The organism is Streptomyces sp. NPDC088794, from assembly GCF_044750545.1.
In the GTDB taxonomy this organism is placed as follows: domain Bacteria; phylum Actinomycetota; class Actinomycetes; order Streptomycetales; family Streptomycetaceae; genus Streptomyces.
The window spans coordinates 224830-338046 of sequence record NZ_JBIVKB010000011.1 but is presented as its reverse complement, the minus strand read 5'-3'; the positions used below and the strand labels follow the sequence as shown (position 1 = coordinate 338046).

Here is a 113217-nt window from a genome sequence, read left to right as displayed (position 1 = left end):
CGGCCGCGTTGTCAGTGGCGCGTGCCAGGATGGACCCGTGCCGCAGACCGTATTCACCACACCGCTGATCGGCCGGGACGACGAGGTCGCCCGACTCGCCGGCGTACTCGAGCGAGCCCGCGATGGCCAGGCCCAGGCCGTGCTGCTCGCCGGGGACGCCGGTGTGGGCAAGACCCGTGTGCTGGACGAGCTCGCCGTACGGGCCGCCGGGGCCGGGATGACGGTACTGACCGGGCACTGTGTCGATCTCGGTGACGTGGGTCTGCCCTATCTGCCGTTCACCGAGGTGCTCGGGGTGCTCGCGGCCGACGAGCGGTTCGCGGGCGTCCTGACCGCGCATCCGGTGGTCGACCGGCTGCTGGGCGCGGGGACGGACGCGGCGCGCGACGTGGGAAGCCGGCTCCAGCTCTTCGAGGGCATGGCGGGGCTGCTCGCCGACCTCTCGGACGTCGCTCCGCTGCTGCTGGTCCTGGAGGACCTGCACTGGGCCGACCAGTCCTCCCGTGACCTGCTGCGGTTCCTGCTCAGCCGCGGGATCCTGCAACGCTCGGCGGGCGGTACGCCCACGCACCGGCTCGCGGTGTTCGCTTCGTACCGCGCGGACGACCTGCACCGCCGTCACCCCCTGCGCCCGCTCCTGGCCGAGTTGGTGCGGCTGCCCGCGGTCGAGCGCCTCGAACTGCGGCCCATGGCCGACGCCGAGGTGGCTCGGCTGGTGCACGCGCTGGAGGACCGCCCGCTGCCGGAGGCCACGGTCCGCGGGATCGTCGAGCGTGCCGAGGGCAACGCCTTCTACGCGGAGGAGCTGGTCGCGGCCACGGACACGGCGGCGGACGGAGTGCCCAGCGGCCTGGCCGACGTCCTCCTCATCCGCTTCGAGCAGCTCTCCGACACCGCCCAGCAGGTGCTGCGCACCGCCGCCGTCGCCGGTCGGCGCGTCGAGCACGACCTGCTGCGCGACGCGGTCGGGCTCCCGGAGGACGAGCTGGAGTCGGCGCTGCGCGAGGCGATCGGCCGTCAGCTCCTGGTCTCCGGCGCCGAGGACACGTACGCCTTCCGGCACGCGCTCGCCCGGGAGGCGGTCTACGCCGATCTGCTGCCGGGCGAACGGTCGCGGCTGCACGGCGCGTTCGCCCGGCTGCTGGCCGGCCGGGGCCACCCCGCCGAGAGCGCGGCGGAGCGCGCCCATCACTACCGCGAGAGCCACGACCTGGCGGAGGCGCTGGCCGCCTCGCTGGAGGCCGCCGACCACGCCCAGCGGGTGGGCGCGCCCGCGGAGGTGCTACGGCATCTCGAAACCGCCCTCGACCTGTGGGCGGTGGTGGATCCCACGGCCCGACCCGCGGGCGACGGCGTCGACCGGGTCACGCTCACGCTGCGGGCCTCGGCGGCGGCCGCGCACGCCGGGCAGGCGCACCGCGCGGTGTCCCTCACCCGGTCCGCGCTCGCGGGCATCGGCCAGGACGCGGAAGCCGAACTCGCCGCCCGGGTGCGGTACACGCTGGCCGGCAACCTGCTGGGCGTCGACAGCCTGACGGCCGCGTTCGGCTACAGCAGCGAGGCGCTCGCCATGATCCCCGCCGATCCGCCGACCCGGACCTGGGTGTGGGCGGCGGCCACGCATGTGATGACGGCCCGGCAGGTCGGGGAGAACGAGACGGCGCTGAAGGTAGCCCGCCAAGCCCTCAGCGTGGCCGAGGAGTTGCAGGTGCCGGACGCGCAGGCCGACCTCCTCGTCTCGCTGGCCGTCCTGGAGGGCGGTGGCCGGCGTACCCCGGAGGGCCGGAAGCGGCTCAAGGAGGCCCGCGAGCTGGCGCGGCGCGCGGGGAACATGCCGGTGGAGATGCGCGCCCTGTTCAATCTCGCCGTGGGCTCCTTCGAGTCCGGTGATCTGGAGGGCTCGCTGCCCTGGGTGACCGAGGGCCTGGACCGGGCCCGGCGGGCGGGGTTGCTGTCGTCGCCGTATCCGCTGGAGATGCGGTATCTGCATCTGCTCGTGCTGTACACGCTGGGGCACTGGGACGAGTGCGCCCGGGCCGCGAAGGCGGACGCCGAAGTGCTGCCGATGGCCGGCGGGTACGCGGGCGGACCCGCGCTGTACGTGGCGCTGGCCCGAGGTGACCTGAGTGCCGCCGATCGTGCCCAGGCGCTATTGGAGGGGCACTTCGACTGGATGGCCACGCTGGTCGCGGGCGTCGCGCTGACCGAGGCCGCCGTGCTGCGCGGCGACGCGGAGGGGGCCGTGGAGCGGATGCGGGTGACGGTCGCCGCGCTCAGCGACGGCGCGGGCAACCTGCCCGACGCCACGGTCCGGTTCGCCACCCTCGCACTGACCGCGGTCGCCGACGCGGCGGTGGAGCTGCGGTCCTCCGGTGACACCTCGCAGCGGTGGAAGGAGACCGCGGACGAACTGGTCGAGCTGGCCCGCACGATGGCCCTGCGCAGCGAGGACGGCTCCCCGCAGGGTCCCGAGGGCCTGGCGTGGCTGGCCCGTGCCGAGGCGGAGTGGACGCGGGCGGTGTCCGGACCGGACGCGGACGCGTGGGAGAAGGCGGTCACCGCGTTCGACTTCGGTGACGTGTACGAACGGGCGCGCTGTCAGGCGCGGTTCGCCGAGGCGCTACTCGCGGCCGACCGACGGGACGAGGCGGCCGTGCAGGCCCGCGAGGCGAGAGAGGTGGCCGAACGGCTGGGCGCGCGGCCCCTGTTGGAGCGGATCGACGCCCTGGTCCGGCGCGGCCGGCTCGGGGAGACCCCGGCCGACCGCGGCCGCACCTCACCGCTGACCGCCCGCGAGCAGGACGTCCTGCGGCTCCTCGCCCGCGGCCGCAGCAACCGCCAGATCGGCGAGGAGTTGTTCATCACCGGCAAGACCGCCAGCGTGCACGTGTCCAACATCCTCGCCAAACTGAGCGCCGCGAGCCGCACCGAGGCAGTGGCGATCGCCTATCGCGAAGGCCTCATCAACAGCCCAGCGCCTTGAGGTCGACCGCGTCGGCCATCGCCGCCATCCCCTTGTCGTTGGGGTGGATGTGGTCGCCGCCGTCGAGGAACGGCAGCATCCGCTCCTGGTCGTAGGGACTGCGCAGGATGTGGTCGAAGTCGACGTAACTGTCGAAGTCGGAGTTGTCGCGGATGTAGGCGTTGACCTCCTGACGGACCGCCTCCGCGGCCTGGTCCCATTCCGGCCAGCCCTTGAAGGGGGCGACCGTCGCGCCGACGACGCACTTCCCGGCGGCGTGCGCCCGCCGTGCGATCTCCTGGTAGCCGGCGATCATGTCCTGGGCAGTGACGCCCGAGTGGGCCTTGATGTCGTTGACGCCCTCGAAGAGGAACACCGTGCGGACGCCCGGCTGGGACAGGACATCGCGCTCCAGCCGGTTCAGGGCGCTCTGCCCGGCGCCGTCCGCGAGCACCTTGTTGCCGGAGATGCCCTCGTTGGCGACACCTTGGATGTCGCTGCCCGCCTTCTGCAGGCGCCTGGCCAGGTAGTCCGGCCACCGGCGGTTGAGGTCGGTGGTGGACTGCCAGCCGTCGGTGATGGAGTCGCCGAGCGTGACGACGGCCGAGGTTCCCTTGGACGGTCGCACGGAGACGGAGTCGAGGTAGTACCAGGAGCCCGTCGTCACCGTCCAGTTGGCGGCGCCCAACTCCGCTGTGTGGTCGCCGGTGGTGACGTAGGAGTTCTGCATGGCCATCCCGTGCCCGGTCGCGGGCCCTGCCGCGTCCGGGCTGTGGATGCTGACGACGAGGTTCGTCGCGGCGGGGAGCCGGCCGGACAGCGGGTCGCTGAGGACGACGGCCCCGGCCGGGACCGTCACCGAGCGCGCGCCCTCGAAGGTCACCGGCCGGTTGCTGCCGGCGACCAGTTCGGCGCCGGTCTTCTGGGTGCCGGCGTAGACGCTGTCGAAGGTGAGCGGCCGGTCCCCGAAGGCGTTGGAGAGCCGGATCCGCGCGCCGTTGCCCCCGACGCTGGTGTGCACGACGAGCCGGTAGGCCCGGTCGGCGACACCGTCGCCCAGCCGGTCGGCGCTGGCGCCCCAGGTGACGACGTCCCGCCGGTCGGCCGGAGCGCCCACGGCGGAGAACGCGGGCTGGTCGGCGGACGCCTGCTGCACCGGCACCGCCTGGACGGCGCCGGCCAGCAGCAGGAGCGCGGCGAGCCGGCCGGCTCTCGCGGTGCGGGCGATCACCGCGCGAAGTCCTTCAGTGTCACGGATCCTCCCGGCTTGACGGTCACCGTGCGGGTCTTGCCGCCGTAGGCGACGGTCGTCGTGCGGCCGCCGACACTGCGGATCTTCGCCTCGGTGGGCTTGCCGTTCTTCCAGCGCAGGTCCACGACGAAACCGCCGCGGGCGCCGGCTCCGGTGATCGAGCCGGACTCGGCCCACGCGTCCGGCAGGGCCGGCAGCAGCTCCAGATGGCCCGGCCGGGAGTACAGGAGCATCTCGGTCACGGCGGACGGGGTGCCGAAGTTGGCCTCGATCTGGAAGATGCCGCGGCCCTGTTCCACCTCGTAGATGTCGAAGAGGTTGAACGCGGTTCCGTTGGTGCCGTTCTCCGACGGGCGGAGGTTGTTGACGACCAGCTGGTAGGCCTTGTCGGCGTTCTTCAGGCGTGCCCAGCACAGGCTGCGCCAGGCGTTGGCCCAGCCGAAGCTGTTCATGCCGCGCGCGGTGAGCAGGGCGGTGGCGCCGTCGACGATGTCCTTGGGGGTGGAGCCGTCGGGGCGGATGCGGTCGCCGGGGAAGAGACCGACGAGCGGGGAGAGGTGGCGGTGGGTGGTCTCACCGAGGTTGTCCGGGGACATCCACTCCTCCAGCCAGCCCGTCTTCGGGCTCACCACGGGCAGGTACAGCTTCCTGCGCAGGGCCGAGATCTTACCCGCGTAACCGCTGTCTCGCTTCAACTCCGCCGACGCGGCGGCGTAGTTGCCGAACAGCGCCCACACCAGTTCCTGGGCGTAGGTGATCCCCTTGGCGTCGAGCGGACCCTGCTCGGGGGACCAGTCGCTGTCGGCGATCAGCACCTCCTTCGAGCTGCCGGGCAGGGTCGTGGTCAGCAGCCGCGCCTCCCAGAACTCGCAGGCGCCCTTGAGGAGCGGGTAGATCTTCTCCAGGTGGGAGCGCGAGCCGGTGAACTCGTAGTGCTCGTAGAGGGTGGTGCACAGCCAGGCGTTGCCCGCCGGGTGCCACCACCAACCGCCTCCGCCGTAGGGGTTGGTAGAGATGGCCACGGTCCAACCGGCGTTCTTGCCACTGGAGTTGCGGTAGCGGTTGCGCGGGTCGTTGAAGAGCCGGCGGGTCAGGTCGGTCCAGTCGGGCAGCTGGGCGACGCAGTAGTCGGTGAACGCGTCGAAGCACGAGGACAGGCCCGCGCGGTCGGCCATCCAGTAGTTCATCTGGATGTTGATGTCGGTGTGGTAGTCGCCCATCCAGTCCGGGTCGTTGCCGTCCAGCCACAGGCCCTGGAGGCCCATCGGCAGACTGCCGCGCGAACCGGCGACCATGAGGTAGCGGCCGAACTGCACGTAGGCGGCTTCGAGTTCGGGGTCGGGCTCGTCGCTCGTGAAGCGCTGCTGGATCCGCTCCCAGGTGTCGAGCGCGCGCTGGTCGGCGGTCGAGGTGCCGAGCGAGATGGCGAACTTCCCGAACACCGCGCGGTAGTCGGCGACATGGGTGCGCAGCAGGGTGTCGGCCGAGTGCTTGGCGGCGGCGTTGACCTTGGTGCGGGCGAGCTTCTGCGGGTCGACCTTGGGGTCGCGGTAGCCGTGCGCGGAGTCCGGCGCGTAGTTGCTGCCGCCGCTGACCACGACGGTCAGGTCCTTGCACCCGGAGAACTCGACGTGGGACCCGGTCACGGTGACCCGGCCGCCGCTGCCGTAGGCGGTGACGGCGGCGCCGTACTTCAGGCCGTTGGCGAACTTGCCGCCGAAGGAGGTCGCCGCGGCCTCGCCGTGCGTCCCCTCCAGCGTGACCGTGCCGGTGTAGCGACCGCCGCCGTTCTGGCTGAAGTGGAGGACGATCGCGTCGTCCGGACGGCTGGAGAAGATCTCCCGCTGGTACGTCACGCCCGAGCGGACGTAGGAGGCGCCCACCACGCCCCGGTCGAGGTCGAGGGTGCGGCGGTAGCCGGAGACGGCGTCCAGGTCGTGGTCGGGGATGTCGACGGTGAGCCGGGCGAGCAGGGTCAGGGACCCGAAGTCCGCACGGCCGTAAGGGAACTGGCCGTCGGAGTCGAGCGTGTCGTTCAGGCCGCCGGTCCACATCGTGGCGTCGGTGACGAGAAGGAGTTCACGGCCCGGGTCGTTGCTCGCGAGGGCGCCGAGGCGGCCGTTGCCGACCGGCAGACCCTGCTCGATCATCGAGGTGTCGCCGGCGGGGGCCTGCCACCACAGCGTGTTGAGCGAACCGCTCGCGCCGTAGGCCGAGTTGTCGTCGGCCGAGGCCTCGGGCCGCTGCGGCGCGGCCGAGGCGGTGAAGGTGGGGAGGGCGGCCAGGGCGCCGGTCGCGGCGGCGATGGCGAGCAGGTCGCGTCTGGGCAGCAGGTGGGAGGGTTCGGGGTTCATTGCGGCTCCTGGTGGCTCGGTCAGGACGACTTGGGGACGTCGATGCGGTCGATGTCCGGCGCGTAGCTGTCGCCGCTGTCGAAGACGATCGTGTTGGAGCCGGCCTTGAGGGTCACCGGCACGTAGACCGTCCCGACGGTTCCCCAGTCACCGGTCGACGGGAACTTGTGGCTGACGGCACCGCCGGCGTTGGCGGAGACCTTGACCGAGCGGGCGTCACCGCTGACGTAGGCGACCTTCACCTGGTAGGTGCCGGCCTTGGCGACGACGACGTTGTTGACCGTGAGCTTGCCGCCGACGTAGAGGTTGCCGACCTTCTTGCCACCGGAGCAGGCGGAGCAGTCGGCGACGACGGCGTTGCCGGACAGGGTGTTCGCGGCGGCCTCGGCCTCGTAGCCGGTGTAGGCGAGCGTGCTGCCGTTCGGGGTGACGGTGAACAGGCGGGAGCCGTGGGCGGGCAGGGCCTGGGTGACCTTGTCCTTGTAGCTGCCGAGGTTCTCGTGGTTCCACAGGTCACGGACGGCGGCCTTGCCGGTGAAGCCGAGGGAGGCCCAGTTCGCGGAGACGGACGCGGGCTTGTCGGCGAGGTTGAACAGCGCGACGGTGTAGCTGCCGTCGGCGTTCTTCGCGGCCCACACCTGCTGCGGGTCGGACGGGGTGATCGGGCGGGCCGGCGGGGTGCTGCCCTGGTTGAGGGCGATGACTTCCTTGTTGGTCAGCAGGGACAGACCGTAGGAGTCGAGCTTGGTGAGGTCGTCGCCGGTGTAGATCGGGGACTTGGCGATGGTCCACAGGGTGGCGTAGCTCTGTCGCTCGGCCTTGGTCAGGCCGTCCATCTCGCCGTTGCCGACGTCCAGGGCGTCGAGGTCGTTCCAGCCGCCGGGGCCCGCCTTGTCGGTCCAGCCGGGAGCGTCGTCCCAGCGGTCGTCGACGGAGTTCTCCCAGGTGACGAGGGTGTTGCAGTAGCACTCGACGTCCGTGTCGATGCGCCAGCCCTGGGAGTTCTTCTTCCAGTCGGCGGCGTGCCCGATGTCCAGGGACCAGGACAGTTCGAGGTGGATGGGGCGGCCGGTGTCGGCGATCGCCTTGTTCCAGGCGGCCACGTCGGCGACGTTGTTGTACTGGTCACCGCTCTTGCCGGAGCCGGGGCCGACGCCGTCGAGCTTGAGGAAGTCGTAGCCCCAGCCGGCGATCAACTGCGCCTGGGAGTCTATGTACTTCTGGGCGCAGGGCTTGGAGAAGTCGATCTTGTACGCGCTGTCCCAGCCGTTGGTGGTGCGCAGGTCGCTGTAGACGATGTCGCCGGTGGTGCAGCCGTCGGCGTTCCAGATCGGCGTCTTTCCGTCGCCGTAGGCGCCCTTCTCCAGGCCGGCGGGCAGGTAGATGCCGGCCTTGAGGCCCTTGGAGTGGATGCGGTCGGCGACGGCCTTCATGCCGCTGGGGAAGCGGACCGGGTCGGCCTTCTGGCGTCCGTACTGGTCGTATCCGGACTTCCAGGTCTTGTCCATCCACCAGCCGGCGTCGATGTTGATGTACTCGTAGCCGAACTTCTTCAGCTTGCTCGCCATGGCGTCGGTCTGCTTGGTGACGTTCGCCTCGGTGAGGTAGCTGTAGTCGCCGTCCGGGTTGAGACCCGGGTACTTCGACGACTGCATGCTCCAACTCGTCCAGCCCATGTAGGGCTTGGCGGCGAGAGACGTCGCGGTGGTCGCGGCCGGAGCCGCGGGCGCGGTGGTCTCGGCACTGACCGAGGGCGCGGCGGAGACGGCTCCTGCGGCCACGGCCAGGACCACCGCGGCTCTCAGGACGCGTGCGGGCAGGAAGGAGTACGAGGATGACCGCATGGGTCGTACCTCCAGGGTGATGGTGGATCAGCGGCTCTGTCGGGGGTCGTGCGGGGTGATGAAGGACTGGATCGCGGTGGCGGCTGCCCCTCGTGCCCACTCCTCGAACGGGAGCGGGCGGGTCTGTACGTCGCACTGTGCGGCGGAGCCGAACGCTGCGGCGGTGAACGCCTCGCGGATCTGCGTGGCGAACAGGTCGTAGGCGGCGAGTCCCTCGCCGGAGATGATCACGCGTTCGGGGCCGAGGAGGTTGGCCACGGTGGCGATGCCCCGGCCGATCGCCTCCCCCGCCCTGGCGAACGCCTCACGGGCCCCCTCGTCGCCCTGGTGGGCCAGCGCCGCGGCCGCGGCGGTGTCGGCGACATCGAGGCCCGTGGTCTCGCGGATCCGCCGGATGATCGCGGCGTCCCCCGCGATCGCCTCGACGCAGCCGCGGTTGCCGCAGTGGCAGGGCGGTCCGGCCGGGTCGACGGTCACATGGCCGATCTCGCCGGCCACGCCGTACGCGCCGGAGATCACCCGGCCGTGCACCACGATCCCGCAGCCGATGCCCGCGCCCACGGTCACCAGGGCGAAGTCGGACAGTCCGGCCCCGGCGCCGAACCACTGCTCGGCGACGGTCAGGGCACGGACATCGTTGTCCACGGTGACCGGCAGTCCGGTGGTCAGGGCGGCCAGTTCGGCGAGGGGGACGTCCCGCCAGTCGAGGAAGGGCGAGTAGCGGACGACGCCCTGGGCGCGGTCCACGTCGCCGGAGATCGCGACTCCGAGGCCGAGGACGGGGGCGCCCAACTCGTCCGCCTCGACGAGCAGTTCGCGCACCATTTCGGCCAGCGAGGTGAGCACGGCCTCGGTCGCCGGGTCCTGGACCGGGACGTGCCGGGCGACGCGGATGCGGCAGCGCAGGTCGGTGAGCACACCGATCAGCTCACCCGCGGTGATCTTGACTCCGATGAACAGGGCCCGTCCGCCGTCCACCCGCACGAGGCTCGCGGGCCGCCCGAGCGCCGGCCGTGCCTCCTGGTCCGGGGTCTCCACCAGGTAGCCGGCCTCCAGCAACGGACGCACCGCCTTGGTCACGGCCGCCGCCGACAGCCCCGCCCGGCGCGCGGCATCGAGCCGGGTCAGGGGGCCGTGGGACAGGACCGTGGTGAAGATCTGCGAAGCGGCCGGCGTGTGGGCCGGAAACGTTTCGGCTGGCGGGGCGGAGCGCATGGCCGGAACCTAAGGCTCTTAATTTCCGCTGTCAATAAAAGAAACAGGAATCACCTGAAGGTTGACTGTGAGGCTCAAGTGGCCTTCAAATGACGGGTGGCACGCCACTGTCGGCGACTGATCCCGCCGATGTCAGTGCCCCCTTGCACAATCGCTTTCATGACGACGATCGACTGGCACGAGCTGACCCACGCCTACGGCTCGGCCGAGGACATACCCGGCCTCTTCGCGCGCCTCGGCGGCACGGAGGACGACGACGTGTGGACCGCGTTGTGGTCCTCGCTGTGCCATCAGGGCTCGGTGTACGACGCCAGCTGGGCCGCGTTGCCGCAGCTCACGGAGATCGCGCGGGGCGACGCGCCGGCGGCCCGCTCCAGGCGGTGGTCATGGCCGGGGTGATCGCCGACGACATGGACGACCCGCGCCGTGAGCGCTACGCGCGGGAGATCGACGAACTCCTCGGCACCGCCCGCGCGTTGCTGGCCGAGCCGGATCAGACCGCGCCGCTCTTCGTGAACCTCCTCCAGTCCGTCCTGTCCTTCGAGGGCGCCGGCATCTGGTCCGAGGCCCTGGCGGGGGTGAACAGCGAGGAGTACGAGTTCGAGTGCCCGGAGTGCGAGGAGAGCCTGTACATCGCCTTCGGCGGCTACGGGACGTTCGTGTCCGTCGGGGACTACGTACCCGGGGCGAGCGGCGAGGACACCGCATCACGGGGGGAGTTGACACCGGCGGTACCGGAGCGGCTGTCGGGCATCGGGGCGCGACTGCACGGCGAGGCGGTCGCCCATGGTCAGGCGGAGGTGGCCCGGGCCCTGACCTATGTCTTCGGGGAGGCGCGCTGCCCCTCCTGCGACACCGTGCTGTCGGTGTCGCAGGAGGTCGAGAACCAGTGGTTCTGAACTCTGGACTCTCGGGTCAGCGGCTGATGGCCGGCGTGTTGGCGACGGTCACGTTGACCCCGGCCCAGGCCTTGTTGACCGTCTTGTACTCGGTGCTGTTCAGCCCGTACAGGTCCTTCGCCGCCTTCAGCGTCGCCGAGCGGGCGTCGTGGAAGTCGGTCGTGGAGACCATGTAGCGGGTCAGGGCGCGGTAGAAGATCGCCGTGGCCTTGGTGCGGCCGATGCCCTTGACCGTGGAGCCGTCGTAGGTCGGCGAGTCGTAGGCGACCCCGTTGATCGTCTTGCGGCCGCTGCCCTCGGCGAGCAGGTAGTACGCGTGCGAGGAGACGCCGGAACCGGCGTGCACCTCGGTGTCGTAGACCTCGGGCGACCAGTAGTCGATCGCGCCCTCGAGCACGTCGAGCGACGGCTTGTCCAGGCGGCGCAGGAACTTCTGGGCGAGGCCCAGCTTCTCGCCGATGAGGTAGTCGGGCTTGTCCTTCGCGTTGTTGGTGAAGAACTCGACGTTCGAGCCGAAGATGTCCGCGAGGGACTCGTTCAGGGAGCCCGGCTCGCCGTACTGGTTGCCGTCGGAATCGACGTACGTGGGCTCCAGCTTGGCGGTGGCGTCCACCACGCCGTGGGTCAGTTCGTGGCCGGTGACGTCGAGGACGACGAGCGGCTTCTTGAACATGACGCCGTCACCGTCGCCGTACAGCATGCAGCCGCAGGTGGGGTCCCAGAAGGCGTTGGCCACCTCGGTGCCCCAGTGGACCATCGCCTTGGCGGCCTTGCTGTTGTTGGCGATGCCCTTGCGGGCGAAGGTCTTCTTGTAGAAGTCCAGGGTCTTGGTGACGCCGTACTGGGCGTCGACGGCCGCGCTGTTGCGGCTGGAGAGGGCGCCGTTGCCGAACGTGGACGTGGAGTTGACGATCGCCTTGCCGCGGGCGAAGTTCTCCGTGAACGTGCCCTTGGCGTCCCGGGTCTCGGAGTTGTACCGCTTCGGGTCCTTGAGCTGGTACTTCTTGGCGGCGGTCCGGGTGACGGTCAGCGAGACCTTGCCGACGAAGAGCGACTTGCCGGTGCCCGTGACCGTCTGGGGGTAGTGCACGGCGGCCGCGCCCGACGAGGCGGCGGTGAGCCCCGCGGCCTGCGAGCCGATGCCGGTCTGCGGGTCGAGCTTCTCGCCCCGCTTGCGCAGGGTCTCGAGCAGCTCGGGCGAGAGGAACTCGTCGCTGTCGGGCGTGTTGCTGCGCACCTTGCCGGTCACGGCGTCGATGACGACGGTGCTGGAACCGCCGCCCTCGGTGGTGCCGCTGTCGCTGACCCGCACCTGGTAGGCGAGGGCGGAGCCGCCGTCGCGCGCGTCGACCACGAGGACGGCCGGACCGGCGTCGCCCTTGGCCGCCGACGCGGCCTTCTGTTCGGCCTGCGTGGCGGTGAGCTTGGAGTCGCTGGTGGCCGGCTTGACCGTGTGGTCGGCGGCGCGGGTGACGCCCGCGTACTTCAACTGCCGGGTGAGGTGCACGACGAGGTCGCCGCCGAGGACCTGCATGCCCTCGTGGGCCCGGGCGAAGCGGACGTGCCGCGCGCCCTCCGGGTCGATCAGGACGTCCGTGGCCTGAAGTTCGTCGCCGGTCAGGACACCGGTCGCCGAGGAGTGGGCGAACGCGGCGGCGCGCGCGGCGGCCATCACGGACGCGGCCGAGCTTTCGGCGGCGGCCTTCGAGGACCCCGCCCCCGCGGCGGGGTCGGCGAACGCAGTACCCGCGAGGCCCGTGGCAGCCGTCGTCACGGCGACGGCGACCGCCACGCTGCGTATGTGCGGTCTACGCACTGGTGAGGGTTTCCTTCCTGGCAGAGCGGCCGGAAATCCAACCGCCCCGAGGCGTGGCGCCGTTGAGCACCACGAGGGCTGGTCGGGCCCTGAGGCGAAACCCTTATGGATAAGTCATGGACATGTAAAGCCCAAATCATCGCTTTCAGCGTGATCCATGGCAATACTTTGCAAATCCACGGCGCGCGGTGATCAACGAGTGACCAACTGTGCGTCCCCTGTGGAGATGTGACTCGACGGAAGAAGGTTGCACCGCGTGAATGTGACAGATATCGCATCCCTGGCCAAGGGTGCGGTCCTGGGGACCCTCACCCTGTCCCTCCTCGCGGTACCGGCGCAGGCCGCACCGGCGGAATCCCGCCCGAAACCGGACATCACCGGCCTGAGAAGCGTCCTGCGTACGGCAGTTCAGCAAGGCGCGCCCGGCGCCATGGCCCGCGTCGTCGACCACGGCAAAGTACGGACGGCGGCCGTCGGTGTCGCCGACCGCACGACCGGCCGGGCCCTGTCCACCGCCGACCGGTTCCGTATCGGCAGCGTCACCAAGACCTTCTCGGCGGTGGTACTGCTCCAACTGGCCGACGAGAAGAAGCTCGACCTCGACGCCTCCGTCGACCGCTACCTGCCGGGCCTGCTCCCGGACCGGCGCATCACGGTCAGGCACGTGCTGGCCCACCGCAGCGGTCTGTACGACTACACGAACGACATGTTCGCCAAGACCGTGCCCGGCTTCGAGGCGGTCCGCACCAAGGTCTTCACCTACCGCCAGCTCGTGGACCGTTCACTTCGGCACGCCCGCACCAACGAGCCCGGCGCCGCCTACGCGTACTCCAACACCAACTTCGTGGTCGCGGGCCTGCTCATCGAGAAGCTCACCGGCCACTCGGTACGGACGGCGTACGAGAACCGCGTCTTCAAGCCGCTGAAACTGCGCGACACCTTCTACCTCCACCCCGGCACGAAGATCCCCGGCCGCCACACCAAGGGCTACCTCACACCCGACCAGGCCGGCGCCCCACTGGTCGACGCGACCGACCAGACCGTCTCCTGGGCGCAGAACGCGGGCGCGATCATCTCCAGCACCCGGGATCTCAACACCTTCCTGACCGCCCTGCTCGGCGGCCGGCTCACCTCGGCCGCGAGCCTGAAGCAGATGGAGCGCATGATCCCGGTCAACAGCACCCAGGCGTACGGTCTCGGCCTGCGCCGCCGCGACCTGACGTGCGGAGTCTCGGTCTACGGTCACACCGGCGCCGTCCAGGGCTACTACACGTACGCCTTCGCCTCCAAGGACGGCAGGCGCAGCCTCGCGGCGCTCGCCACCACCTCCAACAACGGCGAGGTCCTCAACACCATGCTGGGCACGCTGGAGTCCGCGTTCTGCGGAAAGCCCGCGAAGTCGCCACGCGCCGTCACACCCGTCGAGCGGTACGAGGACATCGCGCCCGGCGTGGTCAGGAACTGATCGCCGCGGGAACCCGGACCGCCCTGACGGACGTTGATCCGGCAAGCCCACCGGGGGTTCTGGCACCCCCACCGGGCCGCGGACGACGACACATCAGGGCGGTGCGATGACCGAGTTGGTCCCCGGCGGCAACATGCCCCTCCCGGCCGGCGCCGTGACCGTCCGGGTACCGGGCCCCTTCGACGTCTCCGCGCTCATCACGGACGACGGCGGCAAGGTCCGGGGCGACGGCGACTTCGTGTTCTACAACCAGCCGTCCGCCCCGGGCGCCCGCCTCGACGGCGACACCCTGACCGTCGACCCGCCGAGACTGCGCCCCGGAGCGACCCGGATCACGGTGGTCGTCAGTCCCGCCGACCCCGGCACCCCGCTCGGCCGTCTGCCGGCACCCGCGCTCCACCTCAGCGCCCCCGGTGGCCGCCAACTCGCCCGCTTCGCCCCGCCGCGCCCGCAGCAGGAGACCGTGCTGCTGCTCGCCGAGATCTACCGGCGGGGCGGTACCTGGAAGCTGCGCGCCCTGGGCCAGGGGTACGCCGACGGACTGGCGGGCATCGCCCGCGACTTCGGGGTGGACGTCACCGACGACCCGGCCCAGCCGGCGGCACCCGCACCGCCGACAGGCCGCCGCTGGTCCCTGCCGAACCTGTCCCGCGGCCGGTCCAATGCGCCCGTCTCCCACGGCCACTCCGCACCACCGGCCCCCAGCAGCCGATCCACACCGTCCGCCTCCTCCGGACACCCCTCCCCCGCCGCCGACCCCGACGGCTTCCTCCGCCTGATCAACCCCGCCCGCGCCAGGGCCGGTTCGCCACCCGTCGCCCTGGACTCCCGCCTGACGTCCGCAGCGCGCGCCCACGCCTCCGCGATGGCGGCGGCCGGGCAACTCGGTGTGGAGGGCCGGGACGGCGTCTCCGTGTACCAGCGCGTCACCGCCACGGGATACACGTATCTGACCATCGGCGAGCACCTCGTCTCCGGTCCGCGCACCACTGCTGAGTTCGTCGACTACTGCCTGCGCGGGGAGCAGACCCGGCGCACCCTGTCCGATCCGGCGTTCACGCACGCGGGGCTGGCGTACGTCGCCGACGGGCGCTCCGGGGACACCTTCTGGACGGCCCTGTGGGCGCGGCCGCTCACCCCAGGCGACCTGGACCGCACGGCCGCCGAGGTCGTCGATCTCACCAACAGGGAGCGCGCCGGGGCGGGTCTGCCCCCGCTGGCCACCGACCCCCTCCTCACGCGGGCCGCGCAGGCGCACAGCGCGGACATGGTGGCCCGCGCCTTCTACTCGCACACGGACCCGGAGGGCGGCCAGCCCTGGGACCGGGCCGCCCGGGCGGGCTCCCGACGCCGGACGATCGGCGAGAACATAGCCTGCGGGCAGCGCTCCGCCGCCGAGGTCGTGGAGGGCTGGATGAACAGTCCCGGTCACCGCGCCAACATCCTCAAGCCCGACTTCACCCACATCGGGATCGGCTTCGCGGGCGGCGGCCCGTCGGGCACGTACTGGACCCAGCTCTTCGGCGCCTGATCCGCGCAACGTCCCGGTTCTGTCAGGTTCTCGTCGACGATCTTGGCGGAATCAACCCGTCCGGGCCAGGATGCCCGCATGAAGGGTGACCTGTTTTCCAGTGAGCGCATGGTCCAGCCGGCCGTCCAGCCGGGAATGACCGTCGAGAACGCCAAGTGCATCAAGTACGCGGTGAACGGCGAGATGCACGCCCGCCAGGGCGCGATGATCGCCTACCGCGGCAATCTGCAGTTCGAACGCAAGGGCCAGGGCGTGGGCGGCATGCTCAAGCGCGCGGTCACCGGCGAGGGCCTGCCGCTCATGGCGGTGCGCGGACAGGGCGAGGCGTGGTTCGCGCACGAGGCGCAGAACTGTTTCGTCGTCGACATCGACCCGGGCGACGAGTTCACGGTCAACGGCCGCAACGTCCTGTGTTTCGACTCCTCGTTGTCGTACCGGATCTCGACTGTGAAGGGCGCGGGCATGGCCGGTGGCGGCCTGTTCAACAGCGTCTTCACCGGACAGGGCAGGCTGGGCCTGGTCTGCGACGGCAATCCGCTGGTCATCCCGGTCTCGCCGCAGTACCCGGTGTACGTCGACACGGACGCGGTCGTCGGCTGGACGGCGGGACTTGGAACCTCGCTGCACCGCTCGCAGTCCATCGGCTCGATGCTGCGCGGCGGCTCCGGCGAGGCCGTACAGCTGATGCTCCAGGGCCAGGGATACGTCGTCGTGCGGCCTAGCGAAGTCACCCCGCAGAAGGCCCAGCAGCACTGACCTCTCATCGAGTGATCCGCGTCGAGTGATCTGCGTCGCACAAGCAACCCCGGCGGCGGAAGTGGCGTCTTGATCGACAACAAGTGATGCCCTGGCCTTCCCGGCCAGGGCTCAATTTCGACGCACTATACACACTATGTATACACAGGGCGTAGAGCAGACATGTATACGCTCGATGTATACGCATCGTGTATATGGACCGAAAGGCATCCATGTACGGCAAGGCACACGCCCCGGAGTACCAGGGCGCTCTCACCACCCTGTCCGTGAACTCGTCGCTGACCGACGTACTGGCCGCCGGTACCCGGCAGCTGAAGGAGGCGGAACAGGCTGGTCAGCACGGGGAGGCGGCGCGTTCGGGGCTCGCGGTGGCCGAGGCGCACCGACGGCTGGGACAGGTCGGGGACGCAGATCGCGCGTGGAAGGCCAGTTACCGCTCGGCCCGGGCGGCCGAGGACATGGCGGCGATGGCCTGGGCGCTGTGGAGCGGCGGCACCCTCGCCCGACAGCGCGGCGCCTTCCCGCTGGCCCGCCGGCTGCTGCAACTCGCCGCCGATATGGGCAAGTCCGGCGGGGATGTCGTCGTCCGCGGCTACTCCCTCGCGGGGCTGGCCGAGACCGGCCGCATCCAGGGCGACTACGAGGCGGTCGCTCGGTTGCACGAGCAACTCCTGGCCGAGGCCCGGCGGCGCGGCGAGGCACGGCACACAGTGTGGGCCCTGGAGGGCATCGCGCAGATCCACCGCAACACCGGTTCCTACGACACCGCTTACGCCCTGTTCGAGGAGGCCGCCGAGATCGCCGCGGGTGCGGACGACCGGCGCGGACACGCCTGGGCGCTGCGGGGGCTCGCCGACATCGTCTCCGTACGCGATGGGGACACCGAGCGGGCGCTCGCGCTGCTGTCGGAGGCGGAGACGGCGTGCCGGGCGATGAAGCTGTCCAGCGCGCTGGCCTACAACCACAAGATGCGCGGCAACGTCCTGTACCGGGCGAGGCGTTACGCGGAGGCCCGGGACCTGTACGAGCAGGCGCTCGCGGAGTTCCGGGCGATGAGCGAGCCGCGGGGTACGGCGCTGGCGCGGCTCGGGCTGGCCAAGTCGCTGGCCCGGCTGGGCCGCGACAGTGCGGAGACGGCGGACGAACTGGCGCGACTCGCCGGTGAGTTGGACCGGATCGGACTGCGACACGCCAGGGAGATGGTGGCTCGGGCCGAGGTGGAGCTCGGTCTGCGGGCGGAGGTCGTCCGATGAGCGCGCCGGGTCGTCCGACGACCACGCTGGAGGCGCCCGTGACCAAGCTGGAGGCGCCGGCGGATGCCCGCCGGGTTCTCGACCGCTGCCGCAGTCTGGTGCGACCCGCCCTCGCGGAGGCCGTCGGGCGCATGCACCCCTGGGTGGGTGAGATGGCCGCGTACTCCTTCGGCTGGTGCGAGGTGGGCGGAGCGCCGGCCGACGCCTCCGGCGGGAAGGGGGTGCGGCAGGCGCTCGCCGTGCTGGCGGCCGAGGGTGTGGGCGCGCCCGGCGCGGACGGGGTGCCGGCGGCGGTCGCGGTGGAACTGGTGCACGCCTTCTCCCTGTTGCACGACGACATCATGGACGGCGACCAGTCCCGGCGCCGCCGCCCCACCGTGTGGAAGGCGTACGGCACCGGTCCCGCGGTCCTCGCCGGGGACGCGCTCTTCGCGCTCGCCGTCGAGACGCTCGCCGCCACTCCGGCCGGACCGCGGGCGCTGCGGTTACTGTCCGCCGCGCTGGGCGACCTGGTGCGCGGACAGGCGGACGACCTGTTGTTCGCCGGCCGCCCGTGGACGGGTCCCGGGCGGGTGCGGCCCGACGAGTACCGCACGATGGCCGAGCACAAGACGGGCGCCCTGCTGGGCTGCGCGGCGGCCCTCGGCGCCCTGCTCGGCGGTGCGCCGCCCCCGGTCGCCGCCGCCCTCGACCGGGCCGGCCGGCATCTCGGGGTCGCCTTCCAGATCGTGGACGACGTGCTGGGCATCTGGGGCGATCCCGCGGTCACCGGCAAGCCTGTCCACGGCGACCTCCGGGAGCGGAAGAAGACCTACCCGGTGCTGGCCGCGCTCGACTCGTCGAATCCCGGATCCCGTCGGCTCGCCGGACTGCTGGACCGCGGCGACGCGCCGGCGGAGGCGGCCGCCCTGATCGAGGCGGGCGGCGGCGGGTCGGCGGCGCTGGCGGAGGCGCGGCGGCACATCACCGCCGTGGAGACGGTGCTCGCCGGGCTCCCGCTGACGGATCGGGCCGTGACCGAACTGCGGTCGCTGCTGGACTTTCTCGTCCGGCGCGACCTCTGAGGCTCTCCCCTACAGGGCTCGGCACAAGCAGAGACGGGCGCCCCTCCCCGCCGTAGGAAAATCCGTGTTGACCTGCGACCGCTCGCCGGGTCAGGGTGCAAGCGGCGCGGACCTTCACCCCCGTGCCGGGAGGGTGAGTGCCTTGATCGGGATCTCGGACATCGAAGCCGCGGGCGAGCGGATCGCCGGCCATGTCGTACGCACGCCCACGGTGCCGAGCCCGGGCCTGTCCGACCTGCTCGGCGCTCCGGTCACCACGAAGCTCGAACTGCTCCAGCGCACCGGGTCCTTCAAGGCGCGCGGTGCCACGGCGAAGCTGCTCTCGCTGAGCGAGGCGGAGCGGGCGGCCGGGGTCGTGGCGGTCAGCGGCGGCAACCACGGGATCGCCCTCGCGGTGATGGCCGCGGCGCTCGACGTCAAAGCCACGGTGATCATGCCGCGCACGGCTCCCGCGCGCTCGATCGAGATCGCGGAGGCCGCCGGGGCGTCGGTGCGGCTGACGGAGGGCATGGCCGAGGCGTTCGCGCTCATGGCGCGGCTGCCCGCGGAGGGGCTGACGCCGGTCCACCCCTTCGACGACGCCGTCGTCATCGCCGGTCAGGGCACGGTCGGGCTGGAGTTCGCCACCGACGCCGGCGACCTCACGGACGTCGTCGTCAGCATCGGGGGCGGCGGACTGATCGCCGGTGTCGCGACGGCTTTCCGGGCGCTACGGCCGGGTGTGCGGGTCTGGGGCGTGGAGACCGCGGGCGCGGAGGCCATGTCGCGGGCGCTGGCGGCGGGCGGTCCGGTCCCGGTGGACCCGTCCTCGATCGTGACGACCCTCTGCGCGCCGACGGTGTCCCAACTGACGTACGACCATGTCTCCGCGCTGGTCGAGGAGGTGTTCGTGGTGCCCGACCGGGAGGCGGTGCGGGGTGTGCTGGACCTCGCCGAGCACGCCAAGGTGTGGACCGAACCGGCGGCCGGATGTCTGCTGCCGGCGGCCCGACAGGTGGTCGAGCGGGTCGGCGACAGTGCGCGGATCGGACTGGTCGTGTGCGGGGGCAACGCGACGGCGGGTGACGTGGTGGCATGGGCGGAGCGCTTCGGTCTGCGCTGAATTCCCGTGACCTACCGACGAGTTGAGCCGGGTTGAATATCCGTCAGGTTCAATCCGGTGCTATGGAAATACCCAACTCCGTATGAACAAAAGGCGGCCGCCGCCCTTTGGTCGCGGAATGTTTGAACATACCGAGGCCCACTCGCCGTACTTCTGGGAAAGGGGAACACCCGGGTTCTGCGAGGGATGACCATGGTCAAGGCGCACGTCTTCACGCACGAGCTGGTCGCCGGAAGGTACCGGCTCGTCGATGTCGTCCAGCGCGAGACAAATCGCCTCTGCTGGTACGGCAACGATGTCGAGGCCCAACGCCCATTTCTCCTCGCCCAGATCGGGCTCCCGGACGATCCGGGCCCGGAGGCCGTGCCGCGCGCCGCCCGCATCATCCGGATGTCCGAGACGATGGGGCGGCTGTGCCCCGGCCGGGTCGCGACGGTCGTCGACGCCGTGGAGGAGAACGGCGCCCTGTGGACCGTCACCGAATGGATCGACGGCACCCCACTGGGCGAACTCCTCGAACAGCAGGGCCCGTTCGACTACGTACGGGCCGCGCGCATCGCGCTGGAGCTGCTCGACGTGCTGGAGGTGGCGCACGCCGAGGGCATCACGCACGGCGAGCTGAGCCCGGGCCAGCTGTACATCCAGGACCGGGGCCCGATCGTGATCACCGGCTTCGGCCTGGCGGGGGCCACGCTCGCGCCCCGGCTCACCGCACCCTCGTTCGCCTCTCCCGAGCAGGCCCGCGACCAACGGATCGGCCCTGCCGCCGACATGTGGGCCCTGGGCGCGATGCTCTACACGATGATCGAGGGGCGCCCGCCGTTCCGCGAACGCGACCGGCCCGAGGCCACCCTCAAGGGCGTGGACAAGCTTCCGCTGCGCTCCCCCGTGCGGGCGGGCCCCCTCACCCAGACCGTGCAGGGGCTGCTCCGCAAGAACTCCAGGGAACGGCTGACCCGGCCGGTGGTCCGCGAGGCCCTCAGCCGCGTGCTCACCGAGGAACCGGAAGCGACCCTGCGCAGCGGCTCGGGACACGGCCTGCGGGATGTCTACGTCGCCGCCGTGCACGCTGTCCCGAACTGGCGCCGGCCCTCCATCGCCGTCGGCACCGCCCTGGCCGTGGGCACGGTCGCCGTCGCCGTACTCGCCGCGACCCACCAACTGCCGGGCCTCAACGACTCCGAGGCCAATTCGGCGGCCCGGCCGTCCGCCTCGGCCGACGTCTCCGCGGCCGGGCAGCGCTCCGACGGCAGAGCCTCGGCACCACCCGCATCCGTACCACCGAAGACCTCCCCGCCGGCCTCCCCCTCGACATCTCCGTCGGCCTCCCCGTCCGCCACGGCCTCCGCCTCGGCCACGGGTCTGCCGGCCGGCTTCCGCCGCTACACCGCGCCGGAAGGCTTCTCCGTCGCCCTCCCCGCCGGCTGGAAGCGGCTGGAGACCCAGAAGGGCGGCACCGAGTCGGTCCGCGTGACCTTCGGCGCGGACGACGATCCGCGCACGCTCGCCGTGACCTACAGCGAGGTCGCCGGCCCCGATCCCGTCGCCGTGTGGCGGGACGACGTGGAGCCGGTGCTGAAGCAGACCGCCGGGTTCAAGCGGATCGGCGACATCGAGGCGACGACGTACCAGGGATACAAGGCCGCCGACATGGAGTGGCTCTCCGATGTCGACGGCACTCAGGTGCAGACATTCGGCCGCGGCTTCCTCATCGGCGGTGGCCGCAGCTTCTCGATGCGCTGGACGACACCGGCGGCCTACTGGGACGACGCCGCCAACCGCCAGGCGCTGAACACCTTCCTCAAGACGTTCCGGGTGACTCTGGACTGACGGCCGGGGCGCTCGCGTCAGACCGACGGCCGGGGCGCCCGCATCGCGCGCAGCGGGAGGGGGTGCAGCGGGGTCGTCCGCCACTTCGCCGTGAACGTCCGCTCCGGCAGCGAGCACGTCACCGCCAGCCGGTGCGGCGTCTCCAGGAACAGCACGTCGATCGCGAGGGTGTCGGCGTCGGTCCATCCCCCGCTCACCGCGGTGGGCGGCGCGCCCTCGGCGACGGCCCAACCGGCCTCCCCGAACCGCAGATCGAGCCGACGCCCGTCCTCCGTGAGAACCAGCCCCCAACCATCCGCGCCAGACGTCACCTCGACCGCGGTCAGCTTCGGCCGGTCGGCGCAGACACCGCCCTCGGGCGTGAACTCGGCGCCTGACCAGTCCCGGTCGCCCTCCGGCGGGGCGAACTTCCCCGCGGCCGGCGGCAGTTCGAGCCGTGCCAACCGCTCCGCCAGAGACGTGTCCGCCGCCTCCCGGCCGGGGAGCGGCTCGGGTCCGAAGGCCGGCAGCAGGTGCTCCCAGGCCAGGTCGAGCACCCGTTGCATCTCCTCGGTGGCCGCGGTCGTCGCGATCACGGCGTCGTGCTCGGACAGCACCACACAGAACTGCCCGTACGCGCCGTCGCCGCGGTATCCGTGCCGCGCCCTCCAGAACTGGTAGCCGTAGCCCTGCTGCCAGTCCGACAGCGCCGCCTCGGGCGTACCGGAGCTGTTGTCGACGTGCACGCGCGTGGCCTCGGCGACCCATCCCTCGGGCAGCAGCCGCTCGCCCTCCCAGACGCCGTCCGCCAGATACAACTGGCCGAGCCGGGCGATCGCGTCGGTCGTGGCGTGCAGCCCGCTGAAGCCGAATTCGCGGCCGGCCCCGTCGCGCAGCCACGCCAGTTCGCCGACGCCGATCCGGTCGAGCAGCCGGGAGCGCAGGTACTCCGTCAGGGACTGGCCGGTCACCCGCTGGACGATCGCGGCGAGGGTGTACGTGGCGGGCTGGTTGTAGGCGAAGACGGTGCCCGGCTCGCGCTCGGGCGGCACCAGCAGGAAGCCGCGCACCATTTCCTCGGGGTCGGCCGCGCGCGCCCGGTCCAGGGTCTCGGCCTCGTGCCCGCTGGCCATGGACGCCACGTGCCGCACGAGCATCGCGCGGCTGCGCGGGTCGGTGATGTCGGCCTCGAACTCCGGGAAGTACGAGATCACCGGGTCGTCGAAGCGGAGCAGCCCTTCGCCGGCGGCGAGGCCTGCGGCCGTCGAGGTGAAGCTCTTGCTGAGCGAGTAGAGGAGATGCAGGCGTTCGGGCGCGTAGGGCGCCCACCAGCCGGAGGCCACCAGGTGACCGTGCCTCATGATCATCAGGCTGTGCGGCTCGATGGCGGGATCGGCTTCGAGGGCGTCCAGGAAGGCGTGGACGCCGGTCGCGTCGACGCCCTGGGCGGCGGGGGTGGCGGTGGGCAGCGGACGATCACTCATGACGGCATCCTCGCCGAGGAGCGCGCCGATGCCCAGGCCTGCCCGACCATCGCCATACGTGCGGCTAGGCTTCCGGACTGCAGCTTCACCCCCCGTCCGCCGTGCACAGGAGAGTCATCCGTGACCCTAGCGATCGACCCGTCCGAGACGTCCGCCGCGCCCCTGTCCGACCTCGTGGCGCGGGACGCGCGCGAGTTCGGCGTCTACGCCAGGACCGGCGGCTGGGCCTTCGGCCTGATGGTGGCGCGCAGCGTACGGCCCGGCGGCCAGGGCGCGGAGGAGACGCCGAAGGTGTCCGCGAAGGAGTTCGCCGAGCTGGCCGGCTGCTCCGCCGACCGCGTCATGCGCTACTACAAGGCCTGGGACCGGGCCGCCGACGACGGAGTCGTCCCGCACTTCGAGGCGCTCGCGCCGGGCCAGGACGCCGAGTTGCCGGACGCCGACCTGTGGCTCACCTACTACGCCTCGCGCAGCAGCGCGACGTCCGAGCGGGGCACCGCCATCTCCGAGGCCGCCGAGGCCGAGGGCATCCGCCCGACGAAGGCGCTGGAGGTCGCCGAGAACCCGACCGCGCTGCGCGCCGCGATCCTCGCCGACCCCTCCACGGCCCGCGCGGCCCGCCAGGCCCTGCTCGACCGTGTGCGCGAGGACCCGGAGCTCCAGGCCGAGCTGGCCCGGGACGTCGTCCGCACCGACGACCTCAAGAAGGCCGTCGCCACCGAGTCCCGGTCGGCCGACCGGATCGGGTACGTGCGTCAGATCGCCGAGTCGGGCCAGGTCAAGACGCCCGCGGGGCAGACCATCGACGCGCCCGTCGACCTGCGCCAGGAGGCCGAGCGCCACCTGTCCCTGCTCGACGAGCTGGAGGAGGACGAGGACACCGGCGAGTGGGCCACCGAGGCCTACGACACCATGAAGTCGCTCGTCGTCGAGGCCGTGGAGGCCGATCCCGAACTGCGCGTCCAGGAACGGCGGACGAAGTTCTACAGCAGCCTTCAGAAGGCCACGAAGGTCTTCGAGGAACTGACCTTCGACGATGTGCAGGAGTTCGTCGAGGACGACATGGTCCAGCGCCTGGAGGAACTCCAGCAGGCCATCACCACGTGCATCACCGCCCTGCGCAGCGCGCAGAACTGAGGTACTGCTACCCGGGCGCGGCTGAGTAGTCGTACTCATGCCGACGCCCGGCCGTCCCGCCACGATGGGGGCTCCCACCAGGAGGAGCCCCCATGACCACGCTCGCGCACCCCACCGTCCCCCGGCAGCATCTGCCCGTCGTGCTCGCCGGCGTCGTGGCCGTGGGCCTCGCCGTGTCGGCCTGGGGCGCGAAGGACCCCACGACCTGGTTCCTGGAGACGATGTGGGTGCTGGTCGGGCTGCCGATCGTCGTGCTCACCTGGCGGCGCTTCCCACTCACGAACCTGCTGTGCTGCCTGCTCGCCGCGCACGCGCTCGTCCTGGCCGTCGGCGGCCACTACACGTACGCGGAAGTGCCCTTGGGCGACTGGGTGCGGGACACCTTCGGCCTCGATCGCAATCCGTACGACCGCTTCGGGCACCTCATGCAGGGTTTCGTACCGGCCGTCCTGGTACGGGAGTTGCTCAGCCGGACGTCACCGCTGCGCGGCAGCCGCTGGCTGGCGCCGCTGACCGTGTGCGCGTGCCTGGCCTTCAGCGCCGTCTTCGAGATGCTGGAGTGGCTGTCGGCCGTCGTGGGCGGGCAGGCGGCGGACGCCTTCCTGGCCACGCAGGGCGACGTGTGGGACACGCAGTGGGACATGTTCTGCGCGCTGATCGGCGCCACGGTGTCGGTGCTGGTGCTGAGCCGGATGCACGACCGGCAGCTGGCCGCGCTGTCCGAGCACGGCCGGCAGGTCCGGTAGCGGGAAGCGAGCGGTCAACAGGCTTGGGCGGGCGGTCACTCGACCGTGTAGCGGTGCCGGGTCCAGAGGGGCAGCACCAACCAGCACAGCACGTACCAGGCCGCCACGCCCGCGACCAGATAGGGCACGTAGTGGTCGTGCGTCGCCACCCGCAGGACCAGCAGCAGGGCGGCGATCATGGTGGCGAACAGCAGGGACAGCCCGACGATCGTCAGCCGGGACGCCCACCGCACCGCCTGCGTCTTGACCCGCCGACCGGAGACCAGGCGGTGCAGGGAGACCGGCCCGATCAGGGCGCCCGTGGCGCAGGCGCCGAGGACGACCGTCACGATGTAGATCGTCTCGTTCGCCCGGCTCAGGTCCACGAAGCGCGGTGTGAACACGACGGTGAGCAGGAAACCGAAGAGGATCTGCACGCCGGTCTGGGCGACGCGGATCTCCTGGATCAGCTCGCCCCACATCCGGTCGGCGCGCTCCGCCTCGGTCTCGTCACGTCCATCGCCCCGCTCGGGGTCGGCCTGCTGATCGGTCACTTGTCCTCCCGGTCGGCTTCGGTCAGCGTTTCTCCCCGCCCGACTACCCCGAGAACAGCGGCCCTCCCAGGTCCGGCTACCAGCGGCCCTCGACCTGCTCCTTGATCCGCCGGTCGTAGAGGTCGGCGATCGCCGCGAGCGTCTCGTCGGTCAGCTCCGGGAGCGCTGCGGCGGAGGCGTTGGCGCGGGCCTGCTCGGGGGTGCGGGCGCCCGGGATCACCGATGTCACGCCCGGCTGCTGGATGATCCAGCGCAGGGCGAGCTGGGCGGGTGTGTACCCCTCGGGGGCCAGGGCGGAGAACTCCGCGGCGGCCTCGACCCCGGTCGCGTAGTCGACGCCGGAGAAGGTCTCGCCGACGTCGAAGGACTCGCCGTGCCGGTTGTAGGTGCGGTGGTCGTTCTCGGCGAAGACGGTGTCCTTGGTGTACTTGCCCGACAGCAGACCGGAGGCGAGCGGCACGCGCGCGATGATGCCGACCCCGGCCTCGCGGGCCGCGGGGAGCACCTCGCGCAGGGGCTTCATGCGGAACGGGTTCAGGATGATCTGCACGCTGGCCACGCCGGGCCGGGCGATCGCGGTCAAGGCCTCGGCGCAGGTCTCCACGCTGACGCCGTACTGGGCGATGCGCTCCTCGGCGACCAGGGTGTCGAGGGCGTCGAACACCTCGTCCGAGGAGTAGACGGCGGTCGGCGGGCAGTGCAGCTGGACCAGGTCGATGCGGTCCACGCCGAGGTTGCGCCGCGAACGGTCGTTCCACGCGCGGAAGTTGTCGAGCACATAGTTCTCGGGGAGCTGGTCGACCCGGCGGCCCATCTTGGTGGCCACCAGGACGTGCAGGTCGGGACGGCCGCGCAGGAAGCCGGCGATGGTCTCCTCGCTGCGTCCGTCGCCGTACACGTCGGCCGTGTCGAAGAAGGTCACCCCCGACTCGGCCGCCGCCTCCAGCACCGCGAGGGCTTCCTTGTCGTCCACGTCTCCCCAGTCGGCACCCAGCTGCCACGTGCCGAGACCGACGACGGATGCCTGCTGACCCGACCTACCGAAAGTGCGCTCGTCCATGGCGTCAGTCTGTCATCCGCCACCGACATCCGCGGAACCGGTTGCTCCGGTGCGCGGACCCGCCCGCTCCGGTGCCACGCCTGTGAATCTGTCACTCACACGGGTGATGGGATTCGACGAATGGACGGCACGTGTCAACGGCGCCCTAGCGTGTGGCCGTGACTGACCGTTCAATGAACAACTTAGTGTTCGACGCCCCGGACGACCCGTCCCGCGCCGCGTCCTCAGCCCCGCCCTGCGACCCCTCCTGGTCCCGTCGCGGCTTCCTGTTCGGTGCCGCCGCGCTGGCCACCGTGCCCGTCCTGATCGCCGCGGATCCGGCGACGGCGGCACAGGAGCTGCCGGACTTCCCCACCGACGTCGACCTGTACCGCTCGGCGTACCGGAACTGGGTCGGCGAGATCACCGCCGACGGACTGTGGGCCTGCGCCCCGAGCGACCCGGACCAGGTCGTCGACGTCGTCAACTGGGCCTGGCGACACGGCTGGACGGTACGCGCGCGTGGTGCCGCGCACGGCTGGTCGCCCCTGACGATCACCGAGGGCACACCGTCGGACGCGCCCGTCCTCCTCGTCGACACGGCCCCGCACCTCACCGGCCTCGCCCTCGACGCACCGACCGCCGTCCGCGCCGGCGCCGGGGTCACCCTGGAGGCGCTGCTCACCTACCTGGAGGGGCACGGGCTCGGGGTCACCGCCGCGCCGGCTCCCGGCGACCTCACCCTCGGCGGCGCCCTGGCGATCGACGCGCACGGCACCGCCGTACCGGCCCGGGGCGAACGGCGGACGTCCGGCCACACCTACGGCTCGCTCAGCAATCTCGTGCTGTCACTGACCGCCGTGGTGTGGGACGAGGACACGGGCGCGTACGTGCTGCGGACCTACGACCGCGACGAGGCGGACTGTGCCGCGCTGCTCACCCACCTCGGCCGCTCCCTGGTGACCGAGGTCGTGCTGCGCGTGGGCGCGAACACGCGGCTGCGGTGTCTGAGCCGTACGGACATCCCGGCCGCCGAACTCTTCGCCGCGCCGGGCTCCGACGGGCGGACCCTCGCGAGCTTCCTCGACGAGTCGGGGCGTGTGGAGGCGATCTGGTTCGCCTTCACCGAGGTGCCATGGCTGAAGGTGTGGAGCGTGTCGCCGACCCGGCCGCTGACCTCGCGGCGCGTGACCTCGCCGTACAACTACCCCTTCTCCGACAACGTGCCGACCCTGGTGGCGGACCTGGTGGGGCGGATGGTGTCGGGCGCGGCCTGGTACCTGGCGCCGGTGCTCGGCAACGCGCAGTTCGACGTGGCCGCGCTCGGCCTGGTGACGACGCTGTCCGCCGACATCTGGGGGCCGTCGAAGAACACGCTGCTCTACATCAGACCCACCACCCTGAGGGTCACCGCGAACGGCTACGCGGTCCTCACCGGCAGGGCCCAAGTGCAGCGCGTCATCGCAGAGTTCACGTCCTTCTACCGGGAGCGTCTCGCCGCGTACGCGGCTCAGGGGCGCTTCCCGGTCAACGGCTCGGTCGAGATCCGCGTGACCGGCCTCGACGACCCCGCCGACGTCGAACTCGACGGCGCCCGGGCCCCGTTGCTGTCCGCGCTCCGGCCGAGCGACGGGCACCCCGAGTGGGACACGGCCGTCTGGCTGGACGTCCTGACGCTGCCCGGCACACCCCATGCGGAGGCATTTCTCCGGGAGTTGGAGCAGTTCCTCCTCACCACCTACGACGGGGAGCACGCGCTCACCCGGGTCGAGTGGTCGAAGGGCTGGGCCTATACGGACGACGCGGTCTGGAGCGACGACGAGGTGCTGAGCACGGTCGTGCCGGCCTCGTTCGGCGAGAGCACGTGGGGGCAGGCGGCCGGGGTGCTGGACCGGCTGGATCCGCACGGCGTCTTCGGGAACGCGTTCCTCGACCGCTTGCTGCGCTGATCGGCCTGCTGCTCTCATCGACCGGCGCGGCGAGCCGTGGCCGTCGCGATAGTCCGTGGCCGTCGCGATAAGCAGTTGCGGTCGTCCGAAGGGCGCTGAGAAGGTCGTGATCATGCCTGCCTTCTCCGCGCCCGACGGAACCGAACTGGCCTACCACCTGACCGGCGAGGGCCCGCCCCTGGTCTGCGTCCCTGGTGGCCCCATGCAGGCCTCCGCCTACCTCGGCGACCTCGGTGGCCTGTCGGCACACCGCCGGCTCGTCCTGCTGGACCTCCGCGGTACCGGCGAGTCCGCGACGCCGGACGACCCGTCCTCGTATCGCTGCGACCGTCAGGTCGACGACGTGGAGGCCCTGCGCGAGCACCTCGGCCTCGACCGGCTCGACCTGCTCGGACACTCCGGCGGCACGAACCTCGCGCTGCTGTACGCCGCCCGCCATCCGGAGCGACTCCGCAGCCTGATGCTGATCAGTCCGAGTGTGTACGCCGTCGGGGTCCCGGTCTCCGGGGAGGTCCGGCGGGAGACCGCGCTGCTGCGCCGGGACGAGCCGTGGTTCGCCACGGGCTTCGAAGCGCTCGGGGAGATCGGCGCCGGCCGGGCCGCCGCCGGGCACTGGGCGGCCGTATCGCCGTTCTTCTACGGCCGTTGGGACGCGACCGCGCAGGCACATCACGCCGCCGGAGAGGACCAGAGGAACCAGGAGGCCGCGGCGGCCTACGGCGCCGAAGGGGCCTTCGATCCGGAGGTCACCCGGGCCGGGCTGGGCCGCCTCGACGCGCCCGTTCTCCTGCTCGCCGGCGAGGTCGATCTGAACTCCCCGCCGCCCGTGGTGCGGGAACTGGCCGGGCTCTTCCCGAAGGCCGAGGTCGTGGTGCAGGCGGGCGCGAGTCACTTCCCGTGGCTCGACGATCCCGAGCGGTTCGTGGCTACGACCGCCGGGTTCCCGTACTCGGCGTGAGGTGCGTCTGCACCGCGGGGGCGTAGCGGTCCACCACGTCCTCCAGGGGCGCCCGGCGCAGTTCGGTGCCGCGGGCGATGCCGTAGATCACGCCGAGTCCGAGCAGGGCGGCGACGGCCAGTTCGGCACGCAGGCCTGCGTCGGGGCCGTCGAGGCGGGCGGTGAGGCGGGCGGTCACCTGGGTGCGGAAGTTGGCGCGCAGGATGTCGCCCTGCTCGCCCTGAAGAGGGGCGAACACGATCCGCAGCAGGGGGTCGGCGCCCTGCTGGGACTGGCTGAAGAGCACGTGGCGGACCATGTGCCGGCCGAGTTCGTCCAGCGGTGCGTCCAGCAGCACGTCCGCGTCGGCCTCGAAGGACATGACGCGGGCGAAGAGGGCGTCCTTGTTGCCGAAGTACTTGAGGATCAGCGGGGCGCTGACCCCGGCCCGCTCGGCGACCGCCTTGAGCGTGATGTCGCCGTGGGCGTGCCGGGCCAGCAGATGCCGGGCCGCCTTGAGGATGGCCGTCTTGGTCGCCTCGGCGTCCCGGCGAACGGGCGCGGTGGGAGGAGTGCTCACGGCACTCATGCTCCCTCCAACGCCTCGTCCCGGCTGCTCCGGGTGCGGTCCTGGGCGCGTTTCGTCTTCTTGGGCGCCGATTCGTCGCCGGGAATGGTCAGGGCCGCGGCACAGGCCGCCAGGGCGACGGCGCCGGCCATCCCGAAGGCGAGCAGATAGCCGTGCAGGGTGGGCACGGGGGCGCCGCCCACCAGGCTGGTGTGGTGGACCAGTACGGCGGCGACGGCCGCGCTGGAGACGGCCTGGCCGATGGTGCGCATCAGGACGTTGACGCCGTTGGCGGAGGCGGTCTGCTCGGCCGGGACCGCCCGCAGGATCAGGGTGGGGAGCGCCGAGTAGGCGAGGGTGGTGCCGGTGGCGACGACCGTCGCGCCCAGGATGATCATCCAGAGGTCGCGGCTGTCGGCGATCCGTACCGCGTAACCGCAGGCGATGACTGCGGCCCCGAGGGCGAGCGTGATCCGTGGGCCGCGGGACGCGGAGATGCGGGCGGAGACGGGTGAGAACACCAGCATGGTGATGCCGCCGGGCAGCAGGCACAGGCCCGTGGCCACGATCGACAGGCCGAGTCCGTATCCGGTGGCCTTCGGCGCCTGCACCAGTTGGGCGGTCACCAGGGAGTTGGCGTAGAACGCGAACCCGGTCAGCAGGGCCGCCACGTGCGACAGACCCACGCGCGGCCGGGAGACCAACCGCAGGTCCACCAGCGGGAGTTCGGTACGCAGCTGCTGCCACCACCACAGACCGAGGACGGCCACGGCGGCGAGGAACAGGGCCAGCACCGAAGGACTCCCCCACCCCCACTGCCCGCCCTGGGACACCCCGAGCAGGAGGCACACCAGTCCGGCGGCGAGCCCGAGGGCACCAACTGTGTCGAAGCGGCCCGGTTGCCGTACGGGCGACTCCTTGACCGCCCACCACACGCCTGCCACGCCCAGCGCACCCAGGGCGCTGGTCAGCCAGAACATGGTGTGCCAGTCGGCGTACTGCACGACGAGCGCGGCCAGCGGCAGGCCGAGGGCGGCGCCGATGCCGACGGTCGAGCTCATCAGGGCCACCGCGGAGCCCCGGCGCTCGGGCGGCAGTTCGTCGCGCAGGATGCTGATCGACAGCGGCACCACGGAGGCGGCGGCGCCCTGGAGAGCGCGGGCCGCGATCAGCACGACGATGTCGGACGACAGGGAGCACATCACCGAGCCGACGGTCATCAGGGCGAGGGCTCCGGTCAGCACCCGGCGTTTGCCGTACATGTCGCCGGCCCGGCCGAGGACGGGGGTGAGGACCGCGCCGGACAGCAGGGTCGCCGTGACCAGCCAGGAGACCGCGCCCGCCGAGGAGTTGGTGAGCCGGGGCAGGTCGGGCAGCAGGGGCACGACGACCGTCTGCATGACGGCCATGAGGATGCCGCCGAACGCCAGCACCGGGATCGTGAGCCGGTCCCGCAGGGCCCTCCGTGCGGAGGGCTCGGCTATCGGTGCGGGCTGGTCCATCGGCGCTCCATACGAAAAAGAAAGGGTGAATGGCAATTCACCATAGCTGGTGAATTGCCATTCACCCAAGGTGGGGCCGGTGCGGGGTCCACTGTGGAACAGGCGCCGGGCCTACTTGCGGGAGGCCAGCGCCCGCGCGTGCACCGTGCGGGCGAGCTTCGGTCCGAGCCAGCGCTTGAACCTGCGCAGCGCCTCCAGTCGCCCGGCCGCCCGGTCCATCCGGTAGTAGAGCTGGGGCGGGACATAGGGCAGCAGTGGCGAGTGGCGCTGGCCGAGCAGGGCGAACATCCGCTCCGGCGGCAGATGCATGTAGCGCGGCAGGTTCTCGTACCACTGGGCGCTGTAGCGGGCCGCGCTCTGGATGGACAGGAGGGCCGCCTTGCGTTCCCGCTCGTAGTGGGCGAGGGCGTCGGGCAGTTCGGGGTGCTCGCGCAGCGCGTCCGCCAGCGCGATGGCGTCCTCCAGGGCGAGCGTGGTGCCGGCGCCGATCGAGTAGTGCGTGGTGTGGGCGGCGTCGCCGACGAGGACGAGGTTGTCGCGGTGCCAGGTGCGGTTGGTGAGGGTGCGGAAGGTGAGCCACTGGGCGCTGCCGTCGCCGGTGGAGCGGCCGATCAGGGCGTGACCGTCCAGGACGTCGGAGAAGAGCTTCTCCAGGAGGGCCAGTCCGTCGGCCTCGTTCGCGGTGTCGAGGCCGAGCCCGGTCCAGGTCTCGGGGGCGCACTCGACGACGCAGGTGCTGCGCTCGGGGCTGAAGGCGTAGCCGTAGCACCAGATCCAGCCGTGGTCGGTCTCCACGAAGGCGAAGGTGAAGGAGTCGAAGACCTTGCTGGTACCGAGCCAGATGTAGTGGTTGCGGCCGGGCCGCAGCTCGGCGCCGAAGTGGTCGGCGTGCCGGGTGCGCAGTGCGCTGTTGACGCCGTCGCCCGCGACGACCAGGTCGGCGGCGGGCAGGTTCCCCTCGGTGATCTCGTGCTCGAACTCCAGCCGCACGCCCAGCGAGCGGGCCCTGGCGGCGAGGATCTCCAGCAGCCGGTGCCGGCCGATACCGAAGCCGTCGTCGCCGGGCTGCCGGGTCGTCAGGTCGCGGACTCGGGCGGTGCCCTCGTTCCAGGTGACGGAGTGCTCGGAGAGCGCGCGTGCCGACTCGGGGTCGAGCTCGTGCAGTTTGTCGAACAGTCCGCGCCAGTAGGTGACGCCCCAGCCGTAGGTCGAGCCCTCGGGATCGCGCTCGTACACGGTGATGTCGTGGGACGGGTCCTGCTTCTTCAGCAGGATCGAGAGATACAGGCCGGCGGGCCCGCCGCCGACACAGGCGACCTTCACACGCACCCCTATGAGCTACCCAATGCGGTCAATTGGCAACGCAGAGTAGCAGGAGGTGGGTACGGGTCAGGGACGCTCGGGGACGCGTCAGCCCGTCGGGGTGGTTTGGCTCAGACGTTGACCTGTCAGGCCTCGGCCGTGGCGCACTCCGGGTGGCCCCAGCTCTGCCCGTTCTTGCTGATGGGCTCGCCGGCGGCGTAGGCGCGGCCACAGGCGCAGCGGCCGGGGAACTTGGCCTTGATGGTGCGCGGGGCGCCCCCGGGCGACCCCGCCGCCGCGGACTTGCGGCGCGGCGCACCCTTGGACTTCGGGGTGTCCGGGGAGGGCGGCGGCGCGGGCGAGCCGAGGTCGCTGCTCGCGGGTTCCTGGACGACGGCGGCCTGGCTGGCGGCGCGGTCGGCGAAGTCGTTGAGCGGGTCGCCGTCGACCTGGTGGGCGGGGACGTAGCGGAAGTCGACCGTGCGGCCGTCGAGGAGTTCGTCGATGCGGACGACCAGCTCCTGGTTGGCGACGGGCTTGCCGCCCGAGGTCTTCCAGCCGTTGCGCTTCCAGCCGGGCAGCCAGGTGGTGACCGCCTTCATGGCGTACTGCGAGTCCATCCGCACCTCAAGGGGTACGTCCGGGTCGGTCGACGTCAACAGGCGTTCCAGCGCGGTGAGTTCCGCGACGTTGTTGGTGGCCCTGCCGAGCGGCCCCGCCTCCCAGCGGGTCACGGTCTCCGTCTCGTCCGCGACGACCCAGGCCCAGGCCGCAGGACCCGGATTTCCCTTCGAAGCGCCGTCGCACGCGGCCACCACACGTTCACCCATGCGCCCGATCATGCCATGGCCGCGAGGGGCGTTCCGCCGGGCCTACGAGACGTCCACGCTCTGCGGCATCTCCCCCGCCGTCGTCGTCACGTCGATCACCGAGAAGTTCGCGCCCTGCGGGTCGCTGAGCGCGGCGAACCGGCCGAACGGGCTGTCCATGGGCCCGAATCGGAGAATGCCACCGAGCTTGGCGGCCTTGGCGACGGCGTCGTCGCAGTTGTCCACGCTGAAGTAGACGTTGATGTACGGCTGCACGTCGGGCGGGAATTCGTCCGTCATCCGCATCCGGCCCAGGACCGTGTTCTCACCGAGGTCGAACATGCGGAAGTCGACGTTGTCGTCCTGCACCTGCTTGGCCGTGTAACCGAAGACGGCGGGGAAGAACGCGTCGGACTTCTCGGGCTCGCGGGTGAAGACCTCGGCCCAGCAGTACGCGCCGGTCTGTTCGGGCGGCGCCTCGAAGCCCTCGTGGATGCCGGCCTGCCAGATGCCGAAGACGACACCGCTGGGGTCGCGGGCCAGGCACATGGTGCCGAACTCGCCGACCTGCATGGGCTCCATCAGGACCTCGCCGCCGTTCTCCCGGATCCGGCCGGCGGTCGCGGACGCGTCAGGGGAGGCGAGGTAGAGGCACCACTGCGACTGGCCCTCCTGGCCGGGCATCGGCGGGACGACCGCGGCGACCGCGTTGCCGTTCGCGTAGGCCTGCGTGTAGTTGCCGTACTCCGACGAGGACTCGCCGAAGGTCCAGCCGAGCACATCGCCGTAGAAGCTCTTGGCGCCCTCGACGTCACCGAACATCGCATCGGTCCAACAGGGGGTTCCCTCAGGTTGTACGGCCATGATCGCGGCCCTCTCCCGAATCGGTGGTTGGTCCGTTTCCTCACGCTAGTCATCCGTCCGGCCTAGCGCGCGCCGAACCGGGCGGTCCGTCCCAGACTGGACGGGTGGCCCTTCGACGCGACGGACGGGGTGCGGAATGGCGGACGGGACGATGCGCGCGTGGTCGGTGGTCGAGCCGGGGCCGGTCGAGGAGGGGGCGCTGCGGCTCGTCGAGAAGCCGGTTCCGGTGCCCGGTGACGACGAGTTGCTGGTGCACGTGCGCGCGTGCGGGGTGTGCCGGACCGATCTGCACGTCACCGAGGGCGATCTGCCGGTGCACCGGCCGGGGGTGACGCCCGGGCACGAGGTGGTCGGCGTGGTCGCCGGGCTCGGGTCGGGAGCCGACGGTTTCGCCGTGGGCGACCGGGTGGGCGTGGCCTGGCTGCGCCGCACCGACGGGACCTGCGGGTACTGCGCGCGCGGTGCCGAGAACCTGTGCCCGGCCTCGCGGTACACCGGCTGGGACGCGGACGGCGGTTACGCGCAGTACACGACCGTGCCCGCCGCCTTCGCCCACCGGCTCCCGGACGGGGTCGACGACGTGGCCCTCGCCCCGCTTCTGTGCGCCGGCATCATCGGCTACCGCGCGCTGCGGCGAGCGGCCCTGCTGCCGGGCGGGCGCCTGGGCCTGTACGGCTTCGGCGGCAGCGCCCACCTGTGCGCGCAGGTGGCACTCGCCGAGGGCGCCCGCGTGCACGTCATGACCCGCGGCGCAGCCGCCCGGCAACTGGCGCTCGACCTGGGCGCCGCCTCCGCGCAGGACGCGTACGCGAGCCCGCCGGAGCCGCTGGACAGCGCGATCCTGTTCGCCCCGGTCGGCGACCTGGTCCCGGTCGCCCTGCGCGCCCTCGACCGCGGCGGGGTCCTGGCCATCGCCGGCATCCACCTCAGCGACACACCGCCACTGCGCTACGAGACCGAGCTGTTCTACGAGAAGCAGGTGCGCAGCGTCACCGCCAACACCCGTGCGGACGCGAGGAAGTTCCTGGAGAGCGCGGCCCGGCACCGCGTACGCGCCACCACGCACACGTACCCGCTCTCGCGGGCCGACAAGGCGCTGAACGACCTCAAAGCGGGCCGTTTCGACGGTGCCGCCGTACTGGTGAACGACCTGTTCTGAGCGCCCGGGTGGCACGTCACCGGCGCGCGAGCGCGGCGCTTCCAACTGCCTGCCCCCATCCCGGAGTTTGCGCCTCGGGGAGGCGAAACCGCCCCCTTCGCGCTGTACCGGGACCCTCCCTGCCCCTGTTGCCTTGTACAGGCGGTGCGTACCTGTCAGCCACCGCTTCGCCGCCTTCACCTCCGACCACTCCGCTCACCCCTGTACACCCTCAGGGAGGGAATGTGTCCGCCCCCGAAAGCGTCACCGACCCCGCCACCGACGAACCCGCCCCCGCAGACGCGGCGGCCGAACTCACCAGTCTCAGTACGCGGGCGGCGCGCCAGCTCGCCACGACCACCAAGTCCGAACCCCAGATGCAGGCCATCAGTTCGCGATGGCTGCTCAAGTCCCTGCCGTGGGTGGACATCAAGGGCGGCACCTACCGGGTCAACCGGCGCCTCCAGCTGCGGATCGGGCGCGGCCGGGTGCACTTCGAGCAGAACGGCGCCGACGACATCAAGGTCATCCCCGAGACGCTCACCGAACTGCCCGTGCTGCGCGGCTATCAGGACATCGATGTCCTGCGGGAGATCTCCACCCGGTTCCGGGTGCGCGAAGTGCGGGCAGGGCAGGTCGTGTTCGAGGCCGGGCAGCCGGTCACGGAGACCTATCTGATCGTGCACGGCCGCTTCACCCGGTACACGGCGGGCAAGTACGGCGAGGAGGAGATCCTCGGAGTGGTCTCCGACGGCGACCAGATGGGCGACGAAGCCATCGGGCAGTCCGATCCGCTGTGGCTCAGCTCGGTGCGGGCGGAGACCTCGGGCGTGCTGCTGGTGCTCCCCTGGGACGTGGTCCGGGAATTCACCGACCGGGTGTCGTCGCTCGCCGAGCACCTGGAGGCGTACGCCGAGTCGCAGCGGCTGCCGATGAACCGCAAGGGCGAGGCCGATGTGCCGGTGCAGGCCGGCCATGTGGGCGAGCCGACGATCACCGGCGGCTTCGTCAACTACGACCTCGCCCCGCGCGAGTACGAACTCTCGCTCACCCAGACCGTGTTGCGGGTCCACACCCGCGTCGCCGACCTCTACAACGACCCGATGGACCAGACCGAGCAGCAACTGCGCCTGACCGTCGAGGAGATCCGCGAGCGTCAGGAGTGGGAGCTGGTCAACAACCGGGAGTTCGGACTGCTGCACAACGTCGACTACGGCCAGCGCGTGAGCACCTTCACCGGTCCGCCGACGCCGGACGACATGGACGAACTGCTCGCCATGCGCCGTAAGACCAAGGTGTTCCTGGCGCATCCGAAGGCGATCTCGGCCTTCTTCCGGCAGTGCAACCGGCGCGGTCTGGTCCCGGGCACGGCGAACGTCGACGGCCACGAGGTCCCCGCCTGGCGCGGGGTGCCGATCTTCCCCTGCAACAAGATCCCGGTCAGCCGGCAGCACACCAGCAGCATCATCGCGCTGCGCACCGGCGAGGCCGACCAGGGGGTCGTCGGGCTCTACCAGACCGGCATCCCCGAGGAGTTCCAACCCGGCCTGAACGTGCGGTTCATGGGCATCGACACCGCCGCGATCATCAGCTACCTGGTCACCGCCTACTACTCGATGGCCATCCTCGTGCCCGACGCGGCCGGGATCCTGGAGAACGTCCAGATCGGCCGGACGGCCGACTGACCCCGGTGGAGTACGGAATGAGCACGCCCACGTCCACATCGTCCCTGCCCGGCCCGCCGAACCTCGCCCGCAGCGTCACCTCCCGGCGTACCGGCGCGGTTCCGGGACTCAGGTACCGGCCCGCCGTCCCCGCCGATCCGGAGAAGGTCGCCGAGGTCGACCGGCGCCTTGAGGCCTGGGCCCGTGGCCTCGACCTGTTCCCGGCCGCCTGGAAGGGGGACTTCTCGGGGTTCCAGTTCGGCCGGGCCGTGGTGCTCCAGCATCCGGGGGCGCTCGATCTGGAACGGCTCACCGTGGCCGGGGAGTTGTTGCTCGCCGAGAACCTCGTCGACAGCTGCTACTGCGAGGAGGATGAGGGCCGCGGAGCGTCACGGCGCGGGCTCGGCGGCCCGCTGATCCTGGCCCAGTCGGCGATCGACCCCTACCACGGGACGCCCGCGCTGGAGGCGCAGTGGCGTGCGGGCATGCAGGCCGACGGACCGCTGCGCTCGTACCACTGGGCCGTCAAGGACTACGCCGGTTTCGCCACGCCCAGCCAGACGGACCGCTTCGTGCACGACATCGCCCGCCTGCACCTGGGCTATCTCGCCGAGGCCGCCTGGGCGGAGACCCGGTTCGTGCCCCAGGTGTGGGAGTACCTGGTGATGCGGCAGTTCAACAACTTCCGGCCCTGTCTGTCGATCGTCGACGCGGTCGACGGCTACGAGCTGCCGGAGCCCGTCTACGCCCGTCCCGAGATCCAGCGGATCACGGCGCTCGCGTGCAACGCCACGACGATCGTGAACGACCTGTACTCCTTCACCAAGGAGCTGGCCGGCGATCCCACCCACCTCAACCTCCCGCAGGTCATCGCCGCCAACGAGCGGTGCGGGCTGAAGGCGGCCTACCTCAGGGCCGTCGAGATCCACAACGAGATCATGGCCGCGTTCGAGGAGGAGTCCGCGGTCCTGGCCGCCGTCTCCCCGCTCGTGGAGCGCTACGCCCAGGGCCTGTCCGACTGGGTGGCCGGCAACCACGAGTGGCACGCCACCAACACCCACCGCTATCACCTTCCCAACTACTGGTAGGCGCAGCTCCGATGAACCATCAGCAGGACAAAGAGGAGTCACCGTTGACCATCGCCGCCGCCGGTACCCGGAACGCTCCGGTGCCGACCCAGTCCACGTACCAGACCCGTGTCGCGGACTACTGGAACGCCGAGGAGAACCCGGTCAACCTGGAACTCGGCCGGATCGACGACCTCTACCACCATCACTACGGCGTCGGGCCGGCCGACCGGTCGGTGCTCGAAGAGCCGGACGACGCCTTGCGGCGGGAGCGGATCACCGCCGAACTGCACCGGCTCGAGCACGCCCAGGCCGAGTTGCTCGCCTCGCACCTGGGCCCGCTCACCCCCGCGGACCGCGTCTTCGACGCCGGCTGCGGGCGCGGCGGCGGCAGCGTCGTGGCGAACCTGCGCTACGGCTGCCACGCCGACGGCGTGACGATCTCCGCGAAGCAGGCCGCGTTCGCCAACGAGCAGGCGCACCGGCGGGACATCGACGACAAGGTCCGCTACCACCACCGCAACATGCTCGACACCGGCTTCCCGACCGGCGCGTACGCGGCCTCCTGGAACAACGAGTCGACGATGTACGTGGAGTTGGAGCTGCTGTTCGCCGAGCACGCCCGGCTGCTGCGCCGCGGCGGCCGGTACGTCGTCGTCACCGGCTGCTACAACGACACCTATGGGCGGGCCTCGCGCGAGGTGTCCCTCATCAACGCGCATTACATCTGCGACATCCACCCGCGCTCGGAGTACTTCCGGGCGATGGCCCGCAACCGCCTCGTCCCGGTCCATGTGCAGGACCTCACCGCGGACACCATCCCCTACTGGGAGTTGCGCAAGGAGGCCGGCCACCTGGTCACGGGCATCGAGGAAACGTTCCTGAGCGCGTACCAGAACGGCAGCTTCCAATATCTGCTGATCGTGGCCGACCGGGTCTGAACACCGGTCAACCCCTGGGGCGTTAACTCGTTCCGGTGACCCTGGACACCGCTTGCGGGAAGGTGGTCGCCGGATCGAACAGCTCCAGTGAGCCGTGGGCGTGCAGCAGCCGCAGAGTGCGCTCGCGGCACAGCAGGGCGAACGCGCCGCCGCCGGCCAGGACGCGGCGGCGCAGGCGCAGCAGCAGGTTCAGGCCCGTGGAGTCCACGAAGGTCACGGGCCGCAGATCGACGATGTACGCCGGTGCGCGCAGCGCCACGACGGAGTCCAGCCAGCCCTGCAGCTCCACCGTGTTGGCAAGGTCGATGTCGCCGTGCAGTTCGGCGAGAAGCAGTCCGTCGGCGGCAGGAAGGACGCCTTCGTCGCCGGGCGGTGGCCAGCAGACCCTGCTGACGGGTTCCAGAATGTTCCTGTGCACGTGCCTCTGTCCCCGTTCCCTGCGTACCCCGCGTGCCCCGACACGGGCCGGCGCGGGGGTTGCTCCATCCCCGCCCCGCACCGGCCCGCGCCGGGACTCCCCCCGGTCGGCTCCCCCTTGAACCGTGGGCGATTCCTGTTCTACCTTCGCCACATGGTCGGGGCATCAACGGCCGCTCATCAGCGACACAACGAGCGGGCGGCAGATGGGCCGGGTGATGCGGAATGCGTCCGCACCTCGCGCTGATCGAGGACGAGCCCGACTTCGCACTGATGTGCCGTTCCTATCTGGAACGGGCCGGCTTCATCGTCACCTGGGCCATGGACGCGCGCGCCGGAAAGTCCGTCCTGTACGAGGGCGGTGTCGATCTGGCCGTCCTCGACCTGGGACTCCCGGACGGCAGCGGGCTCGAGCTGCTGCGCGCGCTGCGGTCCACGAGCCGCCTTCCGGTCATCGTCGTCTCGGGGCGCGCGGCGGAGGCCGACCGGGTTGCCGGCCTGGAGATCGGCGCCGACGACTACCTGGTCAAGCCGTTCTCGCAGCGGGAGTTGGTGGCCCGTATCCACGCCGTGCTGCGCCGGTCCCAGCCGCCGGACACGGCGACGGTGCTCCAGGTCGGCTCGCTGCGCGTCGACACGGCGGCCCGGCAGGCGTCGGGCGGGGACGTCCACCTCGTCCTGCGCCCCAAGGAGTACGCGCTGCTGGAGATGCTCGCGGCGGCGCCCGGCCGGGTGTTCTCGGCCGCGCAGGTACTGGAGCGGATCTGGGGTTCGTCCTGGCAGCAGCCGGCGACGGTGGTCGAGCACGTGTACCGGCTGCGCGGCAAGCTCGCGGACCTGCCCCCGCCGGCCCCCCGCATCACCACCGTCCGGGGCTACGGCTACCGCCTCGACCCCTGAGCCCCTCCCACCGGCCCTCGGAGGTCCGACCGTGCCCGATGTCCCGGACTTCCGGCTCCTGTTCGACGCGACCCTGTCCCCACTGCTGATCCTGGACCCCGACTTCACCATCGTCGAGGTCAACCGCGCCTATCTGACCGCCACCCGCACCGAGCGGACCATCGTCGGCAGACCGATCTTCGACGTGTTCCCCGACAACCCCGAGGACCCGTCGGCGGACGGGGTCGCCAATCTGCGGCGGTCATTGGAGACGGTTCGGGCGAGCGGACGTACGGACACGATGTCACTCCAGCGCTACGACATCCCGACGAGTGAGGAGGGTGTCTTCGCCGAGCGGTACTGGAGTCCCGTCAACTCCCCGGTCGTCGACGCCGAGGGGCGGGTCGTCTTCATCATCCACCGGGTCGAGGACGTCACGGAGTTCGTGCATCTGCGCCGGGTGGGGCGCGAGCAGCGGCGGGCGGTCGCCGACGCGCAGATGCGGGCCGAGGGCATGGAGATCGACCTCTTCGTGCGGGCGCGGGAGATCCGCGAGGTGAACGAGCAGTTGAGCCGGGCCAATGCCGAACTGGACGCGGCGGGACGGCGGTTGCGGGAGGAGCAGCGGGCCAAGGACCGGTTCATCGCCACGCTCTCGCACGAACTGCGCAACCCCCTGGCGGCCGCGTCCGCGGCGACCGAGCTGCTGGCCCTCGACATCCCGGACGGCCATCCGGCGCTGTCCGTCCTGGAACGGCAGTTGGGCACGCTGGCCCGGATGAGCAACGACCTGCTGGACGGCACGCGGGCGGTGACGGGGCGCCTTGAGCTGGTGCGCGAGCCGGTCGACCTGCGCTCGGTCGTCGACGGGGCCTGCGCCGACATCCGCGGTCTGTTCGAGCACGAGGGCCGCACGCTCGGCGCCGTCCTGCCGCCCGACCCGGTGGTCGTGGACGGCGACCGGCTGCGGCTGGCCCAGGTCCTGACGAACCTGCTGTCGAACGCGCTCAAGTACACCCGCCCCGGCGGGCACACCGAGGTCGGTCTGACCGCCCGGGACGGCCGGGCCCGGCTGACCGTGCGGGACGACGGCATCGGGTTCGAACCCGACCAGGCGGAGGAGCTGTTCGGGGTGTTCATGCGGGCGGCCCCGGCCGGTCCCGACACCCCGGAGGGCCTGGGGCTCGGGCTCGCGGTCGTGCGGACGGTGCTGGAGCTGCACGGCGGCGAGATCACCGCGCACAGTGAAGGCCCCGGCAAGGGCGCCACGTTCACGGCCCTCCTCCCGACCACCGACTCCACGGCCCCGCACCCTCCCCGCCCGGCGCCCCTGCGTGCCGCCCCGCGCGCCCTGTCGATCCTGATCGTCGAGGACAACACCGACCTGGCCGCCACCTACCCCACCCTGCTGGAACGGCAGGGCCACCAGGTAGAGGCGGTGCACACGGGCGCCGACGCCCTCTCCGCCACGACGTCACGCCCCTTCGACGTCGTCCTGTGCGACCTGGGGCTGCCGGACATGGACGGCTACGCGATCGCCCGCGCGCTGCGGTCCCGACCGGACGGCACCGGCCTCCGTCTGATCGCGGTGTCCGGCTTCAGCCAGGGCACCGACCGTGCACTGTCCCGGGCGGCGGGCTTCGACGCCCACCTGACCAAGCCGCTGCCCCTGACGGACCTGTTGGATCTCCTGGAGCACCTGGGCGAGTGACCGGAGCGTCTCGGCCAGCGGCTGATCCGATCGACAGCCCCTGAACCTCCACAACTGCCGTACGTCTTCCCCCTTGTGCCCCGCTGTGCTTGCCTGGTGAGCCGATTTCGGGCTCCGGGGCGGGAGTTGGTGCATGCGGAAGCCGTGGATCGTGGGGGCGCTGCTGTCCGCAGTGCTGCTGCTCGGCGCGTGCGGGGACCCCGCGTCCGGACCGGAGGAGGCGCCGCCGACCCCCACCTTGCCGAGTGCGCCCGCCGCGACCACGCACCAGCCGCAGCAGGCACCCGGCTCCCCCTCCACCTCGCCGCGCGCCCGTCCCGCCGTGGCACCCCGGGTCCTCTACCTCGGCGACTCGCTCGCCATGGAGGCCCAGAACGTGCTCGGCGAGGAACTCCGCCGGGATCTGGGAGCGACGTACACGAGCGCCCCGTACTCGGGGACCACGCCGTGCGACTACCTGGAGGGCACCGGCGAGAAGTCGCTCGTCCCCGACTCCGCCAAGGCCGCGGCACTGGTCCGCGCGCGGCATCCGGACTATGTGGTGCTGCAGTTCTGGGGCAACGCCTGGGCCTACACCTGGTGCATGGACGGGATCACCTACGACGCCTCCCCTAAGACGTACTTCGCGCGCTACCAGGCAGACATGCGCAGGCTCACGGAGCAGATCGCCGACGCGGGCGGGGCACGGCGCCCGAAGATCGTCTGGGTGCTCCAGGGCCCCGACCCCATCACGCCTGACCGCGTCCGACGGGTGAACTCCCTCTACGAGAAGCAGGCCGCCGCCTCGGACGACCTCGTCGCCGACGCGGGCGCCACGGTGAGTCCGGCCGGGGCCCGCTACACGTGGACCCAGTACCTGCCGTGCACGGCCTACGAGCACGAACACCCCGCCTACTGCACCGATCCCGGCGACGACCGCACGGCCCTGCACTTCGGCAAGGACTATCTCCATTTCTGTATGGCCCCGACCACGTCCACGCCGAAGCCGTGCCCGGTCCGCTCCCCCGGCATCCTGCGGATCGGCCGGGAGATCACGCGGGTGATCGGCGAGGACGTGTCGTAGCGCCGAACTCCCGGCAGGTGACCGCGGAGGTGGCGGCGGAGGTGGCCGCGGTGGTGCAGCGGCCTCCGCGTTTCGCCCGTACGGCCCCTCCCGGCGTGCCGACGTCCTGAGCTCCGGCGGGAATGGGGGCAGCGGACGGCCGGACGGAACCGGGAGGCACCATGAGCGCCCCGCAGGATCCCGGCTCGCACGGGTCCCGTCCGTCCGCGCGTGAAGCGCGTCCGTCCCTGGCCGCTCGGCCCGGCCGGATCGCCCGCGCCACCGCTTCCGCGATCCTCCTTGTGCTGACCTGCGTCCTGGTCCCGGTCGCCCTGCTGGCCACCTGGGTGCACGACATCGCCCTCGACACCGACCGGTACGTGGCGACCGTGTCCCCGCTGGCGACCCGCCCCGGCGTACGGGACGCGGCCGTGCGCCGGATCACCGACGCCGTGGCCGTGCGTGTGGACGGCACTCAGACCGTCGGGGACATCTCCGCCTGGCTGGAGTCGCAGGGGCTGCCGCACCGGGCCGCGGCCGCCGTACGGATGCTGGGTCCGCAGGTGGACGACGCCGTGCACGAGGCGGTGAGGAAGGTGGTGACGCGGGTCGTGCGCAGCGGCGCCTTCGCGAAGGTGTGGACGTCCGCCAACCGGACCGCCCACGACGCCGTGGTGCACGCCCTCACCGGCGAGGGCCGGGGCGCGGTGGGCGTCGACGAGGGCACGGTCACGCTGGACGTCGGGGCGGCCGTCGACCAGGTGAAGAAGGAGCTGGTGGCCGAGGGCCTGACACCGGCGGACAAGATCCCGCAGGTGGAGAAGGAGTTGGTGCTCCTGCGGTCCGACCAGCTGGACCGGATCCGCGGCGGCGCACGGCTGCTGGACGTGGTCGGCAACTGGCTGCCCGTCCTGCTGGTGGTGCTCGGCGCGTCGGGTGTGCTGCTGGCGCGCGAACGTCGGCGCGCGCTGGTCCGTACCGCGCTGGGCGCGGCCTTCGCGGCACTGCTCGTGGGGATCGCCCTCGTCGTGGCGCGCCGGTACTACCTCGACCATCTCCCGGCGCAGATCCAGTCACGGGCGGCCGCCGCGGAGATCTTCGACACCCTGCTCCGCTTCCTGAAGGTCAGCCTGCGCACGGCCGTCGTCCTGGGTGTGGTGATCGCGCTGGGCGCGTATCTGATCGGCCCCGGCCGGCTGCCGGTCGCCGTCCGCAGGAGGTCCGAGCGCACGGCGGACTCGGCGGCGACCTGGGCGTACGGCCATCAGATCCACGCCGGACGCGCGGGAACGCTGGCCCAGGCGCACCGCCGTTGGATCACGCTCGGCGCGCTGCTTCTGGTGGCCCTGGTCTTCGCCCTGTGGAACGACCCGACGTTGCTGACCGTCGTACTCCTCGCCCTGGTCCTGCTGGCGGTCCTCGCCGTGCTCGCTCTGCTGGCGGCCGGCGGCCGGGCCGTCCTCGCCGCGGACGGATCGGGCCGGCCGCCGGAGGCCACCGAGCGCTAGGGCCACGTGCGCCCCGCCACCGAGAGGGCTACTCGCCCGCGAACGCCTTCTCCAGGGCCGCGATGTCGAGCTTGCCCATCTTCATCATGGCGCCCATCGCGCGCGTCGCCTTCTCCGTGTCCGGGTCGCTGATCATGGCGTCGAGGCCGTCCGGCACGACCTGCCAGGACAGGCCGTAGCGGTCCTTGAGCCAGCCGCAGGGGCCGGGCTCGCCGCCACCTTCGATGAGCTTGGTCCAGTAGTAGTCGACCTCCTCCTGGTCCGCGCAGAAGATCATGAAGGACACCGCCTCGGTGAACTTGAACTGGGGGCCGCCGTTGAGCGCGAGGAACTTGTGGCCGTTGGCCGTGAACTCCACGGTCAGCACCGTGCCGGCCGGCTGCATGGCGCCCTCGGTGTAGCGAGCCACCTTGCCGACGCTGGAGTTCTTGAAGACCGAGACGTAGTAGTGCGCGGCCTCCTCGGCCTGGCCGTCGAACCAGAGACACGTGGTGAATCCGTCGGTGGTCATGTGTACCTCCTGGGCGGTGGAGCGGGGTGGATGGAGCGCGGTCCGCGGGACGCGGGCGCTGTGGCGAGCGTCGTCATCTGTATCGACCGGTCCGCGCCCCCGAACTCATCGGTCCGGCGCCAGGTAATCCGGATGGCCGCGGCGACAGGTAATCCGGATGGCCGCGCCTCCGCCCCGAACTAGGCTCCCCACCATGACGTCTTCGCCTGCCGAGAGCATCCGCCCCTTCCGCATCGACATCCCGCAGCGCGACCTCGACGATCTCCACGACCGTCTCGACCGCACCCGCATGCCGGACGAGCTGCCCGGCACCGGCTGGGCCTACGGCGTGCCGGCGGACTACCTGCGCGAACTCGTCCGGCACTGGCGGCACACCTACGACTGGCGGGCGGCGGAGGCGCTGCTCAACGAGTGGCCGCAGTTCACGACCACGATCGACGGCTCGAACGTGCACTTCGCCCATGTCCGCTCGCCCGAGCCGGACGCCACCCCGCTGATCATCACCCACGGCTGGCCAGGCTCGATCGTGGAGTTCCTGGACATCGTCGGACCGCTCACCGACCCGGTCGCGCACGGCGGCGACCCGGCCGACGCCTTCCACGTCGTGGTGCCGAGCATCCCCGGCTTCGGGCTCTCCGGACCCCCGGCCGACACCGGCTGGGAGGCCGGGCGGATCGCCGACGCGTGGGCCGAACTGATGCGGCGCCTCGGCTACGAGCGGTTCGGCGCGCAGGGCGGCGACTGGGGCGCCGCGATCTCCCGCGAACTGGGCCGGGCCCACCCCGACCGCGTGATCGGCGTGCACCTCAATCTCCTGCCGGGCGGGCAGCAGTCCAGCGAACCGACCCTCGACGAGCTGGACGCCCTCGACACGGAGGAGCAGGAGCGGGCGCTGCTGTCGTGGCGCCGGTGGAGCGAGTGGTCGCGCGAGGGCACCGGGTACGCCATTCTGCAGTCCACCCGGCCGCAGACCCTCGCGTACGCGCTCACCGACTCGCCGGTCGGCCAACTCGCCTGGATCGTCGAGAAGTTCCAGGAGTGGACGGACTCGGACCTGCTGCCCGAGGAGGCCGTCGACCGGGACCGGATGCTCACCAACGTGATGCTGTACTGGCTGACCGGCACGGCCGGTTCGGCGGCCCGCATCTACTACGAGCGGGCCCACGCCACCGGCCGCGCAGCCCTCCCCACCGAGCCGTCCACCGCCCCGACCGCCCTCGCCGTCTTCCCGGCCGAACCCCAACTCCCCCTGCGCCACAAGGCGGAGCGGACCGAGAACTTGGTCCGCTGGACGGAGTTCGACCGGGGCGGCCACTTCCCCGCGATGGAGGAGCCCGACCTGCTGGTCGGCGATGTGCGGGCGTTCTTCCGACAGCTGCGCGAGAAGGACTGAGGACACGCTCTGCCGGTGGCGAATCTGCCACCGGCAGAGAATCCGCTTCGGCACGCCGACCTGGGCCAAGAGTGGAGTCGACGGCAACACCGCCTCGACGGAAGAACCCAGGAGAACCGATGACTTCACTCACCGCGCCCCGGGCCGAGGAGGGCGACTCCCCGCCCACCCGTTTCGACGACCATCTCGCCTCCCAACTCCTCGGTCAGCGGATCGTGTTCCTTGGGACCGAGGTCAACGAGACCTCCGCCAACCGGATCTGCGCCCAGCTGCTCCTGCTGTCGGCGGAGGACCCGCGGACCGACATCGGGCTGTTCATCAACAGCCCGGGCGGTTCGGTGCACGCGGGGCTCGCCATCTACGACACCATGCGGCTGATCCCGAACGACGTGTCGACGCTCGCGATGGGGTTCGCGGCGAGCATGGGGCAGTTCCTGCTCAGCGTCGGCGCGGCCGGCAAGCGCTACTCCCTGCCGCACGCGCGGATCATGATGCACCAGCCGTCGGCGGGCATCGGGGGCACCACCGCGGACATCGAGATCCAGGCGGACAACCTGGACTTCACCAAGAAGACCATCGAGCGGATCACCGCGGAGCACACCGGCCAGAGCCCGGAGACGATCTCGCGGGACGGCGACCGCGACCGCTGGTTCACGGCCGAGGAGGCCAAGGAGTACGGCATGGTGGACCGGGTCCTGGAGTCGCTCGCCGACATCCGCCCGGCCGCCGCACGACGACGGATGGGGCTGTGACATGGGGACCTACACGATTCCGAACGTCGTCGAGCGGACCCCGCAGGGCGAGCGCTCCTACGACGTGTTCAGCAAGCTGCTGTCCGAGCGGATCATCTTCCTCGGCACCGAGATCGACGACGGCGTCGCCAACGTCGTGATCGCGCAACTCCTCCATCTGGAGTCGGCGGCCCCGGACAACGAGATCGCGATCTACCTCAACTCGCCGGGCGGCTCGTTCACTTCGCTGATGGCGATCTACGACACGATGACCTACGTCCAGGTGCCGATCTCGACGTTCTGCGTGGGGCAGGCCGCGTCCACGGCGGCCGTCCTGCTGGCCGGCGGGGATCCGGGGCGACGGTTCGTGCTGGAGCACGCGCGCGTGCTGCTCGGTCAGCCCGCCAGCGGCGGCCGGCAGGGAACGGTCTCCGATCTGGCCCTCCAGGCCAAGGAGATGGTGCGGATCCGCTCGCAGGTCGAGGAGGTGCTGTCCCGGCACACCCACCACGACATCGCGACCCTGCGCGCGGACATGGACCGCGACAAGGTGTTCACCGCACAGGAGGCAGTGGCGTACGGACTGGCGGACGAGGTGGTGAGCCGGCGCCTGGCGCGCGTCTGAGGCGCCGGCCCACGGGCGGTCTCAGGCGACCAGGCACAGTCCGTCGTACGACGAGCCGGCCGCGCCGCGGCTCCTGTGCTGCCGGCGGCTCTCGATCCGGGTGAGCTCGCCGTGCGCCAGCGACAGCAGGTCGCCGAGGCCGAGGCCCAGGGCGTGGGCGGCGGCCGCGAGGACCTCCGAGGAGGCCTCCTTGCGGCCGCGCTCCACCTCGGACAGGTAGGGCATGGAGATCCGGGCCGCGTCGGCCACGTCCTTGAGCGTGCGCTCCTGGGCGAGGCGCTCGCGCCGCAGGACGTCACCGACCAGGTCGCGCCACAGCGGCTCTCTCGGCGCGGGGGCGACCGGGGTCACCGGCGCCCCGGGGGCCCGCCTCGGCGCTGGGGAGTCGGCCGGCCGCGCGGGGCGCAGGGGGATGACTCGGGCTTCGTTCGGCGCTTGGCTGCTCACCCTCTTCAGCCTAGATATCTTCGACCCCAGGGGAAGAGGTCGGCGTTCCGCTCTGGGTGAAGCCGCGGTCAGTCTTCTTTTTCCCGAAGGTTGTTGGGCATGGGATCCCAAACCCGGGGTACCCGCTCTGCGAAGGAACCGAGGCCGGCGGACCGCCGCCGGGCCGAGACTTTCGTGGGAGAGGTAATGGACACCGCCGTGAACCGGTCAAAGGCACAGGTCAGGGAGAGGACCGCCGGGACCAGCACGAGTGGCGCACCGCTGCCGGGAATCGCCGAGCCGCGGGCCGTCGCCCCGCGCGACGCGCGCGAGCTGTCCCGCCAGTTCTTCCAGCGGCTCAGCGAACTGGAAGAGGGCACACAGGAGTTCCAGTACGCGCGCAACACGCTGATCGAGATGAACATGTCGTTGGTCCGCTTCGCCGCCGGGCGGTTCCGGGGGCGCGGGGACGACATGGAGGACATCGTCCAGACCGGGATGATCGGCCTGATCAAGGCGATCGACCGGTTCGAGCTGTCCAGGGAGGTCGAGTTCACGTCGTTCGCGCTCCCCTACATCGTCGGCGAGATCAAGCGGTTCTTCCGTGACACGACCTGGGCGGTGCACGTACCGCGCCGGCTCCAGGAGTTGCGCGTCGAGCTGGCCAAGGCCCGCGAGGAGCTCGCCAGCAGGCTGGACCGGGAGCCCTCGGTCGCCGAACTCGCGACGCTCATGAACATCTCCGAGAGTCAGGTCATCGAGGGCCAGATCGCCTCGAACGGCTACAACTCCTCGTCCCTGGACGCCGCGCTCACCGGCGACGGGGCGGAGGGCGGCGAGTCCGTCCTCGCCGACTTCATCGGCGTGGAGGAGGAGGGGCTGCGACTCGTCGAGGACTGCCAGTCGCTCGCCCCGCTCATGGCCGAACTGGGCGAGCGCGACCGGCAGATCATCCACATGCGGTTCGTGGAGGAAGCCACCCAGGCGGAGATCGGCGAACGGCTCGGCTGCTCGCAGATGCATGTGTCGCGTCTGATCAAGCGGATCATCACGCGACTGCGCGAGGGCATGCTGGGCGAACTCGACTACGCCTGACGCACCACACGCACGGACAGGACGCACACAGCGACCGTCTCAGCCGCCGACCGGGCGGCGGGACGGTCGCTCTGTCATCCGCCACGCATCATCTGCTCCGCAACAGCACCAGCGGTCGGCTCACTCGCCGTTCAACGGCAGCACCGCGCTCACACGCTTGCCGACCGGCACCCGCTCGACGCTGATCCGGGCCGCCAGCGCGTGGACAATCTCCAGGCCGTGCCGGCCGATGCGCTGCGGGTCCCGCGGGAACCGGTGCGGGAGCGCGGCGCTGCTGTCGCAGACGCACACGGTCACCGCCGTGTCGGTGCCCTCCAGCTCCAGGATGTACGGCCCGTTGCTGTGCCGGTCGGCGTTGGTGACCAGTTCGCTCACGACGAGCAGCAGCTCGTCCCGGACGCGGTCCTCGATCATGGCGCACCACTCGGTCCGCAGTTGCTCTACGAAGAGCGCGGCGAAGGACCGCGCCTCGGCGATGCATCCCGGTTCACCCGTGTAGTGCGCGGCGCGCCGCAGCGGTTCCACGGGCACGTCGAACCCCGTCGGTACCACTGCCCCGCCCACGTGCTCGGTCATGCGTTTCTCTCTCGGAAGCCGGACTGGCCGGACGCTCTTGCACCAGTGCTCGTACCCCGAGTCGCGCCGCGCAGTCCCGGTGTGTCCCGTTCGTCTCAGAACGCCGGTGTGGTGGCGGACGACCCCGGAGCACTGTACGTCGACGCGTGCCCCGGCGCGGAGGAGTTCGCGGCCGTCGTGGAGGCCGTGTCCGGGGCGAAGGGCTGTTCAGAGGCCGAGGACCCTGAGGAACCCGGCGACTCCGGCTCGCTGGTGGGCGGTTCGGAGGACGGCGTCTGCGAGGACGGGGCCGTCGACGTCGGCGGGCACGGGCTGCCCGAAGGGGTCGGGGTGCCGGGGCTCGCGGTGGGCGAGGAGACGCACGGGGACGGCGACGGGGAGTCGGACGACGGCGACGAGGGCGTGGTCGGTGTGGACACGCTGACCGACGGGGAGGGGTGGTCCACCGGCGGCTTGGTGTGCTCGTCCTTGTGGCCCGTGTCGCCGCGGTGCCGGGCGATCCACTGGTCGTGGTGGGGGTCGTAGATCACGAAGATGTTGATGATCTGCGGCGCGGGGGTGACCACGACGACGTTCGAGGAGCGGTACGAGGTCCAGGAGTCGCCCGTCGGCTTCGGTGCGGTCTGCTGGGCGACGGGCGGGGTGAGCGGGTTGCCGCAGGCGCAGCGGACCCGGGGCACGCCGTGGCTGTCGACGAGGACGGCGGTACCGGTCTGGAGGACGGCCTGGTAGCTCGTGACGGCGCCGTTGCGGTAGCCGTGGTTGGTGACGCGGGTGTCCATGCGCAGTTGTACGGGCGTCAGCGAGCGCAGGTAGGTCGGGACCTCTGCGGGCTGGATGCCCTCGACCGAGGCGAAGGCCCGGTTCTTCGACGGGTTCGCCTGGAGGGACTTGATCTGCTTCTCCACGTCGCAGGCGGAGACGTTGAGGCTGCCGCCGTAGAGTCCTGCGGCGCCGCCGTCGACCCCGCGTACCGCGTTGGCCGGCGCCGATTCGGTGGCCGGACTGGCGGAGACGGGTGCGGCCGAGCTGTCCTTGGCCGTCGACTCCGTGAACGGATCGGGGCCCGTCTTGGCCGCGGCCTGGAGGAAGACCTCGCCTCCGCTGCCCGAGGCGCTGTTCGAGCCGCTGTCGGAGCGGCTGAACACGAGGCCGAGCACCACGGCGGCCACCGCGACGGTGGCGATGATCGCGACCCGGGGCGCGGACTTCCACCAGGGGTGATGGGGTTCCGGCGAGGGTGTGCCGCCGCTGCTGCCGGGTGGCTGGGAGGGCGGGCCCGAGGGCGGCTGGGAGGGGCCCGACAGGGGTCCTGAGGGCGGGCCCGTGGGGCGGCCGGATGACGGCGGTTCGACGCTCACGAGGTCTTCTTCCCGACGCGGTTCCTGCGGCTCGCCCCGAGTGGGCCGCAATGTCATGCCTTGTGCCCATTGTGTGCTCCGGTTCGGTGTCGCTCGCAAGCCGACGCGGACGGCCCTCCCGGCGGGCGGGCCGCGCCGGGGCTGTCTAGCGTGGCGAGAGTGAGCCTCCGAACCCCCTCCCACCAGGCATTCGCCCGCCACGGCTGGCTCCAGGCACTGGCCGCGGTACTGGCCCCGATCGTTGTGATGGGAGTCGTCGCGGCGCTGGGGCTGTGGGCGGCCGGGGCGTCGGATCTTCCGGACGGCGCCTTCCCGCGGGTGGTCGCGGCGACGGTGGTCACGGCGGTCGGCGGCACGATCGAGCTCTCCGGGAACGCAGGCGAGCTCGCCGACACCAAGGCGGGCCTGACGGTCATCCCGCTCTCCGTCACCCTCGCCGGCGCTCTCGTCCTCGCCGCGGGCTTTCTACGGCCGCTGCGGCACCGGGCGGTCGCCGGGGCACCGGAGCTGGTCGGCTGGGCCGTCAGGCTCGCGGTGCTGTGGCTGCTCGCGCTGCTCGGCCTGGCCTTCGGCGCCCGCCAGACCTTCAAGCTCTCGGTCGGTGACAGCACACTCGGCGATCTCGGCGACCTCCTGGACGCGTCACCCGAGGTCGGCTTCACGACGGACGTGCCGCAGACCCTGTTCTTCGGCCTGCTGTGGCTGGCGGGCGTGCTGGCGCTGGCCCTGCTGGTCTCGCGCGGGGCACCGCTGCCGGGGCGATTGCTGCGCTTCCAGGAATCGGTGCGCCCGGCCGCGTACGCCATGGTCGTGCTGCTTCTCGCGTACGTCGCTCTGGGCGCCCTCGTCGCGCTCGTCACCGCGGCGACGAAGGGGCACGCTCCCGAGACGCTCGCCGTGCTCCTGCTCGGTCTGCCCAACCTGGTCTGGCTCGCCTTCACGCTCGGCCTCGGCGTCACCTGGAGCGGCCGCGTGGAAGGACCGTTCGGCCTGCCCATGCCCCGCGTCCTGGACGAGGTGCTGCGCACCCCGGACGTCTCCACGCTCAACGTGCGCACCCTCGCCGAGCACGACGGCAACGTGTGGTGGCTGGTGGCCGTCGACGCGGTCCTGCTGCTGGCCGCGGCGTTCGTGATGGCCGCCCGCTCCCCGGCACGGGTCCGCGTCTGGCAGCACGCCCTGCACATGGCCGTCGCCCTGGCGCTGACGGTCCTGATGATCTGCCTGGTCGGCCGGATCTCCGCCCACTACGGGCTCTCGGTCCCAGGCATCGGCGACCTGGGCGGCGGCCTCTCCGGGGACCTGTTCCTCAAGCCCAAGGTGTGGTCCGCGCTGGGCCTCGCCCTGGCGTGGGGACTGGTGGCGGGCTTCCTGGGCGCGCTCCTGGCGAAGCCCGTGCGGCGGCGCGGTGCGCGGGCCGGGCGTTAGCGGCGGCCGCCGAAGACCGGTGCCGCCCAGCGTGGCGGTGGTGCGGGGCGGTCCTCCCCCGGGGCCACCACGCGCAGGTCCACCTCGGTCGGTGGGTGGGCGTCCGGAGGTTCGCCGTTCGTGGCGGAGCGCAGGGCGGTGATGAAGGCGAGGCAGGAGTCGTGGCGGTCGTCGGGGGACTTGGCAAGGGCCTTGGCGAACACCGCGTCGACCGGTGCGGAGAGGTCGGGGCGGGATTCGGTCAGCGGGGGCGGTTCGTCGTACTGGTGGGCCCACAGGAGGGCCATGTCGTCGTCGCGGCAGAAGGGCGGGCGGCCCGCCAGGGACTCGTAGACGACGCAGGCCAGGCCGTAGACGTCGCAGCGGCCGTCGACGGGGCGGCCGGAGATCTGCTCGGGGGCCACGTAGTCGAGGGTGCCGACGAACTGGCCGACCGAGGTGAAGCCGGTCAGCGACAGGGACTTCTTGGTCAGGCCGAAGTCGGTGAGGTAGACGTGCTCGGGGTGGTCGCTGTCGGTGCCGCGGGCGACCAGGATGTTGCCGGGTTTCACGTCCCGGTGGACCAGGCCGTGGTCGTGCGCCGCGTCCAGCGCGGAGGCCACCTGCGCGGCGATGCGCAGGGCGGCGGGCGGCGCCAACGGGCCCTGGCGGTCCAGGAGATGACGCAGGTCGCTGCCTTCGACGTAGCGCATGGCGATGTACAGGACGCCGTCCGTCTCGCCCGCCTCGAAGACCGGCACGATGTGCGGGTGGTCGATGGCCGCGGCGGCCCGGGACTCGTGGGTGAAACGGAGCCGGAAGGTGTCGTTGCGGGCGAGTTCCGGGGCGAGCAGCTTGAGCGCGACCGCGCGGTCCAGGCGCAGGTCGCGGGCCCGGTAGACGACGGCCATGCCACCCCGGCCGATCTCGCGCTCGATGCGGTAGCCGGCGACCTGCCGGCCGATCAGCTCGGAGGGGCGGCCCGAGAAGAGGCTCGTGTCACGGGCCATCGGGGCTCACGACCTGGGTGGGGGCGTGGCCGGGATCCGGTGCCGCGGCGCGGGGTCCGTCGTCCGTCGCGTAGGTGCTCAGGCGCGTTCCGTCGCCGTAGACCCAGCGGCCGTGGTCGGTGTCGTAGAGCCACACCGACTCGCCGTCGACGACGATCCCGATCCGCAGCCCCCGCGTGCGGACGCGGAACGTCTCGCCGTCGAGGCCGCCGCCGGCCAACTCCTCGACCGCACCCCGGTAGTGGGCCAGCGCCTGTTCGGCGCGGGCGATGAGCGGGCGCGGGTCGGCCGTGCGGGCTTGGGGATCGCCGGTGGTGGGCGGGTCCTGCGGTACGGCGACCAGGTGACGGCCGTCGACCCAGGCCGACCAGCCATTGGCGCACTGCACGTGGCCCCAGTCGCCGCGCCGTTCGACGAGCTGGACCGGCAGCAGCGGGTCGAGGGGCATGGTGGGGCGGGCCGGGCCGGGGGCCTCCCAGGCGGGCATGCCGTGCTGGGGGACGACGTGGGTGGGCCGGAAGCCGGGGGTCGTCATCGGGCGGCCACCCCTACTTCCGCATCACGGCGGGTTCGTGCCGGCGCAGCAGCCGGGAGACCGCCCAGCCGAAGACCGCCGACAGGACGATCAGCATGCCGATGTTGAGCAGCCACACCCCGGTCGAGTGCCGGAACAGCGGGTCGCCGGTCAGCTCGCCCGGCACGATCCGGGACAGTCCGACGGTCCCGGCCATCGCGCCGAGCGCCCAGCGGGAGGGCACCAGCCAGGACAGCTGTTCCAGGCCCGGCACACCGTCCAGCTTCAACAGGGCGCCACAGAAGACGACTTGGACGATGGCGAGCAGCACGAGCAGCGGCATCGTCACCTCCTCCTTGCGCACCAGCGCCGAGACCAGCAGGCCGAGCATCATGGCGGTGAACGCCAACAGGGCCACGGCGACCGTGATTTCGACAAGGGGTGGCATCAACACGCCTTCGCCACCGGGCGCGTTGAGGTCGACGCCGAGCAGCGCCACCAGGGTCAGTACGACCGCCTGGAGCACAGTGATCGTGCCGAGCACGACGACTTTCGAGAGCAGGTACGCCGATCTGGACAGACCGACGGCCCGTTCGCGCTGGTAGATGGTGCGTTCCTTGACCAGCTCGCGCACGGCGTTGGCCGCGCCGGTGAGGACTCCGCCGACGCACAGGATGAGCAGCGCGTTCATCGCGGTCTCCTGCGTCAGCTTGCTGCCCGCAAGGGCGCGGGCCATGGCGCCCATCACGAACGGCAGCGCGATCATGATGGCGAGGAAGGTGCGGTCGGCGGCGAGGGCGGCGGTGTAGCGGCGGATCAGGGTGCGGAGCTGGGCACTTCGACTGCGCGGGCGGGGCGGCGGGGTGAACACCACAGGACCCGACCGGTCCACGCGGGGCTGTGCGGAGGAGTCGGCGACGTACTGCCGGTGGAAGGGCGAGACATGGAAGTCGCCCGCCCAGTCGCGGTCGCGGTCCCGTTCGAAGGCCTCGAAGGCCTCCGGCCACTGCTCGAAGCCGAAGAAGGCGAGGGCGTCCTCGGGCGGGCCGTAGTAGGCGACCTTGCCGCCGGGGGCGAGGACGAGGAGCCGGTCGCAGACGTCGAGGCTCATGACGCTGTGGGTGACGACGATGACCGTGCGACCGTCGTCGGCGAGGCCGCGCAGCATGTGCATCACCGAGCGGTCCATGCCGGGGTCCAGGCCCGAGGTCGGCTCGTCCAGGAACAGCAGGGACGGCTTGGTCAACAGTTCCAGGGCCACGCTGACCCGCTTGCGCTGCCCGCCGGACAGGCTGTGCACGTGCTGTCCGGCGCGCTCCTCCAGGCCCAGTTCGCGGATCACCTCGTCGACCCTGGCCCGCCGCTCGGCCTTCGCGGTGTCCTGCGGGAAGCGCAGTTCGGCCGCGTAGGACAGGGCGCTGCGGACGGTGAGCTGGGCGTGCAGGATGTCGTCCTGGGGGACGAGGCCGATGCGCTGGCGCAGTTCCGCGTAGTCGCGGTAGAGGTCGCGGCCGTCGTAGAGGACGGTGCCGTGGTCGGCGGGGCGCTGTCCGGTGAGGGCGCCCAGGAGCGTGGACTTCCCGGCGCCGCTGGGGCCGACGACCGCGAGCAGGCACTTCTCCCCCACCGGGAACGCCACGTGGTCGAGCAGGGTCTTGCGGCCCCGGTCGACGGCGACCGTGAGGTCCTGGACGTCGAGGGAGACCTCGCCGGTGTCGACGTACTCCTGGAGCTCGTCGCCCACCAGGCAGAACGCGGAGTGGCCGATGCCGACGATGTCGCCGGGGCCGAGCGGGGCGCGGGTGACGGGTGAGCCGTTGAGGAAGGTGCCGTTGTGGCTGCCCAGGTCGACGATCTCGTAGCTGCCGTCGGGCAGCGCGCGCAGTTCGGCGTGCCGGCGGGAGGCGACGAGGTCGTCGACGATCAGGTCGTTGTCGGGGCCGCGGCCGATGCGGACCGTGCGGGCGGGCAGCGGCCGTACGGTGGTCGGCTGGCGGAAGGTACTGGTGAGGCCCGGCATGGAGACCGCCGAGGGGCGTTCCGGGGCCGGCGCGGGGCGGTCGAGCAGGACGGCGCGGGGGCCGTCGGCGGGGTTGCCGAAGCGGATGACGCTGCCGGCGCCGACGCCCCACTCGTGGACGCGGCGGCCGTCCGCGTAGGTGCCGTTCGTGCTGTTCTCGTCCGCGAGGGTCCAGTGGTCGGCCTCGGGGCGCAGCACCGCGTGGTGCCAGGAGACCCGGGCGTCATCGATGACGATGTCGCACATCGGGTCGCGACCGACGTGGTAGTCGTGGCTCGGACTCATCACCGTGGAGCCCGTGTCGGTCTCCAGGACGAGTTCGGGCGCGCTCGGCGCGATCACCCGCTCTGCCATGCGGGAAATTCTACCGATTCGTACCCATGTGCGCCCGGCGCGGGGATCGGGCCGCGGTCAGCCGACGGAGACGTACAGTCCGGGGCTCATCCGCTGCATCCGCAGGGCGTCGATGGACTCGGCCATCAGCTCGTACTCGGTGGTGTCGTCGTACAGGGCGATCCGCACCAGCCGTCCGGCGGCCAACTCGTTGGCCACCAGCTCCTGTTGGGTGACGTCGCCGCACCAGGCGCGCAGCACGGCGGGTACGTCGAGCACGGTGTCGGCGACCGGGACGAGGGAGCTGGGCGGGAAGTGCTCGGCTTCGGGCAGGGGGTCCAGACGGTCGGCGATCCAGTTCGCGCGGTCCCGCAGCCACCACAGGGCGAGGGCCAGGGTGGGGGCGCGGTAGGTGCCCAGGGGTACGCCGATGCGCTCGCCCGCGCAGGTGCCGTATGCCGTCACGTGGCATAAGAACTCGTCATGCACGTTCGCTCCCCCGTCGCTTCCTACGCCTGCCGGCAGGCCTCGCTTTCGGTGCGGCTCATGTGCTGTGCTGCGGTGTCGCTCTGGGTTTACCCAACTGCTGTGCGTGATCGGTTCTTCGCCCGATGTGAAGTTCCTTACAGTTGAGTATGTTCACTTGCGAAACACTGTCACCATGGATTTCCGGCCACTCTCCTGGCATATTCACAGGTCGAGTTGGCCGAAATGTGATGGGTCCCGTCATTACCCGAGAGGTAATCGACGTCCGGCGCACGGCCGGGCAGGGTGGTCGTACCGGGTCGCCGAGAGCGCGGCCACGGGTCCTGACCAGCAACGACCACCTCGATGGAGGCTGATCGCCATGTCCGCGAACACCGACCGTTACGAGCTTGCCGCCGCCCGTTACTTCGAGGCCTGGAACGCGGGCGAACCCGAGGAGTTGGCGAAGGCGGTCGCCACCGCGTGGGCCGCGGACGGAGGCTACACGGACCCGCTGGTCGACGTCAGCGGGCACGAACAGATCGCTGCCGTGATCGCGGGGGCGCACGAGCAGTTCCCCGGATTCTCCTTCAAGCTCGCCGGCCCGGTGGACGGTCACCATGAAACCGCCCGGTTCACCTGGGAGTTGGTGAACGAGGCCGACGGCTCGGCGCCGGTGGCGGGCTTCGACGTGATCACGCTGGACGCGGACGGGCGGATCCGTTCCGTGCTCGGTTTCCTGGACCGGGTGCCCGCCGGGGCCTGAGAGCCGGCGTTCGCGATGAGTTTTCCCGCTCCCGGTGGTCTCTTGAGTACACGGCAGAGCACATGGCAGTGCACACGGCCGCGTACCCGGCCGCCGGGAGCGAGGAGACGATCATGACGACGACCGAGAAGCTGGCCGAGGAGTTCACCGCGGTCCTGCGCAAGAGCCCGAACGACGGCGGCTGGACCTATCTGGTGTGGCCGAGGTCGGTGGAGTTCTTCGGCACGCGCGGGCTGGTCAAGGTCCGCGGCACGATCGACGGGCACCCCTTCCGCAGCTCGTTCATGGCGCTGGGCGACGGCACGCACAAACTCCCCGTGAAGGCCGACCTGCGCAAGGCCATCGGCAAGGCGGAGGGCGACCGGGTGACCGTACGCCTCGAAGAGCGGCTCAACTCCTAGCCGCGGCCTCCTCCCGCACCGCTGCCGCCTCCTCCCGGTACCGCCGCGGCCCCACGCCGACCGTCCGCTTGAAGGCGTTGCTGAAGGCGCTCTCGGAGGTGTAGCCCACGGTGCGGGCGAGTTCCGCCACGGGGGCGGTGTCCTGCCGCAGCGACCGGGCGGCCAGGCTCATACGCCAGTTGAGCAGATACGTCAGGGGCGGCACCCCGGCCGCCTCCTTGAACCGTACGGCGAACGTGGTGCGGGACATCGCGGCCGCCCCGGCCAGTTCCGCCAACTGCCAAGGGTGGGCCGGGTCTTCGTGCATCAGGCGCAGCGCCGGGGCGAGCCGCTCGTCGGCCAGCGCCCGCAGCCAGCCGGGCGGCAGCCCCTCCGCCTCGGCCAGGCAGACCCGCATCACCTGGACGAACATCAGCTGCGAGAGGTGGTCCGAGGCGAACTCGACCCCGGCGCGGCGCGTGCTCATCTCCTCGGCCAGCTGCCCGATCAGCCACCGCAGCGCCCCGGCCTCGGCCATGTCGGCCCGTACGTGCACGAGTTCCGGCAGGGCGCGGCGCAGCAGGGCGCCACGGTCGCGGCTCAGGTCGATGTGCCCGGACACGCAGACGACGTCCGCCTCACCGTCGCCGAGCCGGGCCATGCGGGTGACCGGGTCGACGGTGACCTCGGCGGAGTCCAGCGGCCGGATGCCGGGCCGGCTGCACAGGACGTACGGCTTCGCGCCGTCGGAGACCACGACGTCGCCCTCGGCGAGCCGCACGGGTTCGCCGCCCGCCTCGCGCAGCAGCCGGCACTCGCCCCGCACCACGGCGTTCACCTTGAGCCGGTCGCGGCCGCGCAGGTTGATCGCCCAGTCCCCGCCGGCCGTGAAACCGCCGGAGAGCACACTGCGGGCGTCGGCGACGGCGAGGGCGTCGGACAGCGGGTCTGCGGACATGCTCGAACTATCACGCAAGTAATGCGGATCCTCAAGCATTCATCGTGCGGATCCGGCGTCCTACGGTGGTCGGGAAGGCTCACATCGAGGAGAGACCAGACATGACCACCGCACAGCGTCCCTTGGGTTCCGGCTTCGGTGCCGCGTCCACCGCCGAGGAGGTGATCAAGGGGATCGACCTGACCGGCAAGGTCGCGATCGTCACCGGCGGCTACTCCGGCATCGGCCTTGAGACGGCACGGGTCCTGCACAACGCGGGCGCCGAGGTCGTCGTACCCGCCCGGGATCCGGAGCGGGCCGCCGCCGCGCTCAAGGACGTGCCCGGCGTCGAGGTCGCGCACCTGGACCTGCTGGACCCGGCGTCGGTCGACGCCTTCGCGGAGAAGTTCCTGGCGTCCGGACGGCCGTTGCACATCCTGGTCAACAGCGCCGGGATCATGGCGACCCCGTTGACGCGGGACGCACGCGGGTACGAGGTGCAGTTCGCGACGAACCATCTGGGGCACTTCCAGCTGGTGGCCCGGCTGTGGCCCGCCCTGGTGGCGGCGCACGGCGCGCGGGTCGTCTCGGTCTCGTCGCGGGGCTTCCGCTTCGCCGGCGTCGACTTCGACGACCTGGACTTCGAGCACCGGCCCTACGAGCCCTTCGTCGCCTACGGCCAGTCGAAGACGGCCAACGCGCTCTTCGCCGTGGAGCTGGACCGGCGCGGACGGGCCGAGGGCGTGCGGGCCTTCTCCGTGCACCCGGGCACGATCATCGACACCGGGCTCGCCAAGCACATCTCCGACGACGTCATCCGCGCGGCCGGAGCCGTGGACGAGGAGGGCCGCCCGGTCCGCGACCCCGCCCGGCAGCTGAAGACGATCGAGCAGGGCGCGGCCACCAGTGTCTGGTGCGCGACCAGCCCTCAGCTCGACGGGCTGGGCGGGGACTACTGCGAGAACTGCGACATCAGCCCGCTGGTCGCCGCCGCGGACGAGGACGCCTGGCGGGCCGGTGCGGAGACACCCGGCGTCCTCGGTTACGCCGTCGACCCGGTGGCGGCGGCCCGCCTCTGGGAGGTCAGCGAGCGGCTTACTGCTTGACGATCGCGTCGATGCGGGCCAGCTCGTCGGCGTCGAAGTCCAGGTTGCGGGTGGTCGCGACGCTGTCCTCGATCTGCTGCGGGCTGCTCGCGCCGACCAGCGCGGAGGTCACCCGGCCGCCGCGCAGCACCCAGGCCAGGGCCAGCTGTGCGAGGGTCTGGCCGCGTCCCTTGGCGATGTCGTCGAGGGCGCGCAGCCGGCCGACCAGGTCCTCGGTGACCGCGTCCGAGTTCAGGAACGGGCTGTCGCTCGCCGCCCGGGAGCCCTCGGGGATGCCGTCGAGGTAGCGGGAGCTGAGCAGGCCCTGCTCCAGCGGGGAGAACACGATGGAGCCGACCTTCAGCTCGTCGAGGGCGTCGAGCAGGCCCTCGTCCTCGGGGCGGCGGTCGAGCATCGAGTAGCGCGGCTGGTGGATCAGCAGCGGGGTGCCCAGCTCGCCGAGGATGCGGGCGGCCTCGCGGGTCTGCTCGGCCGAGTAGTTGGAGAGGCCGACGTAGAGCGCCTTGCCCTGCTGGACCGCCGTGTGCAGGGCGCCCATCGTCTCCTCCAGGGGAGTCTCCGGGTCGGGGCGGTGCGAGTAGAAGATGTCGACGTAGTCGAGGCCCATGCGGCTCAGGCTCTGGTCGAGCGAGGACAGCACGTACTTGCGGGAGCCCCACTCGCCGTACGGTCCTGGCCACATCAGATAGCCGGCCTTGGTGGAGATCACAAGCTCGTCCCGGAGACCGCCGAAGTCCGCCGTCAGCGCCTCGCCCAGGGCGGACTCGGCGGCGCCGGGCGGCGGGCCGTAGTTGTTGGCCAGGTCGAAGTGCGTGACGCCCAGGTCGAAGGCGCGGCGCAGGATGGCCCGCTGGGTCTCGACGGGACGGTCGGGCCCGAAGTTGTGCCACAGGCCGAGCGAGATCGCGGGGAGCTTCAGGCCGCTGCGTCCGGTGCGCCGGTAGGGCATGTCCGCGTAGCGGTCGGGGTGTGCGGTGTACAACGCGACTCCAGAGGGGTTGGCACACGAAAAGACGGTTCCGGGGAACCGGGTACCCACTCTCGCGCGACCTGCGGGCAGTGGTCCAACAGGAGAATCCGATGGAACTCAGCGGCTAGGCTTCTCAATCATGGAACTGCGCCATCTCCAGCATTTCGTCGCGGTCGCCGAGGACCAGCACTTCACCCGGGCCGCCGAACGCCTTCTGGTGTCCCAGTCGGGCCTGTCCGCCTCGATCCGGGCCCTGGAGCGGGAGCTTCAGACGCCCCTGTTCGTACGGACCACCCGCCGGGTGACGCTCACGGAAGCCGGGCGGGCCCTGCTGGGCGAGGCGGAGCGGATCCTCGCCCAGGTGCGGTCGGCGCACGAGGCGGTCGCGGCCGTGCAGGGGGTGCTGCGGGGCACGCTCGCGCTGGGCACCGAGCAGTGCATCGCGGGCGTGCACGTGGCGGAACTGCTCGCCGCGTTCCGGCACCGGCACCCGGACGTCGAGATCAGGCTGCGGCAGGCCGGCTCGGGCGAGCTGGCGGAGGAGGTCGCGGCCGGCCGTCTCGACCTCGCCTTCGCCTACCGGACGCAGGCGGACACCGACCAGCTGCGCTCGGTGGCGCTGACCGCCGAGCCGATGACGGTGCTGTGCCATCCGACCCACCGGCTGGCGCGGGACGGCGCGGCCGTCACCCCGGAGGACCTCGGCGGCGAGGTGTTCGTCGACTTCCACCCGGACTGGGGCCCGCGCCGCACCACCGACACGGCCTTCGCCGCCGCCGGCGTGCGGCGCACGGTCGCGCTTGAGGTGAACGACGTGCACAGCCTCCTGGACCTGGTGGACGAGAACCTCGGCGTCGCCGTCGTGCCCCGGCACTTCCGGCACAAGCGGGACCGGCTCACCGCACTGCCCGTGAAGGGCACCGGCGAGACGGTCTACGAGACCGTGGCCCTGCTGCCCCCGCCCCAGGCGACCAGTCCGGCGGCCCGGGCGCTGATGACCCTGCTGGAGACGAGCAGGCTCGAAACGGGTGGGCTGGAAACAGACGGGCCGCAACAGGGGGTCTAGCACCACCCCCGGAGGGTGTTCACGCCTCCTGACCGGGCCCGTTCCTGATCGCAGACTCGTGACTGTTCCTCACGACAACTGCGATCAGGAGTACGGGACATGAGCGACCACACACGACGGAACGTACTGCGCGGCGCGGCGGCGATCACGGCTGCGGGCGGCCTCATCGGCACGGGAAGCCTCCAGGCGTCGGCAGTTGCCCGGCAACCGCAGCCTCAACAGGAGGTGACGACGCGCCACTTCCCGTTCCTGGAGGGCGCGTTCAAGCCGGTCACGGAAGAGCTGACCGCCTTCGACCTGCCGGTCACCGGGCGCATCCCGCGCGATCTCGACGGCCGCTACCTGCGCAACGGCCCCAACGTGCTGGGGCTGGAGGACCCACGGGCCCACCACTGGATGCTCGGCGACGGCATGGTGCACGGCGTGCGACTGCGGGACGGACGTGCCGAGTGGTACCGCAACCGGTGGATCCGCTCCTCGCAGGTCGCGAAGAAGCTGGGCGAGCCCTATCCGCGCCCGGTACCGCCGGACGACTTCCCCTCCAACACCCATGTGATCCCCTACCGGGGCCGGATCCTGGCGCTCCAGGAGAGCGGCCCGCTGCCGTACGAACTCGACCACGAGCTCAACACCGTGGGTACGTACGACTTCCGGGGCACGCTGGAGGGGGCCTTCACCGCGCACACCAAGTTCGACGCGGTGGCCGGGGAGCTGCACGCGATCGCCTACTACCCGACCTGGGACCACGTCCGGCACCAGGTCATCGACCACACCGGACGGGTCGTACGCACCACCCGGATCCCGGTGGCGGACGCGCCGATGATGCACGACTTCGCGCTCACCGAGAAGTACGTCGTGATCTTCGACGTACCCATCACCTTCGACCCGGCGGCGGCCGAACGCGGCGACATCGTGCCGTACATCTGGAACGACCAACACCCGATGCGGGTCGGCCTGTTGCCGCGCAAGGGCGGCGCCGTCCGCTGGTTCGAAGTGGACCCGGTGTACTACTCGCACACGCTCAACGCCTACGACGAGGGTTCGTCCGTGGTCGTCGACATGACGACCTACCCGGCGCCCTTCTACGTCGCGGGACGCGGCGCCGACGGGCCCTACGGCGCGGGCACCGCGTCACTGGAGCGCTGGACGATCGACGTGCCGGCCGGACGGGTGCGGACCCGGACGATCGACGACCGGCCACAGGAATTCCCGCGCGTCCGCGAGGAGTTGGTGTCGCGCCGGCACCGGTACGCGTACACGGCGGCGTCCGCCGAGATGACGGCGGCGTACCTGGCCGTGGACGGCAACCCGCCGCCGGACAGCGCGTTCAGCAACGCCCTGATCAAGCACGACCTGTTGCGCGGGACGACCCAGGTCCACCGGCTGCCGCGCGGCGCGGCCACGGGCGAGGCCGTGTTCGTGCCCCGCCGGGGCGCCAAGGCCGAGGACGACGGCTACGCGATCGCGTACGCGCACAACCCGGACCGCGGGGCCGCCGACCTGGTGATCCTCGCGGCGCAGGACTTCACCGGCGAACCGTTGGCGCGGATCCACCTGCCGGGGCGTGTGCCGCTGGGTTTCCACGGGAGCTGGATTCCGGACGCGTGAGCGATCGGGATTTGCGAGGGTGGGGGCATGCATGCAAAGGACATCCTCATCGACTCCTACAGCCGCATCCAGGAAGAGGTCCACAACGCGGTCGAAGGGCTCGACCCCGCCCTCCTCAACACCCGTCCCACGCCCGACGCCAACTCCATCTCATGGCTCGTCTGGCATCTCGCCCGCGTCCAGGACGACCACGTCGCCGACGCCTTCGGGCTGGACCAGGTCTGGCTCACCCAGGACTGGGAGAAGCGGTTCGCGCTCGACCTGCCCCGGCACGACATCGGCTACGGCCACAGCGCCGCGAAGGTCGCCAAGGTGCGGGTCGACGACGGCGGACTGCTGACCGGCTACTACGACGCCGTCCACGCGCAGACCCTCACCGTGCTGCGCGATCTGGCCGCCGAGGATCTCGGACGCGTCGTGGACGAGCGCTGGGACCCGCCGGTCACCCTCGGGGTGCGGCTGGTCAGCGTCCTGTCCGACGATCTCCAGCACGTCGGACAGGCCGCCTATCTGCGGGGCATGCTTCAGAGCGAGGCCGAGTAACCCGGCAGGACCACGTCCTCGATGAGGGACCTGCGCTCGTCGAACGGGATGAACGCGCTCTTGACCGCGTTCACCGTGACCGCGCGCAGGTCCTCGACCGTCCAGCCGGCCTCGTCGACCAGCAGCGACATCTCCCGGGTCATCGTCGTACCGGACACCAGCCGGTTGTCGGTGTTGAGGGTGACCCGGAAGCCGAGGTTCTTCAGCTCGGTGATCGGGTGCTCGGCGATGGAAGTGGCGGCGCCGGTCTGGAGGTTGGAGGTCGGGCACATCTCCAGGGCGATCCGGCGGTCGCGGACCCAGCCGGCGAGCCGGCCGAGCTTGCCGTCGACGATGTCCTCGGTGATGCGGACGCCGTGCCCGATGCGCTGGGCGCCGCAGACCTGGAGCGCCTGGTGGATGCTGGGCAGTCCGTGCGCCTCACCGGCATGGATGGTGAAGGGCACGCTCTCGCGGCGCAGTCGCTCGAAGGCGTCGAGGTGGTCGGCGGGCGGGAAGCCGTCCTCGGCGCCGGCGATGTCGAAGCCGACGACACCCGCGTCCCGGAACGCCACGGCCAGGTCGGCCGCCTCTCCGACCCGGTCGAACATCCGCATCCCGCACAGCAGCGTGCCGACCCGCACCGGGGTGCCCGCGGCCGCCGCCTTGGCCATGCCCGCCGCGAGCCCCTCCTGGACGGTCTCGACGACCTCGGCGAGGGCGAGCCCGCCCTTGGTGTTCAGCTCGGGGGCGTAGCGCACCTCGGCATAGACCACACCGTCCGCCGCCAGGTCGAGGACGTACTCCTCGGCCGTGCGCAGCAGGCCCTCACGGGTCTGCATCACGGCGAGGGTGTGCTCGAAGGTGGCGATGTAGCGCACTAGGTCGCCCGAGTTCGCGGCCTCGAAGTACCAGGCGGCCAGCTCGTCCGGGTCGGTGGTGGGCAGGGTGTGACCGATCTCCGCCGCGAGCTCCACCACGGTGGCGGGGCGCAGGCCGCCGTCGAGGTGGTCGTGCAGGACGGCCTTGGGCAAGCGGCGGATGACGTCGGCGTCTATGCGCGTAGAAGACATGTGGGGTCGTTCCTCGGTCGTTCGGTGAGCGGGTTCGGGTCGGGCGGGGAGCGGGCGGATCAGGCGCTGAGCGAGGGCGGATCAGGCCGCGGGCTGGAGCAGGTCCCAGCGGTTGCCGTACAGGTCCTGGAAGACGGCGACGGAGCCGTAGCTCTCGTGCCGGGGTTCCTCCAGGAAGGTCACACCGGCGGCGAGCATCCGGGCGTGGTCGCGGGCGAAGTCGTCGGTGTGCAGGAAGAACCCGACGCGTCCGCCGGTCTGGTCCCCGACCCTGGCGCCCTGCGCCTCGTCCTTGGCGCGGGCCAGCAGGAGCCCGGTGCCCGTGCCGGTGCTGTCCGTCCCGGGCTCGACGACGACCCAGCGGGAACCGTCCGGCCGCGCCTCGTCCTCGACCAGCCGGAATCCGAGGGCCTCGGTGTAGAAGCGGACCGCCTCGTCGTAGTCGTCGACGACGAGGGTGACCAGGGCGATGCGTCTCATCGGGGCCTCTCTGTGCGGGTGCGCGGGCAAGCGGGTGCGCCGTCGCGGGCGCGGGTGCGCGGGCGATTGACGGGTGAGGTTATACGTAAAACGCGGCGCACGACAAGTGTATGCCCCGCGGGTCGTCCGACCGGCGGGGCAGCCTGGGAGAAGCGGAGGTCAGTCGGCGTAGAACAGCCGGGCGGGAGAGTCGACCAGGATCTGCCTGCGGTCGGCCTCCTCGGGTGCCCAGTCGGCGAGCAGGTCGAGCAGTTCGCCGGTGTCCCGCCGGCCGTCGGTCAGGTGCGGCCAGTCCGAGCCCCACACGAGACGGTCGGGGCGGGCGGCCACGAGCGCCCGGCCGAGGGGCTCGACGGTGGACAGCGGCTGGTCCTTGGCGATGCGGTAGGGACCGGAGAGCTTGATGTAGCAGCTGCCCCCGTCCAGGACCCGCACCAGCCGGTCGAAGTCCGCGCGGGTCAGCCCGTCCGACTCCTTCATGTATCCCATGTGATCGATGACGAAGGTGTCCTCGAGGTCGGCGAAGAACGGCAGCAGATCCCGTACGACCGTCCCAGGCGTGTAGAACTGCAGGTGCCAGCCGCGCGGACGCGCCCGGTCGGCCATCCTGCGGACGTACGCGATGATGTCCGCGGTCGGCCAGGACGCCCGGGCGAACAGGTCGAGCCGGATCGCCCGCACCCCCAGCTCGTGGTACGCGTCCAACTCCCTGTCGGTGGCGTCCTCTTCGATGCGGACGACACCGCGGCAGCGCGGGCCGACCTTCTTCAGGACGTCGACGAGCAGGCTGTTGTCGGTGCCGTAGTACGTGGGCTGTACGAGGACCATGCGCTCGATGCCGAGCCATTCCGTCATCCGCAGGTACTGCTGGAGCGTGCCGTCGGGGAATCCGTACAGCGGGTCGGGGACCGTCGGATACCCGGGCTCGAAGACGTGGAAGTGGGTGTCGCAGCTGTTGGGCGGCACCTTGAACCGGGGCCTGGTGTTGCTCTCGGCGGCGCGCATGGGGGTCGGCTGGGGGAGGTCTGCGGTCATCGTCGGTCCTTAGTGTCGGGGGAACGCGGCGAGTGCCTGCTGGGCGTGCGCGTGGGCGGCCTCGAAGAGCAGGGCGCTGTCGGTGCCGGTGATGCGCAGCGGGCTCACGCCCAGGGGGACGAGGGTGTCGAGGAGCGCGGGGTCGCCGATGCCGCCGAGCACCATGAGCTTTCCGTGCTTGCGGCAGGCGTCCGCCAGCGTCTCCACGGCGTCGCAGACGCGCGGGTCGCCGTACTGTCCCGGCACGCCCAGTTCGGCGGTGAAGTCGTTGGCGCCGAGGGCGAGCATGTCCACGCCGTCGAGAGCGGCGATCTCGTCCGCCTTGGCGATACCGGCCGGTGTCTCCAGAAGGATCTGGACGATCGTGGTGTCGTCGAGTGCGGGGTTGAGGTCCCGTGCGGGCGTGGGGCGCATGCCGAGTTGGGGGACCATGTTGGTCTGCGAACGCTGACCGCGGGGCGCGAACCGGCAGGCGCGGGCGACGTCCCACGCCTCCTCGACCGTCTCCACGCGGGGTGCGATGATCCCGTGCGCGCCGCCGTCGAGGAGGCGGCCGATCATTCCGTACTCGCGCTCGGGGACCCGGACGAGCGCCGTGAGTCCGAGGCTGTCGGCGGCCGTGCACAGCTGGGCGGCGGTGTCGGTCGACATGGTGGAGTGCTCGAGGTCGACGAGGATGCTGTGGTGTCCGCTGGAGCGGGCGATGTGGACGACGTCGAGGGTCCGGCCGGTGCGGACGGTGAGCATGAGGGTGGGTTCGCCGGCGTGCAGACGCTCCAGGAACCCTTCGGAGGAAGGGAGTTGAGGCATGGGTTCGGTCGCTTTCGGGTCAGGCCGCCGCGGAGACGGAGCCGTAGGCGGGGTAGGGCTCGTCGTCGAGACCGGGGACGGTGAGGGCGCGTGGGTCGTTGCCGTGTTCGATGAGCTGCTGGGCCGCGTAGTCGGTGACCGCGCCGGACAGCAGTTGGCGCGGGTCCTCCATGACCAGCCGTAGCCGCGTGACGAGGGTGAACCAGTCCTTGGGCGAACGGATGCGGGGCTGTTCGGTGATGACCTCGTCGGCCCGTGAGACCGTCCGCTCGCCCAGGAGCCCGGGCCGGTCGTCGCCGGGCGAGAAGGCCGGATAGCCCTCGAACATCGACCCGCCCAGCTCGACCGTCACCCGGGTACCGGCCCACAGTTGCCGCAACACCGGCTCCAGGGCCCGCACTTCGCTGAGGTCTCCCCCGGTGGGCGTGGCGAAGCCGCGGGCGTGCGGGGCGATGTAGAGGCGGTCCAGCGGCAGGGTGTGCCGCGAGGCGGCCAGGACGGTGCCGGCGACGCCGTTGGTGCGCCAGGTGACGCCGGCGGTGGGGCGCCCGATCTGGCCGACGACGACCACCATGGTGCGGGCCCAGTCGATGTCCTGGTCGTCGCACCAGGCGATGAGCCGGTGCGCGTTGTCCATCCCGACCAGGAAGAACGTGGCGACCATGATCCGGTTGAAGGACACCGGGAGTTCGGGGTTGCCGTCCTCCAAGTACTCCTCGCGCAGCGTCCGGTGGTCGAGCCAGGACGGGTCGGTCAGGGCGCGCACGAGATAGCGCTCGGTCACGGCGCAGGCGTAGTCGACCATCGTCGCGATGGACTCCTCGCGGCCCCGGTGGGCGACCGCCGCGATCCGGTCGCGCCACAGCGCCGTGCTGTTGGCGGCCCGGGAACGGCGTACCTGATGCAGCAGGTTCTCGGCGTCGGCCCGCCACACGCCCCCGGGGTCGTGGCGGTGCAGTTCGACGAGCGAGGCCAGGGCCGTGCCCAGGTGGGAGACGGCGGCCAGTTCCTTGAAGCCGCGGTTGCTGAGCCGGTAGGGCAGGACCGTCGGCGGCCGTCCGTCGCCCGGGTACAGGGCCATGTCGGCGCCGGTCACCACCAGCAGCGGATCACGCTCGTGGGACCGGGCCGCCGCCGCGCGCAGATGCGCTCCGATGGAGTGGGGGCCGGCGGTGTACGCGGTGAACAGGTCGATGAGTTCGCGACTCTCGTGCTCGGACAAGTCGATCTCTCCTTCGCGGGGCGGGCGCTTCGGTCCGCGCGGCGGTGGACCGTCGGCGGGGCGGCGGCTTCGGTCGGCGAAGCGATGGGCCGCCGGCAGGGCGGCGGCTTCAGTCGGCGAAGCGGTAGACACGGCTCTCGGCGGCGAAGCGCAGATCGGCCGCCAGCGCGTTGGTCTGCACGATCAACGGGCCCGTCGCGCCCGGGAGTACGGCGATGTCGGTGCCGCCGGTCGTCGGGAACTCCTCGACCACGTCCAGTCGGTCCCCCTCCCAGCGGTAGAGCTGTGACATCAGCGCGGCCGTGGGATCGGCCGGGGTGCCGTGGATGAAGTTGACGCGGATCAGGTAGAGCGCGCGGTCGGTGCGCAGGACGGCGAGTTCACGGGCGCCCGCGCCGGTGAGTTTCTGGTGCTCCACGAACCGGTCGGCGGCGGGGTCCCAGCGCAGGACCTGCGAGCCGTCGTCGATGCGGGCCACCATGAGGTACGTCCCGTTGCCGGCGGGGTCGTCGAAGGTGGCGAAGGCCCGGCCGGCCACGGGGGCGAGCGTCTGGTGCGGCACGAACCGGGTCCCGTCCCAGCGGTACAGGACGCTGGGGTCCACATGGTCGGCGTGGGCGAGCATGGTGTGGCCGCCGACCGTGAACGCGTGCCAGTTGTACCCCCAGCGCGAGGGGATGTCCTGGAAGTACGTGAAGCGGGTGCCGTCCCAGGCGTAGATGACGGAGGGCCTGTTCTGGTCGGCGAGGTGCGGGAGCGCGACGCCCTGCGCGAGGGCGAGGAAGTGCCGGCCGTCGACGGTGAAGTGCTTCCACTGTTTCGCGGCGAACCCGTCGAAGGCCTGGAAGGGCACGAACCGGATGCCGTCCCACTCGTGGAGCATGGAGCTGATGGCGTACTCGTAGGGCCCGGCGCCGTTGCGGATGCTCGCCACGGCGAGGAAGGACCGGTCCCCGATCGTGAAGAACTCGGCGTCCTCCCCACCGGGGTCCGGGAGACTCCCCCACGGCTCGAACCGGTCCCCGTCCCGGCGCAGCAGCAGCGTCTCGGTCTCGCTGTCGCCGCCGTTCATGTGGGCGGCCTGGCCGGGGACGTCGTAGGCGAGTTGGGGGATCGCGAGGAGGTCCAGGCCGCCGACGGTGAACGGTTGGGCGGCGCGGGCGCCGGAGGCCGGGATGGTCTGGATCAGGTTCAGGTGGGTGCTGGTCATGACGCTTCCTGCCGGGGTGGGGCTCCGAAGAACAGCTGGGCCATGTGCGGGTCGGCGAGCAGGGCGTCGGCGGCACCGGTGTGCAGGACCCGGCCGCCTTCCATGACGACGGCGTGGTCGGCGAGGGTGAGGCCGAAGCGCACGTTCTGCTCGACCATCAGGACGGTGACGCCCGCCTTGTTGAGGGTCGTGACGGAGGCGGCGAGCTGTTTGCTCGCCTTGGGGTCGAGCCCGAGGGTCGGCTCGTCGAGGAGGACGACCTTGGGGCGCAGCATGAGGGCGCGCGCGAACTCGACCGTGCGGCGCTGACCGCCGGACAGAGACGCGGCCTTGTCGTCCGCGCGTTCGGCGACGAGCGGGTACAACTCGGCGATCTCCTCGTACCGTTGCCGGTTGCGGGCCCGCTCCTTGCGGTTGACGTACGCGCCGAGCATGACGTTCTCGCGCACGCTCAGGGACGGGAACAGCCCGTGGTGCTGGGGCACTTGGACGACACCGCGGCGCAGGATCTCCGCGGGTGGCCGGCCGCCGATCTCCTCGTCGCCGAGCAGCACCTGGCCCGCGCGCGGGCGCAGCAGTCCGCTGCACGCCTTGAGGACGGTGGACTTGCCCGCGCCGTTGGGTCCGACGATGCAGGTGATGGCGGACTCGGCGGCGGTGAAGTCGACACCGCGCAGGATGTCGCCGGCGCGTCCGTAGCCGACCACCAGGTCCTTGAAGGTGATCATGCGGTGGCTCCCGAGGTCGCCGGGTTGGTGCCCGGTCCCGGCGTGTGGTCGCCGAGGTAGGCGTCCAGCACGGCGGGGTCCTGTTCGATCCGTCCGGGCGGGCCGCTCGCGATGACGTGCCCCTGCGCCAGGACGTGGATGTGATCGCACAGCGACAGCACCAGCGGCATGTTGTGCTCGACGATCAGCACGGTCGTGCCGGCCTCGTCGAGCTTGCGGATGATGTCGCCGAGCCGTTCCACGAGGGCCGGGTTGATACCGGCGGCCGGTTCGTCGAGCAGCAGCAACTCCGGCTCCAGCATCAGCGATTGGGCGAGTTCGACGAGCTTCTGCTGCCCGTACGACAGATCGCCCGCCCGGTGTTCGGCGTAGGCCGCCATGCCGACGAAGTCGAGCCACTCACGGGCCCGGACCGCCTCCTTGCCGCTGATCGCCGAGGCGGCGAGACCGGTCGTGGAGAACGAGCGGCTGGGTACGGCGAGGTTCTCCAGCGCGGTGAGCTGCGGGAAGACCCGGGTCGCCTGGAAGGTGCGGGCGAGTCCCGCGTGCGCCCGCTGCCAGCGCGGCAGCCGGTCGATGCGCCGCTCGCCCAGGTGGATGGTGCCCTGGTCGGCGGCGAGCGAGCCGTCGAGGAGGTTGAACACCGTTGTCTTTCCTGACCCGTTGGGGCCGATCAGCCCGGTGATCGAGCCGCGTTCGACGGTGAACGAGCAACCGTCGACGGCTCGCACCCCGCCGAAGGACTTGCTCAGGTCCGTCACCCGCAGCAGCGGCGCGTCGGCCGTCGCGGGGGTGCGGTCCCGGACCAGCGCGGTGGCGGGCAGGTGGGCGGGGACCGGGGTCAGTCGGGTGCCGGCCTTCGCCTGCGGTCCGGTGCGGCGCCGGCGGGCCAGCCAGGCGGCGCCCTCGGTGAGCACGCCCTTGGGGAAGAAGAGGACGATGGCCGCGAGCAGGGCCCCGTAGATGATCAGCCGCCAGGAGCCGGCGTCCGGTCCGCTGAGGGTCTGGTTGGTGAGCTGGTTCAGCGGCTCCAGCATGAAGGCGCCGAGCACCGGCCCCCACAGCGTGCCCACTCCGCCGAGGTGCGCGGCGAGCACGATCTGCATCGCGATGATGATGTCGAACATCGCCGCCGGTTCGAGGAAGGCGATGTAGTAGCCGTAGATCCCGCCGGCGACCCCGATCGGGAAGGCGCTGGCCGCGAAGGCGAACATCTTGTAGCGGTCGGTGCGCAGTCCGATGCCGTCGGCCTTCGACTCGTCGTCGCGCAGCGCCATCAGGCCGATGCCGAACTTGGAGCGGCGGATCGCCCATGACCCCCACACGGTCAGCATCAGCAGGGCCAACAGGTAGTAGTAGAAGGGCCAGTTGAGGTAGGCACGGTCCCAACTCGGCAGCGGGAGCGCGAGACCGTGGTTGCCGTTGGTCAGCGAGCCCCAGTTGGAGACCACGAGGGACATGAACTCCAGGAAGGCGAAGCTGATGATGACGAAGGCGATGCCCCGGGTGCGCCGGCCGACGAGACCCAGCAGGAGGGCGGAGGCCGCGGCGACGACACCGCCCGCGGGGGCCGCGAGCAGCGGGGAGATGCCCGTGTGGATGGAGATCAGGGCGGTGGTGTAGGCGCCGACGCCGAGGAAGGCGCTCTGTCCCAGGGAGATGTAGCCGGCGTAGCCGGAGATGATGTTCCAGCCGGACGCCATGACGGCCAGCAGGAACCCCATGATCGCCATGTTCTGCACATAGGCGTTGTCGTTGACGAGCGGGAGGACGGCGAGGCCGACGGCAGCCAGGCCGATTCCGTGGATGCGCAGGCGGTTGATGGTCATGCGCGGCTCATGTCCTCTCGCAGCCGGGCACCCAGCAGGCCCTGCGGGCGGACCACGAGCACCACGATGATGGCCAGGTACGGGACTCCCGCGGCCCAGTCGGGGGCGATGTAGGTGGAGGTCAGCGACTCGGCGAGGGCGATGGCCAAGGCACCGAGGACGCTGCCGGCCAGACTGCCCATGCCGCCGAGCACGATGATCGACAGTCCGAGGCCGATCCAGTGGTCGGCCGAGCTGGGCATGAACGGGTAGAGCACGCTCAGCAGCGTGCCGCCCGCCCCAGCCGCCGCCACGCCGAGCGCGTAGGCGGCGGCCCAGACGGTGCGGACCTCGATGCCGATGAGCCGGGCGCCCTCCGCGCTGGAGGCGGTGGCCTGGATGGACCGCCCGAGCCAGGTGCGGCGCAGCAGCAGGTACAGCCCGGTGAGCACCAGGGCCGCGACCAGGCAGGCGTACACCTGGGCCTGCGGGAACTTCAGCCCGAGGACCGAGAAGGAGCGGTTGGCGTAGCCCGGTGTGACCGACTTCGGTTCGTTTCCCCAGATCAGCGCGATGACGCCTTTGATGACGAGGGTGAGGCCGAAGGTCGTGACGAGCGCCATCGACGGATCGGTGGTCCGCGACCGCTCGATGAAGACGTAGTACGTGGCCCAGCCGACGACCAGCAGACAGGGCGTCGTGATGAACACCAGGAGCAGCGGGTCGATGCCGGTGGCGTCCCACAGGGTGTACGTGAGGTACGCGCTGAGGATGAGCATGCCGCCCTGGGCGAGGTTGACGACCTTCATCACGCCGAAGATCAGGGTCATACCGGAGGCCGCGAGGGAGTACACGCCCCCGATCAGGAGTCCCAGGATCAGCGTCTGGAGCAGTTCGCTCACGAGGACCACCCGGGCTTGGGGTTGACCACCGTGTCCACGGTCTTCTGGCCGGCCGGCGCGACGAACTCGAACTTCCCGCCCTGCCACTGCGCGAGCAGCATGTTGCCGTCGGGCACACCGCGCTTGTCCCACTTCAGCGGGCCCACGATGGTCTGCACGGTGTGCGAGTGCAGCCAGTCGGCGAGCTTGTCCTGGTCGAGGCTGCCGACGGCCTCGACCGCGGCTTCCAGCACCTGACCGGCCGTGTACGCGTTCGCCGCGTCGTCGCCGGGCGCCGCGCCGTAGGCCTTCGTGTACGCCGCGACGAACTCGGCGTTGCCCTTGTAGTCGGCCTTCGGGCTCCAGGCGGCGGAGGTGAAGATGCCTTCGGTGTTCTTCTCGCCGATCGCCTTGGGATAGGACCCGATGAGGCTCGGGGCGTTGGTCTGGAACATCATCTTGGGGCTGAACTGCTGCTTCTGCAGGGCCTTGACGAGGCCCGCGCCGTCGCCCGCCGTGACCGCGCCATGGATGATCAGGTCGGGTTTCTTGCGGGCGATGGCGCTGGCGATGGGGTCGAAGTTGACGGTCTCGGGCGCGTACTTCTCGCTGTAGACCGTCTTCACGCCGAGCGCGGTCAGCTCCTTGCGGAACTCCTCGATGGTGACGTCGGTGTTCGGGTCGTCCTGCGTGGGATAGGCGGCGGTCTTGGGCCGCTGGTCGGCCGGCAGCGACTTGATGTACTGGACGAACTGGTCCGGCAGGTCCAGCGAGGTGCTGGGCTGAGCGAAGAACAGGTAGTCGTAGCCCCGGGTGAAGATCTCCTCGGCGCCGCCGGAGGGCTCGACGTAGAGCATCTTGTTGCGCTCGGCCACGGCCGAGGCCGGCAGGTTGAGCTTGGAGGAGAAGGTGCCGAGGAGCAGGTCTGAGCGCTCCTGGCTGATGAGGCGGTTGTAGTTGGTGACGACGGTGTTCTGGTCGAAGCCGTCGTCGAGCACTTTCAGCTCGACCTTGCGGCCCAACAGGCCGCCCTTGTCGTTCAGTTGGTCGAGCCACACCTTGTAGCCCTCGTACGCAGGCTTGGAGGCGTCGGCGACCGGGCCCGACAGCGGCAGCGAGGCGCCGATCTTGATGGAACCGCTGCTCGATCCCGTCCCCGAGCCGCACGCCGTGGCGAGCAGCAGTACCGCCGCGGTCGCGCTGAGCAGGGCGGTGGGTCGTCCGCTTCGGCCGAATCCTGGCATGACATTCACCTCGAATTGGTGATCGTGATGGCGAGACGGAAGGCGGCGACCGGAAGCGGTGACGGCTCGTCAGATTCGGTTCCGGAGGCGACCGTTGGCGCATGTCCCGTGCGCGTTGAGCGTCTCCCCGGACGTGCGGACACGCCCGGTGGTGAGTCCTTCGGCCGGGGCTGCCCGCAGGCGCCCTTGCCGCTGATGTGCAATGTATACATTGCACGCGAAGACTCGACAAGGGCTCGGACAAGGGTTGCCGCAAAAGGCTCCGCCGGTCTTGCGGGTGGGGTGCGGACCCCCAGAGCCTGGGGGGCGGGAGGCACCATGGGACGGGCGCGGGAGGCACCGTGGGGTCTGGGGGCGGCAGGCCACTCACACCCGGGCGTGAGAGGGCGTGCTCATACCCCCGACGAGACTGGCTCAGCCTTCGTCCGGAGCAGTCTCAGCCCCCGGACAGAGCAGGCTCGTCCTCGGCCGAAACGGGCTCGCCTCTCGAACGAGACGGGCTCACCGGACGAGACCGGCTCGCCCCTCCGTCAGCGCGGGCCCTCCTCGTACATCGCCGCCGCCTCCCGAACGTGCTCGGCCGCCGCTGCCTCCGCCCGCTCGGGGTCGCCGTCGACGATGGCACTCACGATCGCGTCGTGCTGGCGGGGCGTGAGGTCGCTGCGCCGGTTGATGTTGCTGAGGCTCACGATCGCGAACCGCGTCCAGATGCGGTCGAGCGTGTCCACCAGCAGCGGATTGCCCGAGAGACGGGCCAGCGTCATGTGGAAGTCGAGATTCGCGCGCCAGGTGGCCGCCGGATCGCCGGTCTCGCCCTGCTCCTCCACCCGGCGGGACGCCTCCTTCAACCCGCTGAGCTGCGCCGGGGACAGCTGCCCGTCACGCTGCGCGGTGGCGGCGAGTTTGGCGGCGAGCGCGTCCAGCGCACCGTGCAACTGGGTGGCGTGCAGCATCTCCTGAGGGGAGAGCGAGCTGACGACCACTCCCCTGCCGGTCGAGCTGACGAGACCGTCGCTCTGGAGTCGGCGCAGCGCTTCGCGGACCGGGGTCCGGCTCATGCCGAGATCCTCACAGATGCCCAGCTCGGTGAGCCGGTCGCCAGGGGCGTAGTGCCCGTCCAGCAACCGCTCGCGCAGCCGCCGATAGGCGATCTCGGCCTGGTTGTGCATCCCTGGACGTTCTTCGGAACGGTCACCGGCAGAAGGCATGGACAACGTATACATTGCATCCATTGCCGTGGGCAACGCCCGGCCCGACTCCCGCACGGATGTTACGCCGAACCGTCGTGCCGCGGCGGGCGCACAGGGCACCCGCCGCGGTCGTGACGCTGCGGACCGCCGTCAGCAGTAGAGGTTGGCGCCGGGGCTGACGCCGATGATGGACGTGATCCGGTTGTAGGCGTTGACGCGGCTCTGGACCTGCGCCGGGTTGCGGCCGTCGCACTCCAGCGAGCCGTTGATGGAGCGGATGGTCTGGCCGAAGCCGGCGCTGTTGACCATGGCGTTGTGGGGCGTCATGGTGCCCGGACCGCGCTGGGTGTTCCAGTACCAGAGGCCGGTCTTCCAGGCCACGGCCGAGTCGTTCTGCACCAGCCAGGGATTGCCCAGCAGGTTGATGCCCAGGGCGTCGCCGGCTGCCTTGTAGTTGAAGTTCCAGGACAGCTGGATGGGACCACGGCCGTAGTAGGCGGCCTGACCGGCCGGACAGCCGTACGACTGGCTCCAGTCGCAGTAGTGGGGGTAGTTGGCGGTGTTCTGCTCAACGACGTACACCAACCCGCCGGTCTCATGGCTGACGTTGGCCAGGAAGGCCGCGGCCTCCTGCTTCTTGACCGTGGTGGAGCCGGTGTTCGCGAAGCCCGGGTAGGCCGACAGCGCGGCGGTCAGGCCGCTGTAGCTGTAGAAGGAGTTCCGGCCCGGGAAGATCTGGTTGAACTGCGCCTCGGTCACCACGAAGCTCGCGGCGGAAGCGGTGGGGGCCGACTGGAGGACGAGTGCGGTGCTCCCGAGGGCGAGCGTGGCCAGGAGCGCGGCGATGCGTTGCCTGAACAAGGATCAACTCCTTTACGGAGCACGGCCGCACCCGGCGAGGGGTGCGGCCGCGGTGGGGGGTTGTGGTGCCACACTCAACTCCTTTGGTCTGTACCAGTCAAGGGTGTAGACCAGTCAACTGCCGTAGCGAACGCGCAAAATGGGGCCCCGAGGGGCCCCACTGGGATGCTGTCGGACGCGGTCGGTCAGCTCAGCGGCTTCTGCAGGACTGCCTTCCGGTGGCTGAACGTCTCGATGGAGTAGCGGCCGTGGTAGTTGCCCATGCCGCTCTCCCCCACCCCGCCGAACGGCAGGTCGGAGACGGTGAGATGGGCCAGCGGCAGACCGTGGCCGACGGCGCCGGAGGACGTCTCGTCGGCGATCCGCGACCTGGTCACGTCCGACTCGGAGAAGACGTACAGGGCGAGGGGCTTGTCGCGCTCGTTGATGAAGTCGATCGCCTCGTCCAGGTCGGACACCGTGACGACGGGCAGGATCGGGCCGAAGATCTCGTCCTTCATGACCGGCGACTCGGGGTCGACGTCGGCGAGCACGGTCGGCGCGATGTACTTCACCGAGCGGTCGTTGTCGCCGCCCAGGACCACGCGCCCCGAGTCGAGCAGGCCGGAGAGCCGGTCGAAGTGCCGCTCGTTGATGATCCGGCTGTACGCGCCGGATTCCTTCGGGTCGGCGCCGAAGAGGCCGTCTACGGCCTTGACCAGGGCCGCCTCCAGGGCGGTGGCCGTCGCCGGGTCGGTCAGGACGTAGTCGGGGGCGACGCAGGTCTGGCCGGCGTTGAGGAACTTGCCGCGCGCCAAGCGGTCGGCGACGACGTCGAGGTCGGTGTCGCGGTCGACGAACGCCGGGGACTTGCCGCCCAGTTCGAGGGTGACCGGGGTGAGGTGCTCGGCGGCGGCCCGCATGACGACCCGGCCGACGGCGCCGTTGCCGGTGTAGAAGATGTGGTCGAACCGTTCGGCCAGCAGGGCCGTGGTCTCCGGGATGGCGCCCTCGACGACGGCGACCGCGTCCGTGTCCAGGTATTCGGGGATCAGCCGGGCCAGCGCGGCGGAGGTGGCGGGCGCCAGCTCGCTGGGCTTGACGACCACCGCGTTGCCGGCGGCGAGCGCGCCGACGACCGGGGTGAGCAGGAGCTGGAGCGGGTAGTTCCAGGGGGCGATCACGAGGACGACGCCGAGCGGGTCGTACTGCGTCCATGCCGTGGTGTCGGCGCCGAGCCGCTCCGGGACCGGGGCGGGCTCGGGGCGCAGCCAGTCGGCCAGGTGATCGAGGGTGTGGTCGATCTCGCGGACCGTGAACCCGATCTCGGTGCGCTGGGCCTCGGCGGCGCTCTTGCCGAGGTCGGCGTGGAGGGCGGCCTCCAGGTCGTCGCCGTGTTCCGTGAGAAGGTCGCGCAGGCGGTGCAGCTGGGCGGTGCGCCACTCCAGGGGCTTGGTGCGGCCGGTGCGGAAGGTGGCGCGCAGCCGGGCCACGATGTCGGCGGGCTGCTCGGGGGCGGACTGGTTCACTGTGCCTCGCTGGTGGTGCGCGGGCCCTGCCGGGCCGGGACGGGTGCGGTCGGTGCTACTCGATGTATTTAGCAACCATTAAGGTGCAGAAATCATTCCGCATCGCCGAAGAACACGGCCCCCGCTCACTCGGTCACTCAAGGTGACGTCAGGGCGAATCCACCGTCGGCGTCTCGTCGAGCGTCTCCACCAACCGCCCCAGCAGCGCCCGCAGCAACTCGTCGTCGCCCTCGTTCAGCACCGGCCACCGGGACCGGACCTCACGGCTGAGCCGGCGCCAGTACGTCTGACCGCGCGGGGTGAGGTGGGCGAGGATGCGGCGTCGGTCCAGGGGGTCGACGCGGCGGTAGACGAGGTTCTGGTCGACGAGGTGGTCGACCAGCTTGGTGAGCGTGGGCGCGGGCAGAAAGGCGGCTTCGGCGACCGCCGTCATGGAGTGGCCCTTGCCGTCGGAGAGCAGCGTGAGCACCCGCCACGCGTCCAGCGAGCAGCCTTCCTCGTCGAGCACGGACCGCAGCCGCCGCGCGGCCACACGCTCCGCACGCGTCAACAACTGCAGCAGGTCCTGGGGTTGACGCGCAGATGAGGCAGGCATCGTTCTCCTCGGTCCCGGGTGGATCCATCGTACAAGTGCCCTCCCGCAGGCCACGGAGACCGTCCCCGGCCACAGATCCCGTCCCCGCACCGACCGCACCACGAGACGGGCTGGAGTTCACCGGGCGGACCCGGAATCATGACCGCATGTTCCAGTTCGACCCCCACCCGCTCGACTGGTTCACCGTCGACGACACCGTGATCAGCGTGGCCCTGGTCTTCCCCCTCCAGGGCGCCGCCGGGATCTTCGGGCCCACCTGCGAGTTGTGCGCGCGGCTGGCCGCCGAGGAGGTCAACCACGCGGGCGGGATCCTCGGCAGGGAACTGCGCCTGCTGCCGGTGGACGGCGGCGCCGAGCCCGCCGAAATCGCCGACCGGGTCGAGGCGTTGGTGGACCTGGGGGTCGTGCAGGGCGTCACCGGCTGGCACATCTCCTCGGTGCGCCAGGCTCTCGCGCCGCGCATCGCGCACCGGGTGCCGTATGTGTACACGGCCCTGTACGAGGGCGGCGAGCACACCAACGGCGTCTTCCTCACCAGTGAGACGCCCGACGCCCAACTCCGGCCTGCCATGCGGCTGTTGGCACGCGAGCGCAAGGTGCGCCGCTGGTTCGTGGTCGGCAACGACTACGTCTGGCCGCGCCGCACCGCACAGGCCGCGCGCCGCTACGCCCACGAGTCGGGGGGCCGGATCTGCGGGCGCGCCTATCTGCCGCTGGGCACCCATGACTTCGACGACGTGCTGCGCCGCATCGAGCACTCCGAGGCCGACGCGGTGCTGATGCTGCTGGTGGGCAGCGACGCGGTGCGCTTCAACCGCGCGTTCGCCGCGGCCGGGCTCGACGCGCGCTGTCTGCGGCTGAGCACGCTGATGGACGAGAACATGCTGATGGCCAGCGGCCCGACGGCCACCGCGGATCTCTACAGCACCGCCGGGTTCTTCGCCTCGCTCGCCAACCAGGACACCCTCGACTTCCATGGCCAGTACGCCGGCCGGTTCGGCGTCGACGCTCCGGCGCCCGGCAGTCTGGGCGAATCGTGTTACGAGGGCGTCCTGTTGCTCGCCGCGCTCATCACCCGGGCCAGAACGCTGGACGTCACGGCGATCGGCGCGACGGCCGACTCGGTATCCTACGAGGGACCGCGCGGCTTACTGCGCCTGCGCGGCAGTCATGTCCGGCAGCGGATCTATCTGGCGCGGGCGGACGGGGTGGACTTCGACGTGCTCACCCAGCTGGATCCCGTGCGCCCTTGACCACGGATGATCGCTGGATCGGTGCGCCCTTGACCACGGTCGATCACTGGATGCCGTACGGCCTTGGCTCTGATCGCTCAGGGGACGTCGAGTTCCCGTCGCACGGCCTCCAGATGCGCCCGTTCCGCCGCGCTCCCGGTCAGTTCGGCCGCCGTCTCGTAAGCCTGCGCCGCCTCCGTCGTACGGCCGAGGCGGCGCAGCAGGTCGGCGCGGACGGCGTGGAAGACGTGGTAGCCGGTCAGGTCGAGGGCGTCGACCAGGTCGAGGGCCGGGGCGGGGCCCGCGGTCTCGGCCACGGCGACCGCGCGGTTCAGGGCCACCACCGGACTGGGGGCGACCGCCATGAGCTGGTCGTACAGCCGCAGGATCTGGCCCCAGTCGGTGGCTTCGGCGGTCTTCGCGTCGCTGTGGACGGCCTGGACGGCGGCCTGGATCTGGTACGGGCCCGGCTGGTTGCGGCGCAGACAGCGGCGGACCAGGGCCTGGCCTTCAGCGATCAGCTCGCGGTCCCAGCGGGCGCGGTCCTGCTCGGGCAACGGGATCAGTTCACCCTGCTCGCCCACGCGCGCGGTCCTGCGGGACTCGACGAGAAGCATCAGCGCGAGCAGGCCGACGGCCTCGGGCTCGTCCGGCATCAGTTCGGCGAGGAGGCGGCCGAGGCGTACGGCCTCCGCGCACAGTTCCGGGTCGCCGCCGTACCCCTCGTTGAAGATCAGGTAGACGACGGCCAGGACGCCCTTGATGCGGTCCGGGAGGTCGGCGTCGCGGGGCACCCGGTACGGGATCCGGGCGTCGCGGATCTTCGCCTTGGCGCGGACGATGCGCTGGGCCATGGTCGGCTCGGGCACCAGGAAGGCGCGGGCGATCTGGGGTGTGGTCAGGCCGCCGAGCAGGCGGAGGGTGAGGGCGACCTGGGCCTGCGGGGCGAGCGCCGGGTGGCAGCAGGTGAAGATCAGGCGGAGCCGGTCGTCTCGCACGGGGCCCTCCTCGACCGGTGCGTCGGCGGCGTTCAGCAGCGCGGCCTCGGCGTGGCGGGCCTCGCGGGATGACTCGCGGCGCAGCCGGTCGATCGCGCGGTTGCGCGCGGTGGTGATGATCCAGCCCGCCGGGCTGGGCGGCACGCCCGTCTCCGGCCAGCGCTGCACGGCCGTGGTGAAGGCGTCCTGCACCGCTTCCTCGGCGAGGTCGATGTCGCCGAGGAAACGGACGAGGACGGCGACGGCGCGGCCGTACTCCGCACGGAAGACGGCCGCGACGTCGACGGGCTGGGGCATCAGTCCTCGGCCTGGTGCATGAACGGGCGGACCTCGATGGGCAGGGTGGTGGCCCAGGTCGCCCTGCGGCCCCATTCCAGGGCAGCGTCCAGATCGGGCGCCTTGATCAGGCAGATGCCTCCGAGGTACTCCTTGCCCTCGGCGTACGGCCCGTCGGTGATCAGGACGTCGCCGTCCTTGGGCCGCAGCACGGTGGCCGTCTCGGGGCCGTGCAGGCCACCGGCGAAGACCCAGGCGCCGGCCTCGTGCAGTTCCGCGTGGAAGGTGTCGAGGTTGCGGACGATCTCCGCCATGGCCTCGGGACCGGGCGGCGTTCCCTCGGCCGGTGTGATCACGCTGAGCAGGTAGTGCGGCATGACGTCCTCCGTGGTGGCATGTCGTTTCGTGGTGTCGGGTCCTTCTCTCACCTCCTAAACGAACGACACAGCACCGGATCGACACCTCGCGCGACGAGATCGGGAGAATCTTTTCCATGACCGTCGAAACCCATCCGCTCATCGCCGTGGCCAGGTCTCTCGCGGACGGCCTCCTCACCCCGCACGCGGCCGAGGTCGACCAGGAGACCGTGCCCGCGAGCCACATCGAGGCCGTCAGACGGTCGGGGCTGCTCGGGGTGAGCGCGCCGAAGGAGTACGGCGGTGCTGGCGCCCCGGACGCCGTGGCGCGGGAGATCGCGGAGATCCTGTCCGGGGCGTGCTGCTCCACCTGGTTCGTCCAGACCCAGCACCACACGCCCGTGCGGATGCTCGCGAAGTCCGCCCTCCCCGTCCGGGAGCGGCTGCTGCGCCCACTGGCGACCGGCGAACTGCTGGCCGGCATCGCCTTCGCGCACGTCCGCGCCTTCCCGAAGATCCCGGTGCGGGTCACGCCGGAGCGCGGCGGCTGGCGCTTCGACGGGACGGTGCCCTGGTACACGGGCTGGGGTCTGAACGACGTGATGCTGCTCGCGGGTGTGACGGACACGGACGAGGTGGTGTTCGCCTTCACCGAGGCGCGTGAGCAGCCGGGCCTCACGGCCTCCGCCCCGATGCGCCTCGCCGCCCTCACCGCGTCCGTCACGGTCTCCCTGGAACTGGACGGACTGTGGCTGCCGGACGAGGCAGTGGTGCTGCGCACCCCGCAGGAGAAGTTCGCGCTGGTCGACCTGCCCCGCAACACCAACGCCTCCCCCGCCGTCTTCGGCGTGGCGTACGCGGCGCTGGGTCTCCTGGCCGGTGCCGGTGAGGAGGAGGCCGCGGGCGCGTTGCGCGGGCGGCTCGACGAAGTGCGGGGCCACGTCTACGAGTTGGCCGAGCACCCCGTCGTGCACGAGCGCGTCCCTGAACGGCTGGCGCTCAAGACACGCTCGTACGACCTCATGCGCGCGGCCACGACGGCGGCGGTCGTGGCCCGCGGCGGCCGGGCGATGGACCTGCGCGAGCCGGCCCAACGGCTCGCCCGGGAAGGGATGTTCCTGTTGGTGCAGGGGCAGACGGCCGAGGTGCGGCGGGCGCACCTCGACGCGCTGGCGGAGATCTAGCCCGAGCCTCAGCTCGCGAAGGGCACCTGCGCCGACGGCGTGGACTGCTTGCCGAACGGGTGCTGCCACAGCCCCTGTTCGGCGAGGCGCGGCAGGACGCCCTCGCCGAACCAGTACGCCTCCTCCAGGTGCGGATAGCCGGAGAGCACGAACTCGTCGATGCCGAGGGCGTGGTACTCCTTGATCCGCTCGGCGACCTCGTCATGGCTGCCGACCAGGGCGGTGCCAGCGCCGCCGCGGACCAGCCCGATGCCCGCCCAGAGGTTGGGGTGGATCTCCAGTCCGTCCCGGTTGCCGCCACCGTGCAGGGCGAGCATCCGCTGCTGCCCCTCGGACTCGCTCCGCGCGAGCCCGGCCTGCACGGACTTCACGGTCGCGGGGTCGAAGCCCGCGAGGAGGCGGTCCGCCTCGGCCCAGGCCTCCTCGGAGGTGTCACGGGTGATGACGTGCAGCCGGATCCCGAAGCGCAGCGTGCGCCCCTGCGCGGCCGCGAGCCCCCGGATCCAGGCGATCTTCTCGGCGACCTGCGCAGGCGGCTCGCCCCAGGTGAGGTACACGTCCACATACTTGGCCGCCACCTCGCCGGCGATGGGCGAGGATCCACCGAAGTACACCTCGGGCACCGGGTCGGGCACGCGGGCCAGCTTGGCGTCCTCGACCTGGAGGTGCTCGCCCTTCAGGTCGACGGTCTTGCCTTCCCACAACTGCCGCACGATCTCAAGGAATTCGCCGGTACGGCGGTAACGGGCGTCCTTGTCGAGGAAGTCGCCGTAGGCCCGCTGCTCGTGGCTCTCGCCGCCGGTGACGACGTTGAGCAGCAGCCGTCCGCCGCTCTGCCGCTGGAAGGTGGACGCCATCTGCGCGGCGAGCGTCGGCGAGACGAAGCCGGGCCGGAAGGCGACCAGGAACTTCAGGCGTTCGGTGTTCTGGCTGACCATCGCGGTGGTCAGCCACGCGTCCTCGCACCAGGCGCCGGTCGGGGTGAGCGCGCCCACGAACCCCAGGTCCTCGGCGGCGCGGGCGATCTGGCTCAGATAGGAGACCGTCGGCGGCCGGTCCCGTCCGAAGGAGGTGGCCGGGGTGCCGTGGCCGCCGCCGACGACGTGCCTGCTGTCTCCGTTGGTGGGCAGGAACCAGTGGAAGGTGAGGGACACGGGGTCTCCGTTCGGTGGGGTCGGGCCAGGGCTCTTGTGAAGGCCCTAGAGGAGGCCGTGGCGGGGTGGCCGCGTGCCGTTGAGCACGTACCGGCCGATGTGCTGGATCTTCCAGCGGGTCGGGTCGTGCAGGGTGTGGGTCCGGGCGTCGCGCCAATGGCGGTGCAGGTTCAGGGAGTTGAGCGCGGAGCGGGTGCCCGCCACCTCGAAGAGAGCGCCCGCGACCTCGACCGCCGCCTGGGCGGCCTGGACCTTCGCCGCGGCGACCGCGACGGACGCCTCGGCCGCCGTGTCGTCGGTCAGGTCGGCACGCGCCGCGTCGACCGCGCGGGCGGCCTCGCGCAGCAGTGCCTCCGCCGACCGCACCTGGAGGGCGAGTTCACCGAAGCGCTGGATCAGCAGCGGGTCCTCGGCCGCGCTGTCCAGGCCGCTCTCGAACCACGGTCGGCTCTTCGTGCGGACGAACTCCGCCGCCTCGGCCAGCGCTCCTCCGGCGATCCCCGCGTCGATGGCGGCGTGCAGCAACTGCGCGACCGCGCCGTGGAGTTGCGGCCCTTCGAAGGTGAGGTGGTGGGGCAGGACGCGGTCGGCGGGCACCGGGACGTCGGCGAGCTGGACGGTGCCGCTGGCGGTCGTGCGCTGGCCCATGCCGTCCCAGTCGTCGACGACCGTGACGCCGGGCGCGTCCCGCGGCACGTACGCCACATGCAGATTGTCGTCCTCCGCGCGGGCCAGTACCGGGATCCAGTCGGCGAAGAGGGCGCCGGTCGAGTAGTGCTTGACGCCGGTCAGGACGTACGAGCCGTCCGGCTGCGGGGTGAGCCGGGTCCGGATGTCCTGGACGTGCTTGGTGCCGGCCTCCGACTGCGCGTTGCCGAAGCGGCGCCCCGCGAGCAGCTCCGCGAAGAAGAACTTCTGCTGCTGCGGGGTGCCCTGACGCCGGATCACATTGACGTACGCGAAGTGGCTCTGCGGGATCTGGGCCAGGCTGCCGTCGGCCGCGCCGAGCAGGCGGAAGATCTCCGCGAGGGTGAGGGCGGTGACGTCCGCCCCGCCGTGCTCGGCGGGGACGGTGACGGCGAGCAGCCCGGACACGGAGAGCCGGTCCAACTCCGCGCGGGGCAGCCTGCGTTCGGTGTCCCGGGCGGAGGCTCCGGCGCGGAACTCCGTGGCCAGGGCGGCCGCGACGGCGAGGGCTTCGGCGTCGTCGGCGATGACATGGGCGGACACGGCGTTCAGCTCGCCGCCGCGAGGAGCGGGGTGCGGCCCAGCGCGGCCGAGAACTGGTCGACCACCTGGGTGAGGGCCTCGGTGGCGGTCGCCGCGACGGTCAGGGCGCCGTCCTCGCGCACGGTGATGTCCTTGTCGAGGGTGAACCACCCCTGCACGATGTGGGCCGCGCCCATGGAGTTGAGCACCGGGCGCAGGGCGTAGTCGATGGCCAGCACGTGGGCCGTGGAGCCGCCGGTGGCGAGCGGCAGCACGGTCTTGCCGGCCAGCGCGTACTGCGGGAGCAGGTCCAGGAGGGCTTTGAGGACACCGGAGTAGGAGGCCTTGTAGACGGGGGTGCCGACGACGACTCCGTCGGCGCGCTCGAAGAGTTCGGTGGCCGCGACGATGGCGGGGTGCCGGAAGTCCGCGCCGAGCAGGGCCTCGGCGGGGATGGTGCGCACGTCGAGCGGTATCACCTCGTGGCCCTGGGCGATCAGGCGCTGGTCGAGGTGGCGCAGGAGCCGGTTGGTGCGGGAGGAGGCGGAGGGGCTGCCGGAGACGGACAGGACGGTGGCCATGGGTCCTCTTTCGGGGCGGCGGGCGCTCGCGCGGGGCGGGCGGACCGGAGGGATGCGGTCAGGCGTGCGCGGGGACGGACTCGGTCTCCGGGTCCGGGAGTTGGGCCTCCAGTTCGCGCACGAGCGGCAGCACGCGCTTGCCGAAGTACTCGACCTCCTCGTGGTAGTGGAGGAAGCCGAGGAGGAGCAGGTCGACGCCGAGCTTCTTGTAGGCGACGATCCGTTCGGCGATCTGCTCGGGGGTGCCGATCAGCCCCGTACGGAAGCCGTCGTTGTACTGGATCAGGTCCTCGAAGGTGGAGTCCTGCCACATGCCCTTCTTGTCGGCCGTGGACTGTCCCGCCTGCTTGACCGCCGCGCCGAAACCCTCGACGGCCTCGGTGTCGGCCTTGGCGATGATCTCGCGGAGCGTGTCGCGGGCCTCGGCCTCGGTGTCGCGGGCGATGAGGAAGCCGTTGAGACCGAACTTCGGTGCCGTGCGCCCGACTTGGGCCGCGGACGCGCGGACGTCGGCGATCTGCTCGGTCACGCCGTCGAAGTCCTTGCCGTTGGAGAAGTACCAGTCGGAGACGCGGCCGGCCATCGCGCGGGCGGCGGTGGAGTTGCCGCCCTGGAAGATCTCCGGATGCGGACGCTCGGCGGTGTTGAGGGGCTTGGGCTTGAGGGAGAAGTCGCGCAACCGGTAGAAGTCACCGGCGAGTTCGGTGTGGTCCTCGGTCCAGATCCGGCGCAGGGCGGTGATGAACTCCTCGGCGCGGCGGTAGCGCTCGTCGTGCTCGAGCCAGGGCTCGCCGAGAGCGGTGAACTCGCCCTTGAACCAGCCGGAGACGACGTTGACGGCGAAGCGGCCGCCCGACAAGTGGTCGGCGGTGGCGCCGAGTTTGGCGAGGACGCCCGGGTGCCACAGGCCGGGATGCACGGCGGCGATCACCTTCAGGCGCTGGGTGGCGAGCAGCAGGGCGAGGCTGAAGCTGGTCGACTCGTGCTGAAACTCGGCGCCGTAGCTGGCCATGTAGCGGACCTGGCTGAGCGCGTACTCGAAGCCGTTGTTCTCGGCGAGCACGGCGAGTTCCCGGTTGTACTCGTATCCCCAGTCGGTGCGCTGTTCGATCTTGCTGGTGACCAGTCCCCCACTGACGTTGGGGACCCAGTAGGCGAATTTCACGGGCTCGGCGGGCATGCGGAACTCCTGTTGCGGAATGTTTTCGGGCACGCCGAATTCGGCCGGAGCGAACTCCGGGGAATATCAGGCGGGAACGAAAGAAGAGCGGCGGATCACAGGACGGAGCTGACGGGATCAGGCCGCGGTGCAACAGGAGGCGCTGGAGACGCGCGCGAGGTCGACATGGCGTCGCCGCGTGAGGTCCAGTCGCATCATCATGCCGTCGATCGTGGCAGCCGTCGGCGGGGACCGTCAAGGAAAACCCGACCGGTCTCGTATCGCGGACCATTGATTTTCACGAAGGTGTGACAGGGAAACCCTTGAACGGAGTGGTGAATCCGCCGCATTCTGCGGGCATGCGGACCGAACAACTGGAATACATAGCGGCCGTGACCCGGCTCGGTTCTCTGCGCCGGGCCGCGGAGGAACTGCGGCTCTCCCAGCCCGCGTTGAGCGAGACCGTACGCAATCTCGAACGTGAACTCGGCGTCGATCTCCTGGAGCGCAAGCGGTCCGGCGCGACGATGAGCGCGGAGGGCCGGGAGCTGCTGCCGAAGATCGTCGACGTGCAGGACGCGGTGGACCGGCTGCGGGTGGCGGCCGGCGAGCAGCACCGGATCAGCCGCATGGTGCGGGTGGGCACGGTCAACGCGGCGACCGTGCCGCTGCTGCTGCCCGTCGTCCGCGACTTCCGTGCCTCGCATCCGCTCACCCAGGTCGAGGTGGTGGGCGCGCAGCAGACGGACATCCACCGGGCGCTGTCGGAGGGCGGGTTCGATCTCGGTCTGGTCAATCATCTGGACGGCGACGACATGCCCACCGACTTCGAGTCCACCGAGCTGCTGTCCGGGCTGCCGGTGGTGTGCGTGCGTCCGGACAGCCCGTTGGCGTCCCGGCCGATCGTCACGGTGGAGGAGCTGCTCACCGAGCCGCTGATCGGCATGCGGTCCGGCTATGTGATGCACCGCTATGTCCACCGGCTGCTCGGCGGGCGGGACCCGGCCTTCGCGTATTCGACCGACGGCGCCGAGATGGGCAAGCTCATGGTCGCGGAGGGGCTGGGGGCGACGGTCCTGCCGGACTTCAGCGTGATCGGGGATCCGCTGGAGCGGCTCGGCACGATCACCTGCCGGCCCATCGCCGGTGCCACGGCCCGGGTTCTGCTGATGCTGCGCCGCCGCCGCGCGGAGTCGGTGCCGCAGGCGGCCGGGGATCTGCACGAGGCGTTCGCACGGCGGTCGCGGGAGCTGGCCGAGGCCCGCGTCTGACGATCCCGGGCGCGGACGAAACGGTTCCGGTGACGGTCTCGGGCGCGGACGGAACGGTTCCGGACGCGAGAGGACACGGCCTGCCGGTGACCGGTCGCGGATTCACTCGTTTGTCGGAGCGGAACAGCAACGTGTCCCCGCGGTACAGCATCGCGTCCCCTCTCCGAAAGCGTCCCGCCCATGCACCTTCGCTCGCGCCGGCGCCCCTCGGCGGGCAGCCGGCCACCGTTCCTGGAGGTCGAGTCCCTCCTCGTCGAGCAGTACGGGGAGCTGGTCCGCCTGGCGCATCTCGTCCTGCCTCCGACGCTCGGCCGGCACCGACGGGTGCTCGTGGCGCACTTCCTGGTCCAACGGGCGCTCCCGGGCGTGCGCGCGCTCCCCGGGCACACCGTTCCGCCCCCGCGCGAGGAGAAGCGCGGAGGTGACCCCGTGGAGCGCTCGCTGCTCGTCGAGGTGCTGCGCGGCGCGCTGTCGTACGGCCGGGGTCCGCGGCTGTGGCCCGCGCGGTTCGCCTACCCGGGAGCACTGCTGCCCGGGCTCCCGCTGGTGGTGGGCCTGCGGCTGTTCCCGCGGTCGGGCGGTGCGGACGAACTCGCCCTGGCGCAGCGGCTGTCCGGTGTGCCGGCGGCGGCGCGCGCCGCGTTCCTGCTCCGCTCGGTGCACGGCCTGCGCGACGAGGCCGTGCACCAGTTGCTGGCGGACGCCGAGGCGCGGGACCCGGAAGCCGCTCTGCGGACCGCCGACGCTCTCGCCGAGAGCGTCGGCGCCCGGGCCGCCGCGCTGCTGACCTCGCTGGAGTTCGACGCCTGCGCCCTCCAGGCGAGCCCGACCGACCTGCTGCGCCGCAGGCGCCGGGCCCGGCTGGGTCTGGCCGCACTGGCGCTCGTCGCGGTGACGGGGGTGACGCTGGTGGCGACCACGTCCGGGGGAACGACGTCCCAGGCGCCGACGCCGACGTCCGTCGCCGGTGCCGCCCTCGGTCCGGCGGAGCTGGTGCGCACTCCGGCCGGCGTGTGGGACAACACCTCGCGCATGGACTTCACCGCCTGGCCCGCGCGCGGCACCCGCGTGCACGACGAGGACCTCCTCGGCCGCGCCCTGTCCGCGTGGACCCGACCCGCACCACGGACCCGGATCCACCTCTCCCCCGGCACGACCGCGATCCCGCCGACGTCCGAGCCCCAGTTGCTGTACGCGGGGGACGTCGACGACCGTGCCGTCGTCCTGCTGTACGACGGTCAACGCCTCGCCCGCTACGACGAGTTGCTCTCCTCCGAGGACAGCGCGGAGCTGCACATCGCCCGTGCCGACGAGGCCGACGTCACCACGGCGGCGGCCGTGGCCCTCGGTCCGGGCGAGCAGGGCAAGGGCACGGTCCGCTATCTGCTGGCCCCCTGGGTCGCCGAGGCGCAGACCCGTGACCTGCTACGGCCGGACGTCCTGGCCCGTCCGCTGGCCGTGTCGAAGGAGGGGGTCACCGGACCGGTCCCGACCGTGCCCGCGGGCAGTGGCTGCGCCGGTCGGCCGGTGCTGCAACTGCGGTCCTCGGAGCGCGTCGCCGAGCATCACGCGTTCCTGCTCGCCGGAGTGGGCGACCTGTCGCCGGTCCACCTCACCTACACCCCGCTGCCCGGGCACGGCACCCCGCCCGCCCGGCAGCCCCGGGAGGCGACCGGTCCGGCGGCGCTGCTGGCGTGGGCCCATCAGGCGTGCGGGCTCGGCTCGTTGCGCGGAACCGGTGTCCGGGCCGTCAACGCCTGGGACTTCGCCGAGCAGGAGCTGCCCGACGGCGGCGGTCACGCCGTGTGGACCTGCGCCCGCGCCGACTCCTGGCGCGGACCCGGCGATGTGACGGTGACGCTCCGCACCAGCCGGGACGCGCAGACCGCACCGGCCCGTACGGTCGCCGAGGCCCGGTCCACCGCGTCCTGCAGCCGGTTCGGACAGCATGTCGTGGCCGCCACCGGCTGGCAGTCCCCGCGCGGTCACTGGTTCGTACTGGCGGCGGGCAGTCGTGCCGTGACCGGGCTGTCCGTGACGGGCGCGGTGTCGGCCACAAAGAACGGCCGGACGCTCGCGCTGCCCGCGCCCGGAAAGCCCCGGGTCAATGTGCGGGCACGGCTGACGACGGGCGAGTCACTGGACGCCGTCGGCGCGCGGTGACGTCGCAGGGGGCGGACTCCGGTCCGTCCCTGCGGTCGGTCTCAGTCGTCGTCGCCGACCGGGACCACTACCAGGAACGCGTCCGACTTCAGGTCCATCACGACCGTCGCGGGTATCCCCGCGGCACGGCGCTGCGCCGCGTACTCCTCCGCCGGCCACGACCCGCGCGGAGCCCCCGCTGAAAACCGCTCCAACACCTTCGCGCTCATTGCGGCAGACACCTCCGTCGTCGGTTCCTCGAATCGGCACGACCTCCGTCGTAGTGTTCGCCTGCCCGCGATCTGCCCGGACATGTCCGGCGAGCGCACGAAGTCCCTCACGTCCCTCGCCCTCCCGAGGGAATCGCGCGATCGCGGGTAGACGTCCACGTCCGTCGCCGAAACACCAGACCGTCCGCCGCCCCCCTCCCTCCGGAGTCCGCACCATGAACGTCTCGGTCGTCCTGTTCACCTCCGACCTGCGCCTGCACGACCACCCGCCCCTGCGGGCCGCGGGCGAGGACCGGCAGGTGGTGCCCCTGTTCGTGCGCGACCGGGCCGTGGCCGACGCCGGATTCGCCGCGCCCAACCGGCTGGCGTTCCTCGCCGACTGTCTGCGCGATCTCGACGCCGGTCTGCGCGAGCGCGGCGGCCGGCTGGTGCTCCGCTCCGGCGACGTGGTCGACGAGGTGTGCAAGGTGGCCGCCGAGACGGATGCCACCGAGGTGCACATGGCGGCCGACGCCAGCGCCTACGCGCAGCTGCGCGAGGGACGGCTGCGGCGCGCACTGGAGGCGGTGGGGCGGCGGCTGTGCGTGCACGACACGGTGACGACGGTCGTCGCGCCGGGCGCGGTGACGCCGACCGCCTCGGACCACTTCGCGGTGTTCACCCCGTACCTCCGCCACTGGTCGGCACAGTCGGCGCGCACCCCTCTCCCCGCACCACGCAAAGTGCGCGTCCCGGACGGCGTCGGCTCCGAGCCGCTCCCCTCCCGCGCCGACCTGTCGGGGCTGTCACCTGCGCTCGCCCCCGGCGGCGAGGTGGAGGGACGCAAACGGGTCGCGGCCTGGCTGCGCGCGGGCATCACGACGTACGAGGACGGCCACGACGACCTGGCCGGAGACGTCACCTCCCGCCTCTCACCCCACCTGCACTTCGGCACGGTCTCCCCCGTGGAACTCGTCCACCGGGCGAGGCGGGTGGGCGGACCGGGAGCGGATGCCTTCGTACGGCAGCTCGCGTGGCGGGACTTCCACCGCCAGGTCCTGGCCGCCCGCCCGGCGGCCGCCCACGCCGACTACCGCACCAAGCGGGACCCCTGGCGGACCGAGCACACGGCCCGCGAGGACGTCGAGGCGTGGAAGGCGGGCCGTACGGGCTACCCGGTGGTCGACGCGGCGATGCGCCAGCTGCTGCACGAGGGCTGGATGCACAACCGCGGCCGACTGCTGGCCGGGAGCTTCCTCACCAAGACGCTGTACGTCGACTGGCGCGTCGGCGCCCGCCACTTCCTCGATCTGCTGGTGGACGGCGATGTGGCCAACAACCAGCTCAACTGGCAGTGGATGGCCGGCACCGGCACGGACTCCCGCCCCAACCGGGTCCTCAATCCGGTGACCCAGGCGAAGCGCTACGACCCCGACGGCGCGTACGTCCGGCGCTGGGTGCCCGAACTCGCCGCCCTCGAAGGCTCGTCGGTGCACGAGCCGTGGAAGCTGCGCGGTTTCGACCGCGCCGCGATCGACGACTACCCGGACCCCGTCGTCGACCTTGCGGAGGGCCTCGCCCGCTTCAAGCAGGCCCGCGGGCTCGACTGAGAGAACAGGGCGATAAAGCCTGTACCACCCAGAACTACACATAAAGGATAAATAAGAGCAGAATGGGTGTACGCGGCACTTGTCCGCAGACCGCATCAGCCGCGGTCAGGCCTGCAAGTCAAAGGAGACGACTCATGGCCAACGTCTCGCACACCAGCGGTGACATCACCAGCCACCCTGATGTTTCCGAAATGCGGGCACGGTACGCCCGCATGCTCGGCGGTCGCGATGTGGCACTGATGGACGGCCCGGTGTTCCTGCTCGGCCTCTACTGCGCCGTATCCCCCTGGATCCTCCACTACACGACGAGCCAGCCCGCCCTCGTGACCCACAACCTGATCGTGGGCATCGCGATCGGCCTGCTGGGGCTCGGGTTCACCGCCGCTCCGGCGCGGATGTACGGCCTGAGCTGGGCGATGTCCGCATTGGGCGTGTGGATGATCGTCTCGCCATGGATCGTCGGCGACAGCCCGGACACTGGTGTCGTGTTGAACAACATCATCATCGGCGCGCTGGCCGTGGTCCTGGGCCTGCTGTGCGCCGTCGCCTCGGCGAGGAGCGCGCCCAAGGCGTAGCCCGAAAGGACGGGACGAGAGGTGGCCGGTCCACACCGCACGCGGACCGGTCACCTCCACGTTCGCGGCCGCCTCAGTGCCCCGGGACCAGCCACGGCTCCTGCGGGAGCGGGTCGCCGGTCTCCAGAAGCGACTTGAGGTTGGACAGCACCGCAGGCCAGCCGAGCGACACGTCGGCGAGCTCGCCCTGGTCGTTGAGGTCCTCGTGGGTCACGGTGAGCCGGACGATGTCCTCGTGCGGCTGGATGTCGAAGGTCACGCGGGAGAACGTGTCCTCCCGCCCCTCGTTCTCCGGCGATCCCCAGGTGGTGACCAGCCGGGTCGGCCGCTCGCTCTCCACGACGGAGCCGACCACGTCGGCGATGCCGGAGCCGTCGAGGCGGACGTGCTCCCAGCGGGAGCCGGGGCGCCAGTCGGAGACATTGCGGTGACCCCAGTAGACGGCGGTCAGGTCCGCGTCGGTGAGCGCTTCCCAGACCTTCTCGGACGTGCTGCGGATGTAGGTGACGTAGACGAATGTGGGCTTGTCGGTCATGGCTTCCTCGGCTCGTCGTTTCACGGCGCTCAGCACGCTCAGGCGTGGGCGCTCGAACTTGTCGATCCACCGCTCCTGGATCTCGTGGAGCGGGACCGGATTGAGGTAGTGCAGCTTCTCCCGCCCGCGCCGCACCACGCTGACCAGGTTGGCGGCCTCCAGGACTGCCAGGTGCTGGGTGACCGACTGACGTGTCATCTCGATGTGCTCGCACAGCTCACCCAGCGTCTGCCCGTTCTGCTCGTGCAGCCGGTCGAGCAGCCGCCGGCGCGTCTCGTCGGCCAGCGCTTTGAAGACCTTGTCCATCCCTGAGTCGTTCTCCGATCGCACACTCAACGTTATGCAGGCAATTACTTGCATGTCAATGCGGGAAGGTATCTACGCGGGTCAACCCCCGTCACTCCACCCACACCGCCAGCTCCCGTCGATGCGCGGCCACCCACTCATAGGCGCCCCGCACTTCCGCCACGACCCCAGCCGCACGCAGCCCCACCATGGCCGGCTCCCCGCCGTCCGCCCCCGCCTCGATCCCCCGCCAACACCGGTCCTGCCACCACAGAATCGTGTCGAGCAGCCGGTCTCGGCCGCTGGTGAGCCCGTACGCGTCGCAGATCAGCCCGATCCGTCGCGCCGCCTCGGGCACGTCCGCCACGCCCGGGCCCAGATCCAGGTACTGCCAGCAGAGGTGGGCGATGTCGTGGACGCGTCGGCCGGGGGCCGCGAGGTCCCAGTCGATGAAGGCGAGGGGACTCCATCGGTCGCCGTCGACGGCATAGACGGTGTTCTTGGGCGCGAGGTCGTTGTGGCACACGACCTCGCCGCCCGCCGCCGACTCCGTACCGGCCGTCAGGTCATGGAACTCCCGTACCAGTCGCGCGACTTGGGCCAGTCCGGCGTCCGTGCGGGCGGCATCCCGCTCTCGTGGAGTCACCGCCGCCCGCCCGTCGATGTGGTCGAGGATCTCCCGGCCCTGATCGTCCGTACCGAGGTGGCGGGGTGCCCCCTGCCAGCCGTGCCGCTCGAACAGGGCCAGTACGTCACGGACGTAGGCGGATCTCTCGGAGGGTGTACGGCGCACCGTGGTTCCGACCCTGACAACTCGGTTCACAGCACCCCCGCTGAGCACCGCCTCTCCCCCGGCTGCCTCCCTCTCCGTACGGAGCGAGATCCACAGGTCCGGCGGCAGTTCCGGGCGGTCCGGTACCGGCCTGGCCTCCTCGTGCCACACGTCGCCCGCGACCTCCATGGCCACCCGGCGCCAGAAGTGGACCGCGGGCCGGTTGTCGTACTGGAAGGCGACCTCCCACGCGCCCGGATGCCGAGCGACGATCTCGAGAACCACGCGCAGGCCGATGCCCGAGCGGCGTGCGCCGCGCACCACGAAGAAGCTGTTCAGTACGCGTGTCGTACTGTCCAGGCCGCGTACGAACGCGAAGCCGACGGGGCGGTCGTCCTGGAGAAACAGGTAAGGCGCCCAACTCGGTTCGGTGAGCGCCGAGTCGACGCGTTCGGCACGGAAGGTGCCGTCCGGGTTGGGCAGGACCCCGCGCATCCCGGAGAGGTCGTGCCGGAACATCAGCCAGAGGCGTTCGACGACGGCGCGGTCGTCGGGGGTGGCGGGACGCACGGAAACGGCGGACATGGAACTCCCTTGCGGGAAGGGCGCGGTGGCCTGGGCGACGGGCGGGCACGCAGAAAGCCTCCCCGGCGGACGGTGCCGGGGAGGCTTTCTGAGGTGGCAGGGATTCTAGCGTGCCGTCAGGAACCGACAGGTGCCGTCAGGTGCCGGCGGGTTCCGTGTCCGCGGGCACCTCGGTGACGTACTCCTCGGTGATCTCCCTCGGGCCGAACGGCCAGACCTTCTCGTACCGCGCCCACAGGAAGAACGCGGCGCAGCCGAGGGCGAGCCAGGCCAGGGACCATTCGATGGGGTGGCGGCCCGGCGAGTTCCGGTCGGCGTAGCCGTAGATCACGCACCAGCCGACGAACGCGATGATGCTCGGCACCGGGTAGAGCCACATGCGGTAGGGGCGGCGCAGGGTCGGCTGTCGCCGGCGGAGCACCGTGAGGGCGATGATCTGGGCCAGCGCCTGGACGATCACCATGACCGTGGTGAGGAGTTGGATCAGGGTCGCGAGATCGGTGTGGCGGCCGATCAGGAAGCCGATCGCGGTGATCACGCCCATGGTGGCCAGGCCCAGCATCGGGAACCGGTGCTTGGGGTGCAGCTTGGCGTAGGGGCGGAAGAAGACCCGGTCGCGGGCCGCGTCGTAGGGCACGCGCGAACCGCCGAGCAGACCGGCGAAGACCGAGGCGAACGCCGTGATCAGGATCAGTACCGTCACCGTGTCGGCGGCGCCCTTGCCCCAGGTCTCCTCTAGGACCGCGGAGGCGACGGATGTGGACGCGATGTCGTCGGGATTCGTCATGCGATGCCAGTCGATGACGCCCAGCGTGCCGATCTGCAGGAGCAGGTAGATCGCCATGATGCCGACGATCGAGAAGAGGATGGAGCGGGGCAGGTTGCGGCCGGGATCCTTGATCTCGGCGCCCATGTAGGCGGTCGTGTTGTAGCCCAGGTAGTCGTAGATGCCGATGGTCAGACCCGCGGCGAAGCCCAGCCAGAAGTGGTCGCTCATCAGGTCGAAGGCGTGCGCCGGGTAGGTGAAGGCGAGGTGGGGGCTGAAGTCCGAGGCCGCCGCGGCGATGACGAGCACCACCGACGTGATCATCACCGCCCACATCACGGCGGTGATCCGCGCGATGTGCTCGATGCCGCGCCACAGCAGGAGCACGACCAGGGCGATGACGCCGAGGCCGATCAGGTCGCCGCCGGTCTGCCCCAGGTCCGGTGCGAGGTAGCCGAGGTACTGGACGAAGCCGACCACGCCCGTGGACATGATCAGCGGGATGAAGAGCATCGCCGTCCACACGAACAGGAACGGCATCAGCCGGCCCGTGCGGTACTGGAAGGCCTGGCGGAGATAGACGTAACTGCCGCCCGAGCCGGGCATCGAGGCGCCCAACTCGGCCCAGACGAGGCCGTCGGCGAGCGCGAGGACGGCGCCGGCGACGAAGCCGATCACCGCCTGCGGGCCGCCGAACGCGGCGACCATCAGCGGGATCGTCACGAACGGCCCGATGCCGCACATCTGGCTCATGTTGATGGCGGTGGCCTGGAACAGGCCGACACGCCGGACGAAACCACCCGAGGGTGGCGGGCTACCGGACATGGGGACTCCTGGAGATGGGCGCGAGCCGCCCGGCGGGGCTGACTGGGCGATAAAGTTAAGGAGCCTTACTTGATGCGTCAAGAGGTAGCCCTCTATGCGTGAGAATGGTGCGATGCCCGCCAGTGACGTCGTAGAGCAGCAGGGACAGCCGTGGAACCGGCAGCGCCTGCGCAGCACCAACGAGCGACTGCTCCTCGACCGGCTGCGCTCCGCCGGGGCGGCGTCCCGCGCCCAACTCGCCCGCGAGACCGGCCTGTCCAAGCCGACCGTCTCCAGCGCGCTGGCCTCGCTGGCGGCGGCGGGCCTGGTGCACGAGGTCGGCACGCACGCGCCCGAGCGCGGTCGCACCGCCGTGCTGTACGCCCCCGACCCGGCCGCCGGGTACGCGCTCGGGGTCGACGTCGGCCGCAGCTGGCTGCGCGTCGCCGTGGCCGACCTGGACGGTGCGGTGGTCGCCCGGGCCGACGTCCGCAACCGTGCCCGCGGCTCCGCCGCCATGGCCGACCTGGTGGTCGGCGCGGCCCGCCAGGTCGTCCAGAGTTCTGGCGTCGACCCGGCCGAGGTGGTGCACGGGGTGGTGGGCACACCGGGCGTGTACGACGAGAAGCGGCGCCGGGTGCGGTACGCGATGCATCTGCCGGGGTGGGGCCGCGCGGGCCTGATCGACCGGATGGGCGAGGAGCTGGGCATCCCGCTGGAGGTGCACAACGACGCCAACCTGGCCGCGCTCGGCGAGTACACGTACGGAGTCGGCGCGGGCAGCCGGCTGTTCGCGTACATCCTGATCGGCACCGGTCTCGGGATGGGCGTCGTGGCCGAGGGCAAGCTGTTCACCGGTGCGCACGGGCTGGCCGGTGAGATCGGGTTCCTGCCGTGGCCCGGGCAGCAGAAGCCCGAGACGCTGGAGGACGCGGTGTCGGGGGTGGCCGTCGTCGAGGCGGCACGCACCTTCGGGATGAGCGGGCAGCTGACGGCCAAGGCCGTGTTCGACGCGGCCCGGCACGGAAACCCGGCCGCGGTGAAGGCCGTTCAGCTGGAGGGCGAGCGGATCGCGCACACGGTCGCGGCGGCGGCCGTGGTGCTCGACCCGGATCTCGTGGTGCTGGGCGGCGGGGTGGGGCACAGCGTCGACCTGCTGCTGCGCCCGGTGCGGGAGCACCTGCGGGCGCTCACCCCGCTGCGGCCCAAGGTGGTGCCGAGCCGGCTGGGCGAGGACGCGGTGCTCCTTGGCGCGGTGGCGACGGCGCTGGGGACCGCGCGGGACGTGGTCTTCGAGCGCCGGTCGGCCGCGTCCTGACCAACTCTTCGAAGGGCTCCGGTGATTGACAGGGCCCATGTGCCGCCCTACCTTGATCCGCGTTAGTAAAGTTTCCTAACTTGATATCGCCCCTGAAACTGCTGACGACTCCGAAACTGCTGACGGCCCTGAACCCGATGAGGCCCCGCTCCCCGCCGAGGCCCCGATGACGGCTTGGAGACCCCCGTGTTCCGTCGCCCCACCGCCGGACGCCGCCCGCTCGCCACGACCGCCCTCACCCTCGTCCTGCTCGGCACCCTCACGACGAGCGCGTGGACCGAGCCGCACCAGAGCGCCCCGCACGTCCGCACCACCCACGTCTCCGCCGCAGCCGGCAGCGCCACCCCGCTGTCCGGCTACGCGATCCAGTCGACCGCCAAGGTGAGCGACCCGGCGGCCACGGTCTCCTCCCCCGGCTACCCCACGAGCGGCTGGCACCCGGCGGGTCCGCGCTCCACCGTGCTCGCCGCGCTGCTCGCCGACGGGCTGTACGCCGACCCGTTCTACTCGACCAACCAGCAGAAGATCCCGAAGGCCGACTTCCAGGTCCCCTGGTGGTTCCGCTCCGACTTCACCGTCGCCGACACCTCCGAGCGTACCTACCTCGACTTCAGCGGGGTGATCTCGGCGGCCGACGTGTACGTCAACGGCAAGCAGGTCGCCACGACGAAGGACGTCACCGGCGCCTACACCCGGCACGAGCTGGACGTGACCTCGCTGGTCCGCTCGGGCACCAACACGGTCGCCTTCCGCATCCAGCCCAACGACCCGAACAAGAACCTCACCATGGGCTGGATCGACTGGCTCCAGCCGCCGCCCGACGAGAACATGGGCATCGTCCGCGATGTCGTCGTGCGCCGCGGCGGACCGGTTGCGCTGCGCGACGCGCACGTGGTGACCACCCTGGCCGTCCCGTCGCTCGCCACGGCCGACCTGACGGTCAAGACGCAGGCCCGCAACGACTCGGACGCACCCGTCACCGCGAAGGTCGCGGGCACCATCGGCACCACGTCCTTCGAGAAGACGGTGTCCCTGGCCGCGCACGAGACGAAGACCGTCACCTTCACTCCCGCCGAGGTCCCGGGCCTCCACCTGACCTCCCCGAAGGTGTGGTGGCCCGCGGGCATGGGCGACCAGCCGCTCTACGCCCTCGACCTCACCGCCTCCGCCGCCGGCACCGCCTCCGACACCGCGCACCAGACCTTCGGCATCCGCGACGTGCAGGCACCGCTCAACTCCGACGGCGCCCGCCAGTACCGCATCAACGGCCGCAAGCTGCTGATCAAGGGCGGCGGTTGGTCACCGGACGAGTTCCTGCGCTGGGACCGGACCTACGTCGAGGACCGCCTCAAATACGCCCTCGACCTGGGCCTGAACACCATCCGCCTGGAAGGGCACATCGAGCCGGACGAGTTCTTCGACCTCGCCGACCGCTACGGCATCCTCACCCTCCCCGGCTGGGAGTGCTGCGACAAGTGGGAGGGCCAGGTCAACGGCGGTGAGCGGGGCGACCCGTGGACCGCCGCCGACTACCCGGTCGCGGGGGCGTCGATGGCCGCCGAGGCCGCCCGGCTGCGCGACCACCCGAGCGTCATCTCGTTCCTCATCGGCAGCGACTTCGCCCCGGACGCGACCATCGAGAAGACCTACCTCGACGCGCTCAAGGCCGCCGACTGGAAGACCCCGGTCGTCGCCGCGGCCTCCGCCAAGTCCTCGCCGGTGAGCGGCAGTTCGGGCATGAAGATGACCGGCCCCTACGACTGGATCCCGCCGAACTACTGGTACGCCAAGCGCGAGGGCGGCGCGACCGGCTTCAACTCCGAGACCAGCGCGGGCCCCGACATCCCCACCCTGGACACCCTGCGCCGCATGATGACCCCCGCCGAACTCGACACCCTCTGGAAGAACCCGGACGCCAAGCAGTACCACCGCTCACCGTCCTCGACCTTCGCCACCCTCAAGCTCTACGACAACGCCCTCACCGGCCGCTACGGCGCCCCCACCGGCCTGGCCGACTACGTCCGCAAGGCCCAGCTCGCCCAGTACGAGAACGTCCGCGCCCAGTTCGAGGCGTACGGCCGCAACGCCACCGACGCCTCCAAGCCCTCGACCGGTGTCGTGTACTGGATGTTCAACAGCGGCTGGACCTCCCTGCACTGGCAGTTGATGGACCGTTACCTCGACCAGGGCGGCGCCTACTTCGGCGCGAAGAAGGCGGGCGAGCCGCTGCACATCCAGTACTCCTACGACGACCGCTCGGTCACCGTGGTGAACAACCGGCACGCGTCGGCGGGCCAACTCACCGCGCGGGCAACCCTGTTCAACACCGACGGCACCCAGAAGTACGACAGGAGCGTGACCGGGGTGACGGTCGCCGGCGACGGCGCGCACAGCACCCCGCTCACCCTGCCCGCGTCGGTGAGCGGACTGTCGACGACGTACCTGGTGCGGCTGACGCTGACCGACGCGTCCGGCAAGGAGGTGAGCCGGAACGTGTACTGGCTCTCCACCAAGCCCGACACGCTCGACTGGGACAACACCGACTGGTACTACACGCCGACGACGAGCTACGCGGATCTGAAGGGGCTCGGCTCGATGGCGCAGGCGCCGGTGTCGGCCCAGGGATCCACGGTGTCGGCGGACGGCACGTCGACCACGACCGTCACGATCCGCAACACGGGCACGGGGAAGACGCCTTCGCTGCTCACGGACGTCCATCTGGTCGACGCCCAGGGCAAGCCGGTGCTGCCGGTGCGGTGGTCCGACAACCAAGTGAGCCTGTGGCCCGGCGAGTCGACGACCTTGACCGCCACCTACCGGACGGCCGACCTACATGGATCGGCGCCGAACGTGCGGGTCTCCGGCTGGAACACGGCGGAGCGGACGGTCCCGGCTCAGTGACCCGTGGGGCCCGGTCCGGGGGGCCGGGCCCCACGTGGTTCAGCTGACGTTGAGCGCGGTGTCGTCGACGACGAAGGACGTCTGGAGGGTGGAGCCCTCGACGCCGCTGAACTTGATGGTGGCGGTGGTGCCGGCCAGCGAGGAGACGTCGAAGCTCTTCAGGACGTATCCGGAGGCCGCGTTGAGGTTGGAGTAGGTGGCCAGGGTGGTCGATCCGGCGGTGACCGTCAGCTTGTCGTAGGCGGTGCTGGTGGTGGTCTCCGCGGTGTCCACGTGCAGATAGAAGCTGAGCGTGGCCGAGCAGCCGGACGGGATGGTCACCGACTGGGACAGGGTGTCGGTGTGGGCGGATCCGTAGCCGTCGAGCCAGGCCTTGTAGGAGCCGGTGCGGGCGGCCTCGCCGCTGTCGTTGGTGATGACACCGCTGCTGGCGGTCCAGGTGGTGGCCCCGGACTCGAAGCCGGGGTTGCCCAGGAGCTGGGCGGCGGTGCAGGTGCCGTCGCCGCCACCGTCGTCGCCGCCTCCGCTGCCGCCCTCACCGGCGAGCCAGGCGGTGGCGTTGAGGGCGAGCGGAGCGTTGGTGGCGCCGGTGTCGTTCCAGCCGTCGTAGAGGGTGTTGCCGGACTGGCCGGTGCCGTCGTCGACCGGTGAGGTGTCGCCCCAGAAGGCGACGCGGCCGCTGCCGAAGGTGCTGGTCGCGAAGAAGGCGCCGGTGTTGCCGGAGTAACCGGAGCGGTAGAGCAGGCCCTTGACCGAGGAGTTGTCGGCCGGCTTGAGCGTGGCGGTCGTGCCGTCGGCGATCAGGCTCTTGGTGACCGTGCCGAAGGAACCGTGCAGCACGGGATTCGTGCTGTCGCTGATCGCGGCCGGGTACCCGGAGCTGACGTCGAGGGTGTCGACGGAGAAGCCGAACGGGTCGGTCGAGTCGACGCTGTTGTTGCTCATCAGGTCGTTGAAGATCTCGACCGCGTCCTCGCCGTCGTTGTTGCGGTCGGCGCCCGTGTGGTCGGAGATCATGAACAGGCCGCCGCCGGCTTTCACGAAGTTCATGATCGCCGTCTTCTCGGCGGTCGTGAACAGCGTGTTGGGCTCGGGCAGGACCAGCGTGTCGAAGTTCGACAGGTCGGTCGTCGACGAACCGCCGTACGTCAGCGCGCTGGTGGCGGTCTTGAGGCTGTAACTGCCGGTCTTCTGGAGGGCTACGCCCCACGAGGACAGGGCGCCGGTCCAGTCCGTCTCGGCGGACGGGGTGGAGTCCTGGGAGAGCGGGTCGGGCTTGCTGGTGGAGATGATCCAGTCGGCGTTGCCGGCCTCTTCGGCGTGGCCGTCGTCGAACAGGATCCGGTGCGTGGTCGCCGCGTGGGCGGGGGCGGCGGTGACGGTCGCCTGGATCGCGGCGCCCGTGGTGAGCAGTCCGAGCGTCGCGAGAGCGGCGGTGAGTCTGTGGCGTGACCTGGGGAGTCCGAGCATCCTGCTTACCTCCGTGCGGAGTTGGGGGCTATGGGGGGAGAGCGATGCGGGACCGTGACTACGCGCGTAGAAACAGCACATCTGCGCGCGTAGAAATGCGACCGGAAGACACCTGCGCGACCGGCCGCTTGAACGGTACATGGCAGGAGTGGGGGTGAACAGGCGTCATCCGGCACACCCGGCCCGACGTTGACCGGACGTTGACCGGTGATTGAAAAACGGAGCGGACTGTCCCTGCCCGCAGCGGGCATTCGGTTAATGCAGAGGTACTTGACGAAGAGGGGCGGAGATGGAGATTTCGGGCATCATCAGTGCCATCATCATCGGCATCATCATCGGTGTACTGGGGCGGCTGGTGGTACCGGGCCGGCAGCGCATCGGCATCCTGCTGACGATCGTCGTCGGCATCGTGGCCGCGCTGATCGGCGCGGCGCTCGCCTCGGCGTTCGGCGTGGCCGACACCAAGGGCGTGGACTGGATCGAGTGGCTCATCCAGATCGGCCTCGCCGCGGTCGGCATCGCCGCGCTGGACCGCACCAGGGTGCGCCGCTGACTCACACGGCCGGTGTCGACCGGCCGCCGACCCGCAGGACCTGTACGGACACGGGCGGGGCGTTCCCAGGAACGCCCCGCCCGTGTCGTGCGCGCTCTCAACGCTCGGCGGCGAGCGCGGCGAGCCCGTCGCGGGCGCCGGGATACACGGGCGTCCAGCCCAGCTCCCGCTCCGCCTTGGCCATGGACACCCGCATGCTCGCCTCGAACATCACGTGCGCGTACGACATCGGCGCGGTCAGCCACAGCGGCACGGTCATCGGCTTCGGCAGGCCGAACTCCTCGGCCACGCACAGCAGATGGGCCCGGAACCCGAGCGGTGTGCGGTCCGCGATGTTGTACGCCTGCCCCGCGCGCCCGTGTTCCACTGCGGCGACCACGGCCCGTGCGGCGTCGGTGAGTTCGATCCAGGGCAGGACGCGGCCGCGGTCGGCGGGAGCGGGCAACTGCCGCTTGCGCAGCATCGGCACGAGCGCGTCGGTGCCGCCGGGCCCGTAGAACAGCCCGAAGCGCAGCGCGACGCCGGTCAATCCCTCGGCCTCGAAGGTGAGTTGCTCCTTGATGCGCATGCCCTTGAGGTGTTTCTCCAGCTCCGGCGAAGTGCTGCGCGGGGCGAACGGGTCGTCCTCGGTGAGCACCCGGTCGCCGAAGTCCCCGTAGCCGTAGCCGAGGGCGATGGACTCGGAGACGAAGCGGGTGGCGCCCACGGCTCGCGCGGCCTCGACGAGATGCGCGGTGCCCTCGACGCGCAGGGCGTCGGTGGCGTACATGTCGCGGTGGCGCATGGGCGCCTTGCGCAGGGCGGTCGCGGCGTGGATCACGGTGTCGAAGTGCTGCCCGTCGACGGCCCGCAGCAGACCGTCGCGGTCCATGAGATCGGCCCGGACACCGTTCGCCTGCCCCCGGCCGAGGCCGGTGACCTTGTGGCCGGCTTCGGTGAGGGCCTGGGTGACGTGTCCGCCGAAGACACCACTGGCGCCGGCGAGGAGGATGCTCTGGTTCTTCTGCTGTGTCGTCATGACCATGCGACGGACCGACGGGCCACGGATGTGACATCCGGCCGGACGTGACCCGCGCCACAGCTGCGCGCGGATCACTATCCGTGCAGGTCAGGAGGTTCTCAGGCGCCTACGGCGTGTACACGTACGGCGTCGTCGTGGTCAGCGGCTCGAAGCCGAGGCGCTCCAAGATCGGGCGGCTCTGGTGGGAGGCGTCGACCTGGAGGTAGCGGTAGCCGCGCTCCACGGCGGAGCGGGCGCGGTGGGCGACCAGGGCGCGGTAGACCCCGCGGCCGCGCCAGGCCTCGACGGTGCCGCCGCCCCACAGACCGGCGAACCGGGTGCCGGGCACCAGCTCCATGCGCGCCGCGCTGACCGGCTCGTCCCCCGCGAGGGCCACGACGGCGGTCACCGTGTCCGGCTCGGACGTGAGCCGGGCGAGCAACTGATGGCGCATGCGGGTGCCGTCGGTGCCGAAGGCCTTCTCGTGGACGTCTCCGACGAGTTCGACGCCCGCCGCGTCGGTGACCGGAAGCAGGCGGATGCCCTCCGGCAGCTCGGCGTCGAGGTCGAGGTCGTTGACCTCGGCGATCATCAGCGTCTCCTCGGGCTCGGCCGTGAACCCGGCGGCGGCGAGCCGCTGTCCCAGGTCCACCGGCAGGTCGTGCCCGTACAGCTTCCACTCGAATTCGTGCCCGAGCCCGGAGAAGTACGCGACCTGCTCGGCGATCGCCTCGTCCGCGGTCGCCTCGTCCAGGTCGGACCAGACCACGCCGTTCCACCCGCGCGCCGAGGCGACCTGCCGTACCACCCGACCGACCCGCTCGACCCGTGCGTCGGGCCCGTCCGGCTGGGCGCCTTCGCGCATATTGCGGTCGAAGAGGGCGAGTACACCTACATGATCCATGAGCTCACTCCAACACCCGGCGGCCGAAGGGGCAACAGTTTTAGGAAGATTGCACAGATACGGAGTTCTGATCCCGGTCCGGCCGCACGGCCGAGAGGTAGGCCCGCAGCCGGTCCCGGTTTCGGGCCAGGCAGTCGATACGGGCCTGGATGCGGTCGACGTGGTCCTGAAGCAGGGCCGCGGTCTCGGGGGTCAGCCGGTCCGCGGGCAGCAGGATCTCGTCCGGCCCCGACAGATACGGCAGGATCGCCCGGATCATCTCCGTCGTCAGACCGGAGTCCAGCAGCCCGCGGATCTGCTGGACGTCCCGGACGGCGGACTCGCCGTAGTCCCGGTAGCCGTTCTCGGTGCGGTCCGGGCTGAGCAGGTCCTGCTCCTCGTAGTAGCGCAGGAGCCGCGTGGGGACGCCGGTACGGCGGGACAGTTCGCCGATCTTCACGACCGCTCTCCCCTCACGGATCGCCGGTCCTCATGGCCGCCTCCAGGAAGTCGCCCTTGCCTTCACACTGATGTGAGGGTTCGACCATGGTCCCATGTCCACCGCATCCATGGCCAAGGGCACCGGCACGCCCGTGCCCGTCCCGCTGCCGTGGCCGGGGCTGCTCGCCCTGTCCACGGCCGCCTTCACCGCCGTCATGACCGAACTGCTGCCCGCCGGACTGCTCCCCCGGATGGCACCCGCACTCGGCGTCTCCGAAGCACGCGTCGGATTCCTGGTCACCGGATACGCGGCGGCCTCCTTCGCGGCGGCGATCCCGCTCACCGCGCTGCTGCGCGGACTGCCGCGCCGGCGCGTACTGATGGGCGCCCTGGCGGGGTTCGCGGTGAGCAACGCGGTGGTCGCGCTCTCCTCCTCGTACGCCCTCACCTTCGCGGCCCGGCTGCTCGCCGGGGCGGTGGGCGGTCTGCTGTGGGCGATGCTCGTCGGGTACGCGGCCCGGATGGTGCCGGCCGAGCGGCGGGGGCGGGCGATCGCGATCGTGCTCGCCGGGATCACACTGGCGCTGTCGCTGGGGGTGCCCGCCGGGGCCGCGCTGGCCGGGGTGCTGGGCTGGCGGACGGTCTTCGGAGTGCTCGCCCTGCTCGCGGTCCTGCTGATCGGCTGGGTGCGGTGGCGGGTGCCGGGCTTCCCGGGCGAGCCGCGCGAGGCACGCACACCGCTCGCCCGGGTGGCCGTGCTGCCGGGTCTGCCGGCCGTCCTGACGGTGACGCTCTTCCTGCTGCTGGGGCACCAGGTGATGTACACGTACGTCGCCCCGTTCGCGGCGCACGCGGGTCTGAGCCGGCCGGACGGGGTGCTGCTGGTGTTCGGCGCGGCCACGGTCGCCGGCATCTGGGTCACCGGCCTCCTCGTCGACCGGCACCTGCGCGCCGCTCTGCTGACCGCACTCGCGATGTGCGCGGGCGCCATGCTCTGCCTCGGCCTGTTCGCCGGGACGCACGCGGTGCTGTTCGGCTCGGTCGCGCTGTGGGGCGTCGCGTTCGGCGGAGCGCCCACCCTGATCCAGACCGCGCTGGTCGACGCGTCCGGTCCGCAGGTCGCGGACGTGGCGACCTCACTTCAGGCGACCGTCTACAACGCGGGCATCGCGACGGGGTCCCTGACCGGGGGCCTGGCCTTGGACGCGTTGGGGCCCGGGGCGCTTCCCTGGACGTCCCTCCCACTGGTCGCGGTCGCCCTGACGACGGTGGTCCTGGGCCGCGGGTACTCCTTTCCGGCCGTACGGCGACGGGTGCCGGCCGGCTCGTGACGCGGGACGCAGCTCTCTGAGAACCCTGCAACACAAGACATCTGATGCGGCGGACGTGGCACGCGTCGTGGAGAGCCTCATGTTGCTCCTGGCTGTCTGTAGCATCGGCGCGTGCCGGAGACATGGATTGGTCTCGACATTGCTGCCCGGCGTAGGAACTGGTGGTGGATCGGGGTCCTGACGCTGCTGTTCGCGGGCATGGCAGTGGCGACGGATGCGACAGTCACGACGGGCCGCTGGTGGTGGGTCGGCGGCGTCGGTGTAGTTTGGCTGGCTTCACTCTTCTATATGATCAACCGCGGATATGGCCGAACGCTCCTCGCGCCTGATCGGATTCAGTTCTCCACACTTGTCAGTCGCCGAGCGATCCCGTGGAGTGAGATCACCGGCATTGAGCCGCACGGCCACCAGACACGCACCGGGGCCTGGTGGGAGGTGCGCGTGCACCGGACGAAAGGACGATCGCTCGCGATCCCCGGGATCTTCACCAGCCGTCGCGGCGATGAGGTCTTCGAAGGCAACCTGGCGGTGGTCCGCGAGTACTGGGCCCGTGCGACAGCCACCCGGTAAGTCCCTTATCGCGGGACGCGATCTTTAGTAGGAACCGTGAAGCTGTAGACGGTGGTGAAGCCGAAGGAATCCCATTTCTTGGGCGAGTAGCCATCACCGCCTTTGACGTTCGCGATGATCTGTGCGGTCTCGGATTGAGGAACAAGGACCAGGTAGTACACGTCAGTGATTCCCTTTACGCCGGGATAGCCAACGGAATGCGCTGGGTCATTCCAGCACCCTGACTCGTCCGGCTTGATTATTCCGTGGAGATAGTAGTGTCCGGAACCCGGATTCCCCGACATGTCTTGCGAATCAGGGTCGGGCCACGTCACAAGGACCAGGTCTTTCTGCTCCTGCGACTGGAGTTCAATGTGCCCCTGGACTGAGATACTCGGCTCGTTACCCTCGCTGACCTTCACCCGCGTTGTTGGGTTTTTGCCACCCTGGTAGTACTGGGGATGCGGATCATCTTTGGGAGCCCTCCACTCGTCAGGCAGTGCCCCCAGACCGCAAGGTCCAGTGCCCAACGGCCGAGGAGTGGACTGCTGCGTTGTGGTTGCGGCATCGGCTGTTGTAGCACTGGCTGATGAAGGCGGCTGCGTCGACGAGCCGGCCGTCGAAGACTGCGGCGCCACTTGGCTCTGATCCGAGTCGTCCCCTTGAAGCAGGACTGGCAGCGTTGTCGCAAGTACGGTCGCCACCGCACCGACCACTGCCAGAGTGATCTGGAGTTTTCGATTCTTCTGTTCAGGGTCGTCACCATTGATCGACCCTCCTCCAGCAGGCGTGGAGTTGTCCCCGGTCGACCCATCTCCAGTAGGTGTTCCATCGTCCCCGGGTGACCCATTTCCAGCAGCCGTTCCGTCGTCCCCCGATGAGCTCATCGTTCCCCCCGCAGCTCAAGTAGAAGACTTATATAGCACCGAGGTCGGTCGCTGAACAGGGGCGCATGGTTGCGTAAAGGTAGTGACGGGGGCTGCGAAGAGTCACAATTGTGGTGACCTCTCAAGTCCTGCTGCGGCCGCAGGGGAAAGCAGTTCACCCCGCCCTCAACGAAGGAGGCCCCACCAGAAGGGGAGGATGCCGGTGGGGCCTTCTGTGCGTCCGCGTGGGCGCGGTCAGCTCGTCGCCCTCGGCCGGAAGCGGCGGTACAGGGCGGCGCCACCGATGACCAGCGCGGCGCTCGCCGCGGCGGCGGGGAGTGTCTGGTCGGCGCCGGTGCGGGCGAGCGCGGGTGCCACCCGCTCCGGGGTGTGCGGTGCGGCCTGCGGGCCGGGGTGCGCCTTGGGCGGGGTGGACGGCCCGGGCGTGGGGCGCGTCGGGGGGTGGGGACGGTCGCCGGAGGTGTTCACGGACTCGTTGCCCACGGACGCGTTGCCGATGCCGACCACGCTCACCGAGTTGCCGCTGACGTTCACCGGGAGGTCGATCGGGAGCTGGAGGCCGTTGCCGGAGAGGATGCCCGGCGCATCCTTTCCACCGCCTCGCGCCGCGCTGCCGCCGGAGGCGGTGGATGCGGGCGCGGTGGACCGGTGTGCGCCGGAGCGGTCGGCAGCCGAGTGAGGTCCCACGCCGGCCCTGCCTCCGCCCTCGTTCACGCAGGTGTTCCCCGCGGCCGGGTTGAGGAGCCCGACCACGTTCACCGTGTTCCCGCACGCGTTCACCGGGACGTGCACCGGGAGCTGGATGGTGTTGCCGGAGATCAGCCCGGGTGAGCCGGTCGCGGCACCGTCCGCCGTCGAGTCGGCGTGCGCCGGAACCGTCAGGACCATCGCGCCGGAGGCGGCGGCGACGGCGATCACACCGTTTCGGGTAACCCTTCGCATAGGGTCCCTGCCTTCCAGACAAGGGCGCGGGCACCTGTCCCGCGCCGGAGAGGCGGGCGGCTGCCCGCACTGGTTAAAACGCGGGCGAACCATCAGAGTTATGGCTAATCGGCCTTTCACCCCATCGAGCGGCACGGTTATCGAACTAGCCGTAAAACGGCTTCATGCGGGTCGAGGCCGCACAGGGTAGGGCAGTTCGCACCGCCCCGCTCGCCCGGAGGCGGCGGCTGTGGTGGCCGCCTATCGTGATCGAGGACGCCGTTCCACCCGGTCCGCAGTGGGCGTCCCAGGAGGCATCGATGCTGGCCAAGCTGTCCTCGCGGCCCGTGGTCCGGCGCTGCGCGTTCACCGGAGTCGTCGGCCTGGCCCTGCTGGCCGCAGGCCTGCCCGCGGCGGCCGCCGACGGCGCGCGGGCCGACCTCTCACGCTTCTACCGACAGAAGGTCGCGTGGTCGAAGTGCGACATGGACGCGCCCAAGGACATGCAGTGCGGCAAGGTCACGGTCCCGCTCGACTACGCCGAGCCCTCCGCCGGCACGATCGATCTGGCGATGGCCCGCTATCGGGCGACCGGCAAGAAGCGCGGCTCCGTGCTGTTGAACTTCGGTGGTCCGGGTGGTGCGGGGGTGAGCGAACTCGCCGCCGGCGGGGACGAGTTCATGAGTCTGACCAACGGCTACGACGTCGTGAGCTTCGACCCGCGCGGGGTGGGCAGGTCCTCGCCGGTCAGCTGCGGCGACGGTTCGGACGACTCCGACGAGACTTCGGAGAGCTCGGACGAGGATGCCGGGACGAGCGATCCGCAGGCCGTACTGCGGCAGTTGCGCACGGCCGCCGCCCAGTGCGCCGAGAACTCGGGGCCCGTCCTGCGTCACATCGGTACGGTCGACGCCTCCCGCGACCTGGACGTCATGCGCCAGGCGGTCGGCGACAAGAAGCTCAACTACCTCGGTTTCTCCTACGGAACCCGGCTCGGCGCGGTGTACGCGGCCCAATTCCCCAAGAAGGTGGGCCGGTTGGTCCTCGACGGGGTCGACACACTGACCGAGCCGATGGCCGAACAGGGCATCGCGGGCGCCGAGGGGCAGCAGACCGCCCTTGAGGACTTCGTCAACTGGTGCGTCAAGGACATCGCCTGTCCGTTCGGCCAGGACGCGCGCGACGCCCGCGAACAGGTCGTCCGGCTCGTCCAGTCGCTGGACGAGGACCCGGTGCCGACGGACTTCGGCGAGGGGTTCACCGGCCAGGATCTCGTGGGCGCCATCGGCCAGGCCCTCTACAGCAAGGACATGTGGCCCTCCCTGGAACGCGCCCTCGCCTCGCTGGTCGAGGACGGCGACACCCGCGGGGTGATGGCCTTCGCGACCGGCGGAGTGGCCTATCCCCTCCGCGCGACCGGCGGAGTCGGCCTTCCCCACCGGGCGACCACCGGCGACGGCCTGGTCGACGCGGACGACGTACCGCTCGACAATCTTTCGGCGGCGCTGATGGCGATCAACTGCGCGGACGATCCCGATCGCCCCGGCGCCGACCGGATCACCAAGGACCTCGGCCGGCTGCGCGAGCAGTACGAGCAGGCCTCACCGGTGTTCGGCCGCTACCGGCTCACCGAGGTGCTGATGTGCTACGGCCGCCCCAAGGGCACCGACTACATCCGCGACGAGGTGCGCGACGTCCACGGCCCGAAGATGCTTCTCGTCGGCACCCGCGGCGACCCGGCGACGCCGTACCGCTGGACCACGGAGACGGCGAAGCGGCTGGGCTCCTCGGCGGTCGTACTGGACAACAAGGGCGAGGGGCACACCGGTTACGCGTCTTCGAAGTGCGTGCACAACAAGGTGGACCGCTTCCTGCTCTACGGTTCCCTGCCGCCGACCGGGAGTTCGTGCGGGCCCGAGGACGACGACACCTGAGCGCGGTGACGCGCGGGCCCGGGATACCGGGGCGCGGGATGCTAACAGCGATTTGTCTCTTTCGCCGGTCGCGCTTGCCCCTAATGCCCTCTCGGCGAAACGGTCCTATGGTGCTCGTATGGAGCACGACCTGAGTCCCACAGCCCTGTCCGAGCTGCGGCGCCCGCGGCCCTATCCGGCCGTGTCCGTGCTGACACCGACCCATCGTCGGGAACCCGAGAACGCCCAGGATCCGGTCCGGCTGCGCAATGTGGTGGCCGAGGCCAAGAAGCAGCTGGAGGCCGATCCCGCGGTGACCCGGGAGCGGCGCTCCGACGTCGTCCACCAGCTCGACCAGGCCCTGGCGGAGGTGGATCTGGCGCACGCCGAGGACGGTCTGGTGATCTTCGCCGCTCCGGGTGAGCACCAGGTGTGGTCGCTCGCGCGGACCGTGCCGGAGCGCGTGGTGCTGTCGGACACCTTCCTGACCCGAAACCTCGTCTCCGCGCAGGCCGCGGAGCGCCCGTTCTGGGTGCTGTCGGTCTCGCCCGACCGGGTCACCCTCTGGAGCGGCGGCGCCGACCGCGTCACCGAGGACACCTCCTCCGGATTCCCGCTCGTCAGGAACCCGGAGAACTTCGACGCCGAACGCCAGGAGCGGATCGGCGACATCCCCAGCACCTTCCGCGACGAAGGCACCCGGCACTTCCTGCGCGAGGCCGACGGCGTCATGGGCCTGGTCCTGCGCCGGCAGCCGCGGCCGCTGTACGTGACCGGTGAACAGGCGGCGCTCTCGCTCCTCGACGAGGTCGGCGGTGTCACGAGGGAGGCCGTGCACCTGGCGCACGGCGGGCTGTCGCACGGCACACCCGACGCGGTGTGGCAGGCGGTACGCCCGCTGGTCGCCGACGAGGCCCGCCGCGGCACCGAGGCGGTGACCCGGGCGCTGGAGTCCGCCCGCGGCCACAAGTCCTTCGCGGCCGGCGTCGACGAGATCTGGCAGAGCGCCCAGGAGGGGCGCGTACGGCTGCTCGCCGTCGAGGAGAACTACCGGGTGACGGTCCGGGACGTCGTCGACGGCCATCTGGTCCCGGCCGAGAACGACGACCTCGACTCCCGCGAGGACATCGTGGACGAGATCGTCGAGCAGTGCCTGGAGACCGGCGCGGACGTCCGCTTCGTCCCGGACGGCACCCTGGGCGAGGTGCACGGGATCGCGGGCGTACTGCGCTACTGACGCGACCTCTCACATCGCCACGGTCCCGGCGTACGCTACGCCGAGATCGTCGGCGGAGAGGAAGTGCGCACGTGGGTGACCTGTTGGGCGTGGCGGTGCTGGGTGCCGGACACATGGGGGCCGACCACATTCGACGCCTCGACCGGGTGGTGAGCGGGGCCAGGGTCGCCGCCGTGGCCGATCCCGACCTCGCGGCCGCGAAGGAGGCGGTGGCCGGCCTCGACGGGGTCTTCGTCCACCCGGACCCGGAGGCCGCGCTCGACGCGCCCGGTGTGGAGGCCGTCCTGATCGCCTCGCCGGGCCCGGCGCACGAGGAGGCGCTGCTCGCGGCCTTCGCCCGCGGGCTGCCGGTGCTGTGCGAGAAGCCCATGGTCCCGGACTCCGTCGGCGCGCTGCGTGTGGTGGAGGCCGAGGCGCGCCTTGGCCGGCGGCTCGCGCAGATCGGGTTCATGCGGCGCTACGACGCCGAGTACCGGCGTCTCAAGTCCCTGTTGGACGAGGGGCGGTTGGGGCGTCCGCTGATGCTGCACTGCACGCACCGCAACGTCTCCTCCCCGCCGGGATTCACCTCGGCGATGCTGATCAACAGCTCCGTCTCGCACGAGATCGACGCGGCCCGCTGGCTGCTCGGGCAGGAGCTGACCGCCGTGACCGTGCTGCGCCCCCGCTCCGCCGCCGGGGCGCCCGAGGGGCTGCTGGACCCGCAGTTCGTGCTCTTCGAGACCGAGGGCGGCGCCCTGGTCGACGTCGAGGTGTTCGTCAACTGCGGCTTCGGCTACCAGGTGCGCTGCGAGGCCGTGTGCGAGGCGGGCAGCGCGCGGATCGGCGACGAGCACGCGATGCTGGTCACCACCGGGGGCACCGCAGGCGAGGAGGTCCCGCAGGACTACCTCGTGCGCTTCGCCGCCGCCTACGACCACGAGGTGCAGTCCTGGGTGGACGCCACCCGGCGCGGCCAGGTCACCGGTCCGAACGCGTGGGACGGTTACGCGGCCTCCGTGGTCGCCGAGGCCGGGGTCCGGGCGCTGGAGACCGGCAACCGCACGGCTGTCGACCTGGCCCAACGCCCGGACCTCTACGCCTA

101 protein-coding genes and 1 pseudogene (1 of these 102 only partly in view) are annotated in these 113217 nt (G+C 71.1%); 47 read left to right on the top strand and 55 right to left on the bottom strand.

Features of this window, described 5'->3' with window-relative positions; genetic code table 11:
• Positions 1 to 37: 37 nt before the first annotated feature.
• Positions 38 to 2983: an AAA family ATPase gene (locus ACIP6U_RS29455; protein WP_401723778.1), complete on the top strand. Its 2946-nt coding sequence runs from the start codon at positions 38 to 40 to the stop codon at positions 2981 to 2983.
• On the opposite strand, the gene ACIP6U_RS29450 is transcribed toward ACIP6U_RS29455, so the two are convergent.
• Genes ACIP6U_RS29450 through ACIP6U_RS29435 form a run of 4 tightly spaced genes read right to left on the bottom strand, consistent with a single transcriptional unit; the run spans position 2964 to position 9627 of the window.
• A complete protein-coding gene (locus ACIP6U_RS29450; RefSeq protein ID WP_401723775.1) occupies positions 2964 to 4193 on the bottom strand; it encodes an SGNH/GDSL hydrolase family protein in 1230 nt (409 codons plus the stop codon). The two genes, ACIP6U_RS29455 and ACIP6U_RS29450, sit on opposite strands and share 20 nt — an antisense overlap.
• Positions 4190 to 6568 (bottom strand): glycosyl hydrolase family 95 catalytic domain-containing protein, encoded by a 2379-nt coding sequence (locus ACIP6U_RS29445; RefSeq protein ID WP_401723772.1) that lies wholly within the window; start codon positions 6566 to 6568, stop codon positions 4190 to 4192. Before ACIP6U_RS29445 ends, ACIP6U_RS29450 begins: the two co-directional genes overlap by 4 nt.
• Before the next feature lie 20 nt (positions 6569 to 6588).
• Entirely contained in the window at positions 6589 to 8412 is a 1824-nt protein-coding gene (locus ACIP6U_RS29440) for an alpha-galactosidase D (protein ID WP_401723769.1), read from the bottom strand.
• Positions 8413 to 8439: 27 nt separating this feature from the next.
• Positions 8440 to 9627, bottom strand: coding sequence for an ROK family protein (locus ACIP6U_RS29435; protein ID WP_401723766.1), 1188 nt, complete (start codon positions 9625 to 9627; stop codon positions 8440 to 8442).
• A gap of 159 nt (positions 9628 to 9786) precedes the next feature.
• Here ACIP6U_RS29435 and ACIP6U_RS29430 point away from each other — a divergent pair, with 159 nt between their 5' ends.
• Positions 9787 to 10026: a hypothetical protein gene (locus ACIP6U_RS29430; protein WP_401723763.1), complete on the top strand. Its 240-nt coding sequence runs from the start codon at positions 9787 to 9789 to the stop codon at positions 10024 to 10026.
• The gene (locus ACIP6U_RS29425; protein ID WP_401723760.1) at positions 10014 to 10526 is read left to right on the top strand and encodes a hypothetical protein; all 513 of its coding nucleotides are present in this window, start codon (positions 10014 to 10016) and stop codon (positions 10524 to 10526) included. The genes ACIP6U_RS29430 and ACIP6U_RS29425 overlap by 13 nt, the downstream gene beginning before the upstream one ends.
• A 16-nt stretch (positions 10527 to 10542) precedes the next feature.
• Here the strand turns inward: ACIP6U_RS29425 and ACIP6U_RS29420 are convergent, their stop codons facing one another.
• On the bottom strand, positions 10543 to 12342 hold the full coding sequence (locus tag ACIP6U_RS29420; RefSeq protein ID WP_401723758.1) for a M4 family metallopeptidase: 1800 nt from the start codon (positions 12340 to 12342) through the stop codon (positions 10543 to 10545).
• A gap of 280 nt (positions 12343 to 12622) precedes the next feature.
• Between ACIP6U_RS29420 and ACIP6U_RS29415 the strand changes: the two genes are divergently transcribed.
• From ACIP6U_RS29415 to ACIP6U_RS29385, 7 genes are all read left to right on the top strand, one after another.
• Positions 12623 to 13807, top strand: coding sequence for a serine hydrolase domain-containing protein (locus ACIP6U_RS29415; protein ID WP_401723913.1), 1185 nt, complete (start codon positions 12623 to 12625; stop codon positions 13805 to 13807).
• 106 nt (positions 13808 to 13913) lie between these two features.
• Positions 13914 to 15338 (top strand): CAP domain-containing protein, encoded by a 1425-nt coding sequence (locus ACIP6U_RS29410; protein ID WP_401723755.1) that lies wholly within the window; start codon positions 13914 to 13916, stop codon positions 15336 to 15338.
• A 78-nt stretch (positions 15339 to 15416) separates the two neighbouring features.
• The gene (locus ACIP6U_RS29405) at positions 15417 to 16094 is read left to right on the top strand and encodes an AIM24 family protein (RefSeq protein WP_401723752.1); all 678 of its coding nucleotides are present in this window, start codon (positions 15417 to 15419) and stop codon (positions 16092 to 16094) included.
• A gap of 212 nt (positions 16095 to 16306) precedes the next feature.
• On the top strand, positions 16307 to 17347 hold the full coding sequence (locus tag ACIP6U_RS29400; RefSeq protein WP_401723911.1) for a tetratricopeptide repeat protein: 1041 nt from the start codon (positions 16307 to 16309) through the stop codon (positions 17345 to 17347).
• Positions 17344 to 18411: a polyprenyl synthetase family protein gene (locus ACIP6U_RS29395; protein ID WP_401723749.1), complete on the top strand. Its 1068-nt coding sequence runs from the start codon at positions 17344 to 17346 to the stop codon at positions 18409 to 18411. Before ACIP6U_RS29400 ends, ACIP6U_RS29395 begins: the two co-directional genes overlap by 4 nt.
• Before the next feature lie 142 nt (positions 18412 to 18553).
• Complete coding sequence (locus tag ACIP6U_RS29390) at positions 18554 to 19513, top strand: threonine/serine dehydratase (protein ID WP_401723746.1); 960 nt, start codon at positions 18554 to 18556, stop codon at positions 19511 to 19513.
• Between the two features lie 186 nt (positions 19514 to 19699).
• Positions 19700 to 21343 carry a serine/threonine protein kinase gene (locus ACIP6U_RS29385; RefSeq protein ID WP_401723745.1) on the top strand — a complete coding sequence of 548 codons (1644 nt, stop codon included), beginning with the start codon at positions 19700 to 19702 and terminating at the stop codon, positions 21341 to 21343.
• A gap of 17 nt (positions 21344 to 21360) precedes the next feature.
• Here ACIP6U_RS29385 and ACIP6U_RS29380 read toward each other — a convergent pair whose 3' ends face one another.
• Positions 21361 to 22806 (bottom strand): serine hydrolase domain-containing protein, encoded by a 1446-nt coding sequence (locus ACIP6U_RS29380; RefSeq protein ID WP_401723742.1) that lies wholly within the window; start codon positions 22804 to 22806, stop codon positions 21361 to 21363.
• 120 nt (positions 22807 to 22926) lie between these two features.
• Between ACIP6U_RS29380 and ACIP6U_RS29375 the strand changes: the two genes are divergently transcribed.
• Together ACIP6U_RS29375 and ACIP6U_RS29370 are read left to right on the top strand one after the other, a co-directional pair.
• Entirely contained in the window at positions 22927 to 23943 is a 1017-nt protein-coding gene (locus ACIP6U_RS29375; RefSeq protein ID WP_401723739.1) for a hypothetical protein, read from the top strand.
• Positions 23944 to 24035: 92 nt separating this feature from the next.
• On the top strand, positions 24036 to 24689 hold the full coding sequence (locus tag ACIP6U_RS29370; RefSeq protein ID WP_401723737.1) for a DUF2238 domain-containing protein: 654 nt from the start codon (positions 24036 to 24038) through the stop codon (positions 24687 to 24689).
• Positions 24690 to 24724: 35 nt separating this feature from the next.
• On the opposite strand, the gene ACIP6U_RS29365 is transcribed toward ACIP6U_RS29370, so the two are convergent.
• Complete coding sequence (locus tag ACIP6U_RS29365; protein WP_401723910.1) at positions 24725 to 25150, bottom strand: DUF6328 family protein; 426 nt, start codon at positions 25148 to 25150, stop codon at positions 24725 to 24727.
• A gap of 148 nt (positions 25151 to 25298) precedes the next feature.
• A complete protein-coding gene (locus ACIP6U_RS29360; protein ID WP_401723735.1) occupies positions 25299 to 26282 on the bottom strand; it encodes an aldo/keto reductase in 984 nt (327 codons plus the stop codon).
• Positions 26283 to 26455: 173 nt separating this feature from the next.
• Here ACIP6U_RS29360 and ACIP6U_RS29355 point away from each other — a divergent pair, with 173 nt between their 5' ends.
• Positions 26456 to 28210, top strand: a complete 1755-nt coding sequence (locus ACIP6U_RS29355; protein WP_401723732.1) for a cholesterol oxidase substrate-binding domain-containing protein — start codon at positions 26456 to 26458, stop codon at positions 28208 to 28210.
• A gap of 112 nt (positions 28211 to 28322) precedes the next feature.
• Positions 28323 to 29168 carry an alpha/beta fold hydrolase gene (locus ACIP6U_RS29350; RefSeq protein ID WP_401723729.1) on the top strand — a complete coding sequence of 282 codons (846 nt, stop codon included), beginning with the start codon at positions 28323 to 28325 and terminating at the stop codon, positions 29166 to 29168.
• On the opposite strand, the gene ACIP6U_RS29345 is transcribed toward ACIP6U_RS29350, so the two are convergent.
• From ACIP6U_RS29345 to ACIP6U_RS29325, 5 genes are all read right to left on the bottom strand, one after another.
• Positions 29137 to 29736, bottom strand: a complete 600-nt coding sequence (locus ACIP6U_RS29345) for a TetR family transcriptional regulator (RefSeq protein WP_401723727.1) — start codon at positions 29734 to 29736, stop codon at positions 29137 to 29139. The two genes, ACIP6U_RS29350 and ACIP6U_RS29345, sit on opposite strands and share 32 nt — an antisense overlap.
• Positions 29733 to 31217, bottom strand: a complete 1485-nt coding sequence (locus ACIP6U_RS29340) for an MFS transporter (RefSeq protein ID WP_401723724.1) — start codon at positions 31215 to 31217, stop codon at positions 29733 to 29735. Before ACIP6U_RS29340 ends, ACIP6U_RS29345 begins: the two co-directional genes overlap by 4 nt.
• A 111-nt stretch (positions 31218 to 31328) precedes the next feature.
• Positions 31329 to 32546, bottom strand: coding sequence for an FAD-dependent monooxygenase (locus ACIP6U_RS29335; RefSeq protein ID WP_401723722.1), 1218 nt, complete (start codon positions 32544 to 32546; stop codon positions 31329 to 31331).
• Positions 32547 to 32665: 119 nt separating this feature from the next.
• Entirely contained in the window at positions 32666 to 33361 is a 696-nt protein-coding gene (locus ACIP6U_RS29330) for a ribonuclease H (RefSeq protein ID WP_401723719.1), read from the bottom strand.
• 30 nt (positions 33362 to 33391) lie between these two features.
• Entirely contained in the window at positions 33392 to 34192 is an 801-nt protein-coding gene (locus ACIP6U_RS29325; protein WP_401723716.1) for a VOC family protein, read from the bottom strand.
• 151 nt (positions 34193 to 34343) lie between these two features.
• On the opposite strand from ACIP6U_RS29325, the gene ACIP6U_RS29320 reads away from it, so the two are divergent.
• The 4 genes from ACIP6U_RS29320 to ACIP6U_RS29305 all read left to right on the top strand — a co-directional run bounded on the left by ACIP6U_RS29320 (position 34344) and on the right by ACIP6U_RS29305 (position 39002).
• Positions 34344 to 35351, top strand: coding sequence for a zinc-binding alcohol dehydrogenase family protein (locus ACIP6U_RS29320; protein ID WP_401723907.1), 1008 nt, complete (start codon positions 34344 to 34346; stop codon positions 35349 to 35351).
• Positions 35352 to 35575: 224 nt separating this feature from the next.
• Positions 35576 to 37015: a family 2B encapsulin nanocompartment shell protein gene (locus ACIP6U_RS29315; protein ID WP_401723713.1), complete on the top strand. Its 1440-nt coding sequence runs from the start codon at positions 35576 to 35578 to the stop codon at positions 37013 to 37015.
• A 17-nt stretch (positions 37016 to 37032) separates the two neighbouring features.
• Positions 37033 to 38082 carry a family 2 encapsulin nanocompartment cargo protein terpene cyclase gene (locus ACIP6U_RS29310; protein ID WP_401723710.1) on the top strand — a complete coding sequence of 350 codons (1050 nt, stop codon included), beginning with the start codon at positions 37033 to 37035 and terminating at the stop codon, positions 38080 to 38082.
• Between the two features lie 44 nt (positions 38083 to 38126).
• The gene (locus tag ACIP6U_RS29305; RefSeq protein WP_401723708.1) at positions 38127 to 39002 is read left to right on the top strand and encodes a geranyl diphosphate 2-C-methyltransferase; all 876 of its coding nucleotides are present in this window, start codon (positions 38127 to 38129) and stop codon (positions 39000 to 39002) included.
• Between the two features lie 22 nt (positions 39003 to 39024).
• Here ACIP6U_RS29305 and ACIP6U_RS29300 read toward each other — a convergent pair whose 3' ends face one another.
• Positions 39025 to 39420 carry an STAS domain-containing protein gene (locus tag ACIP6U_RS29300; protein ID WP_401723705.1) on the bottom strand — a complete coding sequence of 132 codons (396 nt, stop codon included), beginning with the start codon at positions 39418 to 39420 and terminating at the stop codon, positions 39025 to 39027.
• 224 nt (positions 39421 to 39644) lie between these two features.
• Here ACIP6U_RS29300 and ACIP6U_RS29295 point away from each other — a divergent pair, with 224 nt between their 5' ends.
• From ACIP6U_RS29295 to ACIP6U_RS29280, 4 genes are all read left to right on the top strand, one after another.
• Positions 39645 to 40319 carry a response regulator transcription factor gene (locus ACIP6U_RS29295; protein WP_401723702.1) on the top strand — a complete coding sequence of 225 codons (675 nt, stop codon included), beginning with the start codon at positions 39645 to 39647 and terminating at the stop codon, positions 40317 to 40319.
• Between the two features lie 31 nt (positions 40320 to 40350).
• Complete coding sequence (locus ACIP6U_RS29290; protein ID WP_401723699.1) at positions 40351 to 42009, top strand: ATP-binding protein; 1659 nt, start codon at positions 40351 to 40353, stop codon at positions 42007 to 42009.
• A 133-nt stretch (positions 42010 to 42142) separates the two neighbouring features.
• The gene (locus ACIP6U_RS29285) at positions 42143 to 43072 is read left to right on the top strand and encodes an SGNH/GDSL hydrolase family protein (RefSeq protein ID WP_401723696.1); all 930 of its coding nucleotides are present in this window, start codon (positions 42143 to 42145) and stop codon (positions 43070 to 43072) included.
• Positions 43073 to 43233: 161 nt separating this feature from the next.
• Positions 43234 to 44559, top strand: a complete 1326-nt coding sequence (locus ACIP6U_RS29280) for a hypothetical protein (protein WP_401723694.1) — start codon at positions 43234 to 43236, stop codon at positions 44557 to 44559.
• Between the two features lie 28 nt (positions 44560 to 44587).
• On the opposite strand, the gene ACIP6U_RS29275 is transcribed toward ACIP6U_RS29280, so the two are convergent.
• On the bottom strand, positions 44588 to 45070 hold the full coding sequence (locus tag ACIP6U_RS29275) for a VOC family protein (RefSeq protein ID WP_401723691.1): 483 nt from the start codon (positions 45068 to 45070) through the stop codon (positions 44588 to 44590).
• Positions 45071 to 45263: 193 nt separating this feature from the next.
• Between ACIP6U_RS29275 and ACIP6U_RS29270 the strand changes: the two genes are divergently transcribed.
• From ACIP6U_RS29270 to ACIP6U_RS29260, 3 genes are all read left to right on the top strand, one after another.
• Complete coding sequence (locus ACIP6U_RS29270) at positions 45264 to 46463, top strand: epoxide hydrolase family protein (RefSeq protein ID WP_401723689.1); 1200 nt, start codon at positions 45264 to 45266, stop codon at positions 46461 to 46463.
• Between the two features lie 119 nt (positions 46464 to 46582).
• Positions 46583 to 47215: a ClpP family protease gene (locus ACIP6U_RS29265; RefSeq protein WP_401723686.1), complete on the top strand. Its 633-nt coding sequence runs from the start codon at positions 46583 to 46585 to the stop codon at positions 47213 to 47215.
• A 1-nt stretch (position 47216) separates the two neighbouring features.
• Positions 47217 to 47819, top strand: a complete 603-nt coding sequence (locus ACIP6U_RS29260; RefSeq protein WP_124001343.1) for a ClpP family protease — start codon at positions 47217 to 47219, stop codon at positions 47817 to 47819.
• Positions 47820 to 47840: 21 nt separating this feature from the next.
• On the opposite strand, the gene ACIP6U_RS29255 is transcribed toward ACIP6U_RS29260, so the two are convergent.
• Positions 47841 to 48266, bottom strand: coding sequence for a helix-turn-helix domain-containing protein (locus tag ACIP6U_RS29255; RefSeq protein ID WP_401723684.1), 426 nt, complete (start codon positions 48264 to 48266; stop codon positions 47841 to 47843).
• Positions 48267 to 48452: 186 nt separating this feature from the next.
• On the opposite strand from ACIP6U_RS29255, the gene ACIP6U_RS29250 reads away from it, so the two are divergent.
• Positions 48453 to 49340 carry an RNA polymerase sigma factor SigF gene (locus tag ACIP6U_RS29250; RefSeq protein ID WP_401723683.1) on the top strand — a complete coding sequence of 296 codons (888 nt, stop codon included), beginning with the start codon at positions 48453 to 48455 and terminating at the stop codon, positions 49338 to 49340.
• 120 nt (positions 49341 to 49460) lie between these two features.
• On the opposite strand, the gene ACIP6U_RS29245 is transcribed toward ACIP6U_RS29250, so the two are convergent.
• Positions 49461 to 49916 carry an ATP-binding protein gene (locus ACIP6U_RS29245; protein WP_401723681.1) on the bottom strand — a complete coding sequence of 152 codons (456 nt, stop codon included), beginning with the start codon at positions 49914 to 49916 and terminating at the stop codon, positions 49461 to 49463.
• 95 nt (positions 49917 to 50011) lie between these two features.
• On the bottom strand, positions 50012 to 51277 hold the full coding sequence (locus ACIP6U_RS29240) for a DUF6777 domain-containing protein (protein ID WP_401723678.1): 1266 nt from the start codon (positions 51275 to 51277) through the stop codon (positions 50012 to 50014).
• Positions 51278 to 51436: 159 nt separating this feature from the next.
• Between ACIP6U_RS29240 and ACIP6U_RS29235 the strand changes: the two genes are divergently transcribed.
• On the top strand, positions 51437 to 52705 hold the full coding sequence (locus ACIP6U_RS29235; protein ID WP_401723676.1) for a streptophobe family protein: 1269 nt from the start codon (positions 51437 to 51439) through the stop codon (positions 52703 to 52705).
• Here the strand turns inward: ACIP6U_RS29235 and ACIP6U_RS29230 are convergent.
• From ACIP6U_RS29230 to ACIP6U_RS29215, 4 genes are read right to left on the bottom strand one after another with little or no spacing between them, the layout of a single operon-like run.
• A complete protein-coding gene (locus ACIP6U_RS29230) occupies positions 52702 to 53694 on the bottom strand; it encodes a serine/threonine-protein kinase (protein ID WP_401723673.1) in 993 nt (330 codons plus the stop codon). The two genes, ACIP6U_RS29235 and ACIP6U_RS29230, sit on opposite strands and share 4 nt — an antisense overlap.
• Positions 53684 to 54229 carry a hypothetical protein gene (locus ACIP6U_RS29225; protein ID WP_401723672.1) on the bottom strand — a complete coding sequence of 182 codons (546 nt, stop codon included), beginning with the start codon at positions 54227 to 54229 and terminating at the stop codon, positions 53684 to 53686. Before ACIP6U_RS29225 ends, ACIP6U_RS29230 begins: the two co-directional genes overlap by 11 nt.
• Before the next feature lie 13 nt (positions 54230 to 54242).
• Positions 54243 to 56582, bottom strand: coding sequence for an FHA domain-containing protein (locus ACIP6U_RS29220; RefSeq protein WP_401723670.1), 2340 nt, complete (start codon positions 56580 to 56582; stop codon positions 54243 to 54245).
• A 57-nt stretch (positions 56583 to 56639) separates the two neighbouring features.
• The gene (locus ACIP6U_RS29215) at positions 56640 to 57050 is read right to left on the bottom strand and encodes a hypothetical protein (protein WP_401723667.1); all 411 of its coding nucleotides are present in this window, start codon (positions 57048 to 57050) and stop codon (positions 56640 to 56642) included.
• A gap of 358 nt (positions 57051 to 57408) precedes the next feature.
• On the opposite strand from ACIP6U_RS29215, the gene ACIP6U_RS29210 reads away from it, so the two are divergent.
• Positions 57409 to 57792: a nuclear transport factor 2 family protein gene (locus ACIP6U_RS29210; RefSeq protein ID WP_401723666.1), complete on the top strand. Its 384-nt coding sequence runs from the start codon at positions 57409 to 57411 to the stop codon at positions 57790 to 57792.
• Positions 57793 to 57905: 113 nt separating this feature from the next.
• Positions 57906 to 58193 carry a DUF1905 domain-containing protein gene (locus ACIP6U_RS29205; RefSeq protein WP_401723904.1) on the top strand — a complete coding sequence of 96 codons (288 nt, stop codon included), beginning with the start codon at positions 57906 to 57908 and terminating at the stop codon, positions 58191 to 58193.
• On the opposite strand, the gene ACIP6U_RS29200 is transcribed toward ACIP6U_RS29205, so the two are convergent.
• A complete protein-coding gene (locus tag ACIP6U_RS29200) occupies positions 58183 to 59130 on the bottom strand; it encodes an AraC family transcriptional regulator (protein WP_401723663.1) in 948 nt (315 codons plus the stop codon). The two genes, ACIP6U_RS29205 and ACIP6U_RS29200, sit on opposite strands and share 11 nt — an antisense overlap.
• 101 nt (positions 59131 to 59231) lie before the next feature.
• Here ACIP6U_RS29200 and ACIP6U_RS29195 point away from each other — a divergent pair, with 101 nt between their 5' ends.
• Complete coding sequence (locus ACIP6U_RS29195; protein ID WP_401723661.1) at positions 59232 to 60215, top strand: oxidoreductase; 984 nt, start codon at positions 59232 to 59234, stop codon at positions 60213 to 60215.
• On the opposite strand, the gene ACIP6U_RS29190 is transcribed toward ACIP6U_RS29195, so the two are convergent.
• Positions 60205 to 61197 (bottom strand): aldo/keto reductase, encoded by a 993-nt coding sequence (locus tag ACIP6U_RS29190; RefSeq protein ID WP_401723658.1) that lies wholly within the window; start codon positions 61195 to 61197, stop codon positions 60205 to 60207. The genes ACIP6U_RS29195 and ACIP6U_RS29190 overlap by 11 nt on opposite strands.
• Before the next feature lie 127 nt (positions 61198 to 61324).
• Here ACIP6U_RS29190 and ACIP6U_RS29185 point away from each other — a divergent pair, with 127 nt between their 5' ends.
• The 3 genes from ACIP6U_RS29185 to ACIP6U_RS29175 all read left to right on the top strand — a co-directional run bounded on the left by ACIP6U_RS29185 (position 61325) and on the right by ACIP6U_RS29175 (position 64402).
• Positions 61325 to 62251 carry a LysR substrate-binding domain-containing protein gene (locus ACIP6U_RS29185; RefSeq protein ID WP_401723655.1) on the top strand — a complete coding sequence of 309 codons (927 nt, stop codon included), beginning with the start codon at positions 61325 to 61327 and terminating at the stop codon, positions 62249 to 62251.
• A 99-nt stretch (positions 62252 to 62350) separates the two neighbouring features.
• Positions 62351 to 63859, top strand: coding sequence for a carotenoid oxygenase family protein (locus ACIP6U_RS29180; RefSeq protein ID WP_401723652.1), 1509 nt, complete (start codon positions 62351 to 62353; stop codon positions 63857 to 63859).
• Between the two features lie 27 nt (positions 63860 to 63886).
• Positions 63887 to 64402, top strand: a complete 516-nt coding sequence (locus tag ACIP6U_RS29175; protein ID WP_401723650.1) for a DUF664 domain-containing protein — start codon at positions 63887 to 63889, stop codon at positions 64400 to 64402.
• On the opposite strand, the gene ACIP6U_RS29170 is transcribed toward ACIP6U_RS29175, so the two are convergent.
• The 14 genes from ACIP6U_RS29170 to ACIP6U_RS29105 all read right to left on the bottom strand — a co-directional run bounded on the left by ACIP6U_RS29170 (position 64384) and on the right by ACIP6U_RS29105 (position 79026).
• Positions 64384 to 65454, bottom strand: coding sequence for an adenosine deaminase (locus tag ACIP6U_RS29170; protein ID WP_401723647.1), 1071 nt, complete (start codon positions 65452 to 65454; stop codon positions 64384 to 64386). The two genes, ACIP6U_RS29175 and ACIP6U_RS29170, sit on opposite strands and share 19 nt — an antisense overlap.
• 81 nt (positions 65455 to 65535) lie before the next feature.
• On the bottom strand, positions 65536 to 65934 hold the full coding sequence (locus ACIP6U_RS29165) for a VOC family protein (protein ID WP_401723645.1): 399 nt from the start codon (positions 65932 to 65934) through the stop codon (positions 65536 to 65538).
• A 159-nt stretch (positions 65935 to 66093) separates the two neighbouring features.
• Positions 66094 to 66969 (bottom strand): amidohydrolase family protein, encoded by an 876-nt coding sequence (locus ACIP6U_RS29160; protein WP_401723642.1) that lies wholly within the window; start codon positions 66967 to 66969, stop codon positions 66094 to 66096.
• A 9-nt stretch (positions 66970 to 66978) separates the two neighbouring features.
• Complete coding sequence (locus ACIP6U_RS29155) at positions 66979 to 67779, bottom strand: HpcH/HpaI aldolase/citrate lyase family protein (protein WP_401723640.1); 801 nt, start codon at positions 67777 to 67779, stop codon at positions 66979 to 66981.
• Between the two features lie 19 nt (positions 67780 to 67798).
• Entirely contained in the window at positions 67799 to 69001 is a 1203-nt protein-coding gene (locus tag ACIP6U_RS29150; protein WP_401723637.1) for a DUF5624 domain-containing protein, read from the bottom strand.
• 109 nt (positions 69002 to 69110) lie between these two features.
• Positions 69111 to 70211 (bottom strand): hypothetical protein, encoded by a 1101-nt coding sequence (locus tag ACIP6U_RS29145; RefSeq protein WP_401723634.1) that lies wholly within the window; start codon positions 70209 to 70211, stop codon positions 69111 to 69113.
• Positions 70208 to 70939 (bottom strand): ABC transporter ATP-binding protein, encoded by a 732-nt coding sequence (locus ACIP6U_RS29140; protein ID WP_401723631.1) that lies wholly within the window; start codon positions 70937 to 70939, stop codon positions 70208 to 70210. Before ACIP6U_RS29140 ends, ACIP6U_RS29145 begins: the two co-directional genes overlap by 4 nt.
• Positions 70936 to 72768, bottom strand: a complete 1833-nt coding sequence (locus tag ACIP6U_RS29135; protein WP_401723629.1) for an ATP-binding cassette domain-containing protein — start codon at positions 72766 to 72768, stop codon at positions 70936 to 70938. The genes ACIP6U_RS29140 and ACIP6U_RS29135 overlap by 4 nt, the downstream gene beginning before the upstream one ends.
• Positions 72765 to 73649, bottom strand: coding sequence for a branched-chain amino acid ABC transporter permease (locus tag ACIP6U_RS29130; protein WP_401723626.1), 885 nt, complete (start codon positions 73647 to 73649; stop codon positions 72765 to 72767). The genes ACIP6U_RS29135 and ACIP6U_RS29130 overlap by 4 nt, the downstream gene beginning before the upstream one ends.
• Complete coding sequence (locus ACIP6U_RS29125; protein ID WP_401723623.1) at positions 73646 to 74872, bottom strand: amino acid ABC transporter substrate-binding protein; 1227 nt, start codon at positions 74870 to 74872, stop codon at positions 73646 to 73648. The genes ACIP6U_RS29130 and ACIP6U_RS29125 overlap by 4 nt, the downstream gene beginning before the upstream one ends.
• A gap of 530 nt (positions 74873 to 75402) precedes the next feature.
• Entirely contained in the window at positions 75403 to 76041 is a 639-nt protein-coding gene (locus tag ACIP6U_RS29120) for a GntR family transcriptional regulator (protein WP_401723620.1), read from the bottom strand.
• A 171-nt stretch (positions 76042 to 76212) separates the two neighbouring features.
• Entirely contained in the window at positions 76213 to 76923 is a 711-nt protein-coding gene (locus tag ACIP6U_RS29115) for a chitinase (protein ID WP_401723617.1), read from the bottom strand.
• 185 nt (positions 76924 to 77108) lie between these two features.
• A complete protein-coding gene (locus tag ACIP6U_RS29110; protein ID WP_401723615.1) occupies positions 77109 to 78431 on the bottom strand; it encodes an aldehyde dehydrogenase family protein in 1323 nt (440 codons plus the stop codon).
• A gap of 148 nt (positions 78432 to 78579) precedes the next feature.
• Entirely contained in the window at positions 78580 to 79026 is a 447-nt protein-coding gene (locus ACIP6U_RS29105; RefSeq protein ID WP_124001312.1) for a MarR family transcriptional regulator, read from the bottom strand.
• A gap of 146 nt (positions 79027 to 79172) precedes the next feature.
• On the opposite strand from ACIP6U_RS29105, the gene ACIP6U_RS29100 reads away from it, so the two are divergent.
• Positions 79173 to 80279: a substrate-binding domain-containing protein gene (locus tag ACIP6U_RS29100; protein ID WP_401723611.1), complete on the top strand. Its 1107-nt coding sequence runs from the start codon at positions 79173 to 79175 to the stop codon at positions 80277 to 80279.
• 77 nt (positions 80280 to 80356) lie between these two features.
• On the opposite strand, the gene ACIP6U_RS29095 is transcribed toward ACIP6U_RS29100, so the two are convergent.
• Positions 80357 to 81553 (bottom strand): RNA polymerase sigma factor, encoded by a 1197-nt coding sequence (locus ACIP6U_RS29095; RefSeq protein ID WP_401723609.1) that lies wholly within the window; start codon positions 81551 to 81553, stop codon positions 80357 to 80359.
• Positions 81553 to 81909 carry a YciI family protein gene (locus tag ACIP6U_RS29090; protein ID WP_401723606.1) on the bottom strand — a complete coding sequence of 119 codons (357 nt, stop codon included), beginning with the start codon at positions 81907 to 81909 and terminating at the stop codon, positions 81553 to 81555. The genes ACIP6U_RS29095 and ACIP6U_RS29090 overlap by 1 nt, the downstream gene beginning before the upstream one ends.
• Before the next feature lie 116 nt (positions 81910 to 82025).
• Between ACIP6U_RS29090 and ACIP6U_RS29085 the strand changes: the two genes are divergently transcribed.
• Positions 82026 to 83072 carry an acyl-CoA dehydrogenase family protein gene (locus ACIP6U_RS29085; protein ID WP_401723603.1) on the top strand — a complete coding sequence of 349 codons (1047 nt, stop codon included), beginning with the start codon at positions 82026 to 82028 and terminating at the stop codon, positions 83070 to 83072.
• 8 nt (positions 83073 to 83080) lie between these two features.
• Here ACIP6U_RS29085 and ACIP6U_RS29080 read toward each other — a convergent pair whose 3' ends face one another.
• The 5 genes from ACIP6U_RS29080 to ACIP6U_RS29060 all read right to left on the bottom strand — a co-directional run bounded on the left by ACIP6U_RS29080 (position 83081) and on the right by ACIP6U_RS29060 (position 87391).
• Positions 83081 to 84226 carry an LLM class flavin-dependent oxidoreductase gene (locus tag ACIP6U_RS29080; protein ID WP_401723601.1) on the bottom strand — a complete coding sequence of 382 codons (1146 nt, stop codon included), beginning with the start codon at positions 84224 to 84226 and terminating at the stop codon, positions 83081 to 83083.
• 45 nt (positions 84227 to 84271) lie between these two features.
• The gene (locus ACIP6U_RS29075; RefSeq protein ID WP_401723599.1) at positions 84272 to 85456 is read right to left on the bottom strand and encodes an SfnB family sulfur acquisition oxidoreductase; all 1185 of its coding nucleotides are present in this window, start codon (positions 85454 to 85456) and stop codon (positions 84272 to 84274) included.
• Between the two features lie 5 nt (positions 85457 to 85461).
• The gene (ssuE, locus tag ACIP6U_RS29070; RefSeq protein WP_401723596.1) at positions 85462 to 86016 is read right to left on the bottom strand and encodes an NADPH-dependent FMN reductase; all 555 of its coding nucleotides are present in this window, start codon (positions 86014 to 86016) and stop codon (positions 85462 to 85464) included.
• A gap of 58 nt (positions 86017 to 86074) precedes the next feature.
• Positions 86075 to 87196 (bottom strand): dimethylsulfone monooxygenase SfnG, encoded by a 1122-nt coding sequence (sfnG, locus tag ACIP6U_RS29065; protein WP_401723593.1) that lies wholly within the window; start codon positions 87194 to 87196, stop codon positions 86075 to 86077.
• Between the two features lie 117 nt (positions 87197 to 87313).
• Positions 87314 to 87391 carry a putative leader peptide gene (locus ACIP6U_RS29060; protein WP_351520955.1) on the bottom strand — a complete coding sequence of 26 codons (78 nt, stop codon included), beginning with the start codon at positions 87389 to 87391 and terminating at the stop codon, positions 87314 to 87316.
• Positions 87392 to 87534: 143 nt separating this feature from the next.
• Here ACIP6U_RS29060 and ACIP6U_RS29055 point away from each other — a divergent pair, with 143 nt between their 5' ends.
• Positions 87535 to 88446: a LysR family transcriptional regulator gene (locus ACIP6U_RS29055; protein WP_401723591.1), complete on the top strand. Its 912-nt coding sequence runs from the start codon at positions 87535 to 87537 to the stop codon at positions 88444 to 88446.
• A 180-nt stretch (positions 88447 to 88626) separates the two neighbouring features.
• Positions 88627 to 90609, top strand: coding sequence for a hypothetical protein (locus ACIP6U_RS29050; protein ID WP_401723589.1), 1983 nt, complete (start codon positions 88627 to 88629; stop codon positions 90607 to 90609).
• A 41-nt stretch (positions 90610 to 90650) separates the two neighbouring features.
• Here ACIP6U_RS29050 and ACIP6U_RS29045 read toward each other — a convergent pair whose 3' ends face one another.
• Positions 90651 to 90818: a hypothetical protein gene (locus tag ACIP6U_RS29045; RefSeq protein WP_185146267.1), complete on the bottom strand. Its 168-nt coding sequence runs from the start codon at positions 90816 to 90818 to the stop codon at positions 90651 to 90653.
• 215 nt (positions 90819 to 91033) lie between these two features.
• Here ACIP6U_RS29045 and ACIP6U_RS29040 point away from each other — a divergent pair, with 215 nt between their 5' ends.
• On the top strand, positions 91034 to 92407 hold the full coding sequence (locus ACIP6U_RS29040) for a cryptochrome/photolyase family protein (protein WP_401723586.1): 1374 nt from the start codon (positions 91034 to 91036) through the stop codon (positions 92405 to 92407).
• Between the two features lie 134 nt (positions 92408 to 92541).
• The gene (locus ACIP6U_RS29035; RefSeq protein WP_401723584.1) at positions 92542 to 92982 is read left to right on the top strand and encodes an SPW repeat protein; all 441 of its coding nucleotides are present in this window, start codon (positions 92542 to 92544) and stop codon (positions 92980 to 92982) included.
• Between the two features lie 73 nt (positions 92983 to 93055).
• Here the strand turns inward: ACIP6U_RS29035 and ACIP6U_RS29030 are convergent, their stop codons facing one another.
• The 4 genes and pseudogenes from ACIP6U_RS29030 to ACIP6U_RS29015 form a co-directional block, all read right to left on the bottom strand.
• A complete protein-coding gene (locus tag ACIP6U_RS29030; RefSeq protein WP_401723581.1) occupies positions 93056 to 93823 on the bottom strand; it encodes an ArsR/SmtB family transcription factor in 768 nt (255 codons plus the stop codon).
• A gap of 91 nt (positions 93824 to 93914) precedes the next feature.
• A complete protein-coding gene (locus ACIP6U_RS29025; RefSeq protein ID WP_401723901.1) occupies positions 93915 to 94448 on the bottom strand; it encodes a phosphotransferase family protein in 534 nt (177 codons plus the stop codon).
• 222 nt (positions 94449 to 94670) lie between these two features.
• Positions 94671 to 95159, bottom strand: a pseudogene (locus ACIP6U_RS29020) (GNAT family N-acetyltransferase); the annotation flags it as partial.
• A gap of 136 nt (positions 95160 to 95295) precedes the next feature.
• A complete protein-coding gene (locus tag ACIP6U_RS29015) occupies positions 95296 to 96750 on the bottom strand; it encodes an APC family permease (protein WP_401723578.1) in 1455 nt (484 codons plus the stop codon).
• 112 nt (positions 96751 to 96862) lie between these two features.
• On the opposite strand from ACIP6U_RS29015, the gene ACIP6U_RS29010 reads away from it, so the two are divergent.
• Positions 96863 to 98047 (top strand): ROK family protein, encoded by a 1185-nt coding sequence (locus ACIP6U_RS29010; protein WP_401723575.1) that lies wholly within the window; start codon positions 96863 to 96865, stop codon positions 98045 to 98047.
• Positions 98048 to 98233: 186 nt separating this feature from the next.
• Positions 98234 to 100948 carry a glycosyl hydrolase 2 galactose-binding domain-containing protein gene (locus ACIP6U_RS29005; RefSeq protein ID WP_401723572.1) on the top strand — a complete coding sequence of 905 codons (2715 nt, stop codon included), beginning with the start codon at positions 98234 to 98236 and terminating at the stop codon, positions 100946 to 100948.
• Between the two features lie 39 nt (positions 100949 to 100987).
• On the opposite strand, the gene ACIP6U_RS29000 is transcribed toward ACIP6U_RS29005, so the two are convergent.
• Positions 100988 to 102418 (bottom strand): hydrolase, encoded by a 1431-nt coding sequence (locus ACIP6U_RS29000; RefSeq protein ID WP_401723569.1) that lies wholly within the window; start codon positions 102416 to 102418, stop codon positions 100988 to 100990.
• A 289-nt stretch (positions 102419 to 102707) separates the two neighbouring features.
• On the opposite strand from ACIP6U_RS29000, the gene ACIP6U_RS28995 reads away from it, so the two are divergent.
• The gene (locus ACIP6U_RS28995; protein WP_124001295.1) at positions 102708 to 102971 is read left to right on the top strand and encodes a GlsB/YeaQ/YmgE family stress response membrane protein; all 264 of its coding nucleotides are present in this window, start codon (positions 102708 to 102710) and stop codon (positions 102969 to 102971) included.
• A gap of 97 nt (positions 102972 to 103068) precedes the next feature.
• On the opposite strand, the gene ACIP6U_RS28990 is transcribed toward ACIP6U_RS28995, so the two are convergent.
• The 3 genes from ACIP6U_RS28990 to ACIP6U_RS28980 form a co-directional block, all read right to left on the bottom strand.
• Positions 103069 to 103995: an NAD-dependent epimerase/dehydratase family protein gene (locus tag ACIP6U_RS28990; RefSeq protein ID WP_401723567.1), complete on the bottom strand. Its 927-nt coding sequence runs from the start codon at positions 103993 to 103995 to the stop codon at positions 103069 to 103071.
• Between the two features lie 103 nt (positions 103996 to 104098).
• Entirely contained in the window at positions 104099 to 104875 is a 777-nt protein-coding gene (locus ACIP6U_RS28985) for a GNAT family N-acetyltransferase (RefSeq protein WP_401723565.1), read from the bottom strand.
• Positions 104876 to 104915: 40 nt separating this feature from the next.
• Positions 104916 to 105314 (bottom strand): MerR family transcriptional regulator, encoded by a 399-nt coding sequence (locus tag ACIP6U_RS28980; protein WP_401723563.1) that lies wholly within the window; start codon positions 105312 to 105314, stop codon positions 104916 to 104918.
• A 94-nt stretch (positions 105315 to 105408) separates the two neighbouring features.
• Between ACIP6U_RS28980 and ACIP6U_RS28975 the strand changes: the two genes are divergently transcribed.
• A complete protein-coding gene (locus tag ACIP6U_RS28975) occupies positions 105409 to 106626 on the top strand; it encodes an MFS transporter (RefSeq protein WP_401723561.1) in 1218 nt (405 codons plus the stop codon).
• Positions 106627 to 106737: 111 nt separating this feature from the next.
• Positions 106738 to 107196, top strand: coding sequence for a hypothetical protein (locus ACIP6U_RS28970; RefSeq protein WP_401723559.1), 459 nt, complete (start codon positions 106738 to 106740; stop codon positions 107194 to 107196).
• A 1100-nt stretch (positions 107197 to 108296) separates the two neighbouring features.
• On the opposite strand, the gene ACIP6U_RS28965 is transcribed toward ACIP6U_RS28970, so the two are convergent.
• Positions 108297 to 109004, bottom strand: a complete 708-nt coding sequence (locus ACIP6U_RS28965) for a chaplin (protein WP_401723558.1) — start codon at positions 109002 to 109004, stop codon at positions 108297 to 108299.
• A gap of 299 nt (positions 109005 to 109303) precedes the next feature.
• Between ACIP6U_RS28965 and ACIP6U_RS28960 the strand changes: the two genes are divergently transcribed.
• The 3 genes from ACIP6U_RS28960 to ACIP6U_RS28950 form a co-directional block, all read left to right on the top strand.
• Positions 109304 to 110917 (top strand): alpha/beta hydrolase, encoded by a 1614-nt coding sequence (locus ACIP6U_RS28960; protein ID WP_401723557.1) that lies wholly within the window; start codon positions 109304 to 109306, stop codon positions 110915 to 110917.
• 118 nt (positions 110918 to 111035) lie between these two features.
• Entirely contained in the window at positions 111036 to 112133 is a 1098-nt protein-coding gene (locus tag ACIP6U_RS28955) for a chemotaxis protein (RefSeq protein ID WP_401723554.1), read from the top strand.
• A gap of 71 nt (positions 112134 to 112204) precedes the next feature.
• Positions 112205 to 113217: the 5' portion of a Gfo/Idh/MocA family protein gene (locus ACIP6U_RS28950; protein ID WP_401723551.1), read on the top strand. It continues 1 nt past the right edge of the window; 1013 of the gene's 1014 nt are visible here — the first part of the coding sequence; the start codon lies at positions 112205 to 112207; the stop codon is cut by the window's right edge — 2 of its three bases fall inside, at positions 113216 to 113217.

Coding starts and splice junctions, on each gene's coding strand:
- ACIP6U_RS29210 (WP_401723666.1), top strand. CDS start 57,409: ATGTCCGCGAACACCGACCGTTACGAGCTTGCCGCCGCCCGTTACTTC.
- ACIP6U_RS29185 (WP_401723655.1), top strand. CDS start 61,325: ATGGAACTGCGCCATCTCCAGCATTTCGTCGCGGTCGCCGAGGACCAG.
- ACIP6U_RS28955 (WP_401723554.1), top strand. CDS start 111,036: ATGGAGCACGACCTGAGTCCCACAGCCCTGTCCGAGCTGCGGCGCCCG.
- ACIP6U_RS29160 (WP_401723642.1), bottom strand. CDS start 66,969: ATGACCGCAGACCTCCCCCAGCCGACCCCCATGCGCGCCGCCGAGAGC.
- ACIP6U_RS29100 (WP_401723611.1), top strand. CDS start 79,173: ATGTTCCAGTTCGACCCCCACCCGCTCGACTGGTTCACCGTCGACGAC.
- ACIP6U_RS29440 (WP_401723769.1), bottom strand. CDS start 8,412: ATGCGGTCATCCTCGTACTCCTTCCTGCCCGCACGCGTCCTGAGAGCC.
- ACIP6U_RS29060 (WP_351520955.1), bottom strand. CDS start 87,391: ATGCGACTGGACCTCACGCGGCGACGCCATGTCGACCTCGCGCGCGTC.
- ACIP6U_RS29355 (WP_401723732.1), top strand. CDS start 26,456: ATGAACAACTTAGTGTTCGACGCCCCGGACGACCCGTCCCGCGCCGCG.
- ACIP6U_RS29345 (WP_401723727.1), bottom strand. CDS start 29,736: ATGAGTGCCGTGAGCACTCCTCCCACCGCGCCCGTTCGCCGGGACGCC.
- ACIP6U_RS29395 (WP_401723749.1), top strand. CDS start 17,344: ATGAGCGCGCCGGGTCGTCCGACGACCACGCTGGAGGCGCCCGTGACC.
- ACIP6U_RS29410 (WP_401723755.1), top strand. CDS start 13,914: ATGACCGAGTTGGTCCCCGGCGGCAACATGCCCCTCCCGGCCGGCGCC.
- ACIP6U_RS29015 (WP_401723578.1), bottom strand. CDS start 96,750: ATGTCCGGTAGCCCGCCACCCTCGGGTGGTTTCGTCCGGCGTGTCGGC.
- ACIP6U_RS29220 (WP_401723670.1), bottom strand. CDS start 56,582: ATGGCAGAGCGGGTGATCGCGCCGAGCGCGCCCGAACTCGTCCTGGAG.
- ACIP6U_RS29405 (WP_401723752.1), top strand. CDS start 15,417: ATGAAGGGTGACCTGTTTTCCAGTGAGCGCATGGTCCAGCCGGCCGTC.
- ACIP6U_RS29425 (WP_401723760.1), top strand. CDS start 10,014: ATGGCCGGGGTGATCGCCGACGACATGGACGACCCGCGCCGTGAGCGC.
- ACIP6U_RS29225 (WP_401723672.1), bottom strand. CDS start 54,229: ATGACGACCCCCGGCTTCCGGCCCACCCACGTCGTCCCCCAGCACGGC.
- ACIP6U_RS29230 (WP_401723673.1), bottom strand. CDS start 53,694: ATGGCCCGTGACACGAGCCTCTTCTCGGGCCGCCCCTCCGAGCTGATC.
- ACIP6U_RS29380 (WP_401723742.1), bottom strand. CDS start 22,806: ATGAGTGATCGTCCGCTGCCCACCGCCACCCCCGCCGCCCAGGGCGTC.
- ACIP6U_RS29370 (WP_401723737.1), top strand. CDS start 24,036: ATGACCACGCTCGCGCACCCCACCGTCCCCCGGCAGCATCTGCCCGTC.
- ACIP6U_RS28990 (WP_401723567.1), bottom strand. CDS start 103,995: ATGGTCATGACGACACAGCAGAAGAACCAGAGCATCCTCCTCGCCGGC.
- ACIP6U_RS29365 (WP_401723910.1), bottom strand. CDS start 25,150: ATGTGGGGCGAGCTGATCCAGGAGATCCGCGTCGCCCAGACCGGCGTG.
- ACIP6U_RS29195 (WP_401723661.1), top strand. CDS start 59,232: ATGACCACCGCACAGCGTCCCTTGGGTTCCGGCTTCGGTGCCGCGTCC.
- ACIP6U_RS29175 (WP_401723650.1), top strand. CDS start 63,887: ATGCATGCAAAGGACATCCTCATCGACTCCTACAGCCGCATCCAGGAA.
- ACIP6U_RS29295 (WP_401723702.1), top strand. CDS start 39,645: ATGCGTCCGCACCTCGCGCTGATCGAGGACGAGCCCGACTTCGCACTG.
- ACIP6U_RS29145 (WP_401723634.1), bottom strand. CDS start 70,211: ATGACCAGCACCCACCTGAACCTGATCCAGACCATCCCGGCCTCCGGC.
- ACIP6U_RS29050 (WP_401723589.1), top strand. CDS start 88,627: ATGCACCTTCGCTCGCGCCGGCGCCCCTCGGCGGGCAGCCGGCCACCG.
- ACIP6U_RS29165 (WP_401723645.1), bottom strand. CDS start 65,934: ATGAGACGCATCGCCCTGGTCACCCTCGTCGTCGACGACTACGACGAG.
- ACIP6U_RS29205 (WP_401723904.1), top strand. CDS start 57,906: ATGACGACGACCGAGAAGCTGGCCGAGGAGTTCACCGCGGTCCTGCGC.
- ACIP6U_RS29040 (WP_401723586.1), top strand. CDS start 91,034: ATGAACGTCTCGGTCGTCCTGTTCACCTCCGACCTGCGCCTGCACGAC.
- ACIP6U_RS29325 (WP_401723716.1), bottom strand. CDS start 34,192: ATGGCCGTACAACCTGAGGGAACCCCCTGTTGGACCGATGCGATGTTC.
- ACIP6U_RS29285 (WP_401723696.1), top strand. CDS start 42,143: ATGCGGAAGCCGTGGATCGTGGGGGCGCTGCTGTCCGCAGTGCTGCTG.
- ACIP6U_RS28995 (WP_124001295.1), top strand. CDS start 102,708: ATGGAGATTTCGGGCATCATCAGTGCCATCATCATCGGCATCATCATC.
- ACIP6U_RS29310 (WP_401723710.1), top strand. CDS start 37,033: ATGAGCACGCCCACGTCCACATCGTCCCTGCCCGGCCCGCCGAACCTC.
- ACIP6U_RS28960 (WP_401723557.1), top strand. CDS start 109,304: ATGCTGGCCAAGCTGTCCTCGCGGCCCGTGGTCCGGCGCTGCGCGTTC.
- ACIP6U_RS29000 (WP_401723569.1), bottom strand. CDS start 102,418: ATGCTCGGACTCCCCAGGTCACGCCACAGACTCACCGCCGCTCTCGCG.
- ACIP6U_RS29125 (WP_401723623.1), bottom strand. CDS start 74,872: ATGCCAGGATTCGGCCGAAGCGGACGACCCACCGCCCTGCTCAGCGCG.
- ACIP6U_RS29140 (WP_401723631.1), bottom strand. CDS start 70,939: ATGATCACCTTCAAGGACCTGGTGGTCGGCTACGGACGCGCCGGCGAC.
- ACIP6U_RS29030 (WP_401723581.1), bottom strand. CDS start 93,823: ATGGACAAGGTCTTCAAAGCGCTGGCCGACGAGACGCGCCGGCGGCTG.
- ACIP6U_RS29430 (WP_401723763.1), top strand. CDS start 9,787: ATGACGACGATCGACTGGCACGAGCTGACCCACGCCTACGGCTCGGCC.
- ACIP6U_RS29135 (WP_401723629.1), bottom strand. CDS start 72,768: ATGACCATCAACCGCCTGCGCATCCACGGAATCGGCCTGGCTGCCGTC.
- ssuE (WP_401723596.1), bottom strand. CDS start 86,016: ATGGCCACCGTCCTGTCCGTCTCCGGCAGCCCCTCCGCCTCCTCCCGC.
- ACIP6U_RS29320 (WP_401723907.1), top strand. CDS start 34,344: ATGCGCGCGTGGTCGGTGGTCGAGCCGGGGCCGGTCGAGGAGGGGGCG.
- ACIP6U_RS29445 (WP_401723772.1), bottom strand. CDS start 6,568: ATGAACCCCGAACCCTCCCACCTGCTGCCCAGACGCGACCTGCTCGCC.
- ACIP6U_RS29245 (WP_401723681.1), bottom strand. CDS start 49,916: ATGACCGAGCACGTGGGCGGGGCAGTGGTACCGACGGGGTTCGACGTG.
- ACIP6U_RS29260 (WP_124001343.1), top strand. CDS start 47,217: ATGGGGACCTACACGATTCCGAACGTCGTCGAGCGGACCCCGCAGGGC.
- ACIP6U_RS29400 (WP_401723911.1), top strand. CDS start 16,307: ATGTACGGCAAGGCACACGCCCCGGAGTACCAGGGCGCTCTCACCACC.
- ACIP6U_RS29360 (WP_401723735.1), bottom strand. CDS start 26,282: ATGGACGAGCGCACTTTCGGTAGGTCGGGTCAGCAGGCATCCGTCGTC.
- ACIP6U_RS29120 (WP_401723620.1), bottom strand. CDS start 76,041: ATGCACAACCAGGCCGAGATCGCCTATCGGCGGCTGCGCGAGCGGTTG.
- ACIP6U_RS29270 (WP_401723689.1), top strand. CDS start 45,264: ATGACGTCTTCGCCTGCCGAGAGCATCCGCCCCTTCCGCATCGACATC.
- sfnG (WP_401723593.1), bottom strand. CDS start 87,196: ATGCCCGCCGAGCCCGTGAAATTCGCCTACTGGGTCCCCAACGTCAGT.
- ACIP6U_RS28965 (WP_401723558.1), bottom strand. CDS start 109,004: ATGCGAAGGGTTACCCGAAACGGTGTGATCGCCGTCGCCGCCGCCTCC.
- ACIP6U_RS29275 (WP_401723691.1), bottom strand. CDS start 45,070: ATGACCACCGACGGATTCACCACGTGTCTCTGGTTCGACGGCCAGGCC.
- ACIP6U_RS29170 (WP_401723647.1), bottom strand. CDS start 65,454: ATGTCTTCTACGCGCATAGACGCCGACGTCATCCGCCGCTTGCCCAAG.
- ACIP6U_RS29085 (WP_401723603.1), top strand. CDS start 82,026: ATGACCGTCGAAACCCATCCGCTCATCGCCGTGGCCAGGTCTCTCGCG.
- ACIP6U_RS29045 (WP_185146267.1), bottom strand. CDS start 90,818: ATGAGCGCGAAGGTGTTGGAGCGGTTTTCAGCGGGGGCTCCGCGCGGG.
- ACIP6U_RS29340 (WP_401723724.1), bottom strand. CDS start 31,217: ATGGACCAGCCCGCACCGATAGCCGAGCCCTCCGCACGGAGGGCCCTG.
- ACIP6U_RS29105 (WP_124001312.1), bottom strand. CDS start 79,026: ATGCCTGCCTCATCTGCGCGTCAACCCCAGGACCTGCTGCAGTTGTTG.
- ACIP6U_RS29265 (WP_401723686.1), top strand. CDS start 46,583: ATGACTTCACTCACCGCGCCCCGGGCCGAGGAGGGCGACTCCCCGCCC.
- ACIP6U_RS28985 (WP_401723565.1), bottom strand. CDS start 104,875: ATGGATCATGTAGGTGTACTCGCCCTCTTCGACCGCAATATGCGCGAA.
- ACIP6U_RS29200 (WP_401723663.1), bottom strand. CDS start 59,130: ATGTCCGCAGACCCGCTGTCCGACGCCCTCGCCGTCGCCGACGCCCGC.
- ACIP6U_RS29155 (WP_401723640.1), bottom strand. CDS start 67,779: ATGCCTCAACTCCCTTCCTCCGAAGGGTTCCTGGAGCGTCTGCACGCC.
- ACIP6U_RS29090 (WP_401723606.1), bottom strand. CDS start 81,909: ATGCCGCACTACCTGCTCAGCGTGATCACACCGGCCGAGGGAACGCCG.
- ACIP6U_RS29350 (WP_401723729.1), top strand. CDS start 28,323: ATGCCTGCCTTCTCCGCGCCCGACGGAACCGAACTGGCCTACCACCTG.
- ACIP6U_RS29280 (WP_401723694.1), top strand. CDS start 43,234: ATGAGCGCCCCGCAGGATCCCGGCTCGCACGGGTCCCGTCCGTCCGCG.
- ACIP6U_RS29250 (WP_401723683.1), top strand. CDS start 48,453: ATGGACACCGCCGTGAACCGGTCAAAGGCACAGGTCAGGGAGAGGACC.
- ACIP6U_RS29385 (WP_401723745.1), top strand. CDS start 19,700: ATGACCATGGTCAAGGCGCACGTCTTCACGCACGAGCTGGTCGCCGGA.
- ACIP6U_RS29095 (WP_401723609.1), bottom strand. CDS start 81,553: ATGCCCCAGCCCGTCGACGTCGCGGCCGTCTTCCGTGCGGAGTACGGC.
- ACIP6U_RS28975 (WP_401723561.1), top strand. CDS start 105,409: ATGTCCACCGCATCCATGGCCAAGGGCACCGGCACGCCCGTGCCCGTC.
- ACIP6U_RS29180 (WP_401723652.1), top strand. CDS start 62,351: ATGAGCGACCACACACGACGGAACGTACTGCGCGGCGCGGCGGCGATC.
- ACIP6U_RS29055 (WP_401723591.1), top strand. CDS start 87,535: ATGCGGACCGAACAACTGGAATACATAGCGGCCGTGACCCGGCTCGGT.
- ACIP6U_RS29435 (WP_401723766.1), bottom strand. CDS start 9,627: ATGCGCTCCGCCCCGCCAGCCGAAACGTTTCCGGCCCACACGCCGGCC.
- ACIP6U_RS29010 (WP_401723575.1), top strand. CDS start 96,863: ATGCCCGCCAGTGACGTCGTAGAGCAGCAGGGACAGCCGTGGAACCGG.
- ACIP6U_RS29330 (WP_401723719.1), bottom strand. CDS start 33,361: ATGATCGGGCGCATGGGTGAACGTGTGGTGGCCGCGTGCGACGGCGCT.
- ACIP6U_RS29035 (WP_401723584.1), top strand. CDS start 92,542: ATGGCCAACGTCTCGCACACCAGCGGTGACATCACCAGCCACCCTGAT.